Genomic DNA, 113178 nt, shown 5'->3' with positions numbered 1-113178 from the left:
ACCCGGTTGGTGAAGAGCGAACAGCGCACCAGTTCGATGAAGTCGCGATAGCTCAGATACGTCACCAGCATGCGCGGATTCTTCGGTTGCTCGAACGACGAGCCGATCCGCAGGCACACGGTCTCCAGGCCGAAGCGGTCGAAGTAGTAGCGCGACAGCGATTCGCCGAAGCACTTGGTCACGCCGTACAGGCTATCGGGACGCAAGGGCGCGTCGATATCGACCACCGAGGTCACCGGATGAAACCCCACCGCGTGATTCGAGCTCGCGTAGACGATGCGCTTCACGCCCTGCTTTTGCGCCGCCGAATACAGGTTGTAGAGACCACGAATATTCGCTTCGAGGAGATCCTCGAACGGCGCTTCGACCGAGATGCCGCCCAGGTGGATCACCGCGTCGACGCCTTCCAGCAATGCATGCACGGCCTGCGCATCGGCGAGGTCCACCACCGACGCCTCTTCATGCGCCGCCACTTCGCCAAGCGGTGCGATATCGCTGACACGCACGACATCGGCCCAGGCGGCAAGCGCGCCGCGCAACTGCCGGCCGAGGTTGCCAGCGGCGCCGGTCAACAGCAGGCGCCGGAAGGGTTTGGCGGTCGAGGCGTACTCCGGCGTGGTGGCGATGTTGTGCGAGTCGGGCGTGGTGGGGGTCATAAAGTGTCCGTGGATCAGGCCTGACGCAGCGAGGTATCGAGGGCTCGCGCGGCGACGCGATCTCCCTCGCTCACGAGCGCGGCGCGAAATACCGTCTGATGGTTGTGTCCCGCAGCCGCGGGCGAGTCCCACAGCAACTCGACCTTGGGTCGCCGGTGCGGCCAACCGGCGTGTGCCGCGGCCCGCGGCGCTACTGAAGCAGAGACAGAGGCAGACGCAGAAGCCGCAGACGAACCCGCACTCGCTGCAGCCGCGGCGTCCTCCGTGCCAGGCACCGCGACCGGTGCCGCGACCGGCGCCACACCCGCATCGCCCTGCCCATCCGGCCAGCGCACCGACAGCTCACGGGCATCGTACTGACCGAGCTTGCGGCTTTCCACCCAGACGATCACCGTGCGCGTCGCCGTATCGACGGAGATCGCATAGCGGCCTATCGCGAAGCGGCGCGCCGCCACGTTGGTGCGCCACAGCGCGCGCGGACGGCAGATCCACAGCACCGCTGCATACAGCGCGGGCGCCGCCACCAGCCAGCCGTTGGTGGCGGCCACCGCATGAATCGCACGCCGGCCGCCGGCGCTCCAGACGAAGGCGCCCACCGAAAACACCGCGAACAGGAATCCGAGGAAAGCGAACAGCCGCAGCGCCTGGCGCAGCCATTGCGGCAGCGGATGAAACGGGCGCTCGGCCTGGGCGCGCGCGCCCGGCAGGAAAATCAGCAGGAACAGAAAGACGAGGTTGATGCAGGCCCACGGCGACGAGGCCATCGCGGCCAACGACGCGACGAGGTCCATCTGCGACATCGAAAACAGCCATCGAGCCAGAATCACGAGACCGATGGCGCGCAACGCGAAGATCGTTCCGGCGCCAGGCGCCGCGTTCGCACGCGTCTCTTTCGTTCTCGCCAAGGCATCCTCCTGTCGTCGACGACGCCGCAGCCAAATTTGCGGCAGGGCCATTATAGGGATATTACCGAGGCCGCTCACGGTTCCTACCCCCAAAACGCCACTTTCAGACGAATCCGCGACAAATGCGCGGCGCCCATGCAACAACGCCCCGCGTGTTTGACACACGCGGGGCGTTGCTGGCGCCGGACGGCGCCGCCCGGCGGCGGCGCCGCGACAGGCTGGCGAATGCTGACGGACTTAGCTTGCGTTGACTTCGCGCAGGACCGTGCGGCGCTTCTGGCGCAGCAGCTCTTCGTACGACGCGACGTAGTTCTGGGCCATGACCTTCGACGAGAAACGCGATTCAAACGCTTTGCGCACGGTTTCGCGCGGCAGCGTATTGAGACGCTTGACGGCAGCGACCGCGCTGATTTCGTCTTCGACGACGAAGCCCGACACGCCGTTCTCGATCACTTCCGGCACCGAACCGCGCTTGAACGCGATCACCGGCGTGCCGCACGCCATGGCTTCGATCATCACCAGACCGAAGGGCTCCGGCCAGTCGATCGGGAACAGCAGCGCGTGAGCGTTGCCGAGGAATTCGGTCTTCTCTGCTTCGCTGATTTCGCCGATGTATTCGACGTGCGGCAGCGACATCAGCGGCTTGATGACTTCTTCGTAATACGCGCGGTCAGCCTTGTCGAGTTTGGCGGCAACCTTGATCTTCATGCCGGCCTGCTCGGCGATGCGGATAGCCGTGTCGAGGCGCTTTTCCGGAGAAATACGGCCGAGGAAGGCGAGATAGCCCGGCTTGACGTTGGGGATCGGCTTGAGCAGGTTTTCCGGCAGGCCGTGATACACGGTCGACAGCCAGTTAGCCTGCTGCAGCGGCATGCGCTGATTGTCCGAGATGGACACCACGGGCACGTCGCTGAACGTGTTGAAGATCGGTTGCAGTTCGGGCAGGTCGAGACGGCCGTGCAGCGTGGTCAGGAACGGCACCGGCTGGCGCGCGAACAGCGAGAACGGGTAGTAGTCGATGTGGAAATGCAGCACATCGAATTCATCCGCGCGACGGCGCACTTCTTCCAGCAGCAGCATGTGCGGGGCCATCACGTCGCGGATGGTCGGGTCGAGGCGCAGCGCCTGCGGCCAGAATGCTTCGAGTTTCGCCGAGGTCTGCGAATCGCCGCTCGCGAAGAGCGTCACATCGTGTCCCTGTTCGACCAGTGCCTCGGTCAGGTAGGACACTACCCGTTCCGTTCCGCCATACAGCTTGGGAGGAACCGCCTCGTGCAACGGAGCGATTTGTGCGATTCGCATAGAGAGAACTCCTCGTAAAAAATCAGGCAAAAGTACTGCGGTTTGTTAAAAGCGACTCGCTTTGCTCGCCTGGCCAGTCGCGCCGGAGGGACCGGCACGGGCCTGTTTCTTCGAGAAATCCTGCGATGGATCGCTTGGTAAGGATGCCCAGACTGATCATCGTCACCAGGCTGTACATGTGCCATAAACGCGCATGCGTCAGACTCGTTGACAAACTGTCAGATATTTTCGTGGGACTACCGAGCACGCATTATGGGTGCCGGAAGCCCCTCCCGGGACGAAACATTTCAAACACTTTACGTTGTTACAAAGCGGAAACACTTTGCAAACCCTTGTTTTATAAGACAGTTCTACAGTAAGGGCTGGCTGTGGCGCGCGGCCGGCAAAGCGCTTTTTTGCAAATTCTTCCGCCCATGTTTCCATGCGTGCCGCTCTTCAACGCGTAGCTTCAGGTCCCCACGCGTTGAATGGCTTTTGTAATTATATCCCGAAATTATTCCGCAATCTGCATGAACGACTGCCGCCTGGCGGGGTCGAGCAAACAAGGTGTTGCGGATGCCCATCGCGAAATCAGTCGCGTCCCGTTGCCGTTCGAACACGGCGGAATGCCTTTTGCGTGTTTACAATGCGAAGCATCTGCCTTTTGTGGCGATGCGTCCCGTGGCCCATGCCGTTGCATGACATAACCTGAAACACACCGACCACACGATCAATTGGAACATCTCACCATCGCCCAGCGTAACGCCCACAACGCAAAGCTTGCGAGCTATGCGCACAGGCCGCTTGCGTTTCTTTTTCGCTATATCCGCCGCCACCCGCTCGCCCATGCGATCGTCCTGTGCAGCGTGTTCGCGGCTGTGGGTTGTGCGCTCGCCTCGCAATATGCCATCAAGCATCTGATCGACGTGCTCGGCGGAGGCCGGCATCATCCCGGCCCGCTGTGGGGCGCGTTCGCCATCCTTGTCGGCCTGATTGCCGCGGACAACCTGCTGTGGCGGGTCGGCGGCTGGGTCGCGGCGCACACCTTCGTGGCTGTCACCGGCGACCTGCGCCGCGATCTGTTCCAGTACCTGAGCGGCCACTCGCCCACGTACTACTCGGAAAAGCAGCCCGGCATGCTCGCGAGCCGCATCACGGCCACCTCGAACGCGGTCTACACGGCGGAGAACACCACCGCCTGGAACGTGTTGCCGCCGTGCATTGCCGTGCTCGGCGCCATCATCATGATCATCGCCGTCAATCCGTTGATGGCGGCGGGCCTGATGTTCTGTTCGGCGATCCTCTCCGTCGTGCTCTACAAGCTGGCCGGGCGCGGTTCGGCGCGTCATCATCACTTCGCCACCAAGGCGGCTTCGGTGGACGGCGAACTCGTCGACGTCATCAGCAACATGGGTCTGGTGCGCGCGTTCGGCATGACGATTCGCGAGCAGGCGCGCTTCGGCGCCACCGTCAAGGCCGAGATGGACGCGCGCCAGCAAAGCCTGCTCTATCTGGAGAAGCTGCGCCTGCTGCACGCGGTCATCACGGCGATGCTGTCGGCGGGTCTGCTCGGCTGGGCGCTGTGGCTCTGGGATAACGGCCGGGCCACCTCGGGCGACATCGTGCTGGTCAGCTCGCTCGGCTTCACGATCCTGCACGGCACGCGCGACCTCGCCGTCGCGCTCGTCGACGTCACGCAGCACGTCGCGCGACTCGCGGAAGCGGTGCGCACGCTGCTCGAGCCGCACGGCATGCCGGACCGCTCGGACGCCGTCGAACTGGTGCCGCAAGGCGGACGCATCGACTTCGAGAGCGTGACGTTTGCGTATCCGCGCCGCCGGCCGATTCTCGATCACTTCGAACTGCATATCGAACCGGGCCAGCGGGTCGGCCTGATCGGCAAGTCGGGCGCCGGCAAGTCGACCGTGCTGTCGCTGCTACAGCGTTTCTACGAGACGCAAGGCGGTCAGATCAAGATCGACGGCCAGGACATCGCGTCGATCGCACAGGACAGCTTGCGTCACGCTATTGCGGTCGTGCCGCAGGATATCGCCCTGTTCCACCGCACCGTCTACGAGAACATCGCCTACGGCCGCCCCGAGGCGAGCCGCGAAGAAGTGCTCGCGGCGGCGCGCGAAGCGCGCTGTTCGGACTTCATCGAAGCGATGCCGGAAGGTTACGACACGATCGTCGGCGACCGCGGCGTCAAGCTCTCGGGCGGCCAGAGGCAGCGCATCGCGATTGCGCGCGCCATCCTGAAGAACGCGCCGATCCTGCTGCTCGACGAAGCCACCTCCGCCCTCGACAGCGCCTCCGAAGAGGCCATCCAGAAAGCGCTCGACCGGCTGATGGTGGGCCGCACGGTGGTTGCCATCGCGCACCGGCTGTCGACGCTGAACAGTTTCGACCGGATCATCGTGATGAGCACGGGCAAGGTGGTCGACGACGGCACGCCCGAAGAGCTGCGCAACCGGCCCGGGCTGTATCGCGACCTGCTCTCGAAGCAGTACGGCAAAGGCGCGACGCTGCATGCCGGCGGCAAGAAGGTCGACGAGCAACACGTCGTGTGACGGTTGGTGGCGGCCACGCCTCTGCGTAAGGCTCGGCCCGAAAGTAAAAAGCCGCTTCGATTGGATTCGAAGCGGCTTTTTTTGTGCTCACCCTGCTCTCATCCAGCCAGCGGCTCGCGTACCACCGGTGCGCCTTCGCCGTCATCCTTCGCGGCCCCTGCCGCCTGCAGATCGCGCATGAAATTATCGCGCCACACCGACACGTTGTTCTCACGCAGTCGCACCATCATGTCTCGATAGCGGGCCTGGCGTTCGGCAAGCGGCATCGACAAGGCCGTCGCCAGCGCCTCGGCCATCCCGTCGATATCCACCGGATTGACGATCAACGCGCCGTCCAGTTCCTGCGCCGCGCCCGCGAAGCGCGACAGCACCAGCACGCCCGGATCTTCCGGGTCCTGCGCCGAGACATATTCCTTGGCCACGAGGTTCATGCCGTCGCGCAACGGCGTCACATACCCCACGTGGGCAGTCCGGAACAGCGCAGCCAGCACCGGCCGTTCGTACTGGCGATGAATGTAGAGAATCGGCGCCCAGTCCAGTTCGGCGAACCGGCCATTGATCCGGCCCGACTCGCCTTCCAGTTGCAAACGGATGTCCTGGTAGGCATGCAGATCGGCTCGCGTCGGCGGCGCGATCTGCAGGAACGACACCTTGTTGCGCTGCGCGGGCGAATGTTCGAGCAGCCGCTCGAAGGCGCGGAAACGCTCCACCAGCCCTTTCGAATAGTCGAGCCGGTCGACGCTCATGATCAGCTTGCGCGAATGCAGCGTGGCCTTCATCGTACGCACCGGCTTACCGCGCTCGCCCGCTTTCGCGAGTTCCGCGATCTCGTCCGGATAGACGCCGATCGGATACGCCGACGCCTTCAAGGTCCGGCCGAAGGCCTGCACGACAGTCGGCCCGTCAGCCGGAATCTCGACGCTGCCGTTGGCCTCATTGACGATGTAGTCGCAGAACGCCCGCAGGTCGGGGCCGGTCTGGAAACCGAGCAGATCGAACGAGCAAAGCGCTTCGACCAGTTCGCGATGCGGCGGCACCGCCAGCAAAACCTGCGAGGCCGGAAACGGGATATGCAGAAAGAAGCCAATGCGGTTCTTGACGCCCGCCGCCCGCAAGGCCTGCGCAAACGGAATCAGGTGATAGTCGTGCACCCAGATCACGTCGTCCGGGCGCAGGAGCGGCACGAGTTGCTGGGCGAGCCATGTGTTGACGCGGCAATAGCCGCCGAAGTCATGCCGGTCGTACTGCAGCAAATCCGCGCGGTAATGGAACGCCGGCCACAAGGTGGCGTTCGAAAAACCGCGATAGTACTGGTCGTAGTCGCGCCGCATCAGCGCGATGGTGGCGAACGTCACCGGGCCGCGTTCTTCGACCTTGATCTGCGGCTGCCCCGAGGCGAGCACCTCTCCGCTCCAGCCGAACCACATGCCGCCCGTTTCCTTCAGCGCATCGTAGACGCCCACCGCCAGGCCGCCCGCCGCCGGGCCTCCTTCCGAGATCGGCGCGACCCGGTTCGATACGATAATCAGTCGACTCATGAAGCGCGATTTCCGTGCAGAAGGACGTTCGGAACGATGCGAGCGCGCGCGGACATCATGCGCCGCGCGCCGTGGTGACGACAGCCTCGAGCCAGTCGAGCAACGCGCCCACCGACTCGAGCCGCGAACGCGCAATCGTGTCGCCGGGGCCAACCTTGATCGATACACCGCCGCGCTCGTTGACGACCGCAAAGCCCTTCTCGTCGGTCAGGTCGTCGCCTGCGAAGACCGGCCGGCGGCCGGTGAACGGCGGCTCGTCCAGAAAGGCCCGCACCGCGCGCCCCTTGTCGACGTCTTTCGGCTTGATCTCGTAGACCATCTTGCCGGGCTGCAGCACATAGGCGCCCGGATAGTCGGCCACCAGCCGCTCGGTGACCTTGCGCGCCACCGGCTCGCGGTCCGGCGCGTTGCGATAATGCAGTGCCAATGCCGCGCCCTTGATCTCCAGCAGCATGCCGGGATGCTGATTGACGACCTCGGCCAGCACCTGCTCCATGCGCAGGAGCCGTTCATCATGAAAGCCGATACGCTGGGTGTCGCCGTTCGAGTCGCGCCGCTCGGCGCCATGCAGGCCGGCGATGGGCAGGTCGGGCATGCCGAGAAAGGCGTCGATACTGTCGATGCCGCGGCCCGAGACCACCGCGACGGCGCCGTTCGTCAGCCGGCGCAGCTCGGTGAGCAGGGTGATGACCTGGGGTTGCACCAGCACGCCGTCGGGCGTGGGGGCCAGTTCGACCAGCGTGCCGTCGAAATCGAAGAAAAATGCCGTCTCGCTGGGAGACAGAACAGCCGGAAGTGCTTGCATCGGTTTATCTTGCCTTTCAGCCGCTCGCAGCCGCAAAAGTGTGCGCATCTTACCGCGCATCCCGCTATTTTTCGGGAAAGTCAGGCTTAGTGCAACGACGGCATGGGAATCCGGCCGCCCGCTGCGGAAATCCTGTTCCAGATCCGCACGTTTCCGTTCCAGGCGGCCTCAGATCAGGATGCGTCAAATTGCCCCGCGATGCCGGTCCTGCGGGGCGGCGTATGACGCGCCCCAATGATTTACGATACAGTCCCAGCCACGCTGACAGGTCCGCGCGACAGCCACAGCGCCGGATTGCGCGGTGCGCAAGGCCATCTGCCAGCCGCTTTCGCCGGGCGACGCGCTGCTGCGATGCGCCCTCGCGGGGTTCCCTTTAATCGAGTCACGGATGCCTGCTTTGTTCCCCAGAATTTCGCGTCACCGGGTGCAACTGGATGGACCTGAACCGCTGCGGCAAGCGCCTCGCAAGGCACGCGCCATGCGACGCCTGCAACGCACCGCGTTGCCGGGGATGTTGGCGCTCTCCATGACGCTCGGCCTGCTCGCCGGTTGCTCGCACAAGGAAGAACCCTGGCATCTGACGAACGTGACCGGCCATCTGCCCGATCTCGACTTCTCGCTCGTCAGCGACAACGGCAAGCCCATCACCGGCGAGGCCTTCAAGGGCGACACCGCGCTCGTCTACTTCGGCTACACGCACTGTCCCGACGTTTGCCCTGAAACCATGGCGCGCCTGATGCAGGTACTCGCCAAGCTCGGCCCGGACGCGCACAACGTGCGCATCCTGTTCATCACCGTCGACCCGGCGCGCGACACGCCCGCGGCGCTGCATGACTACGTCGGTGCATTCGATGCCGAGCATGCCGTGGGGTTGACCGGCAGCGACCGGCAGATCGAAACGCTGGCGCGCAAGTATCGCGTCGCCTACCAGATGGAAAAGCGCGACCCGAACGGCAACTACGAAGTCACGCACAGCTCCGCGGTCTACGTCTTCGATGCGCAAGGCCACGCGCGTCTGCTCGGCACCGACCGCGATTCGCCCGAGGTGTTCGCCGCCGATCTGCGACGTATCATTGACGACCATTCCTAACGATGGGCGGCAAGCTGCCGCCCTACCTGCTCTTCCTTTCCGAGTCTGCGCCTATGAACCTGAAGACCCCCTCTCTCGCAGCGCTGGGCTGCGCCCTCGCCCTCTCGTTCGGTTTCGCCGGCACCGCCGAAGCGGCCGGCCCGCAGTCCATCACCGCCCAGCACGCATGGGTGCGCTGGTTGCCGAACAACCTGCCCGCAGCCGGCTACGTGACGCTCGTCAACGCGAGCGACAAGCCGATCGATCTCACCGACATTTCGAGTGACGACTACCAGGGCGCGATGTTGCATCAGACGGTCTCGAACGGCTCGACGCAGCAGATGGTGATGGTCGACAAGCTGACCGTGCCCGCGCATGGCCAGGTGGCGATCGCACCGGGTGGTTATCACATCATGCTGGAACACGCGCAGCACAAGGTGGCGCCGGGCGACACCGTGCACCTGAAGCTGCAGTTCTCGGATGGCGAGACGCTCGACACGGCGTTCGCGGTCAAGTCGCCGGCCCAGGCGAACTGACGGACTTGTCGCAGGTCGCTCACCGCAAGGCGGCGGTCAGGCAAGCGCGGCGAATCGCTTCGCCGCGCGACGGCTCTCAGGCCGCGCGCATCCAGACGTGCGGGATGCCATCCTCATCGTGGATGTCCGAAATCGGCACGAAACCGAAGGCGCCATAGAAGCCCTGCAGATGCGCCTGGGCATGCAGACGCACCGGCACGTTGGGCCATTGCTCGGCAATGTGTCCCACGGCGCGTTCGAGCATCTTGTTGCCCAGGCCGATGCCGCGAAAATCCGCGGTAGTCAGCACGCGGCCAATGCGGATGTCCGTCTCGTTCTCATCCGGCAGCAACACGCGCAGGTAACCCGCCAGTTTCGGCCGGGGCTCGCCCGGGCCGAACGCGAACAGATGCCACGCCCCGGTATCGAGACCGTCGATATCTCCGTACACGCAGTTCTGCTCGATCACGAACACCTCGCTGCGTGCGGCCAGCATGGCGTAGACCTCGGCGGTCGTCAGGTCGTCGAAGAATTTCCAGCGCCATTCGATAGGCGGATGCGGCGTGGCTGTGGAATGCTGCGGCTCGTTCATGGGGAACACGTCAAAAGGAATGCGCCCGAACGGGCGGCGATGGCCGAATTATGCCGCGAATCGCGCGGGAGCATGGCAAGCCGCCCCTGCACCGCACGCGCGGCGCAGCGAGACATCAGACGCGCTGTCCCGCCTGCGCCTTCGACGCCCGCTTGTTGACGTACATCGCGGCATCGGCCGCGGCGAGCAGTTCGGCAATCGACGCATGGTCCTGCGGATCGTATTCGATCTGCCCGACGCTAAAGCGGATCTCGTAGCCGCGTTGCGCAGCCGAGTTATGTGCCGCGAGTTGCTCGTGCAGACGCCGGGTGACCGCGGCCGTCTCCGAGATGTTGGAATCGGTCAGCAGCGCCACGAATTCGTCGCCGCCCAGGCGGCCGATCACGTCGCTCTCGCGCAACGCGTCGCGCAGCACTTCGGCGAAACCCACCAGGGCACGGTCGCCCTCGGCATGACCGTAGGTATCGTTGATCGCCTTGAAATCGTTCAGGTCGAAAAACAGCAACGACGCGGGCCGGCTCATGCGCTTGCAGACATTGAGCGCATGCTGCGAAAGCGCTTCGAAACCGCGCCGGTTCGACAACTGCGTCAGCGGATCGAGCGTCGCCAGTTGAACCGCCGCCAGTTCTTCGCCCGCCATGCGGCCGAGATCGTGCAAGAGCGCGCGGTCTTCCTCGTCGAGTCCGCGCGGCTTGACGTCGATCAGGCACAGCGTGCCCAGCTTGCTGCCGTTCGGCACGGTCAGCGGGCACCCCGCGTAGAAGCGAATGCCGGGCTCCCCCGTCACCAGCGGATTGTCCTGGAAGCGCTCGTCCATCAACGTATCGGGCACCATCAGGATGTCGTCGTGGAGGATTGCGTGCGCGCAGAACGAGACGTCGCGCGACGTTTCACTGGCATCCAGACCCACACATGATTTGAACCACTGGCGGTTTTCGTCGACGAGGCTGACAAGCGCAATCGGCACGCCGAAGATGCGCCTCGCCAGCCGGGTCAGGCGGTCGAAACGCTCTTCAGCAGGAGTATCGAGGATGCTCAGCGTCCGCAAGGTGTTCAGGCGGGTGCTCTCGTTCGCGGGAATAGGAGGGACGAGCATGTCGGATTCCGTTGAGGGTTGGCCGTGGTCATAGTGTATAGCGGCAAATCGCGCCTGAGATTGAGTGCGGTTCGGATAACGCTCTCTTGCGAACGCGCAATCTTGACCGCGCAGGACGCGTATGGTGCGACGCGGGCGCCGAACAGAAACGACAAAGCCCCGACGAATCGGGGCTTTGCGTGATCTGAAGCAATCTTTACCGGAGGCTTGGCTCCCACATTCCGAGTGCCGGACGGCATTGGCGCCAAATAAATATAGAGACCATGCCGGTTAAAAGCGATTAAAAATTGAGTGCCGACTTGACGGATTGAAGCGCGGCGCTGTTCAGGAAAATATAGAAATTCGTCGGCGTTCCGCCTCCGGACGGTGCGACCTGAAGCGGTGTGCCGTCCTTGATCAAGGCGCCGGTATAAATGCCGCCATTGCTCTGATAGAAAACGCGGTACTCCGGGGTCGCCGTCGACAGCGCCGTGTTGGCGACCCACGCACGCACGCCGGCCACCGTTGTGATCTGGCCGGCGGCAAGCTGGTAGGTGGTGCCGTCCGTCGTGCTCGTGTAGGGGAAGAAATTCTCGAGCGTCGACACCGTGGTCGAACAGGGCGTGATGTTGGTGCCCGTCGTTGCCGGCGCGACGCAATCGCCGACGCCCAGCGTATTGCCGACCACCTGCCTGACCACCTTCACGTACGCCGACCCCGCCTGCCAGCTCGCCTGCAGGTTATAAAGCGATTGACCGTTGATGGAATCGGTCAGAAGGCCGAAGTCGCTGTCCGACACGAGTTCGCTCGGTGCGCCCGAGAGCAGCCCCGACAACGACACGGTCGTATAGCTGGTGCCCAGCAGGGTCTCGACAACGGTCTGGCCGTCCGTGGCGAGATAGTTCTCCTGCACGTTCGATCCCGAGTAGCTGACCTTCGCCTGATCGGGGACGGGCCTGACGAAGACCGAACCATTGACCAGATAGCGAACCGGGGTCAAAGAGGGAACCGAGAGCGTCGAAGCCACCGAGGTCTGCGTAAGCGTGACGGTTTGCGCGCCGTTCGCCGGACTGGCGGGAATGCTGGAATTGTCGCTATAAAAATAGCTGCTGGGACTGAGCGAAAGTACGCCGGTCGATGAAGTCGAAAAGCTCAGCTGTCCTGACAGATAGTGCAATCCGCCATTGCTCGCTAGCGCGATGCTTTCATAAGCCTGCTGCACGGCACTGATATTGGAGCCGCCCGAACCGTTGAACAACGGGTTCGGCGACGAACTCGAACCGCCGCCGCCACACCCGGCTGCCAGCACGGCCGACAAAGCAATGACGATTGCATGCCGCTTCCCCGAAAATCCGCCTTTATATTTCATTTGTCTTTGCTTTGTCTTTCGATTTGAATTGTTCGACTGGTTACCCCGTGATGGTCCGCCAGTCGACCCCGATTTATATTCGATGATGTGTTATGCCCCGCGCCGGCGCGGCGGCCGCGCCAGCCGTGTCGCCTGAACCTGAACCTGAACCTGAACCTGAACCTGAACCTGAACCTGAACCTGAACCTGATCAGGAACATACCCGACTATGGCAGAACTGGAAATATGCCAGTTTCCGGCCATCGTCCGATAGTGGTGAAAATATCGACGCGTGGAAAACTGGCTGATTGACGAGGGTGTGTGATATTCGAGCCGGGGCAATGGATCTTCGTGTGGGTGCGCAAACGTTAATCAATCAGTCAAAGGAACAGGCTCTACCGGATGCTGCAGACGCTCGATCAGATTGTCGGGCCCACATAAATGCAACGCGCCCACCACCACGAGCGTGCGCGCCGGACTATCCAACGCTTCCCGCACGCGCGGCGCCCAGGCAAGATTGCGTGCGTCGAGGATCGCGCTGCGAATGCCGGGCAGTGTGAACATCGGCGATTCGGCCGCCACGTCATAGACGCCCTGAAGATCGCGCTGCAGCCAGGCGGCCTGCATGCGCTCCAGCGTACGCTGAGGCTCGGTCAGATCGGCGAGCAGCAATTCGAGTCCGGTGCAGATGGCCGACAATGGGATCGACTCGAGCGATGCCACCACTTCATCGGCCGTCTCCAGAAAGCGGTACGGTTTCGCTTGCGCCGCGGCCTCTCTCAGCATCCTCGGTTCGACGCCTTCGACCACGCGCTGGCAAAGCGTCGGCGCGACCATCATCGCAGCCCACGGGCGCAGTTCGCCGAGCGGCGCCAATACGCCTGCGGAAGGCCATGTTGCGTCAAGGCGGCGCCACACTTCAGGCGGCAGCAGATGCTCGAGAGATTGACCGCCTTGCCGCTTCAGAAACGGCAAGATGGACTGCGCATCGGATTCGAAGACGAGCGTTTCCGCCCAGTCGAACGCTTGCGAGACCCACGCGGGTGTGCGCGGACTGGCGGCGGAAAACAGATGCATCGAGCCAAGCAGCCGGACCTGGGTGCCGGTGAGCTGTAAGTACATGGATGGGGGTCTGCGGGTTCGGGAGATGACTGACAGTATTTCATACGCGGTGGGCGAGGCGTTGGTTGATGCATGCTCGCTGCGTTGCTGTTTCGCTGACAGACTGTGTGTCCTGCTGCCGGAGATTCGCAGCCGTGCATGTGCTTGCTTTGCTGCGCGCCCTTGCATGCCGCTCACAAGGTGCAAGCGTTGCACTTCGAAGAAACCCCGCGCCGAAAAAAGAAAAGCCCCGACAAGTCGGGGCTTTTCTTTAACTGCTGGAGGCGCGAGCCGGAGTCGAACCGGCCTAAACGGCTTTGCAGGCCGCTGCATAACCGATTTGCTATCGCGCCATAAGCGGACTGCTGAACCGTCGCAACAAGTTGCGTGTACAACGGGTTCGCAGATTTGTTCGATGGCCGGTTAGTCCACCAAACAAAAAGGGAAGCGTTGCTTCCCCGAATGTCTGGAGCGGGAGACGAGTCTCGAACTCGCGACCTCAACCTTGGCAAGGTTGCGCTCTACCAACTGAGCTACTCCCGCATGGTCCTGCTATACAACGTTTTGCTACTGTCACACTTGCCACACAAAACGCTGCTTCAAAAATTTGGAGCGGGAGACGAGTCTCGAACTCGCGACCTCAACCTTGGCAAGGTTGCGCTCTACCAACTGAGCTACTCCCGCGTTTTGCTGCTACTTTTCACTGCTTGACTACCGTACTGCGGCCCCGGTGTTCAGAACTGCGTGCATCGGAGAAACGAGATTATGTATAAAGCGCTGAAACGTGTCAACCCCTTTCACACGGGTCTTTAACGGAACAGTTTTCGCTCACACGATCCCGCCCCGTTCACGAATCTGCGGCCACGCGAGCTTCATGTAGTAGAGCATCGACCAGATCGTCAGGAACGCGGCCAGCAAGATGAGCCACATGCCCCACACGCGCGTATCGATCGTCACACCCGGCGCGATCGGCACCGGACCATAGAGCAGCAGCATCGGAATCGCGATCATCTGGCAGGTGGTCTTGAACTTGCCCAACGAATTCACCGCCACACTCTTCGAGGCGCCGATCTGCGCCATCCATTCGCGCAACGCCGAAATCGCGATCTCGCGGCCTACGATCACCAGCGCAATCGCCGAATCGAGCCGCGTCAGTTGCACCAGCACCAGCAGCGCCGCCGTCACCATCAGCTTGTCGGCCACCGGATCGAGGAACGCGCCGAACGCTGAGGTCTGGTTCCATTTGCGGGCCAGGTAGCCGTCGAACCAGTCGGTCAGCGCCGCGAGGATGAATACCGTCGCGGCCGCGAGATTGCGGTGCGCGGGGCTCATCATCATGTCGGGCAAATAAAACACGCCGACGACGAGCGGAATCAGAACAATCCGCAGCCACGTCAGGAAAATCGGGAAATTAAACGGCATGGGCAGGCGCAGCGTCTGACAAGGGAGTTGCAATTGTGCCGTGTCATAAGGCCTGCCACAAGCAAACAGGCCGCAAACCGGGGCGAACAGGACGCAAACTGACGGCAAGGTGGCGCGCGGGCGGCATTTCACTGTCAAGGCGCGGCCAACGTGGGCCACGCCGGCCTCAAACGCAGTCAGTGCAACTGCCGATAGATCTGCTCGGCCAGCGAACGGGAAATCCCTTCGACACTGGCAAGATCGTCGACGCTCGCCGCCACCACGCCGCGCAGTCCGCCAAAGCGCGCAAGCAGGCGCTGACGGCGCTTTGCGCCCACGCCTTCGAGTTCTTCGAGGCGCGAGGTTTGCCGCGTCTTGCCGCGCTTCGCACGCATGCCGGTGATGGCGAAACGGTGCGCCTCGTCGCGAATCTGCGCGACCAGCATCAAGGCCGCGCTCTCCTTGCCGAGTTCGAGCGGCGCGCGGCCGTCCGCGAAGATCAGCGTTTCGAGACCAACCTTGCGCCCCTCTCCCTTCGCCACGCCGACCAGCATCCCGCAATCGAGACCCACTTCAGTGAACACCTGGCGCGCGATCTCCACCTGGCCTTTGCCGCCGTCGATCAGCACGATATTCGGCAATAGACCGCCCGCGGCCGGCTCGGGCGCATCGACCGCGAGCGCGGGGTCGAGCGCCAGCGACGGATCGGACGCGGGTTGCTCGATCGCCTGCTCGGCGGCGTTCGCCGCGGCCTGTGCGACCATCTTTTCATAGCGGCGCGTGAGCACCTGGCGCATGGCGGCGTAATCGTCGCCCGGCGTGATGCCCGTGATGTTGTAGCGCCGGTACTCCGACGACTGCATCTTGTGATGGTGATAGACCACGCACGACGCCTGGGTCGCCTCGCCCATCGTATGGCTGATGTCGAAGCATTCGATGCGCAGATGCGCGAGGTCGTCGCACTCGAGACCGAGCGTGTCGGCGAGCGAACGCGTGCGAGACTGCTGCGAGCCCTGTTCCGAGAGCAGGCGCGCGAGTGCGAGCCGCGCGTTCTGCTCGGCCATCGCCAGCCACGCGCGCTTTTGCCCCTGGGGCTGGCGCAACACGGTGACCTTGTGACCCGCCTGCTCGATCAGCAGGTCGACCAGTTCCCGATTGGACGGCGCGTGACTCACGACCAGCACCGGCGGCACACGATTGCCGAGGTAGTGTTGTGCGATGAAGGCTTCGAGGACTTCCGATTCGATACCGGTTACGCGGCGGCGCGCAGGTTTGCGGGAGCTTGTCGACGCGGCTTCGTCTGTTTCATCGGCTTCCCCGGAAGCGGATTCATCAATGGCATCGTCAGCGGACGCATCCACTTCGTCCAATGCTTCGTCATCTACGCCATCCACGTCATCCGTCTCAGGCGGCAACTCCTGCGCAATCGCCAGCGCATCCGCCGTGTGATCGGCATCCGTTGCGGCAGCCCTGCGCTTCGCCGCCACACTCGCCAACGACGCCTCCTCTGCCACCCTCAGCCCTTGCGCGACCACCGCCTTCAGCACGCCTTGCGCATCGGCATCGCCGTCGTCCAGACCGCCCTCGTCCGCAGTCAACGCGCTTTCCACGTGCGACGGGAAATAAGCCTTGTCGCCCAGATGTCGGCCGCCGCGCACCATCGCCAGGTTCACGCACACGCGTCCGCCGAGCGCGACCACCGCGAGAATGTCGACGTCGCTGTCGCTGCCCACTTCGATGGCCTGCTGATGCAGCACCGTCGACAGCGAGCTCATCTGGTTGCGCACCGCCGCCGCCTGCTCGAACTTCAGCTCGGCGGCGAACGCGTGCATCTTCTCCTCGAGCTCGCTCATCACTTCGCTTTGCCGGCCAAGCAGAAAACGCGAGGCATTGGCGACGTCGCGCGCGTAATCCTCCTCGTTGATCGCGCCGACGCACGGCGCCGTGCAGCGTCCAATCTGATGCAGCAGACAAGGCCGCGTACGGTTGTTGAACACCGAGTCTTCGCAGGTACGCAACTGGAACACGCGCTGCAGGATCTGGATGCTCTCGCGCACGGCCCACGCGCTCGGGAACGGTCCGAAGTACTGGTTCTTGCGATCCACCGAACCGCGGTAGTAAGCCATGCGCGGAAATGTGTGGCCGGTCAGCTTCAGGTACGGGTACGACTTGTCGTCGCGAAACAGGATGTTGTAGCGCGGCGCGAGCGCCTTGATCAGATTGTTTTCGAGCAGGAGCGCCTCGGCCTCGGAACGCGTGACCGTGGTCTCGATGCGGACAATCCGCGTCACCATCATCGCAATACGCGGCGACAGCAGCGTCTTCGTGAAGTAGCTCGAGACGCGCTTTTTCAGATCGCGCGCCTTGCCCACGTACAGCACGGCCCCCTGCGCGTCGTAATAACGATAGACGCCGGGCAGATGCGGCAACTGGGCGAGCACCTTCTTTGGCTCGAATGCTTCGGAAGCTTCAGAATCGGTCATGCAGAATCGGGCTGAGCCCCGCGTCTGGATTCACGCGGAGAGTGGGGTGAGTGCTTTAGAATCGCCAGTTTAGAACATTCCGCACGCGTCCGAGACCCGGATGCCGGCCACCATGTCCTCCGCGCGCCCTTCCGCTCCGCCGCCGCATCCCGTTTCGCCCGCCACGCCGTCCCCGACGGCACCTTCGGAGACGAGCGGCGCCATTGCCTGCGACCTGTTTTGCGCCGTCATCGACAACTTCGGCGATATCGGCGTCTGCTGGCGTCTCGCGCGTCAACTGACGAGCGAGCACGGCTGGCAGGTGCGCATCTTCGTCGACGATCTGCACGCGTTCCAGAAGCTCTGCCCCGCGCTCGCCGTCGACCGCAGCCGCCAGGCGGTGAGCGGCATCGTCATCGAATACTGGCGCGAACCGGCACACGCGGGCGACACGCTCGAAGTGGCGGACGTCGTGATCGAAGCGTTCGGCTGCGAACTGCCGCACGTCTACGTCGCGGCGATGGCGCGCCGCGAGCGCGCCCCGGTATGGCTGAACCTGGAATACCTGAGCGCCGAAGACTGGGTCGCGGACTTTCATCTGCGCCAGTCGCCGCACCCGCGCTATCCGCTGACGAAGACATTCTTCTTCCCGGGCCTCGGTGCAGGGACCGGCGGCGTGCTGAAGGAACACCATCTGGACGCCGCACGCGCCGCCTTCGAAGCGTCGCCGCAAGCACGCGACGCCTGGTGGCGTCACACGACCGGCCAGCCGGCGCCCACTCCGGACGCCACCGTCATTTCGCTGTTCGCCTATGAAAACCCCGCGGTCGACAGCCTGCTCGAACAATGGCGCGACGGCCCGGACCCTGTGGTGCTGCTGGTGCCGGAAGGGCGGATTTCGGGTGCGCTTGCGCGCTTTTTCGGCCTGCCGTCGTTCGCGGCGAGTTCGCATGCCGAACGCGGCAAGCTGCGCGCTCACGCGCTGGCCTTCACCGACCAGCCCGGCTACGACGCGCTGCTATGGGCCAGCCACCTCAACTTCGTGCGGGGCGAAGACTCTTTTGTGCGGGCCCAATGGGCGGCCCGCCCATTCGTCTGGCATATCTATCCGCAGGCCGACGACGCCCACCTGCCGAAGCTCGACGCCGCCCTCGCCCACTACGCCGATTCCCTGCCCGCCGAGTCCCGCGCAGCGCTGGCGCGCTTCTGGCACGCCTGGAACGGCGTCGGCCAGCCGGACTGGGCCGATTTTCAGCGCCATCGCGCGGTTTTCGAGCGGCGCGCGGTGCAATGGGCGCAGGAGCTGGCGGCCCTTGGCGACCTCGCCGGAAATCTGGCCGTATTCGCAAAAAGTCAGTTAAAATAAGCGGTTATCCAACGGCCGACGACGCAAGCGCGGCACGATGGCGGCGGCGAACCCCGGCACCGGAAGGTGCTTCTTCACGGAAACCGGGTCGTCCTCGCGCATCGGCGCCACTCGTGTACGCGCCCGCTCCGGGTAAAACAGGTTATCGGAAGGTGACGAGCCGCGGGCAAACAGCAGCAACAGGTGCCTTACCCGCTTGCGCCGTATGCCGTTGAGCACAGTTGAAGCTACTTATTTCGTACAGGACAGTTTTATGAAGACCGCACAGGAACTCCGCACCGGCAACGTCGTGATGATCGGCGCAGACGCGATGGTCGTGCAAAAGGCCGAATACAACAAATCGGGCCGCAACTCCGCCGTCGTCAAGATGAAGTTCAAGAACCTGCTGACCGGCGCAGGCATGGAAACGGTGTACAAGGCCGACGACAAGTTCGACGTCGTTCTGCTGGATCGCAAGGAAGTGACCTACTCGTACTTCGCTGACCCGATGTACGTATTCATGGACGCCGACTACAACCAGTTCGAAGTCGAAGCCGAAATGATGGGCGACGCGCTGAACTACCTCGAAGACGGCATGGCTTGCGAAGTCGTGTTCTACAACGAGAAGGCTATTTCGGTCGAACTGCCGACCACCCTGGTCCGCGAAATCATCTACACGGAACCGGCTGTCAAGGGCGACACGTCGTCGGGCAAGGTGCTGAAGACCGCCAAGCTGCAAACCGGCTACGAACTGCAAGTGCCGCTCTTCTGCAACATCGGCGACAAGATCGAAATCGACACGCGTACCCACGAGTACCGCAGCCGCGCTTAAAAGCAACCAAGCGCCGCCCTGCAAGGCCGTCCCCGCGACTCGCGGGAAGCGCGGCCGAATTAAAAAGCGCCCCTTTGGGCGCTTTTTCTTTTTTCCGCGACCGTGTATGGTTGAGGAAAACTTTACCGGTACTGTTTTCGATTTTTCCAATCCCAATGCATTCCGGGCGCCTCCACGGGCGACAAACCATTGATAAGCTTAAGTAATTGCTAATGGCACGCTCCCTGCTAATAGAAGAATATCGGCCTCCCAAGGCCTTTCTTCTTTCTCACTACGGAGATGCGCTATGAATAACGACATCGCTGAAGGCAAGTGGAAGCAGATTATCGGCAAAGCGAAAACCGCGTGGGGCGAACTGACGGACGACGAGTTGACGAAGGCCGAAGGCCGCGCCGACAAGCTCGCCGGGCTGATTCAGGAGCGCTACGGCAAGACTCGCGAAGAAGCCGTGCGTGAAGTGAACCGCTTTTTCGATATGTACCGGGACTAACACCGCGCGTGGCGCCGTATTCCGCAAGGAACAGCGCCGGCCAACGCACCCCGCACGGCGTCAGATTCATGGCGCCAGGACGGGGTCTCCATCCACCTAAAATTGCGCTCGCCATGCCACACGCCCTGATTGTCGAAGACGATCCCAATAGCCTGTCAGGCCTGTCCGCGATCCTCGCAGCCGACGGCTTTTCGGTCGACACCGCGACGACGCTCGCCGAAGCGCGCGCGGCGCTGACGCGCTTCATCCCCGACGTCGTGCTGGTCGACCTGAACCTGCCTGACGGCAGCGGCCTCGACCTGCTCCAGCATCTGCCTGCGCAACCGCCCGGCGGCGCCCTGCCCGTCATCGTGATGACCGGCAATGCCACCGTCGAAAGCGCCATTGAAGGTCTGCGGCACGGCATCTGGGATTACCTGCTCAAGCCCGTCAACATTCCGCGTCTGCGCAGCCTGCTCGCACGCATTCCGCGTCCGTACGAGCTGACCGAAGAAGTTCAGACCCTGCGTGCGACCTTGCGCCAGTTGGGCCGCTTCGGGCCCATGCTCGGCAGAAGCGGCGCGATCCAGCACGTGTACGACCTGATCGAACACAACGCGCCCACCGAGGCCGCCGTGCTGATCTCCGGCGAAGCCGGCACCGGCAAGGAAGTCACCGCGCGCACGCTGCACGAGATGAGCCGGCGCCGCAAAGGGCCGTTCGTGACGTTCGATTGCCGTTCGGCGGCCCAGCTCGCCGCGAACCGCTCGCTCGACAGCGTCCTGTTCGGCCACGAACGCGGCGCGTTCAACGGCGCCGAGCAACGCGAACAGGGCCTGTTCGAACAGGCGAGCGGCGGCACGCTCTTTATCGACGAGATCGCCGAATTGCCGCGCCCGCAACAGGAAGCGCTCTTGCGGGCCCTCGATTCGCAGACCTTCATGCGGGTCGGCGGCACGCATCAGGTAGTCACGGATTTCCGGCTGATCGCGTCGACCCGCAAGTCGCCGCGCGCGGCGGTGGCCGATGGCAGCCTTCACGAAGATCTCGCGCTGCGCCTCGACGCAGCGGCCGTGGCGCTGCCGCCGCTGCGCGAACGCGGCGACGATGCCGCGCTGTTTGCGCAGGCGCTGGTCGACGAGCTGAATCGCGAGGCGAGCGCTCGCGGCATCACCGATGCGACCAAGCAGGTCGGGCCGAATTTCCTGCGCGAGTGCCTCTCGTATGAATGGCCGGGCAATGTGCGCGAATTGCAGGAACGCGTGCGGCGCGCCTATCAGGCCTCGGGCGACGTGCTCGAAACATTGCGCGCCGACGAGGCCGGCTCGGCCGGCGGCCGCGACCTGAACGGCAGCCGCGTGCAGGTGACGGTCGGTACGCCGCTCGCGGATGTGGAGGAGATGCTGATCCGCGCGACGCTCGATGCTGTCGGCGGTACGCGGCACCGCGCCGCGTCGCTGCTGGGGATCAGTCCCAAGACGCTCTACAACAAGCTGCAGCGGATGCGTCTGAACTGAGCGGGCGAAGCCTAAAAAAAACGGCCGAAGGCGGTGCGATAGCGCCGCCTTCGGCCGTTTTACTTCGCGCTGCGTGTTGAGTACTCAGGCGAGTACTCAGGCAAACGCGCTGCGCAACAGCGCCTGAGCCTGCAGATACTCGGGCTCGGCCACCAGCTTGCTCCACTTGAGCGCCTTGCCGCGCGGGCGCATCCGCTTGAGGCGCGCCTGCGATTCCTTCGACGGCGCGAAGCGCAACGCGTCGAGCACCTTCTCCGCTTCCTCAGGCTGATTGCAGATCAGCACCATGTCGCATCCCGCGTGCAGGGCCGCGCTCGCCGCTTCGGTCAGCGTGCCGCCCTGGCGCGCGGCCTCCATCGACAGGTCGTCGCTGAAGATGGCGCCCGGGAAACGCAGCTTGCCGCGCAACACGTCTTCCAGCCAGACCTTCGAGAAACCGGCCGGCCTGGAATCGACCTGCGAATAGATCACATGCGCAGGGATCACCGATGCCAGCGCGAGGCCAAGCCAGTCGTACGGGGCAACGTCGTCGCGCAGAATCGCCTCGAGCGGACGATCGTCCACCGGCATCGCAACATGCGAGTCCGCAGTGGCGAAACCGTGTCCGGGAAAATGCTTGCCGCAATTGGCCATGCCCGCCAGCGCGAGACCGTGATTCAGACTCTTCGCGAGCATCGCAACCACGCGCGGATCGCGATGGAATGCGCGGTCGCCGATCACCTGCGACTGGCCGTAGTTCAGATCGAGCACCGGCGTAAAGCTCATGTCGATCCCGCAGGCACGCAATTCGGCGGCGAGGATGTAGCCCACCGCCGTGGTGACCTTGGTGGCGTGCAGCACATCCGAGTCCCACAGCGCGCCGAGCTTGCCCATGGCCGGCAGCACCGTGAAACCGTCGGTACGGAAGCGCTGCACGCGGCCGCCTTCGTGATCGACAGCGATCAGCAGGTCTTCGCGTACCGCGCGGATCGCATCGGTCAGCGCAATCAGTTGCGCACGGTTCTCGTAGTGGCGCGCGAACAGGATCACGCCGCCGGTCATCGGATGCGCGAGACGGCGCTTGTCGTCGTCGCTCAGCGTTTTGCCGACCACGTCGAGCATCACCGGTCCGGGATTGGTTTTCATCGAATTCCGCAAGAAAAAGAAGAAGGCGCGGGTTGCCGACCCCGCGCCGGGATAAGTCAGGGGGCAGCAGGGTCCGCCGTCTCGGCGATCACGAACGACACGGCATAGTCGTGCTCGTCGCTGATCGTGACCCGGGCGGTGATGCCGCGAGCGGTCAGCCATTCGGCCAGTTCGCCCGAGGCGACCACCATCGGCTTGCCGCTCGCTTCATTGAGCGTCTGCAGCGCACGCCAGGTCATCGGCCAGCGCATGCCGAGTCCGATCGCTTTAGAGAACGCTTCCTTCGCCGAAAAACGGGTGGCGAGAAACGCGAGTCCACGCACGGCCGAGCGGGCCTGGCGCGCGTGATAGATCTTCAGCTCGTCCGGGCCAAGCACCTTCTCGGCGAAGCGCCCGTTGGTGCGGGTCATCACCGCCGCCACGCGGCTCACCTGGACGATATCGGTGCCGATGCCGTAGATTGCCATGCTTAACGACGCGGCGGCGTTAAGCGCGCGCCGCGAGACGCGCGGCAACCATGATCGCCTTCATCTCGCGCACGGCGTTATCCCAGCCGGCGAAAATCGCATGCGCGACGATCGCGTGGCCGATATTCAGCTCGACAATGCCGTCGATCGCCGCGATCTGCTGGACGTTCGTGTAGTGCAGGCCATGGCCCGCGTTCACCTTGATGCCGAGCGACAGGCCGAATTCGACGCTGCGCACCACGCGCTCGTACTCGCGCTGTTGTTCGGCCGGATCGTGCGCTTCGGCATAGCGGCCGGTGTGCAGCTCGATCACCGGCGCGCCGGCTTCGTGCGCGGCGCGGATCTGCGTTTCGTCCGGATCGATGAAGAGCGACACGCGCGAGCCCACCTCAGCGAGTTGCTTGCAGGCGGCGCGTACGGCTTCGAACTGGCCGGCGACATCGAGTCCGCCTTCTGTCGTCAGTTCTTCGCGCTTTTCCGGCACGAGGCAGACATCATGCGGTTTCACTTCACAAGCGATGTCGAGCATCTCCTGCGTGACCGCGCATTCGAGGTTCATGCGCGTCTTAAGCAACGGACGCAGCGTGCGCACGTCGGCGTCGACGATATGCCGGCGGTCCTCGCGCAGATGTAGCGTGATCGCATCGGCGCCGGCCGCTTCGGCGTCGAGCGCCGCGCGGATCGGGTCCGGATAGGACGTGCCGCGCGCATTGCGCAGCGTAGCGACGTGATCGATATTCACGCCCAGGTCGATCACATTAGGCGACGTAAGAAAGAAGCTCATAAGTTCTGCAAGTCGATCAGGATCTGGCGCGTCGCGAGCGGCGTGCCGCCAAGGTAAGTGTTGAGCAGAAAGCGCATCAGCGTCTTGCTTTGCGCCACGGTCTGAGGACGATGGTAATCGTCCGCTTCCATATCGAGCAAGGTCTGGCCGGCAATCACCGGCCATTGCGCGGGCAGATCGTCGGAGGCGTCACGCACGCCGCGCTCGGGATCGAACACGTAGCGGCCTTCCGCCACGACCGCCTTGCGCGCCACCGTCCGGTTCAGCGCCATGGCGTAGCCGGTCTCGCGCAGCAGCACGCGCTCGAACGAACGCAGCACCTGCACGGCCGGCTCATCATGCGCGAGACGTGCGAGTGTGACCACGTAGTGTTGAAAGAGTTGCGGATGGGGATCTTCGCGGCCGCAGAACTTGACCAGCAGTTCGTTGACGTAGAACCCGCACAGGAGCGCGTCGCCGGCGAGCGGCAGCATGCCGCCTACCCACTCGGCGCCGGTCAGCGTGCGCAATTCGGATTTGCCGGACCACGAAAGCGCGAGCGGCTGGAAGGTTTGCAGCACGCCGCGCAAGGCGGAGTGCGGGCGCTTGGCGCCTTTCGCCACCAGGGCGAGGCGGCCATGATCGCGCGTCAGGACGTCGATGATCAGACTGGTCTCGCGATGCGGATAGCTATGCAGCACGAAAGCCGGCTGTTCGGTGATCTTGTACTCGGAGCCGGAACTGCGCGACGGCCGGCGCGCGGGCGCCTTGCGCGCTTCGCCAGACTTCGCTGCGCGAGCCTTCGATGGCTCGCGCGCCGGCGCGTCCGGCTCGGCGTCGTCCGGTTCAGCGTCGGGTTGCAGCGTCATCCATGCGTCATTCGTACCCATACGCACGGAGTCCGGCTTCGTTGTCCGCCCAGCCACTCTTCACCTTGATGAAGGTTTCCAGATACACCGGACCGTCGAACAGCTTTTCCATGTCGAGGCGCGCTTCGGTGCTGATCTGCTTCAGCTTGGCGCCCTTCTGGCCGATGATCATCGCCTTGTGCATGTCGCGCTCCACCATGATGGTGGCGAAAATGCGGCGCAGACGCCCTTCCGTTTCGAACTTGTCGATCAGCACCGTGCTGGTATACGGCAGTTCGTCGCCGGTCCAGCGGAAGACTTTTTCGCGCAGGATTTCGGCGGCGAGAAAGCGCTCGCTGCGGTCGGTCAGATCGTCTTCGCCGTAGATCGGCGCACCTTCCGGCAGGAACGGCTTGACGGTCGCCATCAGGCGCTTGATGTCGTCCAGATTCTTGGCGGACAGCGGCACGATCTCCTTGAACTGGCGCAGCGCGCTCACCTGCTGCATGAACGGAAACAGCGAATCCTTATCCGAGACGCGATCGAGCTTGTTGGCGATCAGCAGCGTCGGTACCGACGGCGGGATCAGGTCGAGCACTTTCTGATCGTCCGGACCGAAACGGCCTGCTTCAATCACGAACAGGATCGCGTCGACCGAGGTCAGCGTGGAGGTGACCGCGCGATTGAGCGAGCGGTTCAGCGCGCCACTGTGCTTGGTCTGAAAACCCGGTGTGTCGACGAAGATGTACTGCGCGTCTTCGAGTGTATGAATGCCGGTGATGCGATGACGCGTGGTCTGCGCCTTGCGCGACGTGATGCTGACTTTCTGGCCGACCAGCGCGTTCATCAGCGTGGACTTGCCGACGTTGGGGCGGCCGACGATCGCGACCATGCCGCAGCGAAAACCAGTGGGGGTGGAAGCGTTCATATTAGGCTACGGCAAGTTCGTGAGGACGCGCGACGATGCGCGCGTCCCATGACATCAGTGGCCCGCATCGGCGACGCGCGTTTGCACCGCGTCGGCAATGCCGGGTTCGAGTTCGGCAGGCTCCGCCACGCCAGGCGCGGGTTCGCGGCTACGGGATGCGGCGGGTTTGTCGGTGCTGCGTGAATGGGCGTCGGCTTTATCGGTCTTGTCGGCTTTGTCGGTCTTATCCGACTTGTCCTTCTCCGGCCCTGCCTGGTTGCTGTATTCGACGTGGGCGGCGCGGATCACGGCGAGCGGCGCGACAACCGGCGCCGCGGTGGCCGCCGGACGCTCGGCCAAAGCCTCGGCGACGGTGGCTTTCGGCTCGCCGCGCGCGTGGCGCTCGGTCTTGCGATCGGGCGCGCGCAGGTCGAGCGCGGTCTGCACACCGGTCACGCCGGGGACGATCTCCGGTTCGGCGTGCTTCGCCGCCCGGGCGCCCTTCGAGCGCTTCGGCTTGGCGACCACGGCGGGCGCGGCCGCCATTACCTCGTCGAGCGCCTTCTTGGCAGCCGCCTGCTCGGCCGCGCGACGACTGGCGCCGGAACCGGACACCTTTACTTCGAGCTTCGGAACCGTGCACTCGACTTCAAACTGCTGATTGTGCGCCGCACCATGCGTGGCGACGACGGTATAGGTGGGCAAGGCGATCTTGTGGCCCTGCAGGTATTCCTGCAGCAGCGTCTTGGAGTCCTTGCCGAGCGTGCGCGGGTCGATATGGTCGAGAATCGGCACATAGAGCCGCTTGATGACCGTCTGCGCGGCGTCGAAGCCACCGTCCAGGAAGATGGCGCCCAGAATGGCTTCGAGCGTGTCAGCGAGGATGGACGGGCGGCGGAAGCCGCCGCTGCGCAGTTCGCCCTCGCCCAGCCGCAGGCCGTCCGAAATATTCAGGGCCTGAGCAATTTCGTAAAGCGACTGCTGTTTGACCAGATTCGCGCGGACGCGCGACAGGTCGCCTTCGTCCAGTTTGCCGAAACGTTGGAACAATAGCGCAGCCACCGCGCAGTTCAGAACGGAGTCGCCGAGAAACTCGAGCCGTTCGTTATGCGTGGCGCTGTGACTGCGGTGAGTTAAAGCCTGGCGCAACAATTCCGCATTGCGAAATTCGTAGCGCAAACGGCTTTCCAACGGAGATAGGGGCATGTGCAGAGTATAACGCGGGCGCCAGCCCCGGCGAAAACGCGGGACGGCCAACGGAAAAAGCGTAGTGAAGCGACCTTACCGCACGTTCTTAAAGTAGCGTGATAACACGCCGCACGCGATGAACGACATGCGCGCGGCGTGTTGTGCGGTCAGTGAGCGGTCAAATGCGATGACGCTCAGTGGAACGTCCCGATGCGTTTCAGATTGCTGAAATTCATCCAGATAAAGAACGCACGGCCGACGATATTCTTGTCCGGCGCGAAACCCCAGTAACGGCTGTCCGCACTGTTATCGCGGTTGTCGCCCATCATGAAATAGTTGCCGGGCGGCACCTTGCAGATCACGCCACGCGCGTTATACGTGCAGTTATCGCGATACGGATAATCTTCCGCGCCGACGATGAACGGCGGCACCGCGGGATTATTCAGAATGGCGTTCTTGCGGCCGTCGATGTCCTCTTCGAACTGCTTGGCGTAACCGACACGCTCTTCGTCGAAGTAGTCAGGCAACGCCGTCTCCGGCACAGGCTTGCCGTTGATGGTCAGCTGCTTGTCCTGATAGGCCACCACGTCGCCCGGCAGACCGATCACGCGCTTGATGTAGTCGACCGACTCGTCTTTCGGATAGCGGAACACCACCACGTCGCCGCGCTGAAGCGGGCTACCTTCGGTGATCTTCGTATTGGTGATCGGCAGACGGATGCCGTATTCGTACTTGTTGACGAGGATGAAGTCACCCACCAGCAGCGTCGGCACCATCGAACCCGAGGGAATCTTGAACGGCTCGACCACGAACGAGCGAACCACGAACACCACCAGAATCACCGGGAAAAAGCTCGCCGAGTACTCGAGCCACCACGGTTGACGCAGCTTTTCGTCACGCAGACGTGCCCGCGTTTGAGGGGCGTTTTCGTCGGCGAAGCGCTCGCCTACCCGCGCTTGCTGGCGGTCGAACTCGGCCACTGCCTCGTCCGCCGCGCGCCGCCGTTGCGGGATGAAAACCAGCTTGTCTGCGACCCATGCGATACCCGTCAGGATGACGAGCACAAAAAGAATCAGCGCAAAATTCATAGAGTTCCGTTCTTCGTCTTATTTGTCTTCGACACGCAGGATCGCGAGGAAAGCCTCTTGCGGAATCTCGACGGATCCGACCTGCTTCATTCGCTTCTTGCCTGCCTTCTGCTTTTCCAACAGCTTCTTCTTACGCGAGATGTCGCCGCCGTAGCATTTTGCCAGCACATTCTTACGCAAAGCCTTGATGTTTTCGCGGGCGATAATATTCGAGCCGATCGTCGCCTGAATCGCCACGTCGTACATCTGACGCGGGATCAGTTCGCGCATCTTCGCCGCCACTTCACGGCCACGGTACTGGCTCTGCGAGCGGTGCACGATCACCGACAGCGCATCGACCTTGTCGCCGTTGATCAGCATGTCGACCTTCACGACGTCCGCTGCGCGGTATTCCTTGAACTCGTAGTCCATGGACGCATAGCCGCGCGACATGGACTTCAGGCGATCGAAGAAGTCGAGCACGACTTCACCCATGGGGATTTCATAGGTGAGCTGAACCTGGCGGCCGTGGTACTGCATGTTGATCTGGTTGCCGCGCTTTTGCGTACAGAGCGTGATCACTGCACCCACATAGTCTTGCGGCATGTACAGGTTCACGGTGACGATCGGCTCGCGCACTTCCTCGATCTTCGACGGATCCGGCATCTTGGCCGGATTTTCGACCATGATGGTCGTGCCGTCGCGTTGCAGGACTTCATACACCACGGTCGGCGCCGTGGTGATCAGGTCCATGTCGAACTCGCGCTCCAGACGCTCCTGCACGATCTCCATGTGCAGGAGACCGAGGAAGCCGCAACGGAAGCCGAAGCCGAGCGCCTGTGAGACTTCCGGCTCGTACTGCAACGAAGCGTCGTTGAGCTTGAGCTTTTCCAGCGAGTCGCGCAGTGCGTCGTACTGGTTCGCTTCGACCGGATAGAGACCGGCGAACACCTGCGGCTTCACTTCCTTGAAACCCGGCAGCGGCGCGGCGGCCGGACGGTTCACCAGCGTGACGGTGTCGCCCACCTTCGCCGCGGCCAGTTCCTTGATGCCGGCGATGATAAAGCCCACCTGCCCCGCGGACAGCGACTCGAGGTTCTTCGACTTCGGCGTGAACACGCCGATGTGCTCGACCGGATACTGGGCCTCGGTCGCCATCATGCGGATCTTGTCTTTCGGACGCAGCGTGCCGTTGACGATACGCACCAGCATCACGACGCCGACGTAGTTGTCGAACCACGAATCGATGATCAGCGCCTGCAGCGGCGCTTCCGGATCGCCCTTGGGCGCCGGCACTTTCGCGACCAGGGCTTCCAGCACGTCCTCGACACCGAGGCCGGTTTTCGCGCTGCAACGCGTTGCGTCGGTTGCGTCGATGCCGATCACGTCTTCGATTTCGGTGATCGCGTTTTCCGGGTTGGCGGCCGGCAGGTCGATCTTGTTGAGCACCGGAATCACGTCGACGCCGAGTTCGATAGCCGTATAGCAGTTCGCCACCGTCTGGGCTTCGACGCCCTGACTCGCGTCGACGACCAGCAGCGCGCCTTCGCACGCCGACAGCGAGCGGCTGACTTCGTACGAGAAGTCGACGTGCCCCGGCGTGTCGATCATGTTGAGGTTGTAGATCTGCCCGTCGCGGGCCTTGTACGTCAGTGCGGCCGTCTGTGCCTTGATGGTGATGCCGCGCTCGCGCTCGAGATCCATCGAGTCGAGCACTTGCGATTCCATTTCGCGGTCGGACAGGCCGCCGCAAATCTGGATGATGCGATCGGCGAGCGTCGACTTGCCATGGTCGATGTGCGCAATGATCGAGAAATTACGAATATGATCCATTCAGTACCGATCAAGCGAAAAAGGCGCGCCCGGACGATTGCGGAGCACGCCTTGGAAGTAGGTGAAAAACCTGTCTATTTTAGCCGAAAAAGGCTTCCGCCCGGCATATCTTGCAGGAGAGCACGGAAAGTGGGCCCAGACATGGTGTCGGGCCCGGCGACTTTCGATGCGCTAGCGGGTCTGTTCGGCACGTGCGCTCAGCGCTGCGCGGACCCGCCCTTCGTCGAGATGATAGTGGCACAGCTCGACACCATCGCACACCAAAACCGGCACTAACTCGTTGTAACGTGCTTCGAGTGCAGGATCGGCGTCAATGTCGACGACTTCCACTTGCGCGCCGAACTCAGCCAGTAACGGCTCGAGTCCGGCCCGCATGTCGTCGCACAGATGGCACCACGCGCGCCCAAAGAGCGTGAGCGGTGCCGCCGGCGTCATTTCTGCGCGGAACCGCTACGCGGGCGCAGCGGCACAAACTGCGTGTTGTCGCCACGACGCACGAGCAGCGCAACCATCTTCTGCGGGTCGAGATGCGCGGTGACATCGTCGAACTGCTTGGCGTTCGCGATATCCGTGTCGCCGACGCGCAGGATCAGATCGCCCTTCTGCAAGCCGACACGCGCAGCCGGTCCGTCCACCTGGTCGACCTGCACGCCGCCGTGCACCTTCAGCGTCTTTTGCTGGTCGGCCGGGATGTCGCTCACCGCAATGCCGAGCGCGTTGGTGGCGCGCTGCTTAGGCGGCGGCGCCTGCTTCTCGTCGAGCTTCGCCGTCTTGTCCGGCTGCATCTCGGCAATCGTCACCGGCAAGTCGCGCGTTTGACCCTTGCGCCATACGGTGATGGTGGACTTGGTGCCCGGCTTCGTATCGCCGACCATGCGCGGCAGATCGGTGGCCGTGTCGACAGAATGGCCGTTGAACTTCAGGATGATGTCGCCCGGCTGCACGCCGGCCTTGTCGGCCGGACCGCCCGGTTCGACGCTGCTGACGAGCGCGCCTTGCGCCGTCGGCAGGCCCAGCGAATCGGCCACGTCCTTGGTCACTTCGCCGATCGCCACCGCGATGCGGCCGCGCGTGACCTTGCCCGTGGTCTTGAGCTGGTCGGCTACGCGCATCGCTTCGTCGATCGGGATCGCGAACGAAATGCCCATGAACCCGCCCGTACGGCTATAGATCTGCGAGTTGATGCCGATCACCTCGCCCTGCATGTTGATCAGCGGACCGCCGGAGTTGCCCGGATTGACCGGCACATCGGTCTGGATGAACGGCAGGTAGTCGCCCGTGTCGCGGCCCTTGGCGCTGACGATACCGGCGGTCACCGTGTTCTCCAACCCGAACGGCGAGCCGATGGCCACAACCCATTCGCCCACGCGCACCTTGGTCGAATCGCCAATGGTGACGGCCGGCAGATTCGATGCGTTGATCTTCACGACCGCGACGTCAGTACGATCGTCGACGCCGATCAGTTTGGCCTTGAATTCGCGCTTGTCGGTGAGCGTGACGTAGATGTTGTCGGCGTCGTCCACCACGTGGGCGTTGGTCATGACATAGCCATCCTGCGACAGGATGAAACCGGACCCTACACCGCTGCTTTGCTCGGAATCGGAATTGTCGGGCGCATCCTGACTGCCGCCGTTGCCGCCACTCCCGCCGCTACCCCCGTTGCTGCTGCCGTTATCGCCGTTGTCGCCGCCACCGCCGCCATGCGGCGAGCCGCCCGGTTGCTGCGGCATCGGAATGCCGAAGAAGCGCCGGAAGAACTCCGACATGTCGCCATCGTCTAGCCCCGGTGCCGAGCCATGGGCACTTCCGCCGCTCGACACACGGGTGGTGGTGCGGATGTTGACGACCGCCGGGCCGACTTTGTCGACGAGATCGGTGAAGTCGGGAAGATTGGCTGCGGGGGCCGCCGACGCCGCATGCGGCACCAGCGGCAGACAAACTGCCACCACCGCGGCTGCGAGAAATTTGCGCACCGTGAAAATCGTCATATCTTAGCCAGCCGAGGGATTCGAGGGATTACTTGGGAGCCTTATATTCTATGGCAGACGCAAATTGCTGCAATGTGGCCTGGGGCACTTCCCCTAGCAGAGTAATCCAGAAGTCACCGCGACGCTTCACCAGGACGTGCGTCGCCCCGCTACTGCCCGCGCCTTCCTTGCGCGTGTTGTTTTCAACCGGTTCGACAAACACCGAAATCGCCGCGAGACCGTCCGAGAACACGGCCTGATCGACCGGGATGGCCGGCTCGCCCGGGTCGCGCGCCGCCATTGGGCGGCGCAACTCGCGAATCTTGTGGAAACCGGGCACGGTGGGCTCGATGTCCCAGCCTTGCGCCTCCATGTCCACCGGCTCGACCGGCGGACGCACCATCGTCCAGCCTGCGGTGTTATGAATGCCGTTGACTATCGCGGTCTTGTCGACCGGGACGCCAATGCTGATCTGCGAGAACGACAACTGCTCGAGCACCTGGCCGCTCGGGTCGAGCGTTTGCGCGCGCAGCAGCAGGCCGGTCTTCTTGTCGGCCCACAGCTTGTACGCGAACCGGTAGGCGTCTTTCGGATCGAGTTCGACGACGTCGCTGTCGATTCCCGCCACACGGTCGTCGCCAAGCAGCTTGGGCTCGTAGACCGACAGCACCTGGTCGCTGCTGGCGGCTAGCAGTGCGGGGAACGAATCCTTGTTTTGGCGCTTTTCGACGACACACAGATGCCGTTCGGGGATGAACGTGTACATGTCGTCGTTATGGCGCAACATCTTGCGCGGCTTGCCGTCGAGGCTTTCGAGCTGCTCGAACTCGCCGTCGTTGCGGGTGGCGTAATGGGCGATCCGCGAGGTCTGGACGAAATTGCCCCGCTGATAGACGAACGCACCCTCGTAATTCTGCTGCTGGGCAGCCTGGTGGATCCGGTTGAGCAAGTCCGCCGCAGTGCGGCGGACGACGAGCGGATCGTCTGATTGCGCAAAGACACGCGGCGTGGCGGACAACAATACGGCTGCGCAGAACAGAAATGCTGGCAGCCGCCCCCAGATAGTCGTTTTATTCAACCGCAGTGTCTGCATCAGACTATTGGCCTTGCGTGGTCATGGCGGAGGTACGAATCAGCGGCATCGAACCGGGCATGACCGGCTGCTGCGCAAACTGCTGATGGGCTTCCAGATACTGGTCGAGACTGGCGTCACGGATGATATTGCCGTCCTGGACCGGCTGCGTGGCGGTTACAGCCGGCACGGAGGCCATCGCCACACGCTGCATCGCATCCCCATGGGACTGGATCGACGCGACCTGGCTCACGCCGGCGCCGCCCGGCACACCCTGCAGTTGCGGCACGACAATCCACGTCAGCGTGGCGGCGGCCGCGGCGACCGCAAAGGCCGGCACGACACGGCGGCGCAGCGCCAGCAGACGGCGTGCAACCGGCAGCGCGGCAGGCGCGAACACGTGCGGCTCCTGCTCGAGGCGCGCCGCAAAGCCGGCGAGGAACGCACTGCTGGCCGCGGGACTCACCGCCAGATCGTCGGAGCGCATGGCGTCGCCGATCAGGTGGTATTGCGACCAGGATGCACGATCTTCGTGATCCAGCTCCGAAATAAACTTGTTCAGATGCTCTTCGCCGAACAACTCACCGTCGACAAAAGCGGACAGACGCTCGCCTCGCGAGCTTGCTTGCGATTGCATCGAGACCGACCCCATGATGCTCCCCATCTTACAGACACCCCTAGTGACACCACCTAACCCAGATATTGCCCCATTGCCCCGCAGGGCGAGCTGGCCGACTACCAGCGTTTGCCTTCGGGTGTGTCAAGCAATGGACGCAATTTTGCCGCAATGGCTTCGCGAGCGCGAAAAATTCGTGATCTGACCGTGCCGATTGGGCACCCCATCATCTCAGCGATTTCCTCATAGCTCAAACCTTCAATTTCACGAAGAGTAATGGCGGTACGCAACTCTTCCGGTAAAACCGCCATCGCAGCATTGACCGTCTCAGCGATCTGCTTGCTCATCAACATCGACTCAGGCGTGTTGATATCCCTTAGTTGGTCGGCGTCCGAGAAAGTTTCAGCTTCTTCAGCATCCGCTTCGGTCGAGGTAGGTGCGCGCCGCCCCTGGGTCGCAAGGTAGTTCTTTGCCGTATTGACCGCAATCCGGTACAACCACGTGTAAAAGGCCGATTCGCCGCGAAATTGGGGCAACGCCCGGTATGCCTTGATGAAGGCATCCTGAGCCACGTCCTCAACTTCAGCGGGGTCGCGCACAAGGCGCGAGATCAGCCGGAGGATCTTACGGTGGTATTTGGAGACCAGAAGCTCGAACGCGGCCTTGTCGCCCTTCTGGACGCGTTCGACCAGCACCTGATCAATTTCTTTTTCGCTCACCTGATAAATCCGTTAACTATAGGGCGCATCGCGGGGCACCATTGTAGCGTCCCCATCATCGCGTCACGATACTAAGGTAACAGCGGTTACAGTCGTTACAGTCAAACGTGCGCGGCGCGCCGGCCCAGCACGGCCAGCTCGCGAAAAGCGTCGGCGCAAAGCGCGTCCGCCGCGATCAGTAGTGTCCGGGAACGGCCGCCCGCGTCCGCGAGCGCCAGAATGAGAAGCCGGCCGCTCCACTGCGAACAGCCGGCAATGCGGCCCTGCACAAGCATCTGCCCCGCGTGGTTCCAGACGGCTAGGCCATCCGGCCCGATTTTGATGGCGCCGGGCTCGGCGCGTTCATGCCGCCACGCGCCTAGCATCAGCGAGGCTAGCACAGCCAGCGTGGCGGGTGCGGCCGGCAAGACACCGAGACGCGCTGCCAGACACATTTGCACCGCCGCGACGGCGATCAGGATAAACGCTGCCGTTGCGCAGCGCATCGTGGCGGAGCGCCGCAGCGTGATCAACGACGCCCCATGGGACGAGGCCGGTCCGGGCATCAGCACCGGACCGGCCTGCGTGGGGTGTTGCGTGAGCGCGGGTGTCGACGTTGGGGTCAAGCGGCCAAGCCTGCTCAGGCGCGCTTGAAGACCAGCGTGCCGTTGGTGCCGCCGAACCCGAACGAGTTCTTCAGCGCGACGTCGATCTTCATCTCCCGCGCGGTGTTGGCGCAGTAGTCAAGATCACACGCGGGATCCTGGTTGAAGATGTTGATCGTCGGCGGCGACACCTGATGATGCACGGCGAGCACCGTGAACACCGACTCGAGACCGCCGGCGCCGCCCAACAGGTGGCCCGTCATCGATTTGGTTGAATTCACCACGATGTTCTTCGCGTGATCGCCGAAAGCGCGCTTGATGCCGGTGGTTTCCGCCAGGTCGCCCAACTGCGTGGAGGTGCCGTGTGCGTTCAGGTAGTTCACCTGATCCACGCTCACGCCCGCGTTCTTCAGGGCCGCCAGCATGCAGCGGCGCGCGCCGTCGCCGTCTTCCAGCGGCGCAGTCATGTGATACGCGTCGCCGCTCATCCCATAGCCGCTGACCTCGGCGTAAATCTTCGCGCCACGGGCCTTCGCGTGCTCATACTCTTCGAGCACCATCACGCCTGCGCCCTCGCCCAGCACGAAGCCGTCGCGATCCTTGTCCCACGGGCGGCTCGCCGTTGCCGGGTCGTCATTGCGTTGCGACAGCGCACGCGCGGCCGCAAACCCGCCAATGCCGAGCGGCGACACGGTGGATTCCGCACCGCCCGCAATCATGACGTCGGCGTCGCCGTATTCGATCAGGCGCGATGCTTCACCGATGCAATGCAGGCCAGTGGTACACGCAGTGACGATGGCGAGATTCGGGCCCTTGATGCCGAATTTGATCGACAGGTGGCCGGAGATCATGTTGATGATCGAAGCCGGCACGAAGAACGGCGAAATCCGCCGCGGGCCGCGGTTGAGCAGTTCGGTTTGCGTGACTTCGATCATCGGCAGACCGCCGATGCCCGAGCCGACCACCACACCGATGCGCTCCGAATTTTCATCGGTGACTTCGAGTCCGCTGTCCTGCATCGCCTGGATGCCGGCAGCCACGCCGTAATGGATGAACGTATCCATGTGGCGCGCTTCCTTACCGGGGATGTAGTCCTCGATATTGAAGCCCTTCACCTCGCCGGCAAAGCGGGTCGTGAAGTTCGACGCATCGAACTTCGTGATATTGGCAATACCCGACTTGCCTGCGACCAGATTGGCCCAGCCGTCGGCAACATTATTGCCAACAGGCGAAATCAGCCCCAGGCCTGTAACGACAACACGACGACGGCTCACGGTAACCTCTTTTTCATAGGTGACAAAAGCAAAAGCCACAGCGGCTACAGGAATCAGACCTGTGAGCCCTGTGGCTGTTAACCTGGAAACTGCGCTGAAAACTGCGCTCGAGACCGCGCCGGCAACTTCATCGCCAGCCTGGTCGGCAATAGCGCCAACCCTGCGCTTGCCGGAAACCGGCACGACAGGGCGTCACACGCAGCCAACCCAGCAACGCGGGCGCGAATGACCTTAGGCCTTGACGTTTGCGCGAGCGTAGTCGATGGCTTGCTGAACGGTCGTGATCTTCTCAGCTTCTTCATCCGGAATTTCCATGCCGAATTCGTCTTCGAGGGCCATCACGAGTTCGACGGTGTCGAGCGAGTCAGCGCCGAGGTCGTTCACGAACGATGCTTCGTTCTTGATCTCCGCTTCCGCAACGCCCAGTTGTTCTGCGACGATCTTCTTGACGCGCTGTTCGATATTGTCCATTAACCCCTCCAAGGGAAAAGAAGTTCAAAAATACAGGTGCGCGCATTTTATCAGGTTTGCCCCTGCAAAAAAGCGGCGCGCACGGTTCCTGTCAAGGCATCCGCCCCACCGCGTCGAGAAACGCGTCACGGCGCGGATGGTAACCGAATTCCGTTACGACATGTACATGCCGCCGTTTACATGGATCGTCGTGCCGGTGATGTAGCCGGCCTGCGGCGAAGCAAGAAACGCGACGGCGTGAGCAATGTCTTCCGGGCTGCCCAGACGGCCAAGCGGAATCTGCGCCTTCAGCGCGGTTTGCTGCTCTTCCGGCAGGGTCTTCGTCATGTCGGTGTCGATAAAACCCGGCGCAACGCAATTCACGGTGATGCCGCGGCTGCCGATTTCACGCGCCAGCGCCCGCGTCATGCCTGCCACGCCGGCTTTCGCCGCTGCGTAGTTGGCCTGCCCCGGGTTGCCGGCCGAGCCGACCACCGAAGTGATGTTGATGATCCGGCCGCCACGCGCCTTCATCATCGGACGCAAGACGGCGCGCGACAAGCGGAATACGGACTTGAGATTGGTGTCGATCACCGCGTCCCAGTCGTCGTCCTTCATGCGCATGGCCAGTTGATCCTGGGTGATGCCCGCGTTGTTCACGAGGACGTGCAATGTTCCGAATTCTTTCACGGTGCCGTCGATCAGCGCTTCGGCAGCCGCGGCGTCGTTCACGTTCAGCACGGCACCGCGGCCGTTCACGCCGGCGGCCTTGAAGGCTTCGCTAATCGCGCTGGCGCCGCTTTCGCTGGTTGCCGTGCCGATCACCGTTGCGCCCTGGCGCGCCAGTTCGAGCGCAATGGCGCGGCCAATGCCGCGCGAGGCGCCCGTCACGATCGCGATCTGCTTATCGAGAGTCTTTTCCATCTGTAGTCCAGATTGCCCGTGAGGGCTGATTGCACGTTAGGCGGGTTGGGTCTTGCGATGCCGGCGCGGCGTTCAGGCCGTCACGAGCTTGAGCGTTTCTTCGAGCGAGGCCGGATCGAACACCGACGCGCCGACCAGATTGCCGTCGATGCGCCTGGTCAGACCCGCCAACACCTTGCCGGGACCGCATTCGATCACATGCGTCACACCTTGGCTCGCGATTGCCTGCACGCATTCCACCCAGCGCACCGCACCGGCTGCCTGACGCACAAGCGCATCCTTGATGGCGGCCGGCTCGCTAACCACGGCCACGTCGACGTTGTTGACGACCGGAATCGCCGGCACCAGCACTTCGACGCTCGCCAGATACTCGCGCAACTGGTCCGATGCCGGCTTGAGCAGCGACGAGTGGAACGGCGCCGAGACCGGCAACGGCAAAGCGCGCTTCGCACCCTTGGCCTTGGCAAGTTCGCAGGCCTTCTCGACCGCGGCCTTGTGGCCTGCGATCACGACCTGCGCAGGCGCGTTGAAATTCACCGCTTCCACAACGCCCGCGGACGCCGCTTCCGCACAGACCGCGCGCACTGCGTCATCGTCGAGACCGAGGATGGCTGCCATGCCGCCCACGCCAACCGGCACCGCCGTCTGCATGGCCTGGGCGCGGAAACGCACGAGCGGCACCGCGTCGCGGAACGCCAATGCGCCCGCCGCGACCAGCGCCGTGTATTCGCCGAGACTGTGGCCGGCGACGATGGCCGGCGCCGGACCGCCCGCAGCCGTCCATGCGCGGTAAATCGCGTACGCCGCCGTCAGCATGACCGGCTGGGTATTGGTGGTGAGATTCAGGTCGTCCGCCGGACCTTCGGCAATCAGCTTGCCCAGATCCTGGCCGAGCGCGTCGGACGCTTCCTGAACCGTCTCGCGCACGATGGCGTGATCGGCAAATGCATTAAGCATACCGACCGATTGCGAGCCCTGACCAGGAAAAACAAACGCAAATTTCATAGGATCCTCAACATTCGATATTTCAGAGTCGCGCGGCACACGGTCCGATCGACGCAATCAACCGCTGCAGACGGCGCGCATGCGCCGCCTCACTCAGCAGATCAATAGCGGATAACCGATGCGCCCCACGTGAAGCCGCCGCCGACGCCTTCGATCAGGATGTTCTGGCCGCGCTTGATGCGGCCGTCGCGCACGGCGACGTCGAACGCGAGCGGAATGGACGCAGCCGACGTATTGCCGTGCTCGCCCACTGTGACGACCATGCGCTCCTGCGGCAGGCCGAGCTTGCGGCACGTGCTTTGCATGATACGGATATTGGCCTGGTGCGGAATCAGCCAATCGACCTCTTGCGGTGCGAGGCCAGCTTTGCTAAGCGCTTCGACCGCGACCTTCTCGAGCACGTTGACGGCAAGCTTGAATACCGCCTGGCCGTCCATATGCAGGAACGCGCTGCCGGCGATCACACCGCCGTTCACGTTGCCCGGGGTGCAAAGAATGTTTGAGTGGCTGCCGTCGGCATGCAGGGCGCTCGCGAGCACACCCGGCTGGTCGGAGGCCGAAAGAATTACCGCGCCGGCGCCGTCGCCGAACAGCACGCAGGTCGTGCGGTCGTTGAAATCGAGCAGGCGCGAGAAGGTCTCAGCGCCGATCACCAGCGCAGTGCGATGCTGGCCGCTGCGGATGAAACTGTCGGCCGTCGCCACGGCGTAAGCGAAACCGGAACAGACCGCCTGCACGTCGAACGCAGCGCCGTTGTTCTTGATGCCGAGCTTGTTCTGCAGCAGGCACGCCGTGCTGGGAAATACATAGTCCGGCGTGGAAGTGGCGACAATGATCAGATCGATCGATTGCGGGTCGATGTCGGCCGCTTCGATCGCACGCTGGGCGGCGATGAGGGCGAGGTCGCTGGTGGTGACATCGGGTTCTGCGAAATGGCGCGCATGGATGCCCGTGCGGGCTACGATCCACTCGTCGCTCGTCTCGACGCCCTGCCTGGCGAGACGTTCTGCCAGATCCTGATTGGTGACGCGCCCGGGCGGCAGATAGCTGCCGGTGCCCAGCACGCGGGAATAAATTGTCGATTGAGCCATTATGCCTTCGAGGATAGCGCAGCGTAGGGCTCGGCTGGCTGGCCTGCGGCCGGGCTTGCGTAACCCGCGCCGCTTGCGTCGCGCGTGGCCTGTTCCAGAGAACTCGCATTCTCTTCCATCGCCCGCGCAAGGCGCTCCAGCACGCCGTTTTTGACGGCATCATACCCGCGTTTGATCGCCCACTCAAACGCGTAGGCGTCCGCCGAGCCGTGGCTCTTGATGACGAGACTGCGCAGGCCGAGCAGTGCAGCACCATTGTATTGCCGAGGATCGACCCGCTTCTTGAAGCGCAACAGCACCGGCAACGCGAGCACCCCCATCACCTTGGTCAGCCACGAACGGCCGAACTCTTCCTTGATGATGTTGTTGAGCATCTGCGCGAGCCCTTCCGACGTCTTCAGCGCGACATTGCCGACAAAGCCGTCGCAGACGATCACGTCGGTCGTGCCCTTATAGATGTCATCGCCTTCGACGTTACCGCGAAAATTCAGTGTACTCGCCCGCAGCAGTTCACCGGCACGCTTGATGGTCTCGTTGCCCTTGATGACCTCTTCGCCGATGTTGAGCAGGCCGATTGTCGGACGCTCCTTGCCTTCGAGCGCCGACACGAGCGCATGCCCCATCTCCGCAAACTGCAGCAGATGCTGCGGCTCGCAATCGACGTTGGCGCCCAGGTCGAGCATCATCGTATAGCCGGTGGGATTGGGCAGCGCGAACGCGATCGCCGGGCGTTCGATGCCCGGGAGCGTTTTCAGGACATAGCGGGAGACGGCCATCAACGCGCCGGTGTTGCCGGCGGAGATGCAGGCCTGGGCCTCGCCTTCCTTGACGCGGTTCAGCGCCACGCGCATCGACGAGTCTTTTTTCTTGCGCAATGCGACTTCAACCGGATCGTCCATGGCGACGATCTCGGAAGCAGGCACGACGATCAGGGAAGGCTCGCTCTCAGCCTTTAACTTCTTGAGCTGGGCGCGAATGGCACTTTCGATGCCGACGAGCATCAACTGCGCGTCGGGATGCGAACGAACGAAACTGACAGCCGCGGGAACGGTCACGGACGGGCCGTGGTCGCCTCCCATGCAATCTATTGTGAGCTTTACTGTCATGGAGTGCGACGAATTTCAGGCGCTCTGCATGGGATCGCAATAGGCGTTAAAGCGCCAACTGCGATGGACACAAAAAAGCGGCAGTAGAATGCCGCCTTTTTGCCGAGCCGGGAAAGTGTCAAGCGAGCCGATCGCGACGCGAAACGCCAAGGGGCGCAACGCAGTGCAACGATTAGTCGTTCTTCGTCTTGACGACTTTCTTGCCGCGATAGTAGCCGTTCGGGCTAACGTGGTGACGCAGATGCACTTCACCCGTGCTCGGTTCCACAGCCAGCGGCGCTGCGCTGAGGAAATCGTGCGAGCGGTGCATACCGCGCTTCGACGGCGACTTCTTGTTTTGTTGGACTGCCATGATAACTCCTAAAAATTTTCCGAATTCTAACACAGCCCGATACTGCAATCGCCAATGGCCGGATGGCCAACGCGCCGCATCGCGCTCCTATGCAACTGTTCAGTGCTTCTCGCCGCCGGAACCGCCCTTCTTGAGCGCTTCGAGCGCCGCGAACGGATTGGGCCGAGCGGGCTCGCCACCCGTTTCAGCTTCGTCCTGCGCGGCTTCGTCGCCCTCGCCCTCGTCACCCGCTGCCCCCGACACGAGAGACTCGTGCACTTCAGGGCAAACCTCGTGCTTGGGCACCAACGGCAAATTCAGCAGCAACTCTTCTTCGATCAAGTCGATAAGATCGAAATGGGCTGAGCCCACGATCACATCGACTTCATCCTCGTCGAGCGGAAACTCTTCGGCTTCCGCCTCAGTGTTGACGATCCGGTAAGTCGCATCGACGTTGAACGCCTGCAAATACGGCGTGAGACACCGCTGGCATTCGAGCCATGCCGACCCGTGAATCGCAAGCCTCAGATAAGGCTGCGGACCCTCGGTGCCGTCGTCCTGCAATTCCGGCTGCGTCGCCCCTTCGGCCTGCCAGGTGAACGCGCTTTCGCGCTCTGGCGCTTCCGCCGGGACTTCGTTTAACATGCGCGGCAGTTGCGAGACGCGCACGAGACCCGCGGCCTGGCGCCCACTACGCGCGAATTCGAACAGATCGAGATCATGCGGGTCGGCGAGACCTACAGGTTTGCCAGGATGTTGAGTCATGTGCGCTCCTGTGTCGGCACGGATTTAGCCGGGGTAATCGGTATGGTGAGTATGCTGCCTGTTACGGCATTGCTACTACGAGACAAACCCTGATTGCAGCGACGCCGCGCGAGGTTTGCGACGTGGCGGCAACGGGCTTGAAACTGCGTTGCAACACACGCATACCGATGAAAAGCCCAAAATCATATCCGTTTTATCTTTTCGAGTCAAACACTTAAGCCCGCACGCGCCAAGGCCCGTGCGGCCTGCCCTCTCTAGCCGTTGGTTCACCATGCCGGATACCCTTTCCCGCCCGCCGCGCCTGATTCTGGCGTCGAGTTCGCGCTATCGCCGCGAGCTTCTGGAACGCCTGCGCGTACCGTTCGACGTCGTCGTCCCCGCCGTCGACGAGACGCCCCAACCGGGCGAAACGCCCGAAGCGACCGCGCTGCGGCTCTCCGAGGCCAAAGCACGCGCCGTCGCCGCCAAACTGCCCGCCGGCGAGCACGCGCTCGTGATCGGTTCGGACCAGGTCGCCACCTACGACGGTCTGCAAATCGGCAAACCCGGCTCGCACGACAGGGCCCTCGCCCAGTTGCAGGCGATGCGCGACCGCGAAGTGCTGTTTCATAGCGCACTGTGCCTGTTCGATAGCCGTGACGGCAGTGCCCAGACGCTCGACGTGATTACGACGGTGCGCTTCAGGAATCTGTCCGACGCCGCGCTGGACGCTTATCTGCGCGCCGAAACACCCTACGACGTGGCGGGCAGCGCCAAATCCGAAGGACTCGGCATTGCGCTGCTGGACGCGATCGAATCGGACGACCCGACGGCCCTCGTCGGACTGCCGCTGATTGCTTTGTCGCGGATGCTGCTGGCAGCCGGCTTTCCTCTGTTGGGGGCGCAATGAGCGGCACACTGTATTTGATCCCGAACACCCTCGGCGAAGGCGACGCCGAGGCGCTCGACGCCGTCCTGCCCGCGCCGGTGCGGGCTCGCGCCGCGGCGCTGCACTACTACATCGGCGAAAACGCGAAAACGACGCGGGCGTTCCTGAAGAAGGTCGGCACCGAACGCCCGATCCAGGAAATCGAAATTCGCGAGCTGAATGTGAATACGCCGGCGGGCGAGATCGACAAGCTGCTCGCGCCGATTCTGGCCGGCACCGACGCCGGGCTGGTCTCCGAAGCCGGCTGCCCGGCCGTGGCCGATCCGGGCGCGTTGCTGGTCCGGCGGGCGCACGAGCGCGGCGTCAAGGTCGTGCCGTTCGTCGGACCCAGTTCGATTCTGCTGGCGTTGATGGCATCCGGCCTGAACGGCCAGAGCTTTGCGTTTCACGGTTATTTGCCGGTGGACGCCACGGAGCGGGCCAAGCGGCTGCGCGATCTGGAGCAGCAATCCCGCAAGGGGAAGCAGACCCAGATCTTTATCGAGACGCCTTATCGCAATAAGGCGCTGCTCGATACGCTGCTGGCGACCTGCGCGCCGTCGACACTGGTGTGCGTCGCGGTCGATCTGACGCTGGAAACGGAGACGATCGTCAGCCGCACGGTGACGGACTGGAAAAAAACGCCGGCGCCCGATCTGCACAAGCGCCCGGCGATTTTCCTGCTGCTGGCCGTCTGAAAGAGGCGCCCGCCGCCCAGCGGCGGCGGCCCGCCCTCACCGCAAGCTCATCTTCCCACCCAGCACCATCGCATGCACGGCGGCGCTGCCCACGGCGGCGCCGAACTTGCGCGCCACGCGGTCGGTGATGCTTTCCTTCACCGTGTAATCGACGATATCCGGCGCCTTGATGATGTCGCGCGCCACGTAATCGGTATCGCCAAAGCCATCCGCCAGCCCCAGATCGACACTCTGCTGACCGGTCCAGAAGAGGCCCGAGAAGATATCCGGCGTCTCATGCAGCCGCTTGCCGCGACCCTCACGCACCGCGTCGATGAACTGCTGGTGGATCTGGTCGAGCATTTCCTGCGCATGCGCGTCCATCTTCGGTGTTTCCGGCGAGAACGGGTCGAAGAAGCCCTTGTTTTCGCCCGACGTATGCAGACGCCGCTCGACCCCGAGCTTGTCCATCAGCCCCGTGAAGCCAAAGCCGTCCATCAGCACGCCGATCGAGCCGACGATGCTCGCCTTGTCCACGTAGATCTTGTCTGCCGCCGCTGCCGCGTAGTAGCCGCCGGACGCGCACATATCCCCCACCACCACATACAGCGGAATGGACGGATACTTGGCCCGCAAGCGGCGAATATCGCGGTTGATGATGCCCGCCTGCACCGGACTGCCGCCCGGACTGTTGCAGCTCAGGATCACGCCAGCCGTGCCGGCATCGTCGAAGGCGCTTTCCAGCGCGGAGTCGACGTCGTCGGCATTCGCGTTGGTATCCGCGGCGATCTCGCCGTCCAGCGACACGAGCGCCGTGTGGCGCCCGGTGGTCGCCACCTTCTCGCCGGAAAAGTCGAACACGCCCCAGACGACCAGCAGCACGATGACGATGAACACGAAGCGGAAAAAGATTTTCCAGCGCCGCGCCGCGCGCTGCTCGCTGATGGCCGCGAGCGCAATGCGTTCGAGGGCGGCGCGTTCCCAGCCCGGTTCATCAGTTGGCGTCGGCTTGCGGCCCGCTGAGGACGGTTGGTTTGGATCGGGAGTGAGATTGTCGGCCATGCGTCGCAGATCGAAGAGTCAGGGGGTGACCGGACACAGGTCGTCGTCCGGCAGCCAGAATACCGCGCGGCCATCCGGCGTATCCCGTTCGTCGACCTGAACGGGACGCAGCCTGCCGCCACGGCACGGACCGCCGACACACTTACCCGTGTCCGGCGCGTAAATTGCGCCGTGCGTGGCGCACATCAAGTATAAGCCCGAAGATTCGAAGAACTGGCCTTCGACCCAGTCAAGCTCCATCGGCACGTGCGCACAGCGGTTCAGATAACCGTAAGCCTCGCCACCATAGCGGACAAAAAAGACCACCGCATCGCCGCCGGCATATTTAGCCGGGCGGCGCAGCCCGGCGCCGCCTTCGAGCAGTTCATCGGAGGCGCAGATCCGCACCGGTTCCATGGCGGCCGCGCTCATGCGTTCTCGAGCAGCCAGGCGGACAGCGCGGCGACGTTCGGCGCGACGAACTTCGGCTCGAGCGCGGCAAGCGCGGCGGCCGGATGGGCGCCGTAAGTGACGGCGATGCCCGCCACGCCGGCGTTGATCGCCATCTGCAGGTCATGGGTGGTATCGCCGACCATCACGGTGCGCGTCACGTCCTGACCCAGCTCGCGGGTCAGTTCGTGCAGCATCGCCGGATGCGGCTTCGAGAAGGTTTCGTCGGCGCAGCGGGTGCCGTCGAAGAGGCTCGTGAGGCGCGACTGGTCGAGCGCCCGGTTCAGGCCCACACGGCTCTTGCCGGTGGCGACGCCCAGCAGATAGCCCTGGTCGCGCAAGGCCTGCAGCATCTCGCGCACGCCGGTGAACAGCTCGGTGGTCTGGTCCTTGACCAGATAGTGGAAGCGATAACGCTCCGCCAGCCGCGGATAGTCCGACGGATCGAGCGTCGGCGCGGCGATCTGCAGGGCGTCGCGCAAGCCGAGGCCGATCACGTAGCTGGCCGCTTCGTCCGCCGGCACCGGCAAACCGAGATCGCGGCAAGCCGACTGGATACTCCGTGTGATGTGCACGGTCGAATCCATCAAGGTACCGTCCCAGTCGAAGACGATCAGATCAAATTGCTCTCTAGCCATGCAGTTCCGTCTCCGGGTTGGACCCTTGGTTCAGTTCATTGAGCTGGTCGATGAAGCGCCGGCATTCCGCCGGCAGCGGCGCCTCGAACTGCAGCACCGCGCCCGTGACCGGGTGCGCCAGCTTGAGCCGGTACGCATGCAGAAACATCCGCTTCAGCCCCGGGCGCGCATTGCTGCGCGCCAGATCTTTGTTCAGCGCGAAATCGCCGTATTTGGCGTCGCCGACAATCGGCAAGTCCAGATGCGCGAGGTGAACCCGGATCTGATGCGTACGCCCCGTCTTCAGTTCCGCTTCGAGCAGCGCGTACTCCGGCCAGCGGTTGACCAGATTGAAAACCGTATGCGACGCGAGGCCGTCCGCCTGAACCCGCACGCGGCGCTCGCCGTCCGCCGTCAGATATTTATGCAACGGCTCCTTGACCGCCCGGCGGCGGCCCCAGTCGCTCGCCCACTCGCCATGGACGCACGCATAGTAGCGCTTGTCCATGCGGTTCTCGCGGATCTGCTCGTGCAGGCCGACCAGCGCCGCACGTTTCTTCGCCAGCATCAGGACGCCGGAGGTCTCGCGGTCCAGCCGGTGCACCAGTTCGAGGAATTTCGCCTGCGGACGCGCCTCGCGCATCTGCTCGATCACCCCGAAGGCGACGCCGCTGCCGCCGTGCACGGCGACGCCGGCCGGTTTGTCGATGACCAGCATGTGGTCATCTTCAAAAAGAATATTGAAATTAGCGGCCGGGACTGGCGTGTGAGCACTCGCTTCGGTTCCCTGGGCAATGCGGATGGGCGGCACGCGCACCAGATCGCCATGCTCGAGGCGGTACTGGGCGTCGACCCGACCCTTATTCACACGCACTTCCCCGCTACGCAGGATGCGGTAAATATGGCTTTTCGGCACGCCTTTGCAGACGCGTAGGAGGAAGTTGTCGATGCGCTGTCCGGCCGCGCCGTCGTCGATCTCGATCATCGAGACCTGGTCGCTTGCGACCGATTTCTGGGATATTTTGCCTAACTCTTTCATTCTGAATATAATTTGCCCAGCAGTCTGCGGCGGCCGGCGCATTGTCCGGTATTCCGGCGGTCTGCGCAGGTGCAAGCGATAAACAGTCATTTTACTTGCGCCCGGGTCTGGTTGCTCACCCGCATAACGAGATGCAACAAGTTGTACGCACGGAGTCAGCACCCGGCAGGGACGGCGCCCACAGGCGCGTTCGGTCATGGTCGGCTCCGCGGAAACGGAATTTTGGTAAAAAAGAATTTAACTGCGAGCCTTGGTATCGGGCGGTTTGACGCCCTGCAGGACGAGGCTTCCAGTTGCGAAAATACGGCGTGCGCCCGAGGCGTCTTGTAGAAAGTACAAGACATGGCGACGTCAAAATGAGGCGAGACACCCCCGGCGAGAAAAGACGCGCCTTTTGCGCGAACTTCCCGCTGCGGCATGACCCCATCCTTCGACCCTCCGGTCACGCGCCCAGTTGGCGCACCGGCGCGAGTGGACGAAGGCAGATGCAAGGTCAGCCGGCAGAACCCGCGGCGTGTCGGGTCGTTATTTGAAGCCGTGTTCGCATGTGCCCTGCGGCACCGCGCCCTTTTTGTGTGGGCCGGGCCCTCTCAGGCAATTCTCCCCGCCATTTTTCCCGCTCCAGCGTGCTTGTGAAAACACAATAAGGCGCGGCATGCCGCTGCCCTGATCGTCCTTTGCGTCCGACAAACGTGAGGCGTGGGCAGGCTAAGCCGCTCTGGAGCCGTTCAATGAAACGAATGTTGTTCAACGCAACGCAGCAGGAAGAACTGCGCGTAGCCATCGTCGATGGGCAAAAACTCATCGATATCGACATCGAAACCGCCGGTCGCGAACAGCGCAAAGGCAATATTTACAAGGGCATCATCACCCGCATCGAGCCGTCGCTCGAAGCCTGTTTCGTCAACTACGGCGAAGACCGCCACGGTTTTCTGCCGTTCAAGGAAGTCGCCCGCCAGTATTTCCGTGACGGCGTCGACATGCGCTCCGCGCGTATCCAGGACGCCCTGAAAGAAGGTCAGGAACTGATCGTTCAGGTCGAAAAGGAAGAGCGCGGCAACAAGGGCGCCGCCCTCACTACCTTCATTTCGCTGGCAGGCCGGTATCTGGTCCTGATGCCGAACAATCCGCGCGGCGGCGGCGTGTCGCGCCGGATCGAAGGCGACGACCGTCAGGAACTGCGCGAAACCATGGCGCAACTGCAACTGCCGGAAGGCATGAGCATCATCGCGCGCACGGCCGGCATTGGCCGTTCCGCCGAAGAGCTGCAGTGGGACCTGAACTACCTGATGCAACTGTGGCGCGCCATCGAAGCCGCGTCGCAAAGCGGTTCGGCCGGTCAGCCGATGCTGATTTATCTCGAATCGAGCCTGGTGATCCGCGCGATTCGCGACTATTTCCAGCCGGACATTGGCGAAATCCTCATCGACACCACTGAAATCCATGACCAGGCGCGCGCCTTTATGGATATCGTGATGCCGGACAATGTCAGCAAGGTGAAGCGGTATCACGACGACGTGCCGCTCTTCTCGCGCTTCCAGATCGAACACCAGATCGAAACGGCGTACTCGCGCACGGTGCCACTGCCTTCCGGCGGCGCCATCGTGATCGACCACACCGAAGCGCTGGTGGCGATCGACGTGAACTCGGCCCGCGCCACCAAGGGCGCCGACATCGAGGAAACCGCAGCCCGCACCAACCTCGAAGCCGCCGACGAAGTGGCCCGCCAGTTGCGCCTGCGCGACCTGGGCGGCCTGATTGTGATCGACTTCATCGACATGGAATCGGCCAAGAGCCAGCGCGAAGTCGAACAGCGCCTGAAAGATGCGCTCAAGCACGACCGTGCGCGCGTCCAGATGGGCAAGATTTCGCGCTTCGGCCTGATGGAACTGTCGCGTCAGCGTCTGCGTCCGGCCCTGTCGGAAGGCAGCCACGTGACCTGCCCGCGCTGTAACGGCACGGGCCACATCCGCGATACCGAATCGTCCGCGCTGCAAGTGCTGCGGATCATTCAGGAAGAAGCGATGAAGGAAAACACCGCGGCAATTCATTGCCAGGTGCCGGTCGAAGTGACCGCCTTCCTGCTGAACGAGAAGCGCGCCGAAATCAACAAGATCGAGTCGCGTTTCAAGGTCAATGTCGTCCTGATCCCGAACAAGCATCTTGACACGCCGCATTACAAGCTCGAACGCCTGCGTCACGACGATGCGCGCCTCGACGAGCCGCGTGCTTCGTGGAAGATGGCCGAAGAAGCGGCCCGCGAACTGGAATCGGAAACCGGTTACAGCAAGCGCGCCGAAGAAGTGAAGCCGAAGCAGGAAGCGGCGGTCAAGGGCATCACGCCCGAGAAGCCGGCGCCGAGCGCACCGGTTCGCCCGGCTGCCCCGGCTACGCCTGCGCCTGTCGCAGTCACGCCGGCTGGCGGCGGTTTCATCGGCTGGCTGAAGAACCTGTTTGGCGTGGCACCGGCCGCGCCCGCTCCGGCAGCTCCGGCACCCGCCGAGAAGACGGCGCGTCCGGCCCGTGGCGATCGTCCGGAACGTGGTGAGCGTACCGGCGAGCGCGGCGGCGACCGCAACCGCAATCGCCGTGGCGGCGCAACCGGCCGTGACGGCGCCGCTCGCGGCGAAGCTGCTGCCGTCGGCGGCCGTCCGGGCCAGCCGTCGCAACGTCGCGACGAGCGGGAAGGACGCGAAGGCCGTGAAGCGCGCGAAGGTCGTGAGCCGCGTGAAGCACGCGAGCCCCGCGAACCGCGTGAGAGCCGCGAAGCCCGTGATGTCCGCGAGCCGCGTGGCAACCGTGAACCGCGTGAAGGCCGCGAACCCCGTGGCGAGCGCGAAGGCCGTGACAACCGTGCCGAGCGTGGCCAGGACCGTGCTGACCGCGGTGAAACCGTGGACAGCGCACCGCGTGCCGAACGTGGCGAGCGCCCGGAACGCGGCGAACGTCGTGAGCGTGGCGAGCGTCCGGAACGCGGCGAGCGTCGCAAGCAACAGCCGGAATCCGCCGAAGCGCTGGGCCAGGACGAAAATCAGGAACTGCTGACTCAGAACCAGGCAGGCAACCTCGAAGCTGGCGCGCCGGTCGATCAGGAAGCCGTGGCACGCGAAGGCGAAGAGCGTCGCCGCCGCCGTCGCGGTCGCCGTGGCGGTCGTCGCGAGCGTGAAGAAGAAGGTGTGAACGGCAACGTTGGCGTGGAAGGTGCCGAAGGTGCTGAAGCAGTCGAAAGCGCCGAAGCGGACAATGAAACGGCCAGCGCCGCGAGCGAAGCGCCGGCTCAACAGCCGCGTCACGAAGCGCCGGCAGTCGCGCCGGTCGAAGTGGTCGTCGCAGCGGTCGCAACGGAAACCGCCGTCGTCGCCGAACTGCACGCCGCAACCGAAACGCCTGTTCTGGCCGCCGAACAGGCTGCCAAAGCGGAAGCCTTCGTGCCGGCTCCGGCCGCTGAAACCGTCGTTGCCGAAGCCCCGGCGGTTGCACAGCCTGAGCCGACGCCGGTTCCGGCCGCAGCGGTTGCCCCTGCAGTGTCTGCAGCTCCGGTCGTGACCGAAGCCGCAGCCGCCGCCGTCGAAACGACGCACGCAGCGGTTGAAGCACCGGTGTTTGAAGCGCCCGTGCAGGCGCCGGCCGCGGTTGAGCCGGTTGCTGCAGAGCCGGTGGTCGCTCAGGCGCCCGTCAGCGATGCCGCATCGGTAGCGCCGGCCGTTCAGGTTGCCGCACCGGTAGAAGCCCAGCCCGTGGCCGAAGCAGCGCCGCAGGTCCACGCCGAAGCCGCCGCTCCGGCAGCCCCGGTCGCAGCGCAACCGGCGTTGGTCGCCGAACAGGCACCGGTGCAGGCAGCCGCCCCGGCTCCGGTCGCCGCCGCGCAACCAGCTGCACGCAACGGTCTGTCGCCGGAAGCCCTGCAGCCGGTGCTGGAAAACGCCGGACTGGTGTGGGTCAACACCGACACGTCCAAGCTGCGCGCCGCGCAGGAAGCCGCTGCGCAGGCCGTCAAGCCGGCCCGCGTGCCGCGCGAGCGCAAGCCGCTGCCGCCGGTCGACAGCGCGCCGATGCAACAGGTCGAGACGGCGAAGCACCAGCAGTAAGCCGTCGCTCCGGGGGCGGTGAGTTAGCCCCTGGTTCAGAAAGCCCGCCGTCACTGGCGGGCTTTTTTTGTTATGTTCGTGCACACGTTCGCCCCACTATGACCGCGCCCCCCTTCCGCTAGAATGGAAGTCTGCCTCCTTTAAAAGCACCATCCTGCCTTCCATGTCCCGACGCATCATCCCTGTTGCCGATGTCAGCGCAGTGCCGGTCGTCTCCGGCCCCGTGCAGACGCCAAGCGGCGTGCTGCGCGACACCCTGTCGCGTCCGCTGCGGGATCTGCGCATCTCGGTGACGGATCGCTGCAACTTCCGCTGCGTCTACTGCATGCCGCGCGCGGTGTTCGACAAGGATTACGGGTTCCTGCCGCATAGCGCGCTGCTGAGCTTCGAGGAGATCGAACGGCTGGCCCGCCTGTTCGTCGCCCACGGCGTGGAAAAAATCCGCCTAACCGGTGGCGAGCCGCTGTTGCGCAAAAACCTGGAATTCCTTATCGAGCGGCTCGCGCGGCTCACCACGCCGGATGGCCGGCCGCTCGATCTCACGCTCACCACCAATGGCTCGCTGCTCGCCCGCAAGGCGCGCAGCCTCAAGGACGCCGGTCTCACCCGTGTGACGGTGAGCCTCGACGCGATCGACGACGCCCTGTTTCGCCGCATGAACGACGCCGACTTCGCGGTGGACGACGTGCTCGAAGGCATCGCCGGGGCCCAGGCGGCCGGGCTCGCGCCGCTCAAGGTCAACATGGTGGTCAAGCGCGGCACCAACGACACGGAAGTCGTGCCGATGGCGCGCCACTTCAAAGGCTCGGGCACCATCCTGCGCTTCATCGAATACATGGATGTCGGCACCTCGAACGGCTGGAACATGGCCGAAGTGCTGCCGTCCGCCGAAGTCGTGGCGCGGATTGCCGAGTACTTTCCGCTGGTGCCGCTCGAAGCCCACAGCGCCGCCGAAACCGCGCAACGCTGGGGCTACGCGGACGGCAGCGGCGAAATCGGCGTGATCTCGAGCGTCACGCGCGCGTTCTGCGGAAGCTGCACGCGCGCCCGGCTTTCGACGGAAGGCAAACTCTATCTGTGCCTGTTCGCGTCGGCGGGACACGATCTGCGCGCACTGATGCGCAACGGCTCAAGCGATGCCGAGATCGCCTCGGCGCTCGCCCACATCTGGCAGGCCCGCGGCGATCGTTACTCGGAATTGCGCGGCAGCAACGCCATCGCGCCTCATTCCCCGGAAGAGCGCCGGGTCGAAATGTCGTACATCGGCGGCTGAGGCTGCCTTGTCCATGAACCTCACCCCAGCGAACCTCACGGGCCTCGTCCTTGCCGGCGGCCGCGGCACGCGCATGGGCGGCGTCGACAAAGGGCTGCAACTGCTGCACGGCGAGCCGCTCGCGGCGCACGTCCTGAAGCGGCTCGCTCCGCAAACCGGGCCGCTCCTGCTCAGCGCCAACCGCCACGCCGAGGTCTATGCCGGGCTCGGCGCGCCGTTCGGCGCGGCCGTCGTGGCCGACACCCTGGCGGGCTTTCCCGGACCGCTGGCGGGTCTGCTGGCCGGTCTGCGCGCCGCCGGCACGGACTTCGTGCTGAGCGCGCCGTGCGATTCGCCCGGGCTGCCGGCCGATCTTGCCGCGCGGCTCGGCGAGGCGCTCGACGCGCACGGCGCGGATATCGCCACCGTCACCACCACCGACGCGCACGGACAGACGTCGATTCATCCCGTCTTCGCGTTGTTGCGCACGAGCCTCGCCGACGACCTGGCCGCCTTTCTGGACGCGGGTGAACGTAAGGTGCGCGCGTGGTACGCGCGCCACAAGACGGTGGAAGTCGCCTTTGCCGATGAGCGCGCGTTTTACAATATCAATTCTTTGCAGGAGCTCGCCGACCTCGAGCGTCACTGAGACGCCGCGGAGGTTGTAGCCGATGCCCTGCTCCAGCCGCACGGCGGCCGCCGGATCCGGCCGACCGTTTCCGGTCGCGACGCTCCTCCATTCATGACCACGCTTAACGAATTTTCCAACTGCGTCGCCCAGTACGATCCTCATGCGCTGCCGGTCACGGCCGCGCAGGCGATCGTGCGGCAGTGGGCCACGCCGGTCGCCGCCGTTGAACGCGTGCCGCTGCACGACGCGCTCAACCGCGTGCTGGCCGAAGACATCGTCTCGCCAAGCGACGTGCCTGCCCACGACAACTCGGCCATGGACGGCTACGCATTCCAGAGCGCCGCGCTCGCGGATGCATCCGCCACCGTCGAACTCACGGTCGCTGGCAAGGCGCTGGCCGGTCACCCGTTCGGCGGCGCCGTGGCGCTCACGCAATGCGTCCGGGTCATGACGGGCGCCTGCATGCCGGCCGGTTGCGATACGGTCGTGCCGCAGGAACGGGTCACGCGCAGTGGCGAGACCGTTCAGTTCGCTGCCTCTGCCGTGCGCGGGGGCGCCAACCGGCGTCTCGCCGGCGAAGACCTCGCCCGCGGCAGCGCAGCCTTGCGCGCCGGTCGCATCCTGCGCGCATCGGACCTCGGTCTGATCGCGTCGCTCGGCATCGGCGAAGTGCCGGTGCGGCGGCGTCTGCGCGTGGCGTTCTTTTCGACCGGCGACGAACTGCGTTCGCTCGGCGAGCCGCTCGAACCGGGCTGCGTGTACGACAGCAACCGCCACACGCTGTTTGCGATGCTACGCCGAATGAATATCGACACGCTCGACCTGGGCGTCGTGCGCGATCAGCCTGCCGCGCTCGAAGCCGCGCTGCGCAGCGCCGCAGCCAGCGCCGACGTGGTCCTGACCTCGGGCGGCGTCTCGGTCGGCGAAGCGGATTTCACCAAGCAGTTGGTGCAGACTTTCGGCGACGTCGCGTTCTGGACGCTCGCCATGCGCCCCGGCCGCCCGCTCGCGTTTGGCCGCGTCTGGTCGGGCGACCGGCCGGGCCTTGGCCTGCCCGCCCTGTTCTTCGGTCTGCCGGGCAATCCGGTCGCCGTAATGGTCACGTTTTATCAGATCGTGCGCGAGGCGCTGCTGGTCATGTCCGGCGCCACGTCGCAACCGGTGCCGCTCCTGCAGGCCGCCAGCCGCGAGGTGATCCGCAAGCGCGCCGGCCGCACCGAGTATCAACGCGGCGTCGCCGAACGCGACGCCCGCGGCCAGTGGCATGTCACGCCAACCGGCTCGCAAAGCTCCGGCGTGCTCAGTTCGATGAGCGAAGCGAATTGCTTTATCGTGCTCGAACACGAGCGCGCTGACGTCGCCCCCGGCGAGAACGTCGACATCATGCTGTTCGACGGCCTGATCTGACGCCCCCGCCGGTTGCCCGCTCCGAACTCCTTACCCCTTACTCTTTACCTACGACCAACGGGTTTGACCTACATGAAAAAACAGATCTCTTTCATCGCGCCGGGACAGACCGCCAAGGCGCTGATCCTGGTGTATCTGACCTTCAGCGTGCCTATCGTGCTGCTCGGCGTGCTGGTTGCCTTTATCCGCTATGGTTCGGTCGAACTGAGCACCGTGTTCAGCGCACTGCTGCTCAATGCGATCCTCGGCTTCGTGCTGCTGTGGATTGCCTGCCATGCCTATAACTGGGTGGCCTCGCGTTTCGGCGGCATCGAGATCCAGTTGAGCGACGTACCCGAGGAAGCGTAATGAGTGCAACGATCCGTGCCGCCACACCCGCCGACGTCGGCGCTATCTTTTCGCTGATGCTCGAGCTGGCCGAGTTCGAAAAGCTGACCCATCTGTTTGTCGCCACCGAAGCCGGTGTGCACGATGCACTATTCGGCGCGCGGCCGTCGTCGGAAGCCATGGTCGCGCAGGAAGAAGACGGCCGCATTGTCGGCTACGCGCTGTTCTTCCATAACTTCTCGACCTTTCTGGGCCGGCGCGGACTGTATCTCGAAGACCTGTACGTGCAACCGACGCAGCGCGGCAGCGGTCTCGGCACCCGCATGCTCAAGGAACTGGCCGCGCTGGCCGTGGAGCGGCAATGCGGCCGCTTCGAATGGACGGTGCTCGACTGGAACCAGCCGGCCATTAGCTTCTACGAGAAGATGGGCGCGACCGTGTTGTCCGACTGGCGCGTCGTGCGCATCACGGGCGAAGCGCTGGAAAAGCTGGCGGGAACGGCGGCAGTGAACGCCGGGTGAAGGTCCGCTGAGAGCGTACGTCTCTCGCTATTCGTCCCCATCCGCGCCGAGCAGCGCGTCCCCTAGCAGACCGCTCGCCTCATCCCCCGGCAGCGCTTCGACATCGCGCAGCTTGCGGTTCATCATGCGGGTGCGCGTCTCGGCGGCTTCGATCGAACGGGTCACCGTTTCGAGCTGCGACTTCGTCTTCGCCAGCACGTCGCCGAACTTGCCGAACTCGGTCTTCACCGCGCCCAGCACCTGCCAGACTTCGCTCGAACGCTTCTCGATGGCGAGCGTGCGGAAACCCATCTGCAAACTATTCAACAAAGCGGTGAGCGTAGTCGGGCCGGCAATCGTCACGCGGTAGTCCCGCTGCAGCATATCCGTGAGCCCGGGCCGGCGCAGGATTTCTGCGTAGAGTCCTTCGGTGGGCAAGAACAGCAGTGCGAAGTCCGTGGTGTGCGGCGGCGAAACGTATTTTTCCGCAATCGCGCGGGCCTCGGCGCGAATCCGCGCCTCGAGCGCGCGCGACGCGTCTTCGACCGCCACCGGGTCGGCCCGCTCCTGGGCATCGATCAGGCGTTCGTAGTCCTCGCGCGGGAATTTCGCATCGATCGGCAACCACACCGGCACGGCGGGACCATCCGGGTCCTGGCGGCCCGGCAGCTTGATGGCGAATTCGACCCGGTCGGCGCTCTTCGGTATGGTCGCGACATTCTTCGCATACTGGTCCGGCGTCAGCAACTGTTCGAGCAAGGCCTCGAGCTGCACCTCGCCCCACGTGCCGCGCGTCTTGACGTTGGTCAGCACCTTCTTCAGATCGCCCACGCCCGCAGCCAACGTCTGCATTTCGCCCAGTCCGCGATGCACCTGCTCGAGGCGATCCGACACCTGCTTGAACGATTCGCCGAGGCGCTGTTCGAGCGTGGCATGCAGCTTCTCGTCCACCGTGCGGCGCATCTCTTCGAGTTTGGCCGAGTTGTTCGCTTCGATGTCCTTCAGACGCTGTTCGATCGTCGCGCGCACTTCGGCAAAGCGGCGGTCGTTCGCCTCGGTCAGCCGCCCCAATTGCAAGGTCAGCGTCTCGCCAAAATGCCGCAGCGCCACGCCCTGCTCGTCGCGCGCCTGCTGGGCCTGCTGTTGCAAGCTCTGGCGCGTCGTCTCGAGTTGCAGCGCGTTCGTTTCGGTCAGCTTGACAAGCTGTTGCGCGAAGCCGTCGATCTTGCCGCTCTGCAGCGTCGTCATGCTGGTGAACTGCGCGGCTAGCGTCTGCTGAAACTGCGCGAAGCCGCCGTTCAGTTCGGTACGCGAGACGCGGGCGGTTTGCTCGATCTCGCTGCGCAACTCGCGCTCTAGCCGCTCGAACGCACGCGTCTGCGCTTGCCCCGTCGAGCCGATGTGGTCGCCCAGGCCGTCGAGTTGCGCTTCCAGATCGCCGTGGCGGCCGCCGCGCATCAGGATCAGCAAGGCAATCGCCAACGCGACAGCCAGCACCACCACCGCCGCCGCAAGCAAAATCATCGTCATGCGCGGGCCTTGCCGATCACGTCAGGATTGATCGGGTTCGCCGGACGTCCCGCATTCGGCCCCTCGCCGAGCGCCGCAATCAGATTGTCCGCGGCGAGATTGGCCATGGCGCGCCGGGTCGATTCGGTGGCGCTCGCGATATGCGGCGTCAGCACGACAGTCGGCACCGTGAGCAAGGCCGGATTCAGGTTCGGCTCGCCTTCGTAGACATCGAGCCCCGCCGCCGCGATACGTTTGGCACGCAAGGCCTCAGCGAGCGCCGCATCGTCGACGATGCCGCCGCGCGCGATGTTGGTGAGCGTCGCGGTCGGCTTCATCTGCGCGAGTTCCGCGGCGCCGATGGTGTGATGGTTGTCCTTGGTATAAGGCAACACGAGCACGACGTGATCGGCCCGCTTCAACAACTCCGCTTTCGACACATACTGCGCGTTCAGCTCGGCTTCGATCTCAGGCGCGACCCGCGAGCGGTTGTGATAAATCACCTGCATGTTGAAACCGCGGGCGCGGCGCGCCAGCGCCTGGCCGATGCGCCCCATGCCGATCACACCGAGCGTCGAGCCATATACGTCAGTGCCGAGAAAACCGTCGTAGGCCCACTTCTGCCATTTGCCGGCGCGCAGCCAATGTTCGGACTCCGTCACGCGGCGCGCCGCGGCCATCATCAGCGCCCAGCCGAAGTCGGCGGTGGATTCGTTCAGCACGTCCGGCGTATTGGTGCCGAGGACGTTCGAGGCATTGAACGCCGCCATGTCGAAGTTGTTGTAGCCGACGGCCATGTTCGACACCACCCGCAACCGCGGCGCCGCGGCCAGCACCGCCGCGCCGACCGGGTCGCCGGCGGTCAGCGCGCCGTCCTTGTCGGCGAGGCGGCGCGTCAGTTCTTCGGCGGAGAGGACTTCGCCGTTGTTCCAGTCAACCTCGAAATGCTGTTTGAGGCGTTCGATTACATCCGGAAAAATCGGACGGGCAACCAGGATCTTTTGCATTGCAATTCTCCGAATAGCGCGACGGAACCGTCAGCGGTCCCGTCGTCATCAACCGCTAAAAGAACAACCAGGTGGTCACGAGAAACACCGGCACCAGGATCGCGACCGACCACATCAGATAGGCGAAAAAGCCCGGCATGCGCACGCCGCGCGATTCCGCGATCGCCTTCACCATGAAGTTCGGCGCGTTGCCGATATAGCTGTTCGCGCCCATGAATACCGCGCCGGCCGAAATCGCGGCCAGCGTGGTTGCACCCTGGGTCATCAAGGTCTGCGCGTCGCCGCCGGCCAGATTAAAGAACACCAGATAGGTCGGCGCGTTGTCGAGGAACGACGAGAGCAAACCGGTCGCCCAGAAATACATCGCATCGTGCGGCTGGCCGGACGCATCGTTGACCAGATGCACGATGCCCGCGAACGCGCCCGCGTCGCCGGCGCGCAGGATCGTGATGACCGGCGCAATCGTCACGAAGATGCCGGCGAACAGCTTGGCCACCTCTTCGATCGGCGCCCAGTTGAAGGCATTGCCCTCGCGCGCCGCACGCGGCGTCACAGCCAGCGACAGCAGCGTGACGCCGATCAGCGCCACATCGCGCACCGCGTTCTGCAAGGCGACGTGCGTGCCGAATACGTCGAATTCGATGCCCGGTTTCCACAGGCCGCTCATCAGCACGAGAGCGATCACCGCGCCGAGCAGCACGAAGTTGATCTTGCCGTCGATGCCGAGGAGCGGCGTATCGGGCGTCGGATCGAGAAACCGCGAGCGCTCCTCTTCACGACGATGGTAATAGTACGAATCGAGCGCGTAAAACGTCACTAGCAGCACGGCACAGACAAACAGCATCGGCAACGCCAGATGCGTGGTAGTCCAGAAGAAACTCACGCCGTTGAGGAAGCCGAGAAACAGCGGCGGGTCGCCGAGCGGCGACAGCGAACCGCCGGCATTGGCGACCAGAAAGATAAAGAACACGACGACGTGCACGACATGCTTGCGATTGTCGTTGGCGCGCAGCAGCGGCCGGATCAGCAGCATGGCGGCGCCGGTCGTGCCCATGATGCTTGCGAGCACGGTGCCCAGCGCGATGATCGCCGTATTCATGCGCGGCGTGCCGTGCAGGTTGCCACGCACGCAGATGCCGCCGGCCACGGTGTAGAGCGCGGTCAGCAGCACGATAAACGGCACATACTCTTCGAGCATCGCGTGAACGAACGTGCCCCATGCGACGCCCGCGCCGAACGCGACGGCGAACGGCACGAGGAACAGGACCGCCCATGCCGCTGCGATCTTGCCGAAATGGTGATGCCAGAACGTCGGCGCGATGAGCGGAAACACCGCGATCGACAACAGCACGCCGGCGAACGGCAAGCTCCACCACGCCGACAGCGCCGCGCCGTCGAGCGTCGCCGCCGATGCCAGTTGCGGCCACCACAGTGCGAGTGCGGCGACGAGCCCCATGCTCGTCCATCCGGCATGTCGCGTCATATTCGAATCCTTTGGTTTTCCAGGCTAAGCGAGGCGCTTATGAAAAGCGTACGGGGCACGCGGGGTGCGGACAAAACGGCCATGCATGGCGCTCACGCGCCGCGCACGACGATCGCATGGACCCGATACGGCCCGTGTGCACCGAGCACGATGGTTTGCTCGATATCGCCGGTGCGCGACGGACCCGATACGAAGTTAACCGCGCGCGGCAGTTCGCCACGCTCACTGCGGATCAGATCGAATGCCTCTTCATGACCGGCGACGATACGCGAGGCCGGCACGATAGCAATGTGCGTCTCAGGCAGCAACCCCGCGGATGCATAGGTTTCAGGCCCGGACAACAGCACCAGGGTGCCAGTCTCCGCAGTCGCACAGAAACAGCCTGTGATGCCGACCACGTCGCTGTCTTGCGGTTTGCGGAATTCGACGGTGAGACCCGCGGCGGCCCAGCCGAGATCCTGCAGCGTTTGCCAGGCAATTGCCTGCACCGGCAAGCCTTGCTGCGTGAGATAGCGATGCGCAGCGGCCGGCACTTCGCTCAAGGCCTCGACGGTCTCGACGCTGGTGGCCAGCTTCTGCGCCTCCTCGATAAAGCGTGCGGTGAGATCGTCCGGCATGGGCGGCCGCGGGCCTTGCGGATGACGTGCGAGATAGTCGGCGACGGCCTCGCGCTCGGAGACCGCCGGTTCGGCGTCGCGCCCCTGCGCCGCGCGGATGCGCGCGAGAATGTTGCGGCGGGCGATCGATGTATCCATGGGCGAAGTCCTCGCGAGGTTGCCGTTGCGATAGCCGTGCGGCATCGCGAGGATTATACCGGCCACCCCGCGCGCAAACACTCGTCCGGATGGCCAGGGTGGGCACACGAAGCGCGTTCGCCGCGAACCTTAGTTCGACACTTCCTCGTCCGGCTGTTTGATGCCGAACACCTGGCGCAGATAGGCGAGATAGGCCTTGTCGTCGCACATGTTCTTGCCCGGCGAATCCGACAGCTTGGCTACCGGCTGGCCGTTGCAGCGAACCATCTTGATCACGATCTGCAGCGGGTTATAGCCCAGGTCGTTGGTGAGGTTGGTGCCGACGCCGAACGCCAATTTGCAGCGGCCGCGGAAGCGTTCGTACAGTTGCAGGACCTTCGGGATATCCAGCGCGTCCGAGAACACCAGGATCTTGGTACGCGGGTCGCAGCGGTTCGCTTCGTAGTGCCTGAGCAGGCGCTCGCCCCACTCGAACGGATCGCCGGAGTCGTGGCGCGCGCCGTCGAACAGCTTGCAGAAGTACATGTCGAAATCGCGCAGGAACGCTTCCATGCCGTACACGTCCGAGAGCGCAATGCCGAGGTCGCCGCGATATTCCTTCGCCCACATCTCGAAGCCGTAGATCTGCGAATCGCGCAGCCGCGGTCCGAGCGCCTGGCAGGCCTGCAGATACTCGTGCGCCATCGTGCCGAGCGGCGTCAGGCCGTGCTTCATGGCGTAAAAGACATTGCTCGTGCCGGTGAACTGTTCGCCGAGATCGTCTTTCAGCGTGAGGATGACCTCTTCGTGCCAGCGCTTCGAGAAGCGGCGCCGCGTGCCGTAATCGGCGATCTTGCAGTCCGCGAATTCGGGGCGTGCGCCGAGCAGCTTGATCTTTTCGGAGAGACGCTCGCGGCCTTCGCCGTAGGCCGGCTCCCGCTGCGTATTGCGGAAGTAGACCTCGTTGACGATCGCCAGCACCGGAATCTCGAACAGGATCGTGTGCAGCCACGGACCTTTGATCTCGATGTCGATTTCGCCGTTGCCCTTCGGCGAAGGCGTGATCGAAATGTACTTGTCGTTCAGATGGAAGAGCGCGAGGAACTCGATGAAGTCGCCCTTGATGAAGCGCATGCGCCGCAGGTAGTCGAGTTCGTCGTCGGTAAAGCGCAACTCGCACAGCTTGCGCACTTCCTCGCGGATCTCCTCGATATACGGCACGAGGTCGACGTTCTGGGTCCGGCAGCGGAAGCGGTATTCCACGCTCGCGGCAGGGAAATGATGCAGAACCACCTGCATCATCGTGAACTTGTACAGATCAGTATCGAGCAGTGAAGTAATAATCATGATGGTACGAACCGACTGCAGGAGAAACGGAAGGCCTCAGCGGGCCCATGCGCCTGCGGCACGCCCCGGCGCGCCGACCTGACGCATGTTACCCGAATGCGCACGGCCATATCGCGCCGGCGGCCCGGCTGCCTGAGGCGCCATAAACTAATCACGAAAACGTATAAACCGGTTGGGCCACCGCTGCATACGCCACTTGACGTTACGTTACAATAGCGCTTTTGGCGTTTCGCCTCCCCAGATACCGCATGCAGGAGCTGCCTGAATGACTCACGTTGTGACCGAAAGCTGCATCAAGTGCCGCTATACCGACTGCGTTGATGTGTGCCCGGTGGACTGCTTTCGCGAAGGTCCCAACTTCCTCGCGATCGACCCCGATGAGTGCATCGACTGTGCTGTGTGCGTCGCCGAATGTCCGGTGAACGCCATCTACGCGGAAGAAGACGTGCCGGGCGACCAGCAGGACTTCATCGCGCTGAACGCCGATCTCGCCAAAGGCTGGCCCAGCATCACGAAAACCAAAGCTCCGCTGCCCGAGGCAGACGAGTTCAAGGACGTGAAGGAAAAGCTGACCCTGCTCGCCCGCTGAGCGGCCATGGGCGGTGCGCCCGCCTGGCCAGGGCTTCAGCGCGGCGCGCCTGTCGACCAGCGTTCGCGCTTTAGCTGTCGACGAGAGTTCGCGCTTCAGCTGTCGACCAGAGTTCGCGCTTCAGCGCGTTACTCTGGTCCCATGCAAAGCTCGTTACTCCGGTCCCATGCAAAGCTCGTTACTCTGGTCCCATGCAAGATGCTCGCGGTTCGAATGAAATAGAGATGGGCTCAGGGTATTGACAGGTCCTGGAGCACCCCCTACAATTTCGTTCTCTGCTTTTGCTGTTCCCCGATAGCTCAGTTGGTAGAGCGCCGGACTGTTAATCCGTAGGTCCCTGGTTCGAGCCCAGGTCGGGGAGCCAAGAATTGCAAAAGGCCCGTTAACCAAAACGGGCTTTTTTATGTAAAGGTTGTACTGCTGTTCCTCGATAGCTCAGTCGGTAGAGCGCCGGACTGTTAATCCGTAGGTCCCTGGTTCGAGCCCAGGTCGAGGAGCCAAAAAATTCGAAGGCCCGCATCCGTGCGGGCCTTTTTGTTTTGGCGCTACGCAACATATCAATGTGCGCAACGGATGCGAGCCGCTTCGGCCGTCCTATATTCCGCGCTCCCCTTCGGCGGTCCCCACACACTCACACACCCACCTGCGTCAGGCTTGCCGTTATACGATGGTACTTTCCCTGCGCGATCATTCCGGTCTCCCGATGAAATCCACCTTGTTGTGCGTCACCCTCGCCGCTGCTGCGCTCTTCGCTCCGCTCGCCCACAGCGAGGAAGTGGCCAGCGTCAACACCAACTTCCATCTCACCGGCTCCGACCGCGTGGTGGTCGAGGCCTACGACGATCCGCTCGTCAACGGCGTCACCTGCTATGTCTCGCGAGCCCGCACGGGCGGCATCAAAGGTACGCTGGGTATCGCGGAAGATCCCACGGAGGCGTCGATTGCCTGCCGGCAAGTCGGTGCGATCAAATTCACCGGACCGCTCAAACAGCAAGCCGATGTGTTTTCCATGAGCATGTCGCTGATCTTCAAGACCCTGCACGTCGTGCGCGTGGTCGACGCGAAGCGCAACACGCTGGTGTATCTGACCTATAGCGACCGGGTCGCGAGCGGCAGCGCAAAAAACAGCGTGACAGCCGTGCCGATGCCCGCCGGCACGACCATTCCGCTTAAGTGAAAGCGGCCAGGCCGGTATCGGTCCGCCCGCGCTAAACTGGCAGACCGAGCTGGACTTTCATCATGACCGTCACCCGTTTCCGCGATTCCGCCCGCTACTGGCGCACGCCGCTTTTGCCCGGCGCGGATCTGCTCACAGCCGAATATCACGATCACGAGTTTTCGCCGCATTGGCATGACGCGTACACCATCCCGGTGATCGTGGCCGGCGCGGAGGGCTACCGGTATCTGGGCACGGACTACGTCGCCGAAGCGGGTAGCGTGCCCATCATCAATCCGGGTGAACTGCATACGGGCGCGCGGGCGATCGAGGCAGGCTGGCGCTATCGCGTGCTGTATGCGCCGGTGGACTTCCTCCAGCAACTCGCCTCAGACGTCGCCGGCCAGCAGCAGGATTTGCCATGGTTCGAACCCGGCGTGATCCGCGATCCGGGGCTCGCCCAGCGCCTCGCCCGCGCTCACCGTCTGCTCGAAGCGCAAGCCGATCCGCTCGTGGCTGAAGCCGCGATGCTCGACGCCCTGTCGACACTGCTCGTCCGCTATTCGGGCAGCCAGAGCAGGCCGGCGCGGCTCGCCTCGGACGACGCGCGCGTGGCCACCATGAAAGAGCGTCTGACCGGCGACCTCACCACCCCGCTGCAGCTAGCCGAGCTCGCGGGCGCCGTGGGCCTGTCGCCGTTCCACGCCGCGCGCCTCTTTGCCGAGAGCACCGGTCTGCCGCCGCATGCGTGGCGCAACCAGGTCCGGCTGCAACGGGCGCTGGCGCCATTGCGTGCGGGCGTGTCGGTCACCGAGGTGGCTGCGGCCAGCGGTTTCACAGACCAAAGCCACTTCACGCGGCATTTCCGGCGCATGTTCGGGGTACCGCCGGGGCGCTGGCAGGCCGCCTGAGCGCAGGCGCGCCGACACAGCCCCCCCACCGCAAGAACGTACAAGCGCTCCCACCCCGCCGCAGCTATGCTCGGCGGACCAAGGAGACAAGATTGACCCACCCCAACCACTCGACCCGACTCGCCGAACTCACCGCCGGCGCCCGCGACATCATCCCCATGATGGTCGGCGCGGCGCCGTTCGGCGTGATCTTCGGCACGCTCGTCACGTCCGGCCCGCTGCACCTGTGGCACGGCCAATTGATGTCGCTCGTCGTCTTCGCCGGCTCGGCCCAGTTCATTGCGCTGGGCCTGATAGCCGGCCACGCGAGTTTCGCCGTGGTGCTGGCCACCACCCTCGTCGTCAACCTGCGCCACGTGCTGTACAGCGCCACGCTCGCCCCCTACGTCTCGCATCTGCCGCTGCGCTGGCGGCTCGCGCTCGGCGGCGTGCTCACCGACGAAGTCTTCGCCGTCGCCTGGTCGCACTACCGGCACCATCCGCCCGGCTCGGTGAGTCCGTACTACTTCCTCGGCGCGGGCCTCGCCATGTATCTCAACTGGCAGATCTGGACGCTCGCCGGCCTGCTGTTCGGCGCGGCGTTCCCCGGTCTGCAGTCGCTCGGGCTCGATTTCGCCATGGTCGCCACCTTTATCGCGATCGTCGTGCCGCAACTGGTCGCGCTGCGGTACCTCGCCGCCGCGGCCACCTCGGGCGCGCTGGCTTTCTTCTGGCAGGCCTGGCCGTACAAGCTGGGCCTGCTTGGTGCGGTGTTCGCGGGGGTCGTGGTCGGCGTCCTGCTGTCGCGCCCCGGCAGCCAACGGCGCACGGCGGAGGTGGCGCAATGAACTACGTCGTTCTGATTCTCGGCATGGCGCTGATCACCTGGACGATCCGCGCGGCCGTGTTCGTGCTCGGCGACCGGCTGGTATTCCCGCCGCTGGTGCGCACCGCCCTCGGCTTCGTGCCGGTGACGGTGCTGACCGCCATCATCGTGCCGATGGCCGTCTCGCCGCACGGCGGCGGCGCCGAGCTGACCTGGCGCAATCCGCAGTTGATTGGGGCGCTTGCCGCCGTGGCGGTCAGTGCGCTGACCCGCCGGCCGCTGCTGACGATTGCCGTCGGACTCGCCGTATTTTTCGTCTGGCAGGGCGTCGTGCTCAAATAGAGTTGGCCATCTGATTGCGCCGCGCGCCTTGTGCAGCGCCGCAATCGACGCGACTCCCGGTTCCGGAAGCGCATCGTACCCTCAAGTTTTACCCTGGTCCGCCGTTATGCAGTCGAGGTCCGCTCGTCGGGAAGGTATCCCCGCTGGTTACGCGGCAACAAAGCAGGATCAACCGCGTCGAGCATCGACGTCGCCCTCTCACGGGGGCAGTTCGCAGATGGCGGCACTTTTGCGATGCCACGCGGGAGGACCAAACGGGATAAGACATGGGTCAGATCACCCTTTCACTCAAAGACGAAACCCTCGCCACCTTGCGCAAGGACTTCGACGCTTTTTTGCGCGTCTCGCTGAAGCTCGACCCGCAGTTCGCGACGCCGTCGTTTGAGGACTTTCTGCGCGCCAAGCTGCTCGACAACATGGTGCCGCTCACCGAACACGCGGTGAAGCGGATGTTGCAGGGCGGCCAGTACGCGTGGGCCAAACGCACGCTGGACAAGGAATTTCCGGACGTCGTGGCGATTTTGATGCAGCAGGCCTCCGAGTTCGGCTTCGGCTTTGCGTCGCGCTCGGAATGGACCCCTGAGGAACTGGCCAAGCAGTGCCACGACTGGGCCGCGGCGATCGTCAAGGAGTCGGAAGGCGATGCCTCGCTGGTCGATCCGCTCGCCGCGCAGATCAAGGGCGCCGCGCAGGACATCCAGGCGCTGGAAGAAGCCATGCAGACGCCCGCCTGGCGGCTCGTCGAGTCGCTGCGGCAGCGGGTGTACGAAGCCAAGGTGGCCTGCGAGACGAGCATCGGCAGCACCGCGCGCGAAAAGCTCGGCGAACTGCGCGGCCTGTTGCGCCTCGGCATCTCGCACGGCTCGTTCCAGAAACAGGAAGCGCAGCAGATCATGGAATACCTGCGTCTGCTGAAGCCGGAAATCTTCGTCGAAGAACCCTACGATGTGTTCTCGCGGCTCGCGGCGTGGCTACGCGCTTTCTTTACGCCGCCTCCGCGGCCGGCGCAGCCACGGCAGCAGCAACAGCCGCGGCAGACACGTTAAACGCGTTGCGGGCTAGCCGCGGTCCTACGAGGTGCGTGGTGCTGCACGGCCGCCGCACCGCGCTCAGTCCCACATGCTCTTGAGCTTCGCCGCAATGTCGAGCTTCGCCTGCGCCGCCGCGGCAAGTCCCGCTGCGCTCGGCGCGGCGGGCTCGACCACGCGCGGCCAGGCGTAGGCGTCGAACAACGGCATCAGATGCGCCGGGATAAAGCGCGTGCGCGACGCCCAAACGTGGCGGTCGCCCAGATGCGTCTGGTTATGCACATAGAAGCGCTGCGGCACGACGATATGGAGATCCTCCTTGGCGCGCGTCATCGCCACATATAGCAGGCGACGCTCCTCGTCGATTTCCGCATCGCTGCCGGTGCCGAGATCCGACGGAATGCAACCGTCGACGCCGTTCAGCACAAACACATTGCGCCATTCCTGCCCTTTCGCCGAGTGAATCGTCGAGAGGATCAGGTAGTCCTCGTCGAGCAGGGGCACGCCGGATTCGCCGCTGGTAGCATCGGGCGGATCGAGCGTCAGCTCCGTGAGGAAGCGCTCGCGCGATGCGTAGGTGGCGGCGATGCTCTCCATTTGCAGCAGGTCCGCGTGACGCATGGCAGCGTCTTCGTGATTGCGTTCGAGGTGCGGCTCGTACCAGCGGCGGATCAACTCGAACTCGGCCGGCCACGACGAGCTTCGACTGCACACGCTCGACATCAGCGCGACAAAGGGCGGCCAGTCTTCGAGCGCGCGCGGCGGCGGGACGAAGGCGGCGAGCGCGTTGGCGGTATCGCCGCCCGCCACGCCACGCGCCGCCACGGCATCGAGCAGCCGTGCGGCCGTGGCCGGCCCGACGCCAGGCAGAAGCTGCATGACCCGAAACCCGGCGACGCGATCACGCGGATTCTCCGCCCAGCGCAGCACTGCCAGCACATCTTTCACGTGCACGGAATCGAGAAACTTGAGGCCGCCGAACTTCACGAACGGGATGTTGCGCCGGGTCAGTTCGACCTCCAGCGCGGCGCTATGATGCGCGGCGCGAAACAGCACCGCCTGCGCTTTCAGCTTCATGCCGGCTTCGCGCGCTTCAAGTATCTGCTCGACCACGTAGCGCGCCTGATCGGCTTCATCCGCCACGCTCACAAGACGCGGGCGTTGAGCAGACGCCTTGTCGGTCCAGAGGTTTTTTGTGAAGCGTTCGGTAGCGAGCCCGATTACCGCGTTCGACGCGGCCAGAATGGGCTGCGTGGAGCGATAGTTACGCTCGAGCGTGACCTGTTTCGCGGGCGGATTGAAGTGGCCCGGGAAATCGAGGATGTTGCGCACCGTCGCACCGCGAAACGAGTAAATCGACTGGGCGTCGTCGCCCACCACGGTCAGACCGCGCCCGTCCGGCTTCAAGGCAAGCAGGATGGACGCCTGCAGGCGGTTGGTGTCCTGATACTCGTCGACCAGCACGTGATCGAAGCGGCCCGTCAGATCCGCGGCAATCGTGGGCTGCCCGGCCATCAGGGACCAGTAAAGCAGCAGGTCGTCGTAGTCGAGCACGCTCTGTTTCTGCTTGGCCTCGACGTAGGCGGCAAACAGCATCCGCAGATCCGCCTCCCATTCGCGACACCACGGAAACGCGCTCGCCAGCACGTCCGCGAGCGCCGCACCGGTATTGACGACGCGCGAGTAGATCGCAAAGCAGGTGCCCTTCGCCGGAAAGCGCCGCTCCTTGGCCGACAGCCCGAGTTCGTGCCGCACCAGGTTCATCAGGTCGGCGGAGTCCTCACGGTCGTTGATCGTGAAGGTGGGGGCGAGGCCGATCAGATCGGCATATTCGCGCAACAAGCGCGCGCCGATGCCGTGAAACGTGCCCGACCACGTCAGGCCCTGCGCCACCGCCGCCCGCGCGCCCAGCGCCTCGCCGGCGATGCGCGTGACCCGCCGGGTCATTTCGAGCGCGGCCCGGCGCGAGAACGTCAGCAGCAGAATGCGCCGCGGATCGACACCCTTGACCACCAGATGCGCCACGCGATGCGCCAACGTATTGGTCTTGCCCGAACCCGCACCGGCGATCACGAGCAAGGCGCCCGACGGCTGCGTGGGATTTTCGGCGCCGTATTCGACGGCTTCGCGCTGCGCGTCGTTGAGCTTCGCCAGCCAGGCGGCGGTATCGGACGGCGCGGAGTCGGCAACGGAGAGCACGGTGGTCGGGATCGGGAGGTAAGGGTCGCAGGAGAAGGTCGGCGCCGCATACTGTATATCCATACAACCGGCGCCGACAAGCGCCCTTTTTTCGATGAAGCCTCGTCAAAAGCAAACGGCCCGGGCGCTGATGCGCACCGGGCCGCTGTTGGGCACTCACGAAAGGAAACCTATTCCTTCTTCGCGTCCTTTTCCTTGGCGTCGGCGGCAGCCTTATCGGCGTCAGTCTGCGCTTCCGTCTTGGACTTGTCGGCCTTCGCCTGGGCGACGTCAGACTTCTTGTTCGCCTTGGCCTGTGCCTTGGCGGCCTTCTTGTCCGCGTGCGTGGGCGCCGCCGACGGGTCCGTCGTCTGCGCCAGGGCGACCGAGGACAGGCAACCGGCGATCAGCGCCGCGTAAATCCGGTTCATGCTGGGCTTGTTCATGCGTGACCTCCCTGATGGCCTGAAGTGAACGAAACTGAGGTGAAGCGGCTGGCCGCGAACCAGACCGGCCGGGACGGCCAGACGAACTCGCCGCCCCATGCGTCATGCTTAGTGCTTGATGTCCGAAGCATCGTCCTGGCCCGGCGTCTGGCCTTGCATGTTCATCTTCATCTCGTTGTTGGCGGTCTGCTTGTCGGCCTTCTTGTTGAGCTTGGCGTCCTTGACCTGTTCCTTGTACTTCGCCTTGGCGGCCGCTTGCTGCTCCTTCAACTGGCTCTTCGACGCCTTCTTCGAAGCGCTGTACTCAGCGTTGGCCTGCGCGTCGGCATCGCGCTTTTGCACCAGCGGATCGGTCGAACCCGATGCCGTAAGGCGCTGCGGCGCCGGCGTCACCGGCTGGACGCCTTGCGCGGCCGGAGCGGCGGTATCGGCGCCCGGCGCCATCATTTGCTGGCCCGCCGTGCCGGCGTCCGGCTGCGCGTTGGTCTGCGCAAACGCGCCGGTAGCGGCAAAAGCGGTCAGGGCGGTACCGATCAGGAGCGAATGAATCTGGGTCATAGCAATCCTCTCTAAAATTGTTGTCAGGACTCGGGCGCCGACGCATCCATCCCCAGTCGAATGAAGACTGGACGTCGACAGCGAGGCTGGCACTGCAGCTCGCCCGGTCTGCTGTCGCCCGTCGCCGAACATGACCATACGTCACGTAGGCAGCAGGCTTTTCTACAGACCCGCCCTTTGCGAGTGAAGTTCGTGAGAAATGTACACTGTTACGCAACGTTTCATTTTCTAACAATCACCCAACGCGGGCTTTCATTCCCCCCGGACGCCGCATCGGCCAGGCCACTGCACCGGCTTCTGGCTTATGATGCGAACCCCGTTACCCAAGCCGCAATCGCCATGCCCAACCTCGATTTCACCCTGACCGGCGACTATGTCGAACTGCACAATCTCCTGAAGATAACGGGGCTGGCCGACAGTGGCGGCTCCGCGAAATTGATGGTTGCGTCGGGTGCCGTGACGGTCGACGGCCAGGTCGAACTGCGTAAAACCTGCAAAATCCGCGCAGGACAGGTCGTTTTGCTGGGCGATACCCGCATCGCCGTGCATGAGGCATAGCGGCGCGGCAAGCGCTAGCACGGCCGCGCTCCCGCACCGCCAAAAATCCGCACCAAAAATGTGCTTACAGATCGACAACAGCCCGCCCACACAATAAGCTGTCTGTTTTGACAGAAAACGGCGCGGGCATCGCCCCGCAACCCTGCACTTTTGATGACCCAATCCGGCCTCTCCCGGGTGGCCGCCCCGCCGCCGACCTTATCTCGTCACGCCGCCGACACCGCCCGCCTCGCCGCCCCGCTCGCCATCGCCCAACTGTCGCAGATGGCCATGGGCGTCACCGACACCATCCTGCTCGGCTCGCTCGGCGCTGACGCGCTCGCCGCCGGCGGTCTCGGCGCGAACCTGTTCTTCGTGGTCGTGACGCTGCTGCAGGGCGTGCTGACCTCGGTGAGCGTGAGCGTGTCGCATGCCCGCGGGGCCCGGGCCGAAGAACGCGTGCCGCATATCTACTGGACCGGCCTCGTGATGTCGGTGCTGCTGTCGATCCCCGCCTTCATGCTGCTGTCGTTCGCCACGCCGGTCCTGCTGGCGTTCGGCGAGCCGGCCCTGCTCGCGCACAACGTCGGCGAATATACGGCCGTGCTGCGCTGGGGCGCGCTCGGCAGCCTGATCGGTATCGGCCTGATGCGCTCGTTCCTGCCCGCCATCGGCGCGGCGAAGCGCCTGCTGTGGGTCTCGCTGGCCGGCGTCTTCGTGAACGGTTTTCTGAACTACGGCCTGATCCACGGGGCTTACGGTCTGCCACGCCTCGGTTTTCTCGGTTCGGCGTGCGCCACCACCATCACCGTCTGGGTGACGGCGCTCGTCCTGATGGCATGGCTGCATCTGCGGCCGCGCTATCGTCATTTCGTCACGGCGACGCGGCCCAGATTGCCCCTGATGGGCGAGCTGTTCGGCATCGGCTGGCCGGTCGCGATCACCTATGGCGTGGAATCCACCTTGTTCCTGGCCACCGGCCTGATGGTCGGCTTGCTCGGCGAATCGCAGCTCGCCGCCCACCAGATCGCGCTGAACGTTGCGTCGGTGGCCTTTATGGTGCCGCTCGCAATCGGCCAGGCGGCCAATGTGCGAGTAGGCTACTGGTCGGGCGCGGGACAACCGCTCGCCGCGCGGCATGCCGGCTTCGTGGCGATCGCGCTCGGCGTCGCCTTCATGTCCTTGTCGGGGCTCGTGCTGATTCTCGCGCCGCACTGGATCGTCGGCCTGTACCTGCATCTGGACGACCCCGCCAACGCGGCCACGGTCAAGCTCGCCAGTTCGCTGCTCGGCGTCGCTGCCATCTTCCAGATCGTCGACGGCATGCAGACGGTCGGCTCGGGTTGCCTGCGCGGCCTGAAGGACACGCGCGTGCCGATGCTGGCCGCCGCGTTCGGTTACTGGGGCATCGGCTTTCCGACCGGCTACACGCTGGCGTTTCACTTTGGACTCGGCGCACGCGGCCTGTGGTGGGGTCTCGCCGCCGGCCTCGCGAGCGTCGCGCTGCTGATGACGCTGCGTTTTCACCGCCTCAGCCTGCGCCGCGTACCGGCGGCGCCGAAACCAGCGGCATGAAGAAAGGCCCGCGCGTCCCACAAGGCCGCGCATGCGCCGCCATCGCATTGAAACCAATTATTCGTTGAAACAGAATCAAGGACCTCCTGACATGCTTGCCCGGGTAACCCGTCTCTTTCCGCTGTGGGCCGTGCTGATTTCGCTGGCCGCCTATTTTTCGCCGGCATCCTTCAGCCCCATCGCGCCGCACGTCACCACCCTGCTGACCCTCATCATGCTGGCGATGGGCGTGACCCTCTCCCTCGCCGATTTCAAGCGTGTCTTCACACGACCGGCGCCGGTCGTCGCCGGCATCGTGCTGCACTATCTGGTGATGCCGCTCGCCGCCTGGGCCATCGCCAAGGCGTTGCACATGCCGCCGGACCTGACCGCCGGGATGGTGCTGGTGGGCAGCGTCGCGAGCGGCACCGCCTCGAACGTGATGATCTATCTGGCGCGCGGCGACGTCGCGCTGTCGGTGACCATCAGCGCGCTGTCGACGCTGGTCGGCGTGTTCGCCACGCCGCTGCTCACGCGCCTTTATGTCGACGCCTCGATCGTGGTCGACGTGCACGGCATGCTGATTAGCATCCTGGAGATCGTCGGCCTGCCGATCGTCGTGGGCCTCGTCATCAATCATCTGTTCGGCAAGCTGGTGCGCAAAGTGGAGCCGGTTCTGCCGCTCGTGTCGATGATTGCGATCCTGCTGATCATCTCGGCGGTCGTCGGCGGCACGCAGAAGAGCATTGCCTCGGTTGGGCTGGTGGTGATGCTCGGCGTGGTGCTGCATAACGGCATCGGCCTGCTCGGCGGCTATTGGGGCGGCCGGCTGCTCGGCTTCGACGAAGCCGTATGCCGCACGCTCGCCATCGAAGTCGGCATGCAGAATTCCGGTCTCGCAGCTACGCTCGGCAAGCTGTATTTCTCGCCGCTCGCCGCGCTGCCGGGTGCGCTGTTCTCGGTGTGGCACAACCTGTCGGGTTCGCTGCTGGCGGGCTATTGGGCCGGCCGTCCCGCCAAAGGGTCCACGCATCCGGACGGCGCCTCGGCCTTCGAGGTCGAACGCGGATAAAAGCCGTTCACGGGCGGCGGCTCGCAAAGCTCGCGAGGCTCCCGCTGCCGCCCTTCCATGACAAGCCGCACCGGGAGCGCGCAGGCTCTCTTATGCGAAAGCAACCCATGCTTTGTCATTCGTTGGCATAACGAACAGATTCACTCACACATGATGGCTTGAACGGCACGCAAGCCACCAAGCCGAGACAGGATGCGCACCGTCTGCATCCACGTCAACTGCGCGATCGGGCCACTCGTCCGGTCAATTCCCCTTAGAATGCTTTCCTCAACAGCGCCCAGAAGCATCGGGTGCGCGCCGGCTTCGAAGCCGTGTGCGCGCACCGACTCAAGCGGAGGAATAGCGTGCCGGCGTACGACAGCAACAACAACATCGCGTCGCAATCTCGTCAGGGTCCTGCAGGCATAACGCCGTCGATGCGCACGGCAGCGCAAACCGCGACGCGCATCGGCAAGCGTTGCCTGTTGCTGTGCACCGTCGCGGCACTTTTGACCGCCTGCGCGAGCCGGCCACCCGCCGCCGCCTTCGACCGTCCGGTCACTCACGCGCTGCCTGTGACCACCACCACGGCACTGAGCACCGCCCTCGCCCCCGTCGAACTGGCCCATCCCGGCGAATCGGGTTTTCGCGTCCTCTCGAACGGCACCGAGGCGCTGCAGATGCGTATCGCACTGGCCCGCGCCGCGACGAAGACGCTCGACATGCAGTACTACATCGCCAACGAGGACACCACCGGCAAACTGCTGCTCGGCGCCGCGCTGTATGCGGCCGATCACGGCGTGCGGGTGCGCATGCTGGTCGACGACCTGAACTTCAAGGACATCGACGACGTGATGGCGGGCTTGAACTCGCATCCCAACATCGAGATCCGCGTCTTCAATCCGTACGGCAGCACGCATCGCAGCGTGTTCGAGCGCACCACGAACCTGCTGACGAAGATCGACCAGTTCACGCGCCGCATGCACAACAAGGCGATGATCGCGGACAACCAGTTGGCGATCGTCGGCGGCCGCAATCTCGGCGACGAGTACTTCAGCGCAAGCCCGACGCTGCAGTTCCGCGATCTCGACGTGCTGGCCGCCGGCCCGATCACCGCCGACGTCTCAGCCAGCTTCGACGAGTACTGGAACAGTTCGGGCGCCTATCCGCTGAAGGCGCTGAACCATCAGACCTTCTCGCCGCAGGAGCTGGACGCCACGCGCGATAGCCTGCGCCAGCACTGGCGCACCAACGCCGACCCGTATAACGCGAAACCGCTGAACGCAACGCCGCTCGCTGCGCAGATCGCGAACGACGAACTCGGCCTGACCTGGGCGCCGGCGGAATTCAAGGCCGATACGCCCGGCAAGATCGATCAGCCGTCGCCCGATTACGTCAGTCCGCCGATGCAACGCCTCGTCGAACTGATGAAGGACGCGCAGACGGAGTTTCTGGTGGTGTCGCCGTACTTCGTGCCGCACGATGCCGGCGTGAAAGCGCTCGCGCAACTCACGCAGCGCGGCGTGCGGGTGGCGGTGCTGACCAACTCGCTCGCCGCCACCGACGCCGTCGCCGTGCAGGCCGGCTACAGCCCGTACCGCGTGCCGCTGTTGCAAAACGGTGTCGAGCTCTACGAGTTCAAGCCGGAGCAGAGCAGTTCGCGTACATCGGTCGAAGGCTCGCGTTCGCGCGCGAGCCTGCATGCGAAAACCTATGTGATCGACCGCAAGATCCTCGTCGTCGGCTCGATGAATCTCGATCCACGCTCGGCCAATCTGAACACCGAACTGGCGCTCGTGATCCACAGCCCGGCGCTGGCCGGACAAGTGGCGACGATGTTCGACCACGCCACGGCACCCGAGGTCAGCTACCACGTCACGCTGGCGACGCCGGCACAACTCGCCGGACTCCGCTACATTGGAGCGCCGCAGTCGCAACTCGAATGGACCGATGTCGAGAACGGCGAGCAGCGCACCTATAACTTCGACCCGCAGGCAGGTTTGTACCGGAATCTGCTGACGGGTCTATTCTTGCTATTGCCAGTCCAGGGACAGCTTTGATGTGTGCCATGCGGCAGCGGCGCGCAGGCTACCCAAACCATGCATTATTCAGCGCAGTTATTCAGCAAAAGCGGAGTTGAACCATGACCGAAGACGTACGATTGGAGCGCGACACGTTCGGCGAGATTGCCGTGCCGAACGCTCGCCTGTGGGGCGCACAAACCCAGCGCTCGCTGCAGAATTTCAAAATCTCGACGGAGAAGCAGTCGCCCGAACTGATCACGGCGCTGGCCGTGATCAAGCGCGCGGCGGCCGAAGTCAATCAGGGTCTCGGCGTACTCGAGGAGAGCAAGGCCCGCGCGATCATGCAGGCCGCCGACGAGATCATCGAAGGCAAGCATGCCGGCGAATTTCCGCTGGCGGTATGGCAAACCGGCTCCGGCACGCAGACCAACATGAACCTCAACGAGGTGATTGCCAACCGTGCGAGCGAGCTGCTGGGCGGCGAGCGCGGCGAAGCGCGCAAGGTGCATCCGAATGACGACGTGAACCGCGGCCAGTCGTCCAACGACGTGTTTCCGACCGCCATGCACGTGGCGGCGGCAGTGGGCATCGTCAAGCATCTGGTGCCGGCGCTGAAGACGCTGCGCGCGACGCTAGACAGCAAGGCGAAGGCGTTTGCCGGGATCGTCAAGATCGGCCGCACGCACTTGCAGGATGCGACGCCGCTCACGCTCGGCCAGGAATTCTCCGGCTATGTCGCGCAACTCGACCACGGCATTCGCCACGTCGAAGCGGCGCTGCCGCATCTGTACGAACTGGCGCAGGGCGGCACCGCGGTCGGCACCGGTCTGAACGCGCATCCGCAGTTCGCCGACAAGGTCGCGGCGGCGATCGGCAAGCTCACCGGCGTGCCGTTCGTGTCGGCGCCCAACAAGTTCGAAGTGATGGCCGCCGCCGACGCGCTGGTGTTCGCGCACGGCGCGCTCAAGACCGTGGCCGCCAGCCTGATGAAGATCGCCAACGACGTGCGCTGGCTCGCGAGCGGTCCGCGTTGCGGTCTCGGCGAGCTGTCGATTCCGGAGAACGAGCCGGGCAGCTCGATCATGCCGGGCAAGGTCAATCCGACCCAGTCCGAAGCGATGACCATGCTGTGCTGCCAGGTGTTCGGCAACGACGTCGCAGTGAATATGGGCGGCGCGAGCGGCAACTTCGAGTTGAACGTATTCCGTCCGATGATTGCGCACAACGTGCTGCAATCGATCCGCCTGATCGCGGACGGCGCGCACAGCTTTAACGACAACTGCGCGGTGGGCATCGAGCCGAATCGCGAGCGCATCGACACCTTGCTCAACGAGTCGCTGATGCTGGTCACCGCGCTCAATCCGCACATCGGCTACGACAAGGCCGCCAAGATCGCCAAGCAGGCCCATAAGGAAGGCACCACGCTGAAGGCAGCGGCGCTCGCGCTCGGTTATGTCACCGAGCAGCAGTTCGACGAGTGGGTGCGGCCGCACGACATGGTCGGCCATACGCCGGGGTGATGGCGCGTTAGGGCGCGACGCCGGTCCGCAGGATCGGCGCAGCTCACCGCCCGCTTAGATCTTGCCCTTGGCCACTTCTTCCGGCTTGAGTTCGACGATGGCGTCGAGCGCCTCTTTCACGTCCAGCGCGTATTTGGCGAGGCGCTTCTGTTCATCGGTCTCGGGCACGTACGCGGGCACCGGCACCGGATGCCCATTCTCGTTGACCGCCACCATCACGACGAGGCAGTCGGTGGTCTGCATCAGTTCGCCGCCCTTTGGATCTCCCGCCTGCACCGACACGTGAATGTGCATGCTGGTGCGGCCCGTGTTGACGACGCGCGCACGCAGTTCGACGAGGTTGCCCACGAGGATGGGCCGGCGAAAGCGGATATTGCCGACGCTGACCGTCACGCAGTAGCGCCCGGACCAGACGGCGGCGCACGCATAAGCGGTCTCGTCGATCCACTTCATCAGCGCGCCCCCGTGCACCTTGCCGCCGAAGTTGACCGAGGTCGGCTCGGCGAGAAAGCGGAACGTGGTTTCAGAACGGTCCAGCGGCGCAGCGGCAGGGGTGCTCATCTTGACTCCGGTCAAACGAATGTCGAAAGGAGCCGATTATACGAGTGCAATTTTGACTGCGGCGCGTAATGAAGGGCGGTAACGCTGTTTTGCCTCCCGCGAAAGGGTCGCAACGAGCGCTGCGGCGTGCGCCTCAGGACAGCGGCTCCGCCGCGGCAAAGCGCTCGCGGTAATCGAGCGGCAACACGCCGAAGCGGCGCACGAACGCCCGCCGCAGGTTCTGTTCGCTGCCGAAACCGCATTCGAGCGCAATCCGCTTGAGCGGCCGGCGCGATTCGGCAAGCCAGCGCGAGGCGGCCTCCAGACGCAGCGCCGCGACGGTCGTGGCGGGCGTGCGGCCCACTTCGTCGACATAGCGCCGCGCAAAGGTGCGCGGGCTCATGCGGGTGCGCTCGGCGAGCCGCTCGACCGACAGGTCGTCGCGCAGATTCGCCGCCATCCAGCTATGCAGGGCCTCGAACGGGCCGCCGGCCGACGCTTGCGCCGCGAGCGCCGCGCTGAATTGCGACTGGCCGCCCGGCCGCTTCATGAACACCACCAGCCGCCGGGCGGCCTGCATGGCGACCGCGTGGCCGAGATCCTCTTCGATCAACGCCAGCGCCAGATCGATGCCGGCCGTCACGCCCGCCGAGGTCCACACCGCCCGGCCATCGCGCACGTCGCGGATGAAGATCGGATCGGCGTCGACCTCGACCTTCGGAAAGCGCCGCGCGAGCAGCGCCGCGTCGCGCCAGTGGGTCGTCGCGCGGCGGCCGTCGAGCAGGCCCGCGGCGGCCAGGTAAAACGCGCCGGTGCATACCGAGCACACGCGCCGCACCTGGGGTGCACGGCGCGCGAGCCACGCGACGAGTTCCGGTTGCAACGGCGCGTCGTCGTCGACCGGCACGCCGGGGACGATCAGCGTGTCGATCGGCTCGTCGTCGAGCGCATCCAGCCGCGAGGTCACCACGGGCAGGCCCGGAAACGTCTGCAGGACCCCGCCGTCGATCGACGCCACCGTCGTCCGATAGGCCGCCGCCGCGCCGCCATGCGCCGCCGGCTGCGCGCCCGCCGGAGTGGCCCGGCGCGCTGCGATCGTCAGTTCGGCGCGCCAGAACGCCTCGAGCGGACCGCACGCGTCGAGCAGCACCAACTCAGGCGCCACGGCGAACACCACATGGCGCACCTCGGGCGCCACTTCTGCACCAGGCAAGTCACCCGCACCTGAAACCACAGCGTCAAACGAAGAGACCATCAGCGTGTTTCCCCAATCGAAGCAAATCGAACCACCGGACGACCGACCGCCCTCACGACACCCATGCCGGTTGCCGGGCGCGCGACCAGGCATAGCCGAGCGTCGCCACCGCGGCGAGCGCGAGCGGCGGGAAGATCGCCGCGTTGATCGCCGCCCAGCCGAAACGCGCGAGCAACTGCCCCGCGAACAGCGAACCGAGCGCCGAAAACGCGAAGGTGGTGAATTCGCTCGTCGCCTGTGTCTTGGCGCGCTCGGTCGGCCGGTACGATTGTGCGAGCAGCGTCGTGCCGCCCACGAACATGAAATTCCAGCCCACCCCGAGACAGGCGAGCGCGGCGTAGAAATGCGGCAGATCCGTCGAGCGCAGCGCGAACACACCGCACAGCGCCGACAGCACGATCCCGCAGCCGATCACGCGCAGCACGCCGAAGCGCTGGATTAGCCGTGCCGAGAACAGCGACGGCGCGTACATGCCGACCAGATGCCACTGGATGATCTGCGCGCCGTCGCCGATCGTGTGCCCGCAGGCGACCGCCGCAATCGGCGTCGCGGTCATCACGAACATCATCACCGCGTAGCCGAGGGCATTGTTCGCCAGCGCGGCGACGAAGATCGGCTGCCGGACGATCTGGCCGAGCGGGCGCGGCCCTTCGACGGCCTTAAAGGCGGCGGCGGAACCGGCGTGAGTGGATGGCGCGACGTCGCGATACGCCAGCGCCAGCAACGCCACCGAGGCCAGCCCCAGCGCCGTCACCAGCGCATACGAACCGGCGAATGCGACCGGGGCGAGCCAGTCCTTGCTCCATGCCGCGAGCAACGGCCCGAGCACGGCGGCGACCACGCCGCCGGTCAGCACCGTCGAGATGGCGCGGCTCTTCGCGTCCACGGCCACCGCATCGGCGGCGGCGAGGCGGTAGTACTGCGCGAAGGCCTGAAACACGCCCACCGTCGCCGTGCCCGCACAGAAGGCCCAGAAACTGTGATGAAAAATCGCCCACACGGAAATCGAACCGCCCAGCGCGCCGACGCCGGCGCCAATCAGGAAGCCCGCACGCCGGCCGATGCGCGCCATCAGGAAGGAGGCGAGGACCGTCGTCAGCGCGGCGGCGACGGTGATCAGCGAAAACGGTAGCGTGGCGAAGGCTTTGTCGTCGGCGAGGTTGTAGCCGACGAGGCCGGTGAGCGTCAGATCAATCGAGACCGAGGACGTGTAAAGCGCCTGACAGACCGCCAGCACGCGGGTGCCGCGCCGGTGATCCGGTTGCGGCGCGGGGCGGCCGGAATCGACGGCAGCGGTGGAACCTGCGCCGGAGCGGGCGTCGGCGCAGGCGGTGGGAACATCGGACGATGACGACATCGGCAAGCCTCGTATGGCAGGAAGAACGAAGCCTGATCGTCACATGGCTGACGTTGGCAGAGATGCCAATGATGCATCAATTCCTGCCAAACGTCGTCGCCGCATTCACCATTGCCGCGCTCGTGCGTTGTCGCGAGCGCCGGCGCGCAGCGGCACTACGTTTCATTTGCTGTGGTAGGAAATGCCTTCGTCGACCGTGCCGTACATCGTGATGCCGCTCGAATCCGCGCTCGGCGGCGCCGAGCCGCCCTGCGCACAGGCGGCGCACAACAGCACGGTAGCGGCAATGGCTAGCAGGAGTTTCATGAGCGCGTGTTTCTCTGAAGACAGGTTTTGATTCTAGCCTGGTGCCCCGCAGCCGCGCGAAAGCGCGCCGCGCTGTCCTGCCCGCCCCGCCTGCATTTCCCAACGCTGCCCGCGCGCTCGCATTCATAGTTCACGCCAGACTGAAACGTCGAATGCCGCACTCCGATATAGTGAAGACGTCGGCGAGCGCTCATGCGCGCCAAGCCTCAGGAGGCTCCTATGCCTGCTTCACTGTCCGATGAACAGAATCACTTCCCCGGCTTGAGCCGGATCGGCGCGCTGCTCGCCGACCCCGGCCGTGCCGCCATGTTATGGGCGCTGATGGACGGCAGCGCGCGCCCGGCCGGCGAACTGACGATGGTGGCCGGCCTGTCGCCGTCCGCCGCCAGCGCCCACCTGGCGCGTCTCACCGAAGGTGGACTGCTCGCCGTCGAGGAGCGCGGCCGGCACCGCTACTTCCGGATTGCCTCGCCGGATATCGCGGCTTCCATCGAAGCGCTCGCCAACGTGGCGCAAGTCAGCGCGCCGCAACGCATGACGCCGCGCCCGGCGCGCACCGTGCCGGTCGACATGCGCTACGCGCGCACCTGCTACGACCACATGGCCGGCGAACTGTCGGTGCAGCTCTTCGAGCGGATGCTGAGCCACAAGCTGCTGAACCTGCACGGCAACACGCTCGAAGCCACCGAGGACGGCGCGGCCCAGCTCGCCCGCTGGGGCATCGACGTGGCCGGCCAGCACAGCCGGCGGCGCCGCTTCGCCTGCACTTGCCCCGACTGGAGCGAGCGGCGGCCCCACCTGGGCGGCGCGCTCGGCGCGGCCCTGCTCGACGCCTGGTCGACCCACGGCTGGGTTGAGCGCACCGAACGGCCGCGCATCCTGCGGGTCACGCCGGCCGGTCACCAGCAGTTCAACGATTTTCTGAAGGACTGAGCGCAAACCGGCGACATCGAAGCGTCCGTTTCATTGCGAATTTGAACCGCCACATTTTTTGTTACACGGCAGGTAAGGAGGCTTACAAATGTCGACGCCTTGAAACAGGCCGCGACGGTAGAGTGCTTTCACGGATGCAAAAACGAAGCGTCCGTTTGAGAGACACAACATGAAAAAGCTCACCGCCCCCCGCCTCGCACTGCGCCGCGTCACCGGTTACACCCTGATTGCTGCGGCAGTGTTCACGCTCGCAGCCCAGACCACCTTCGCTCAGGAAGCGCCGCCGGACAATGCGCCGGCCGTCGCGCAGAACACTGGAAATACCGATCCGCCGGGACGTGTGGCGCGCCTGAACTACACCTCGGGCGCGGTGACCACCGAGCCCGCCGGCGCGACCGACTGGTCCTACGCACAGATCAACCGTCCGCTTACCACCGGCGACCAGCTCTGGGACGACCAGAACGCGCGCGCCGAACTGCATATCGGTTCGACCGCGGTGCGGCTCGGCGATACGACCAGTCTCGACATCCTCAATCTCGACGACACCAGCGCGCAGCTCAAGGTTGCGCAAGGCACGCTGTCGACCCGCGTGCGCGAACTCGCGCCGGGTTCGACCTACGAGATCGACACGCCGAATCTCGCGCTCGGCGTGAACGGCCCGGGCGATTACCGCGTGGACGTGGCGCCGGACGGCAGCAGCACGACCGTCACGGTGCGCAGCGGCAGCGCGACCGTGTATGGCGACAACGGCCAGGTGCCGGTCGCCGCCGGCCAGCAGATCCGCTTTGCCGGCACGGCCCTGCAGCAGGTGGCCGATAACGGCGCGCCGGGGCTCGACGGCTTCGATCAATGGGCCGCGAGTCGCGATGCGGCCGAAGACCGCTCGGTGTCGGCGCGCTACGTGTCGCGCGACGTGCCGGGTTACGAAGACCTCGATGCGAACGGCAGCTGGCGCAGCAGTCCTCAGTATGGCGAAGTGTGGGTGCCGAGCGTGGTGCCGACAGGCTGGGCGCCTTATCACGACGGTCACTGGGTGTGGCAGGCGCCGTGGGGCTGGACGTGGGTCGACGACGCGCCGTGGGGCTTCGCGCCGTACCACTACGGCCGCTGGGCCTATGTCGACGATTCCTGGGCGTGGGTGCCGGGCCCGGTCGTCGTCAGCGAGCCGCCCGTCTATGCGCCGGCGCTGGTCGCGTTTGTCGGCGGCGGAGGCGGCTCGTTCAACTGGGGCGTGAGTCTGGCGATCGGCGGCGTGGCCGCGGCCGGCGTGGCCTGGTTCCCGCTCGGGCCGGGCGAACCGTGGCATCCGCGCTGGGGCGGCTGGAGTCCCGGTTACTACAACCGTGTCAACAACACGGTGGTGGTCAACAACTACAACCGCAACGTGAATGTCACGAACATCACCAACATTCACAACACCTACATCAACTACCGCGCACCGGGCGGCGTCACCGCCGTGCCGGCGACAGCCTTCGTGCATGGCCAGCCGGTCGGCCGCTTCGCGCAGAAGGTCGACCCGCAACAATGGCGCAATGCGCAGATCAACCCGGGCGGCCCGGGCATCGCGCCGGTGCGTCAGAGCTTCGATTCCGGCTTGCGCAACGCGAACTATCGGCCGCCCGCAGCGGTGATGTCCCGCTCGGTGGTGGCAACGCGCAGTCCGGCCGTCCCGCCGGCGTACCACGACACGCTTGCGCAACGTTTTGCGCAAAGCGGCGGGCGGGTGCCGGGCGCCGGCGAACCGATCGTGCGCACCTCGGTGCCGGCGCATTTCGCCGCTGCCCAAACGCAAGGCGCGCATGGCGGACCCGCGACGGGGGCGCAGAACGTGCGCGTAGTCCAGGCGAACTCGCCGCGCATGGCACCCGGCGCCGAGCCGCGTGTCGCGCAGGGTGCGCCGCGGCCCGGCGAGCCTGCTGCGAATGGCGGCCGGCCGGCGCCATTTGGCGGCGGTGCGCAGAATGCGGCGCAAGCGCCTCATGGCGTGCCTGAGCAGGCAGCACGGCCGGGGACGCCCGGCGCGCCGGCCCAGGTAGCCAATGAGCGGCCGCAGCCGAACAACGGCGTGCCGCGTCCGCCGCAAGCGGCCGGCGGCAATCCGGGCACGTTCGCACAGCATGGCGCTGCAGCGCTTACGGCCGGTCAGCAGACCGCTGCACAGGCTCACCATGAGCCGGCGTGGACGCAGCCGCATACGCCGATGGCCGTGCAGGCGCAGCAGGGTCAGCAAGGGCAGGCTCACGGTGTAACCCAGCAGGCCGCCGGACGCGAGCCGGTTGCGCAGCAACCAGGCGAGCCGCAGAATCGTCAGCAGCCAGGTGCGTTCGCCGCGCCGCAGGCGCAGGAGCATGGTGGTGTGCCGCATCCGGGGGAGAATCCGTCGCCGGCGGCGCGTGCGCCTCAACAGGCTGAGCGGGAAGTCAATGCCCAGCCGCACGCACCGGCGCCCGAGGCGCAGCAGCAACAGCAGGCACGTGCAGCGGAGTCTCGTCAGCAAGAGGCACAGCAGGCCCCGCGTGAAGAAGCACGGCCCCAGCCCCAGCCGCAGCCGCGTCAGGAATATCACCCGCAACAGGCTCAGCAGGCCCCGCGCGAGGAACTCCGGCCGCAGCCGCAAGCCCAGCCGCGGCAGGAATACCATCCGCAGCAGGCTCAGCAGGCCCCGCGCCAGGAACCCCGGCCGCAGCCGCAGGCCCAGCCGCGTCAGGAATATCATCCGCAGCAGGCCCAGCAGCCGCGCCCTGAACCGCGTCCCGCGCAACAGGCTCAGCAACCGCGTCCTCAGCCGCATCCGGAGCAACATTCGAATAACGGCGGCCACGAGGAGCACCGCAAGGGCTAAGGGTACTCACCGGCGAAAGCGGCGCTTGCGAGGTAGCAGCGCCGCTTTCGTACTCACAGATGGCTTCAAATGCCGCCGCTTGCCGACGCCCATAATGAGCGTTTTGACGAGCATGAAGGTCACTCAAGCTTCCAGCCTCCCGCCGTCACTGCTCGAACAGAGCAAGCGCTTACCGTGAGAGGCCCCAGGCCGGCCTCAAACCGCCATCGGCGCGGTCAGCGGCTCGTGATGCCGATAACCGACCAGCGAGAAATCCGCCGGCTCGATCTTCTCCAGCCACTCCGGCTCGTACACGCCCGTTTTCGCGTAATCCGGCACGCGTTCGTCGATCGCGAACTGCGGGCTCTCATACGGCTCGCGCGTCAGTTGCCGTTGCAGCATGTCGAGCTGATTTTCGTAGATATGAGCGTCGCCGATGAAGTACGTAAACCAGCGCGGCGTATAGCCCGTCAGCCGCCCGACCAGATGCAGCAGGGCCGCGCCCTCGGTCAGATTGAACGGCGTGCCGAGGCCCACATCGTTGCTGCGGATATACAGGCACAACGAGATTTCATGCCGCGCCGCATTCGGTAAAAACTGATAAAGCAGGTGGCAAGCCGGCAAGGCGATCTCTTCGAGCACCGCAGGGTTCCATGCATGAAACAGAATGCGCCGGTCGCCGGGGTTCTGCATGATCGTGTCGAGACACTGCCGCAACTGATCGATGGCCTTGTACAGCAGCACCTTGCGGCTGCCGTCTTCGTCGAACTCGGTGATAACCCGGTAGCCGCGACCGGTCGCATCCGCGAGCTGCGCGCTCGCCGACGCATCCAGCACCTTGTAGGCCGGCCACTTGCGCCATTGCACGCCGTACACGTCGCCGAGGTCGTCAGGACCTTCGCGATACGGATTGGCAAGCCATTGCGGATTCTGATTGGCGTTCGCGTCCCACACCTTGCAGCCCAGATCGCGAAAGTCCGCCGCGCTGCGCGACGCGCGCAGGAATCCCACCAGCTCGCCAATGGCCGACTTGAACGCGAGCTTCTTGGTCGTGACGGCGGGGAAACCCTGCTGGAGATCGAAGCGTAGCATCGCGCCGGGCATGCTGATGGTGCGGATGCCAGTGCGATTTTCCTGCCACGTGCCGGTGTCGAGAATCGAGCGGACGAGGTCGAGGTATTGTTTCATTCGGGTTCCTTCGGCCCGGCGCCGAACGCCTGGGACTTTTTGCGACAAAACCCGATTCTAACAAGCGCGGGCGACGGGCGTCCGACGCGTCTCAGATGTGAGGCACCGAGGCCGGCTCGGCATGCGGCACGATGGGCTCGCCTTCCATATGGCGCATTCCATGCGCGCACAGCAGACGGTACAGCGTGACCCGCGAAATGCCCAGTTCCTGCGCCGCGTCGCCGAGGCGGCCGCGATGGCGCAACAGCGCCAGTTCGATAGCCTGCCGCTCCGCCGCTTCGCGTGCCTGGGCAAGCGAAACCGGCACGATCTCCACGTACTCCGCCAGCTCGAGATCGCGGGCCGTAATCGCGCGCCCTTCCGACATCACGATGGCGCGCCGCACCCGGTTGATCAGTTCGCGCACGTTGCCCGGCCAGCTGTAGTTGTGCAGCGCGGCGATCGCATCGGGCGCAAAGCCGCGCAAGCGGCGGCTTGCATCCTTTTTGAAACGTTCCAGCATGTGCCGCGCCAATAGTTCGATATCCTTACCACGTGCCCGCAACGGCGGTTCGTCGATCTGCAGCACGCACAGGCGGTGATACAGGTCCGAACGGAAACGCCCCTCGATCATCGCGGCATTCATATCGACGTGAGTGGCCGAGATGATGCGCACGTCGACGTCGATCGCGCCGTGGCCACCCAGCCGTTCGACCTTGCGCTCCTGCAGGAAGCGCAGCAGGCTCGCCTGGCTTTCGAGCGGCAGATCGCCGATTTCGTCGAGAAACAGGGTGCCACCGTTGGCGGCTTCAACCCGGCCGATCTTGCGCTGGTTGGCGCCCGTGAAAGCACCGCGCTCATAGCCGAACAGTTCGGATTGCAACAGATGCGGCGGAATCGCGCCGCAGTTGATCGGCACAAAAGGCGCGCTGCGGCGCGACGAACGCTCGTGGATCGCCACCGCCGTGAGTTCCTTGCCGGTACCCGATTCGCCCGAGATAAACACCGGCGCATCGGTCATCGCCACCTTGCGGATCGAGCGGAACAGAGCGAGCATCGCGTCGCACGAACCGACCATTTCGCCCTCGGTGCCGCTCGGCGAGGCGTCGTTCGAGGCAGACTCGCCGAGCGAGATCATGCCGTAGGCGTGTCCCACCGAGTCGACGATCCTGTCGCCCGAGTACGGCACCGTTACGTAATCGAAACAGTAGTCGCGCACGAGCCGGCGCAGCGCGGCGTCCTGCAGTTGGCCGGGCATGGTCGCGGCGACCCAGCCGACGTTCGGCATCGTCAGGCACGATTCGAACGCAGCGATCTCATGTTGCTGGAAATGGCTCGACAGATCGAGCAAACCGCCCGCGGCCATACCGGCGCGAACGGCACGACGGACATCGCGCGCCGAACCCACCACTTCGACGTGCCAGCCGCGCTGGTGAAACCGCGTATTCAATTCCGCGCTAGGGTCACGCGAAACGTAAATCAGTTGCCGCGTTGCGGGTTCCATTATTCAGATCCTCTCGTCAACGAACGTTAAGGATGACGGCACGCACCTGAACAAGTTTCAGACACGTTGACTCAGCTCGGGATTCGCGCATAGCAAAAACCGAACGGCCATTCCATTCCGTGCGGACAGCTGATCCCCGAAAAGCGGCGTGTGTGATTGAGACGGCCCAGCTTCAGGCTTTTTTTAAATGTGACTCTGTTTTCGAGAGCTTACTATACGCGCGCCGCTTCGAAAACAAATATGCGAATTTAATCGCCTCGGACGCCGCTCAGCAAGGCTGGGCGGGCGTTGCACAAGTCTACGTATTCTGAATAAAACGTTTCCAGGAAGGCCGGCTACGTATCTACCCTGGCCTTTCGCGTACCGACGCTAATTGCGATTTATCGGTATTTCCTGCCACCCGTTTCAGGGCTGAAACGTTTTTGCCGCATTTTTGCGGATTCCCTTCTCACTGCTTACCTCACACCCAGACGCATCAACGGATTGCGCCTCATGGCACATGTTTCGCTAAAAGTCCTGCACCAAGGAGACACACCATGCGACTCGCTTTCCGCATCGACTTGCGCCACTTCCGGCCTCACGCCGCAATCTGCGCCGCATTGCTGATTGGTGCACTGCCCCCTGCCGTCAATGCACAGGAACCCGTCACTGCCAGTTCCCCCGATACCGGGTCCGTCACCCTCGCGAGCGTGACGCCCGCAGCGGCGACGGCCCCGGATACCGCGGCGGCCGATCCAGCCAACACCGCGAATCCCGCTGCCCAGCCCAGCGATCTCGCCGGCGACGCGCTGAGCATCCCGGCCGACGCGGTCGCGGCGAACGATCTGGTGCTCGACGATCAGGCGTTGTCGCAACAGCGCGGCGGCTTCGGCGGCATGGTGATGGTCGCCGCCACGCCGCAACTGATGCGCAGCAGCAACAACGGCGGCAACGGCGTGACGCTGTGGGACGAAATCGCCCCGCCCTCGCCGCTGCCGATTCCCGTCGACGTGGCCCGCTCGGCACAGGGCAACGTGACCACCTATCAGCGCAATTAGCTGAACGACGCCCGCCGGCTGCCCGCTAAAAAAACGGCACCGAACGATCGTCTGCCAGCAAGGAACCGACATGAACGCCTCAACCCAGATGCCACGCCTGCGCAGCGACCACACCGCGCTGCTCTGCGTACTGTGCAGCGTGCTCGCCGCCGGCGCCGCGATGCCCGCCGCCGCGCAGCAGGCGACGCAGCCCGGCAACCTGATTATCGAGCGCGACGTCACTCCGCGTGATGCGTTCGTGCCGGTGCCGAAGAACGACGATCCGATCGGCGTGCAGGTCCAGACGTTCCCGACGGCCGCTTTCGACGCCGCGATCGGCTCGATGGCGAGCGATCTCGACCTGAACGGCGCGCACGGCACCGCGGGCATCGCGGGCAATGGCTTCATGCCGGCGCTGGTCGGCAGCAACGGGCTCGAACACCTGCTCGCGGGCAACGGCAACGGCAGCGGCCTGCCGGTCGGTGCGGCAGCCGGCCTCAGCGGCGGTGCGGGCGGGCTCGGCAGCACGATTACGCAGACCGTCACCGGCGCCCTCGCCCCGCTCGGCGCAGCAATGGGAGCGATCAAATGACAACGTCCCGCGCTCCGGCCATGCACACCTTGCCGTCACGCCAGCCCGTACGGACGCTGATCGCCCTCGCGCTGCTCGGTTGGGCCAGCTTCGCGGCCCACGCCCAGACGCTGCCCGCCCTGGTGGACGCGCAGTCGCTGATCGGCAGCGGCGTCGCGAACGGCGCCATGGGAGTCGTGGCCGTCAACGAGGCATCCGGGCTCGACAACGTGCAGGCCAATCAGGGCGTCCTCATGAATGGGCCCGCGCCCATCAACCTGACTGGCAGCGTGCAAGCCGCGTCGACCAACGCGAAGACGACGGCTGCAAAAAGCGACATCGGTAATAACGCATTCTCAAACACCTCTGGCCTTATCGAAGTGAATCAGTCGGCGGGTGTAGCGAATCTTCAGCGGAACAGTGCCGTGATCGGTTCTGCGCCGGTTGAAGGGGAGATCGTAGGGGATGGGGTCCTATCCGCTACGACCGCCAAAAACGGCGGTACAGGTAGATCTGGCGAAAACCACGACGCACGCGAGGTGTCCATCGGCACGGACGCGCTCAAGAACGTCAGTGGGATTGTCCAGATCAACCAGGCTGCCGGTACAGGCAATGTCAGTTCAAACAGTTTTGTGCTCCGTCCCCCGGCGGGCACCTTTTTCTAACGAGCCACACTCTTTATCGGAGCGTCATCATGAAGCGCACTCTCATTGCAGCAGCGGTTCTTTCGACGATGGCAGCAAGTTCGGCTTACGCCGAATGCACAGCGGGCTGCGACCCGGCTGAGCTCTTTACGGCCACCAACGTCTACACCGACATCGGCGAATTCGGCTTCATCACCCTGCACGGCAGGGTCAATGTGTCGAGCAGCAACGGCGCCACGGTCAACAACACGCAGAACGTCGACCTCGGCGGAGTCGACATGAAGACGCCGCCGCAGACCTACACGTCCGGCAATGTGACGACCAAGATCAATACGAAGGACAGCTGGAACAACGCGAGCGGCAGCAGCAGCGGCGGCGGCTACAGCCAGTCGTACAGCACCAGCGGCTATGCGTACAAAAACACCAACACGCATACGACGACCAGCTCGTCCAGCGGCGGCTTTATCGCCGGTGGCGGCTTCGCAACGGGCCTGTCGACGGCTTATCAGGGCTACAACTATGTGAACACGCACGCCTCCGCCAACGGCGCGCTGGCTGCGGGCTTCATTGCCGGTCTCGGCTTCGGCCCGGGCGTGATCCTCGGCGGCGTGGCAGCAGGCTTCGCGGCAGAGCTGAACACCCATGCGTCGGATAGCTTCGGCGGCGGACTCGCGGTTGCAGCAGCAGGCTATGGCGTCGCCTACGGCGGCTACGCAGCCGGCAGCACGAGCACATCAACGAAGTCCGACTCGGGTTCCGGCAGCAAGACGAACTACAGCTTCTCGGAAGGCAGCCACGCCTATGCATGGACGCATGACTACTCCGACAACTCCGGTTCGGTGACGGTAACGGGCAGCGTCACGCAGCACATCAACACCGAAACGGCCACGGATATGTCGGCAGGCATCGGCAACGGCGCCCTGAGCGGCACGAGCGGCAACATCGGCGTCAACATCGCCACCGGTGTCGACAACGCGCAGTCCAACGACGCGGCTCTGTCGAACATGGATGTGGGCCCGGTCTTCGGCAGCTCGCAGATCTACTCGACCCAGGCATCGAGCGGCAAGGCCACGATTGGTGACTTCAACTTCATCGCTGCGGTCGGCACAGGCGCACTGGCAGGTGCGACCGGTAACGTCGGCGTGAACGTGGCGTCGGGTGCAGGCAACGTGCAGAACAACAGCCTCTCTGCATCGGCCACGACTGACAGCACCCCGAGCGGCAAGGGCTGGTCGCATGGCAGCTCCGGCGACGGCGGCGAAGTGATCGCCAGCGATCAGAACTGCCAGACCGCCAGTGCTAGCGTGAACGGGGAGTTCACCGGCTCGTCGCTGCTCGGTAACGGTGCGCTCGTCGGCGCAACCGGCAACATCGGGGTGAACATCGCGTCGGGGGTAGGCAACCTGCAACACAACGGCCTCGCAGTCGCCAGCGTGTCGCACTAAGCAACTAAAGCATCAACGCAGGAAGACTCCGGTCAGCCTTCGGGCTGGCCGGCCGTCTCCGCAGGGGGAAGTACCATGTTCGGGGTGAGCAGGGTAGCGCGTTGTCTGATGGTCGCGCTCGGTGCCGGCCTTTTGCTGTCGCAGCCGGGTCATGCGCAGAGTGCGCTCAACATGTATGCCTCGGCGGGCGTGCCGTTCGACCTGAACGTGCATTCGATCCGCGAGCTGCGCTACAACCACATCGTTTCCCAGCGTTACGACTATAGCTGCGGGTCCGCAGCCCTCGCCACGTTGCTGAAGTACGGCTACGGCATCGACATTCCCGAAACCGAAATGATCCGCCGCATGATGGTGTTCTCGACACCGGAAGTGGTGGTGAAAAACGGCTTCTCGATGCTCGACATGAAGAAGTTCGTCGAAACGCTCGGCCTGCGCGGCCGCGGCTTCCGGGTCGCATCCGAAGCGCTCTACCACCTGCAGATTCCCGTGATCGTGCTGATGAACAGCGACGGTTACGAACACTTCGTCATCGTCAAGCACGCGGAAAACGGGCTCATCTTCGTTGCCGACCCCGCGTTGGGCAACCGCATTATTTCCGAAGACGATTTCGTCAAGAAGTGGAACGGCCTCGTATTCGCGGTCGTGGGCAAGCCATTTATGGAGGATTCTCCGCTCTTGCAAGGCAACGAGTCGCTCGCGCTCAAACTGCGTGAACGTGCGCTGGAAAACGGTACGGCAGCGACTCCCTTTGTTGAATACGGTTTGATCAAGGCAGAGCTGTTCTGACTCATCATGGATCGAAACCTAATCACTGTCGGCTGCGCGTTATGCTTCACCACCTGCAGCCTTGCCTCCGTCGCGCACGCTGCCGAGCCGACGACAGCCCCTATTTTTGAAGACGTCGCCGCCGTCAAACTGCAACCGGTCGACGACACTATCCTCGCTGCGCAAAGCGGCAAAGGCATCGCAGGCGACATCATTTCCGGCGTCGTGGTGAACCTGCTGTCGCAATGGAACCTGCCCAACGGCACCACCGCCGTGGCGCAGAGCGCGCTCGCCATCGTCACCAACACGCTCAACCAGGTGTCCGTTCAGGTCGGCTCGTCCGCCGCCGTGATCGGCTCGAACAACACCTCGGGCAACGGCGCCAATCCGAACGCCAGCGCCACCGGCGGCCAGAACGCGAACGTCAACGGCGTCTCGCAGATCACCCAGGTAGCCGGTAATGGCAACTCCGGCAACAACCAGACGGTGATCGACTTCAACACCCCGTTGAACAGCCTCTCCGGCGGCACCTATAACAACGAGACATCATCCTTCGCCAGCAACACCAGCGGCTCCGTCAAGGCCAGCGTCGCGTTCGGCAACGGCGGCATTTCGATCGCACTGCAGACACCGGCGGGCCTCGCCAGCCAAACGATCAACCCGGGTACTTCACAACAAGCCGGCCAGATCGCCCAGCTACTCCAGATTGCAGGTAATAACCAGCAAGTCGTCAACGCTTTGCAACTGCATTTGCAGACGCAACAGATGTCGGCCTCGATGCTTCGCCAACTCGGCGTATTACAAGCCCTGCAAAACACGGCGAGGAGGTAACACACGGGCTGCAACCCGATGAAAAAGAGGAATACGAAGTATTGAAGCATCAAGGCGACCGCGCAATGCACAAGGAGACATGTGACGCGCTGTCAGAATACCGGGGGAACAAAAAATGACCAGACTTTCCACGACCGGGGCACCGCGCATGATGTTAGCGGCCATCCCTGCTGCAGTCTTGCTGTTCGCACTTTCACAAGGAGCCAGCGCGCAGGCGCTCGCGGATCAATCCGTAGAAGAACGGCTGAACACGCTGATGCGTGTGGTCAGCCAGCAGCAGAAGCAGATCAATTCGCTCGAACAACAGGTCACCAACCTCGAAATGTCGCAGCGCGGCCGGGGCGTACCGGGCGTCGGCGCACCGACCGACAGCGCCGCGGTCGCCGAGCAGCCCGGCGCCGACGGGCTGCCGGTGCCGCTCCCGCCGCTCGCCCAGGTCAACCCCGGGACGCCCGCGCCCGCCGGCGGCGGCACGGGCACCGCGACCGGCGTGCCGGTCAATCCGCCCACGCCGGATAACAGTAGCGGCGGCGGCCTGCCTGCTGCCACCGACGGCACCGGCGCCGTCGGCCAGACCCAGAAAGAAGCCCAGCCGGTGCGTACGCAATCGGAAGACGCCGTGGTGCAGAGCCAGCAGCACACGCCGCTGTTCGACCACAAGCTGACCTTCGACTGGGGTATCAGCGATACCTACTACGACCGCCGCCAGCTCCAGCTGTCCGGCTTCCTCGCGCTCGATGCGATTTTCCTCGGCAACATCAATCTGGGCGAGACCAAGTCGCACCAGGTGATGGCGGACCTCGACACGCGCTACGGCATCACCGACCGGATCAGCGTCGACCTCGACGTGCCTTACATCTACCGGCACAGCAACTTCATCGTCGGCGGCGCGGGTGGCGCGGCGAGCACGCTGTCGGACGCGTCGGCGAATTCGAGCGACATCGGCGACGTCAACTTCGGGGTGTATTACGAGTTCCTGAAGGAGACTAACAATCTGCCGGACCTGGTCGGCAGCCTGCGCATCAAGACCCCGAGCGGTTCGTCGCCGTTCGGCATCAAGCTGCAGCAGGTCGACGCCGACAACACCAACCTCGTCGCGCCCAGCAAGCTGCCTACCGGCACAGGCTTCTGGAACATCACGGCGGGCTTGTCGGCCTTGAAGACCTACGATCCGGTCGTGCTGTTCGGCAGCATTTCGTACACCTACAATATCGCGCGCTCGTTCTCGGACATCTCTTCGGTCATCGGCCAGACCGAACCGGCGACCGTCAAGATCGGCGACGTCATCCAGTTCGGCGGCGGCGCGGCGCTGGCCTTCTCCGACAAGGACTCGGCGAGCGTGTCGTACACCATGGCACTGGAGCCGGAGTCGCAGACCAAGGCGCCTGGCGGCACTTACTCAAAGGTACCCGGCAGCGAGACCGCGGCGGCTGCCCTGACCTTTGGGTTGAATCACGTAGTGAACAAGCACCTGACGATCAACGGTTCGGTGTCGGTCGGGCTCACGCCCGATACGCCGAACTTCGTGGTCGGCGTGCGCTTTCCCTACACCTTCTGACGTGCCAACGATACGAGGTTGATCGTGCGCGAATCATCCCATCTGACCAGTGTTGCACCGCCCTCAGGCACGCATCTCTCTTTGGCACGGCCGCAGGAAGTCCTCGCCGGGGTGCCCCGGGAGCTGCCCGTGGGGCGCGCCCTGGACGCTTCGATACGACGCGCGCAGGACACCGCCGCAGGGTCGCAAGAGGCGCCGAAGCCCCCGCATGCGCAGAGCGAGCGGGCGCTGCTGTACGTCGCACGCACGCCGGACGAAACGCTCACCGCGCATTTGAAGAGCCGCGGCTGGAACGTCATGGTCGCGCGCTCGGCGCACGAAGCGGGTCGCCTCATCAAGCCCGACGTGGTCTGCGCGGGGATCGTCGATCTGGCGAGCTTTGCCGCGCGCGACCTGGGCGGCCTCGAAGCGGGGCTGCGTCAGCAGCAGATCGGCTGGATTGCGCTGTCCACTTCCGAGCGTCTTACCGATCCGGAAGTGCGCCGCCTGATCCGCCACTACTGTTTCGACTACGTCAAGATACCGGTTGCCAACGCCACGATCGATTACCTCGTCAGTCACGCGTTCGGCATGGTGACGTTGTGCGATCCCGACGACATCGGCAGCGCGCCGGCCTCCGACGAAGACGAAATGGTCGGCACCTGCGAGGCGATGCAGCAACTGTTTCGCACCATCCGCAAGGTCGCCAACACGGACGCCAGCGTGTTCATCTCGGGCGAATCGGGCACCGGCAAGGAACTCACCGCGCTGGCGATCCACGAACGCTCGCGGCGACGCAAGGCGCCCTTCATCGCCATCAACTGCGGGGCGATTCCGCATCATCTGCTGCAGTCCGAACTATTCGGCTACGAACGCGGCGCGTTCACCGGCGCCAACCAGCGCAAGATCGGCCGGGTCGAAGAGGCGGACGGCGGGACGCTGCTGCTCGACGAGATCGGCGACCTGCCGCTGGAAAGCCAGGCGAGCCTGCTGCGCTTCCTGCAGGAGGGCAAGATCGAACGGCTGGGCGGCCGCGAATCGATTCCCATCGACGTGCGCATCATCTCGGCCACTCACCTGGACCTCGAAACCGCGATGCGCGACGGACGGTTCCGCGCCGACCTGTTCCATCGCCTGTGCGTGCTGCGCGTCGACGAACCGCCGCTGCGCGCTCGCGGCAAGGACATCGAGATCCTCGCTCATCACATCATGCACAAGTTCAAGACCGACAGCGCGCGCAAGATCCGCGGCTTCACGCCGTCGGCGATCGAGGCCATGTACAACTACAACTGGCCGGGCAACGTGCGCGAGATGATCAACCGCGTGCGCCGCGCCATCGTGATGGCGGAAAACAAGCTGATTTCCGCCGAGGACCTCGATCTGGCCCATTTCACCGCGCAGCAGACCATGAGCCTGGCGCAAGCCCGCGAAGCCGCCGAAAAGCGCGCGATCGAAGCCGCGCTGCTGCGCCACCGGCATCGCCTGTGCGAGGCGGCGCTGGATCTGGGCGTCTCGCGCGTGACGCTGTCGCGCCTGATGGGCGCGTACGGTCTGCGCGAGATGAGCGCGCCGGACGAGGAAGGGTTGCCCAATGAGCGTGCCGAGGCAAGCGAGTGACGGCGCGGGCCCGCATGCCCCACTCCGCCCGCACACACCGATGTAGCCGACCCGGGGTGGGCGTCAGGTAGAATCGGAGCGATTACGTTCCCGTGTTCACTCGATGACGACGCTCACCCTGATCGTCGCTCGCGCCCGCAACGGCGTGATCGGCCGCGACAACCAGCTACCCTGGCGCCTGCCCGAGGATCTTGCGTTCTTCAAGCGCACGACCATGGGCGCCCCCATCATCATGGGCCGCAAGACCCATGAGTCGATCGGCCGGCCGTTGCCGGGACGGCGCAATATCGTCGTCACCCGCGATGCGGCGCGCCGCTTTACCGGCTGCGACACCGCCACCAACCTCGAGGACGCGCTCAGGCTGGCGGCTCAGGACCAGGCGCCGGAAGCCTTCCTGATCGGCGGCGCCGAGCTGTATGCCGAAGGGCTGCGCCACGCCGACAAGCTCGTCATCACGGAAATCTCGATCGACTTCGAAGGCGACGCTCACTTCGCCGCGCTCGATCCGCAGGAATGGGAAGAAGTGGCCCACGAGACGCACCGCGCCCACGCGCCCAACGAGTTCGACTACGCGTTTGTGACGTACCGGCGCAAGGGCGCCGTGGCGGGGGCGCGCGAGGCGTCGGCTTAAGCGGGTACGCGGCGCTGGGGGTAGATAGCGTCGTCAGGCGCCCGCCGGCGCACGCAAACAAAAACGCCACGGAAAGTACTTTCCGTGGCGTTTTGCTTTATGCAGCGGACCAGGCCGGCGCGTTGCCGCGCCGCTGGCTGCGCGGGCCTTACTGCCCAGCGATCGTCATCCGTTCGATCAGCACCGAGCCGGTCTGCTTGGTGCCGCGCACGAGCGTGTCCGCGCCGATCGCGACGATGTGGTGGAACATCTCCTGCAAGGTGCTCGCCACCGTGATCTCTTCCACCGGGTACTGGATCTTGCCGTTCTCGACCCAGAAACCCGACGCGCCGCGCGAATAGTCGCCCGTCACGTAGTTGACGCCCTGCCCCATCAGTTCGGTCAGCAGAAGGCCCGTGCCGAGTTTCTTCAGCATCGCCTCGAAATCGTCCTCCGGACGCGTCTTCGAGCTCAGCAGCTTCAGGTTGTGCGAGCCGCCGGCGTTGCCGGTGGTCTGCATGCCGAGCTTGCGCGCCGAGTAGGTGGACAGGAAGTAGCCTTCCACCACGCCGTCCTTCACCACCGAGCGCTGCTTCGTGCGCACGCCTTCTTCGTCGAACGGGGCGCTGCCCATGGCGCGGGCTACGTGCGGGTCTTCGACGATCTGCACGTGCGGCGCGAACACCGGCTTGCCGAGACTGTCGACGAGGAACGAGGTCTTGCGGTACAGCGCACCGCCGCTCACCGCCTGCACGAACGCGCCGAGGATGCCCGCCGCCAGCGGCGCCTCGAACAGCACCGGCACCTTGCGCGTGTCGAGACCGCGGGCGCCGATGCGCGCCAGCGCGCGTTGCGCGGCATAGCGGCCGACGGCTTCGGGATCGGCCAGTTCTGCCGCGCTGCGCTGCGAGGTGTACCAGTCGTCGCGCTGCATGTTGCGGCCGCTGCCGGCGATCGGCGCGCACGCCACATAGTGGCGCGAATACGGGTAGCCGGAGAGGAAACCGCGCGACGTCGCCAGCACGAACTGCGAGTGCTGGGCGGAGACGCTGGCGCCTTCCGAATTGCGGATCTGCGGATCGGTGGCGAAGGCCGCGTCTTCGGCGCGGCGGGCGATCTCCACCGCTTCGTCGGCGGTGAGGTTCCACGGATGATACAGATCGAGGTCACGCGGCGCGGTTTCGAGCAGCTCGGCCTCGGCGAGGCCTGCGCAGTCGTCTTCCGCCGTGAAGCGCGCGATGTTGTAGGCGGCCGCGACCGTATCCTTCAGCGCCTGCGGCGAAAAGTCCGAGGTGCTCGCATTGCCGCGCTTGTTGCCGATGAAGACCGTGACGCCGACCATCTTGTCGCGGTTATGTTCGATTGTCTCGACCTCGCCACGCCGCACGGAGACGGACAGGCCGTCGCCCTCGGAGATTTCAGTCGCCGCGTCGGTGCCGCCGAGCGACTTTGCGTGACGCAGGATGTCCGAGGCGATTTCCTTCAGTTCATCCTGGGTATGCGGGAAAAAGCGCTGTCTGACGTCCATGTCTGCTGCCATATTCGTTGCCGTCCTTCGTTGCGTCCTGGGCGGGGCCGCGAGCGGCCCTCCGATGTGTTCTCAAGTACGTCGCTACGTATCCCGCGATCATAGCAAGGTCCGCGCGGACGCACCTGGCATTTGCTGCGCCGAAAAGGCGCAACGGCTGGAGGCGCGGGCACGGCACGCTACAATATCGGTATGACACGCAAAACCCGCATTCAACCGATGGAACCCGCCGCCGACAACGTCGTCGACGAAAACGGGTATGACCGTCCCAGTAAATCCCAGCTCAAGCGCGAAATGCACGCGCTGCAGGAGTTGGGCGAGGCGCTGATCGCGCTGCCGAAAGATGCTTTGAAACGCATGCCGATGCCCGAAAAGCTCGACGACGCCGTGCGCGAAGCGCGCCGCATCACCGATCACGAGGGCAAGCGCCGCCAGGTCCAGTACGTGGGCCGCGTGATGCGCTCGCTGCACGAAGACGAAACGGCCGCGCTGCGTACCGCGCTGGACTCGTACAACGGCGTCAACAAGGCCGAAACGGCGCGCATGCACTGGATCGAGCGCACCCGCGAGAAGCTGCTCGCCGACGACGCCGCGCTCACCGAATTCATCCGCCAGCACCCGGCCGCCGATCCGCAGGAAGGCCGCACGCTGATCCGCAACGCCCGCAAGGAGGCGCAGCAGAGCAAGCCGCCGCGCTATTTCCGCGAGTTGTTCCAGTGGATCAAGCATGCGGACGGCCCGGCAGCGGCCGACGATGATGCAGACGACGCCCCGGAAGACAACGATGACGAAGATCGCGCGTAGCCATCCCGACGAGATCGTGATCGGCCTGGTGTCGGTCAGCGACCGCGCCAGCACGGGCGTCTACGAGGACAAGGGGATTCCGGCGCTGCAGGAATGGCTCGGCACGGCGTTGAGCTCGCCCTGGCAGGCCGTCACCCGGCTGATTCAGGACGACGCGCCGACGATCTCCGCCACGCTCGTCGAACTGGTGGACCAGCTCGGCTGCGATCTGGTGCTGACCACCGGCGGCACCGGGCCGTCGCGGCGCGATGTCACGCCGGAGGCGACGCTGGCCGTCGGGACCAGGGAAATGCCGGGGTTCGGCGAGCAGATGCGGCAAATCAGCCTGAATTTCGTGCCGACCGCGATTCTGTCGCGCCAGGTGGCGGTGATCCGCGAGACGGCGGAGCATGCCGCGCTGATCGTGAATCTGCCGGGGCAGCCCAAGTCGATCCGGGAAACGCTGGAAGGCCTGCGCGATGAGGCGGGCACGGTGAAGGTGCCGGGCATTTTCGCCGCGGTGCCCTACTGCGTGGACCTGATCGGCGGTCCGTACGTGGAAACGAACGCCTCGGTCGTGAAGGCGTTCCGGCCGAAAACCGCCATTCGCGCGCCGCGGCCGGACTGAGCCGCGGAGCTTGCCCGCCCGGCTTGGCTGGCCTCGCCGGGTGGTGTCTAACGATAGATTCGGGCGCGCCCGGGCAGGTTCAGGCCTCGGCAACCGGCGCGCTGGCCGCCGGGATCAGAAAATGCTCACGGTAGTACTTGAGCTCGTCGATCGACTCGTGGATGTCGGCCAGCGCCGTATGCATGGCGCGCTTCTGGAAGCCCTTGTAGATGGCCGGCTGCCAGCGGCGGCACAGTTCCTTCAGCGTGCTGACGTCGAGATTGCGGTAATGGAAGAAGCGCTCCAGATCCGGCATCCAGCGCGCCATGAAGCGGCGGTCCTGGCAGATCGAATTGCCGCACATCGGCGATTTGCCTGGCGGGACGAACTGGCCGAGAAATTCGCGGATCTGCTCGGTGGCGTCCGCTTCGCTGACCGTCGAGGCGCGCACCCGGTCAATCAATCCCGAACGGCCGTGGGTGTTCTGGTTCCACTGATCCATTTTGGCGAGCGTTTCGTCGCTCTGATGGATAGCGAGCACCGGCCCTTCGACCAGCCTGTCGAGCGTCGAATTCGTCACGACGACGGCGATCTCGATGATGCGGTCGGTATCGGGCTCGAGCCCGGTCATTTCCATGTCCAGCCAGATCAGATTCATGTCGCTGCGCACGAGCGACGGCTGGTCAGCGGATTCGAGAATGTCAGTCATGAAGGGCAACCTTGGTGGAGAGCGCCACGCGCCCTGAGCGACGCGCGTTTTTGGCTGTTGAAACAGTTCGTTTTAGCGTGGCCCCGCCAGCCGGCGGGAACAAACATATAATTCTCGCATAGATACCACGGATTCCCCGGATGCCTACCCTGTACTTCACCGTTCTGTTCGCCATCGCCGTCGTGGCGATGGTCGGCACCAAGCTCTGGCTCGCGTCGCGGCAAATCCGCTTCGTCGCGGCGCATCGCGAGAAGGTGCCGGGCCAGTTCGCAGCCACGATCGCGCTCACGGCGCACCAGCGCGCCGCCGACTACACGGTCGAACGCACGCGGCTGACGATGATCGAGATTGTCGTGAGCGCGGCCGTGCTGATCGGACTCACGCTGCTGGGCGGCGTGCAGGCGCTCGATCTCGCCATCTCCGACTGGCTTGGGCGCGGTTACGTCGGCCAGATTGCACTGATCGCGGCGGTCATCGCCATCACCAGCGTGATCGATCTGCCGTTCGACTACTACCGCCAGTTCGGCATCGAAGAGCGCTTCGGCTTTAACCGCATGGGCAAGGGCATCTTCTTCGCCGACCGCATCAAGGGCGTGCTGCTCGGCGCGGCTTTCGGGCTGCCGCTGCTGTTCGTCGTGCTGTGGCTGATGAACCAGGCCGGCAGCCTGTGGTGGCTGTGGACATGGGTGGTCTGGGTAGTGTTCCAGTTGCTGGTGCTGGTGCTGTATCCGTCGTTTATCGCCCCGCTCTTCAACAAGTTCGAACCGCTCAAGGACGAGGCGCTGAAAAGCCGCATCGAAGAGCTGATGAAACGCTGCGGCTTCGCAGCCAAGGGTCTGTTCGTGATGGACGGCAGCCGCCGCTCCGCCCATGGCAATGCCTACTTCACGGGCTTCGGCGCGGCCAAGCGCATCGTGTTCTTCGACACGCTGCTCGCGCGCCTGTCCGGCAGCGAAATCGAAGCGGTGCTCGCGCATGAGCTCGGTCACTTCAAGCGCCGTCATGTGATCAAGCGGATGATCGTGATTTTCGCCGTCAGCCTCGTGATGCTCGCGCTGCTCGGCTGGCTCATGCAGTGCGTGTGGTTCTACGAGGGGCTCGGCGTGCGGCCCTCGCTGCTGGGTGGCAACAGCGGACTCGCGCTGGTGCTGTTCTTCCTCGCACTGCCGGTGTTCCTGTTCTTCGTGACGCCGCTTAGCAGCCTCAGTTCGCGCAAGCACGAATTCGAAGCCGACGCGTTCGCCGCCACTCAAACCGATGCGCAGGATCTCGTCAACGCGCTCGTGAAGCTGTACGAGGACAACGCGTCCACCCTCACGCCTGACCCGCTCTATACCGCGTTCTATTATTCGCATCCGCCGGCGTCGCAGCGGATCGACCGCCTGCTGCGGCACGCATGAGCGCCCGCTCCCCGAAGGCGCCGCGCGCACCGTCCACGACGCGCGTGGGCGGCCTGGTGATCGCGGCCCATGGCCGGCACTACCTGGTCGCACCGGAAGACGGCGGCGCGATGCTGCAGTGTTTTCCGCGCGGCAAGCGCAGCGAAGTGGCGGTCGGCGATCGCGTGATTTACGAGCCCACTTCGGCCGATCAGGGCGTGATCGTCGAGATCGGCGAGCGGCGCAATCTGCTCTACCGCTCCGACCAGTACAAATCGAAGCTCTTCGCGGCGAACCTCGATCAGTTGCTGATCGTGCTCGCCACCGAGCCGCATTTCAGCGAGGACCTGCTCGGCCGCGCGCTGGTCGCCGCCGAAGCGAACGGGCTGAAGCCGCTGATCGTATTGAACAAGACCGACGTCACCGCCGAGTTACCCGGCGCACGGACGCGACTCGCGCGCTATCAGGCGCTCGGCTATACGGTGGTGGAACTGTCGATCAAGACCCAGCCGGAGGCGGCGCGCGCAGCTCTCGACGAGCATCTGCGCGGTCATGCCACGCTGCTGCTCGGGCAGTCGGGGATGGGCAAGTCGACGCTGGTCAACCTGGTGGTGCCCAATGCCGAGGTGGCGACCCGCGAGATTTCCACCGCATTGAACAGCGGCCGCCATACGACCACCTTTACGCGGCTTTACCCGCTGCCGGATGGCGGTGCGCTGATCGACTCGCCGGGGTTCCAGGAGTTTGGGCTTCATCACCTGACCGAGGGCAAGCTCGAGCGCGCGTTTCCTGAATTCAGGCCGCTGTTGCCGAATTGCCGCTTCTACAACTGTCATCATCTGCAGGAGCCGGGCTGTGCGATTCTCGAGGCGGTCGCCGACGGACGGATCGCACCGGCACGGCACGCGCTGTATGCGCAGCTCGTGCATGAGGCGAGTCAGATCGTACGTTGAGGGCGGCGCGGCGCCTGAGCGGCCTGCCGGCCTGGGCACCTTGATCGGCACACTGGCACATCAGATTGGCAACCCCTAACCCGCCTCACTCACCCGCCACGGATCTCCCCTCATGATGAAACTGATGCGCGCGCCGAATCTGCTGATCGGACAGCATTGGATCAATGTGCTGGCGACAGCGGGGATTGCCTGTGAGTTGCACAACCGCTACCTGAACGGCGCGTTGGGGGAAATTCCAGCAGATCAGTGCGCGCCGGAATTGTGGCTCGTCGACGAACGCGACGAGGTCATCGCGCGCAAGCTCATCGACGTGGCGGCACATGGGCCGAGCGCGGGTTCGCCGTCATGGCGCTGCGCTCAATGCGGCGAAACGCTGGAGGCGCAGTTCACGGTCTGCTGGCAATGCGGGACGGCGCGTAATCCGCTCGACGGCTGAGGCACCTGAGGCACCTGAAGCACCGCGCTTATTTGCGCTTAGGCGAGCCACACGGCGATCGTCAGCATCAGCAGCAAAATCATCCACAGGATCACCGCGCGCCAGACCAGGCCCACCGCCGATTGCAACGTGCGCGGCGTGCAGTCGTCGCCGACCTGCATCGGGCCGCCATCGCCCGTCGCCAGCGCGTCGAGACTCGACGGCTCCGCGAGCGGCCCGCTCAGGCGGGCGCCCAGGGCGCCGCTACCCGCTGCCAGCAGCACGCCGTCATTGGTATCGGGCCATTGGCGCGCATGATTGCGCCATGCATAAATCGCGTCCTCGAAATTGCCGACAATCGCAAAACCCAACGACGTCAACCGCGCCGGCAACCAGTCGATCACGAAGAAGGCCCGTTGCGCGAAGCTGGAAAAGGCCACGGTGCGGTCATCCGCCGGGCGCGACCAGGTGCGCGCCAGATACTCGGCGATCCGGTACAGCACCGCGCCCGCCGGACCCACCGGCACGAGGAACCAGAAGAACACGCCGAACACATGGCGATGCGACGCGACGACCGCGTGAATCAGCGTATGACGCACGATCTCGCTGACCGGCATGTCGACCGTATCGAGGCCCGTCCATTCATTGAGGATTTCCCGCGCGCGCGGCACGTCGTCGTTGTTGAGCGCGAGGTGAATGTCCGTGAAGTAGTGGCTGAACTGGCGGAAGCCGAGCGTGAAATAGACGATCACGACGTTCCACAGGAACGCCAGCACGAAGTTGATGTGATACAGCACGTAGTAGACGAGCGCGACGGCCAGCGTCCATGGCACCACCACCACGAGCCACGCGAGCAGGCCGTGCTTGGGCTTGCCGGCGTCGAATCCGTGCGCCGCCGACTCCGCATGATATTGAAGCAGCGCGGACACCGGATTGTTCGGCGACAGCGCGCGCACCTGTTCAATGATCAGAGCCAGCAATACGGAGAAAAAAGTCATGCGGTGCGCCGTGCCATTCGGGTTTTTACGATTGTTTTATAACGATAGCACAGGGTCGGATACGACTGAGCGCAGCGATGGTTGCAAAGCCGCGACACTCGCACCGGTTCCGGCCGCCCGGCGCCCGTCATGCGGCGAGGAAGCGATAGAAGTTGCGTAACATACCCGCCGTTGCCCCCCAGATGAAGTAGTGACCGGCCGCGTCGCCGCGCGGGTAAGGCATCGAAAAAAAGCGCCGCTCGCCGCCTTCCCAGCGGAACACCCGGACCTCGTGATGGGCCGGGTCCATCAGAAAGCGCAACGGCACTTCGAAGACCTCGGCGACTTCGAGCGAATCGGCCTCGACGGTAAACGGCGGATGCACGAGCCCCACCACCGGCGTGACGCGAAAACCGGTGCCCGTCAGATAGTCAGGCAAGGAACCGAGAATCTCGACGCGCTGAGGATCCAGCCCGACCTCTTCCTGCGCCTCGCGCAGCGCGGTAGCCGTTGCGTCCGCATCGAACGGTTCGTGGCGTCCACCCGGAAAGCTGACCTGGCCCGCATGATCGTTCAGGTGATCGGCACGTTGGGTGAGCAGCACCGTGAGCCCCTCGTCGCGCACCACCAGCGGTACGAGTACGGCCGCGACCCGTGGATCGCCGAACTCTTTCCAACGTGCATCGCCCGGCTCCGCCGTCCATGACAGGCGCTGCTCGAAGCGCGCACGCAGTCCGTCTGGCGTCAGACGCGCGGGAGCAACCAGTGGCAGATCGTCGCCCGTCGATTCGACAGGCAGGGTTTCGGGTTCGAAGACAGGGCGGGTCAACGGGATCTCAAAGCGAGCGGGTATAGGGCATGTTGCTATTCTGACCCAACAAAGAAAAAAGCACCCGCAAAGGGTGCTTTTTCTTACAGCTCTTACAGCTTTTATGCCTGCGAAGCAGCACGGTCTTTCGAGACCAGCTTTTCCTTGATCCGGGCCGACTTGCCCGAACGGTCGCGCAGGTAGTACAGCTTCGCACGACGCACATCGCCACGACGCTTCACGACGATGCTTGCCAGCAGCGGCGAGTACGTCTGGAACGTACGCTCGACGCCTTCGCCCGACGAAATCTTGCGGACGATGAACGACGAATTCAGACCACGGTTACGCTTGGCGATCACGACGCCTTCGTAAGCCTGAACACGCTTACGCGTACCTTCAACTACGTTCACGCTGACGATCACCGTATCGCCAGGGGCGAATTCGGGGATGGTCTTCTCGCCGAGGGCGCGCGCGATTTCTTCCTGCTCGAGTTTTGCAATCAGATTCATCACTGACTCCTAATGCCATCTTGTCGGCGTTCGTACCTGCCTCACAGAATACTGCTTGGCTACGGCCCCGATAGAGGATGGGTTCACATCAGGCACCGTACACGCATGTGCGGTGCCGCCAATTCGCAAGTGACACCGGGGCTTTACGCCTTCGATGCTTCCTTTGCGAGACTTGCGAGCCATGCCTCGTCGGCACGGCTCAACATCTTGTTCTTTCTGGCCTTCTCGATCAGATCGGGCCGCTTGTTGACGGTGTTGCGCAGCGCTTCGCGCCGGCGCCACAACTCGATCTCCGCATGATGGCCGCCGAGCAGCACATCGGGCACACGCACACCCTCGTATTCCTCGGGACGCGTGTAATGCGGACAATCCAGCAGCACGTCAACAAAACTATCCTGCACCGCCGACTGCGAGTCGTTCAGCACGCCGGGCAACTGACGCACCACGGCGTCCATCAGGGCCATGGCCGGCAATTCGCCGCCCGACAGCACGAAGTCGCCAAGGCTCACTTCTTCGTCGACGCAGCGGTCGAGCAGACGCTGGTCGATCGCTTCATAGCGGCCGCACAGCATGATCAAGCCAGGTTCCGCGGCAAATCCCATCACCCGTTCGTGATTGAGCGTCGCACCTTGCGGGGACATCATCACGACGCGCGAACCGGTAATGCCCTGCTCCGCCTGCGCGGCTTTCGCCGCACCGATCGCGTCTTCCAGCGGCCTGCCCAGCATCACCATGCCTGGGCCGCCGCCATAGGGGCGATCGTCGATCGTGCGGTAGTTGTCTGTCGTGAAATCGCGCGGATTCCACGTACGCAAACCGTAGCGCTCCTGCTTCGCCGCGCGACTGGTGATACCCCAGTCGGTCAGCGCACGAAACATCTCAGGAAAGAGCGTGACGACATCGAACTGCATCGCTCCCTCCAGTCACCGAGCTCGTTTAATAGTCGGCTTCCCAATCGACGACAATCTGCTTCGCCTTCTGGTCCACCGTTTTGACATAGACACCGACGAACGGGATCAAACGCTCGCCAGTTGCCGGCTTACCGTCTTTGCCGGTAGTCGGATACTCGATGCGCAACACCGAATGCGCACCATTGTCGATCATGTCGGCCACCTTGCCGAGGGCGACCCCGGTCAGGTTCACGACATCCAGGCCGAGCAGGTCGACCCAGTAAAATTCGTCAGCGTCCAGTGCCGGGAAATCGCTGCGGCAGATGTACACACGCGTGCCACGCAGCGCGAGCGCCGCATCGCGGTCAGCCGTGCCGCCCAGATGAGCCACAATGCTGTCGCTGTGAATCTTTGCCTGCAACGCCGGCGCTGAAGTGCGCTCGTGGCCTTTCATCAGCCACCAGCGCTTTGCGCTCAGCAACGCGTCGCCACCTCGCCCGGCATCCGCATGCGCGGCTACCTTGACCCAGCCCTTGAGGCCGTAGGCGTCGACGACTGCGCCCACTTCGACAGCGTCGTCCGGCCAGCTTTCGGCCGTTTCGGCGCGCAGAGCTGCAGCGCTCGAATCGACCACGGCATCTGACTTGGCCTTGCCCTGGGCGCGCTCGACCGGCTTGCGGGCGAATGCGCCGAATGGGGCTTGCTTCGGTGCCTGAGCCGATGCTTGCGTTGATGCCTGAGCACGCGGACCTGCCTTGGCGCGACCTGAACTTCCCGAATCACGCTCAGACATGAGAACACCTCAAGGCGACGCTCGCTGCTACCTTCGACGTCTGCTGTTTCAGTAAAACACGCAGCAAAACTCGCGCATCGGACACCTCGCGCAAGCTGCGCGAGCCGCCGGCGATGCACACGCTAGCGACCATTAAGCAGCCGGCTGCGCCTTTTGCGCTTCCTTCACGAGACGCTCGACCGTCGGCGACAGTTGTGCGCCAACGCCTTGCCAATACGTCAGGCGGTCTTGAGCGATACGCAGCGACTCACCCTTCGTAGCGACCGGGTTGTAGAAGCCAACGCGTTCGATGAAGCGGCCGTCACGACGGTTACGCGAATCGGTTGCGACGATGTTGTAGAACGGGCGCTTCTTGGAGCCGCCACGAGCCAAGCGGATGATGACCATACTAGAATCCTTGAAAACCGGGGTTCGGAACCACTGAAACACGCGATTATAGCGGGAAACTGAAGCCATAACAAACACTTACCGGGATAAACTGAGATTCGCGGTTGCGCTGGCCATACAGTCCAGCCGGCCGGGGGCCGTCAAATCGCCTGAATAACCGGATGGAAAGCCCGTGAAACCTGCCCTCACTGCCGCGCTAACCGTGACGCGCGTCGCCTCGCTCCGGTTTGTCGCGCTCGCCCGTGCGGCGCGCGTCGGGCGTTGCGCTCGCCTCGGTGCTGGCTACCTGGCGGCCACGCTGCTGCTGATCCTGAGCGCCCGCTCGGCGCTGGCCGCCCTGCCGGTCGAGCGGCTCAGGCTGCCGCCGGGTTTCTACATCCAGGTGCTCTCCGACGACGTACCCAGTGCGCGCGAGATGGCGCTTTCGCCGAATGGCGTACTCTACGCCGGCAGCCTCGACGGTCATGTGTATGCGCTGGAATTGCGCGACTCGCATGTCGTGGCGCGTCACGTGATCGCGTCGGGATTGGAGCTGCCGGCCGGCGTGGCATGGCGCGACGGCGCGCTCTACGTCTCGGCCGTCTCGAAGATCCTGCGTTTCGACGCGATCGACACCCATTTAAATGACCCGCCCACACCGGCTGTCATCACCGACAAGCTCCCCACCGACCGCCATCACGGCTGGAAATTCATCGCTTTCGGCCCAGACGGCAAGCTCTACGTCCCGCAAGGCGCGCCGTGCAATATCTGCCTGCCCGACCGCGACCGCTACGCGATGATCGGGCGGATGGCTCCGGACGGCAGTCATGAAGAAACCGTGGAGCGCGGCATACGCAATACGGTCGGCTTCGCCTGGCACCCGGTCACTCACGAACTCTGGTTCACCGACAACGGCCGCGACATGATGGGCGACGACGTCCCCGACGACAAGCTGAACCGCGCCCCGCGCGCCGGCATGGACTTCGGTTATCCGTACTGTCACGGCGGCGACACGTCCGACCCCGAGTACGGCAAGGATCACCCCTGCAGCGCCTTCACGCCGCCGGTGCTGAAGCTCGGCGCCCACGTCGCTTCGCTGGGCATGCGTTTCTATACCGGCTCGATGTTCCCCGCCGCGTATCGCAACAACATCTTTATCGCCGAGCACGGCTCCTGGAACCGCAGCAAGAAAGTCGGCTACCGGGTCATGCGCGTCGTCACGAACCCGGACGGCAGCGGTATCCATCAGGAGGTGTTCGTCGAAGGGTGGCTGATGCCCGATGAAAGCGTCTGGGGCCGCCCGAACGACGTTCTGCCGATGCCCGACGGCTCCTTGCTGATCAGCGACGACTACGCAGGCGCGATCTATCGCGTGACGTACACGGCGCCCTGACGCGACGAATGCTCTCCATCAGGGTCGACATGACCGCCGCCATGCCGCCGGGCGTAGAATGCGCGTCGGTCCGCGCACCGTTGCGCGCCGGTCCTTGCGACTGCCTGTCACTGAACTCTTGCCCACATGTCCACGCGCGTTTCGAATTCCTCACGCTTCAGGTCCAAGACGCTGACCGCGGCGCTCGCCTTCTTTTTCGGCAGCCTCGGCGCGCACCGCTTCTATCTATATGGAAAGCGCGACGTGTATGGCTGGCTCCACCTGATCTGCACGCTCGCCGGCATTCCAGGCGTTCTGCTGCTGATCGCCAGTGAACGGACCTCGACGCCTGGTTGGGTGCTGGCGGTTCCGGGCGCCATCTCCCTGTTTGCCGCCTTCCTCGCGGCGATCGTCTACGGCCTGCGCCCCGACGAAAAATGGGACGCGCAATTCAATCCGCAGTCCCAGCAACATAGCCGCTCCGGCTGGGCTGTGATTTTCGTGGTGATCTTTTCGCTGTTCATTGGCGCAATGCTGCTCATGACGGCCCTCGCGGTAACTTTCCAGACTTACTTCGAATCGCAAGTCCAGCCGGACAAGACGCTGTCCCAATAGCAGAGACGGCGCCCAGGTGTTGCGCGCCCCGCCTAGAACAGATTCATCTGCGGATCGTCGCGCACCGGGCCAGCCGTCGGCGCCGTGCGCATGAACTGCGACATATCGAGAATGCCGCGCCGGCGCTCGTTCAAACCGAGCCGGCGGACAGCCTGATGAAACCGCTGCTTCAGCAGGTCGGCCCACAAACCCTCGCCTTTCATACGCGTCGCAAAGTTGGCGTCGTAGTCCTTGCCACCCCGCATGTCGCGCACACGGCTCATCACCCGCTCCGCGCGATCCGGAAAATGCGCCGCGAGCCAATCTTTGAAGAGCGGCGCCACTTCCCACGGCAGACGCAGCACGATATAGCTGGCATTGCTCGCGCCGGCTTCGGCACACGCCTCCAAAACCCGCTCCATGTCCGGCTCAGTGATGAACGGAATCACCGGCGCGATGCTCACGCCCACCGGGATGCCGGCTTCGCTCAACGTGCGGATCGTGCGCAGCCGGCGCGCCGGGGTTGCCGCGCGCGGTTCGAGCGTGCGGGCAATCTCGGCATCCAGTGTTGTAATGGTGATGGCCGCCATGAATTGCCCGCGCGCCGCCATAGGCGCCAGCAGATCCAGATCGCGCTCGATCAGCGACGATTTCGTAATCGCCGCGAACGGATGTCCCCGCGCGCTCAGCACTTCGATCACCCGCCGCGTCAGGCGCAACTCGCGCTCGACCGGCTGCCAGGCGTCGGTATTGACGCCTAACGCAATCGGCTCCGGTACGTAAGACTTCTTCGATAGCTCGCGCTCCAGCAATTCCGGCGCATTGACCTTGGCATAAATGCGGCTCTCGAAATCGAGCCCCGGCGACAAGCCCAAATAACTATGCGTAGGCCGGGCGAAGCAGTAGATGCAGCCATGCTCGCAGCCCCGATACGGGTTGAGCGACACGCCGAAGGGAATGTCCGGCGACGCGTTGCGGGTCAGAATGGTTTTCGCCCGCTCGTCGAAGACCTGCGTGCGCAGCGCGGGCGGCCCACCCTCTTCCTCCTCGTGCAGCACCCAGCCGTCGTCGACCGCTTCGCGCTGGTCGACTTCGTAGCGGCCCTGCAGGTTCGTGACGGCGCCGCGACCCTTGCGCGGCGCGGGCGGGGCGATCGGATATTCGGGGACGGAATCGGTCACGGTGAGGTCCAGCGCAAACGGACAGCGGATACGAAAAAGACTCAAACACTGTATAAATATACAGTGTTTGAGCCTTTTGTCGAGTCCTCTTTGAGCCCGTCTGACCTGGCCCGCAGCGGCCTACTCGCCAACCGCGATCGTCAAGGTTTCCTTGATTTCTTCCATCACCACATAGCTCTTCGACTGCACCGCGCCCGGCAGTTGCAGCAGGATGTCGCCGAGCAGTTTCCGGTAATCGGCCATCTCGCCGATACGCGCCTTGATCAGATAGTCGAAGTCGCCCGAGACCAGATGGCATTCCAGCACCTCGGGAATCTTCTGCACTTCGCGGCGAAACTGGTCGAACATATTGCCGCTCTTGTGGTCAAGCGTAATCTCGACGAACACCAGCAGCGCCGCACCCAGTTCGGCCGGATTGACGCGGGCGTGATAGCCGGTAATGACGCCGTCGCGCTCCATGCGCTTGACCCGCTCGATACAGGGCGTCACCGACAGCCCGACCTGCTCCGCGAGGTCTTTCATCGCCATCCGGCCGTCCTGTTGGAGGAGCCTGAGGATCTTGTGATCGAGCTTGTCGAGTGCACGAATCGGTTGACGCTGAGTTCGCATGGTCTTTCTACTGAAAATCTGAAAAATACAATAACAAAACCTAGTGGACACTCAATAGTATAGCGGTTAACACTGGGCTGAAAGCGTATCACCTCGTTAATCGAATGATTCACCAACGAGTTGAGCCATCTACGGACGCGCGAGCCCCAAAGAACCTTCTGGAGCAGCTATGCGAGTCGTCGTTTTGGGCAGTGGCGTCGTCGGGGTCACGAGCGCCTATTATCTTGCGCGCGCGGGTCATGAAGTGACCGTGATCGACCGCGAAGCCGGTCCCGCGCTCGAAACAAGCTTTGCCAACGCGGGCCAGATTTCGCCGGGCTATGCGTCGCCGTGGGCAGCGCCGGGCGTGCCGCTGAAGGCCGTCAAGTGGATGTTCCAGAAGCACGCGCCGCTCGCCATCCGGCTCGACGGCACGCAATTCCAGCTGCAGTGGATGTGGCAGATGCTGCAGAACTGCACGTCCGCGCGCTATGCGGTGAACAAAGGCCGCATGGTGCGCCTCGCCGAATACAGCCGCGACTGCCTGCAGGCGCTGCGCGCCGACACCGGCATCCAGTACGAGGGCCGTACGGGTGGCACGCTGCAGGTGTTCCGCACACAGCAGCAATTCGACGGCGCCGCGAAAGACATCGCCGTGCTGCAAGACGCCAATGTGCCTTATGAACTGCTGTCGTCGGCCGAACTGGCGCGCGCCGAGCCGGCGCTCGCCGCCACCGCGCACAAGCTGACCGGCGGCCTGCGCCTGCCGGGCGACGAAACCGGCGATTGCCAGCTCTTCACCACGCGCCTCGCGGCACTGGCCGAAGAACTGGGCGTGACGTTCCGCTACAACACGCCGATCGACGCGCTCGCCATGGCCGGCGGCCGGATCGCCGGCGTGCAGTGCGGCAACGAACTGGTCCGCGCCGACGCGTTCGTCGTGGCGCTCGGCTCGTATTCGACCAAGTTCCTCGCGGACATCGTCAAGATTCCGGTCTATCCGCTGAAGGGCTATTCGATCACGGCACCCATCGTCAACGCGGCGGCGGCTCCTGTGTCCACCGTGCTCGACGAAACCTACAAGATTGCGATCACGCGTTTCGACGACCGGATTCGCGTCGGCGGGATGGCGGAGATCGTCGGCTTCGACAAATCGCTGCGCCAGGCGCGCCGCGAAACGCTCGAAATGTGCGTGAACGACCTGTTCCCCGGCGGCGGCGACACAGCCAAGGCCAGCTTCTGGACCGGCCTGCGTCCGATGACACCGGACGGCACGCCGATCGTCGGTCGCACGCCCGTGTCGAACCTGTTCCTCAATACCGGCCACGGCACGCTCGGCTGGACGATGTCGTGCGGTTCGGGCCAACTGCTCGCCGACCTGATGTCGGGCAAGCAGCCCGCGATCCAGTCGGACGATCTGTCGGTGCATCGCTATCTGGGCGAGACCGGCGGTACGACGCGTCCGGCGTACGCCTGAGGGATTGCTTCAGGTAGCCTTGGCCGGAGCTCTGACGTCATCCGGTTAGACGAAAAAACGGCACCTTTGCAGGTGCCGTTTTATTTTGCGCGATCAAATTCGATCGACCACGCAGCGACTCACTGACGAATGCGCAAAATCAGAACTGATCTTCCGACAACGCCAGCACCCCTTCATCGCCCTTCGCGCTGACAATCGACGCTTCCAGCGCCGACGCTTGCGGCAGCACATGCTCGGCATAGAACTGCGCCGTGGCAATCTTCGCGCCGTAGAACGACGGATCTTCCGCGCGCGTCTCGTCGGCCACCAGCAACGCACGCGCCATCTGCCAGCCGCCGAGCACGATGCCCGCCAGCTTCAGATACGGCACGCTGCCGGCAAACACCGCATTCGGATCGCGCTTCGTATTCGCGATCACGAACTCCACCGCCGCGCCCAACGCACGCTGCCCCTGCGCGAGTTGCTGCTGCATTGACCTGAACGCCGCCCCTTGCCGCGAGCCGAGCGCCTCGACCGTCTGCGCGATACCGGCCAGCAGCGACTTCGCGACCGCGCCGCCGTCGCGCAAGGTCTTGCGTCCGATCAGGTCGTTCGCCTGGATCGCGGTGGTGCCTTCGTAGATGGGCAAAATGCGCGCGTCGCGGTAATACTGGGCCGCGCCCGTTTCTTCGATGAAGCCCATGCCGCCATGCACCTGCACGCCGAGACTCGTGACGTCGATCGACAGCTCCGTGCTCCAGCCCTTCACGATCGGCACGAGGAATTCGTAGATCGCCTGGTGTTCAGCGCGCTTCGTCTCATCAGGATGACGATGCGCGATATCGCAATGCGCCGCGGCCACATAGGCAAGCGAGCGCGAACCCTCGGTCAAGGCACGCATCGTCGCGAGCATGCGACGCACGTCCGGATGATGGATGATCGAGACCGATTGTTTGGCAGAACCATCCACCGGACGGCTTTGCACGCGGTCTTTCGCATACGCAACGGCCTTCTGATAAGCCCGGTCCGACACGCCGACACCCTGCATGCCCACCGCAAAACGCGCGGCGTTCATCATGATGAACATGTACTCGAGACCGCGGTTCTCGTCGCCGATCAGATGACCGATCGCACCGCCGTGATCGCCGAATTGCAGCACCGCCGTCGGGCTCGCCTTGATACCGAGTTTGTGTTCGATCGACACGCAATGCACGTCGTTACGCTCGCCGAGCGAACCGTCTTCGTTGACGAGGAACTTCGGCACGATAAAGAGCGAGATGCCCTTCACGCCTTCGGGCGCACCCGGCGTGCGTGCCAGCACGAGATGGGCGATGTTCTTCGCCATGTCGTGTTCGCCCCACGTGATGAAAATCTTGGTGCCGAACAGCTTGAACGAGCCGTCGCCCTGCGGCTCGGCGCGCGTGCGCACGAGCGCCAGATCCGAACCGGCCTGCGGCTCGGTCAGGTTCATCGTGCCGGTCCATTCACCCGAAATCAGCTTCGGCACGTAGCGTTGCTTCTGCTCGTCGCTGCCGGCCGTGAGCAACGCTTCGATGGCGCCGTCCGTCAGCAGCGGGCACAGTGCAAAGGAAAGATTCGACGCATTCAGCATCTCGATACAGGCTGTTGCGATCAGCTTCGGCAGCCCCTGGCCTTCGTAGTCCAAAGGATGCTGCACGCCTTGCCAGCCGCCCTCGGAGAATTGCCGGAACGCGTCGGCGAAGCCGGGCGTCGCCGTGACCTTGCCATCTTTCCAGCTGCTCGGATTGCGATCGCCTTCAACATTCAACGGCGCCAACACCTCGCCGCACAGCTTGGCCGACTCTTCGAGAACGGCCTGCGCGGTGTCGAGGTTGGCGTCCTCGAAACCCGGCAGCGTCGCGATGTCTTCGAGTGCTGCCAGTTCTTTCATCACGAACAACATGTCCTTGACGGGCGCCGTATAGCTCATTTCAGTTCTCCTCCTGCCTGCGATATAAAAAGGGACGCCGGACTATGGGTCCCTGCGTCCCTTTGTGTACTGCCAGACGCCTTTTTGCGGCGTGGCTGGCTTTAGCCCAGCTCGCTCACCAGTTCCGGCACCACCGTGAACAGATCGCCCACCAGACCATAATCGGCGACGCTGAAAATCGGCGCTTCCGGGTCCTTGTTGATCGCCACGATGACCTTCGAGTCCTTCATGCCGGCCAGATGCTGGATTGCACCCGAGATGCCCACCGCGACGTACAGTTGCGGCGCGACGATCTTGCCGGTCTGGCCCACCTGGTAGTCGTTCGGCACGAAGCCTGCGTCGACTGCGGCGCGTGAAGCACCGAGGGCCGCGCCGAGCTTGTCCGCCAGCGGCTCGAGCACCCTGGTGTAGTTCTCGCCGCTGCCCAGACCCCGACCACCGGAAACGATGATCGACGCCGAGGTCAGCTCCGGACGGTCCAGCTTCGTCACTTCACGGCTAACGAACTGCGACAGGCCGCTGTCGGCTGCGGCGGCGATCTTCTCGACCGCTGCGCTGCCGCCTTCTGCCGCCACCGGGTCGAAGCCGGTGGTACGCACCGTGATGACCTTGATCGGGTCGCCCGATTGCACCGTCGCGATCGCGTTGCCTGCGTAGATCGGGCGCTCGAACGTGTCGGCGCTATCCACGGCGGTGATATCGCTGATCTGCGCGACATCGAGCTTCGCGGCGATACGCGGCGCAATGTTCTTGCCGTAGGCGGTAGCCGGCGCCAGGATATGCGAGTAGTCCTTTGCAATGTTCAATACCGTGGCTTCGACGTTTTCCGCGAGGCCCGCTTCGAGTTGCGGCGCATCGGCCAGCAACACCTTGGCGACGCCTGCAACCTTCGCTGCCGCATCCGCCGCGCCTTGCGCGTTGTGACCCGCGATCAGCACGTGGACGTCGCCGCCAATCTTCGCGGCTGCCGCAACCGTATTGAGCGTCGCCGCTTTCAGCGACGCGTTGTCGTGTTCCGCAATTACCAGAATCGTCATTTCGTCCGTCTCCTGCGTTGTCCTTAGAGCACCTTGGCTTCGGTCTTCAGCTTCTCGACCAGCGT

General features: G+C 64.2%; 109 protein-coding genes and 5 tRNA genes (1 of these 114 only partly in view). 47 read left to right on the top strand and 67 right to left on the bottom strand.

Features of this window, described 5'->3' with window-relative positions:
- From P3T42_RS04670 to P3T42_RS04660, 3 genes are all read right to left on the bottom strand, one after another.
- Positions 1 to 656: the 5' portion of an NAD-dependent epimerase/dehydratase family protein gene (locus tag P3T42_RS04670; protein WP_429305297.1), read on the bottom strand. 214 nt of this gene lie to the left of the window's left edge; 656 of the gene's 870 nt are visible here — the first part of the coding sequence; its start codon is at positions 654 to 656; its stop codon lies beyond the left edge, outside the window.
- Between the two features lie 14 nt (positions 657 to 670).
- A complete protein-coding gene (locus P3T42_RS04665; RefSeq protein WP_429305296.1) occupies positions 671 to 1561 on the bottom strand; it encodes a hypothetical protein in 891 nt (296 codons plus the stop codon).
- A gap of 237 nt (positions 1562 to 1798) precedes the next feature.
- Positions 1799 to 2863 carry a glycosyltransferase family 4 protein gene (locus P3T42_RS04660; protein ID WP_074300298.1) on the bottom strand — a complete coding sequence of 355 codons (1065 nt, stop codon included), beginning with the start codon at positions 2861 to 2863 and terminating at the stop codon, positions 1799 to 1801.
- A gap of 713 nt (positions 2864 to 3576) precedes the next feature.
- Here P3T42_RS04660 and P3T42_RS04655 point away from each other — a divergent pair.
- Positions 3577 to 5412: an ABC transporter ATP-binding protein gene (locus P3T42_RS04655; protein WP_074300299.1), complete on the top strand. Its 1836-nt coding sequence runs from the start codon at positions 3577 to 3579 to the stop codon at positions 5410 to 5412.
- Between the two features lie 98 nt (positions 5413 to 5510).
- Here P3T42_RS04655 and otsA read toward each other — a convergent pair whose 3' ends face one another.
- A complete protein-coding gene (gene otsA / locus P3T42_RS04650) occupies positions 5511 to 6950 on the bottom strand; it encodes an alpha,alpha-trehalose-phosphate synthase (UDP-forming) (protein WP_429305295.1) in 1440 nt (479 codons plus the stop codon).
- Between the two features lie 55 nt (positions 6951 to 7005).
- Entirely contained in the window at positions 7006 to 7755 is a 750-nt protein-coding gene (gene otsB, locus P3T42_RS04645; protein ID WP_074300301.1) for a trehalose-phosphatase, read from the bottom strand.
- Between the two features lie 478 nt (positions 7756 to 8233).
- Between otsB and P3T42_RS04640 the strand changes: the two genes are divergently transcribed.
- Complete coding sequence (locus P3T42_RS04640; RefSeq protein WP_429305294.1) at positions 8234 to 8845, top strand: SCO family protein; 612 nt, start codon at positions 8234 to 8236, stop codon at positions 8843 to 8845.
- Between the two features lie 53 nt (positions 8846 to 8898).
- On the top strand, positions 8899 to 9360 hold the full coding sequence (locus P3T42_RS04635; protein WP_074301709.1) for a copper chaperone PCu(A)C: 462 nt from the start codon (positions 8899 to 8901) through the stop codon (positions 9358 to 9360).
- Between the two features lie 76 nt (positions 9361 to 9436).
- Here P3T42_RS04635 and P3T42_RS04630 read toward each other — a convergent pair whose 3' ends face one another.
- From P3T42_RS04630 to uvrC, 9 genes are all read right to left on the bottom strand, one after another.
- Entirely contained in the window at positions 9437 to 9931 is a 495-nt protein-coding gene (locus P3T42_RS04630; protein WP_074300302.1) for a GNAT family N-acetyltransferase, read from the bottom strand.
- A 115-nt stretch (positions 9932 to 10046) separates the two neighbouring features.
- Positions 10047 to 11027, bottom strand: coding sequence for a diguanylate cyclase domain-containing protein (locus tag P3T42_RS04625; RefSeq protein ID WP_429305293.1), 981 nt, complete (start codon positions 11025 to 11027; stop codon positions 10047 to 10049).
- A gap of 280 nt (positions 11028 to 11307) precedes the next feature.
- On the bottom strand, positions 11308 to 12375 hold the full coding sequence (locus P3T42_RS04620) for a hypothetical protein (protein ID WP_429305292.1): 1068 nt from the start codon (positions 12373 to 12375) through the stop codon (positions 11308 to 11310).
- Positions 12376 to 12726: 351 nt separating this feature from the next.
- Complete coding sequence (locus tag P3T42_RS04615; RefSeq protein ID WP_074300305.1) at positions 12727 to 13476, bottom strand: TraB/GumN family protein; 750 nt, start codon at positions 13474 to 13476, stop codon at positions 12727 to 12729.
- Between the two features lie 258 nt (positions 13477 to 13734).
- A tRNA-Cys gene (locus P3T42_RS04610) sits at positions 13735 to 13808 on the bottom strand.
- A gap of 114 nt (positions 13809 to 13922) precedes the next feature.
- Positions 13923 to 13998 (bottom strand) — tRNA-Gly (locus P3T42_RS04605).
- A gap of 65 nt (positions 13999 to 14063) precedes the next feature.
- Positions 14064 to 14139 (bottom strand) — tRNA-Gly (locus P3T42_RS04600).
- A 144-nt stretch (positions 14140 to 14283) separates the two neighbouring features.
- Positions 14284 to 14877 (bottom strand): CDP-diacylglycerol--glycerol-3-phosphate 3-phosphatidyltransferase, encoded by a 594-nt coding sequence (gene pgsA, locus P3T42_RS04595; RefSeq protein ID WP_074300306.1) that lies wholly within the window; start codon positions 14875 to 14877, stop codon positions 14284 to 14286.
- Positions 14878 to 15053: 176 nt separating this feature from the next.
- On the bottom strand, positions 15054 to 17339 hold the full coding sequence (gene uvrC, locus P3T42_RS04590) for an excinuclease ABC subunit UvrC (protein WP_429305291.1): 2286 nt from the start codon (positions 17337 to 17339) through the stop codon (positions 15054 to 15056).
- 112 nt (positions 17340 to 17451) lie between these two features.
- Between uvrC and earP the strand changes: the two genes are divergently transcribed.
- Positions 17452 to 18684 carry an elongation factor P maturation arginine rhamnosyltransferase EarP gene (gene earP / locus P3T42_RS04585; RefSeq protein WP_429305290.1) on the top strand — a complete coding sequence of 411 codons (1233 nt, stop codon included), beginning with the start codon at positions 17452 to 17454 and terminating at the stop codon, positions 18682 to 18684.
- Here earP and P3T42_RS04580 read toward each other — a convergent pair.
- Positions 18676 to 18903, bottom strand: a complete 228-nt coding sequence (locus tag P3T42_RS04580) for a hypothetical protein (protein WP_143788466.1) — start codon at positions 18901 to 18903, stop codon at positions 18676 to 18678. The two genes, earP and P3T42_RS04580, sit on opposite strands and share 9 nt — an antisense overlap.
- A gap of 34 nt (positions 18904 to 18937) precedes the next feature.
- Between P3T42_RS04580 and efp the strand changes: the two genes are divergently transcribed.
- The 3 genes from efp (at position 18938) to P3T42_RS04565 (ending at position 21481) form a co-directional block, all read left to right on the top strand.
- Positions 18938 to 19495 carry an elongation factor P gene (efp, locus tag P3T42_RS04575; protein WP_074300308.1) on the top strand — a complete coding sequence of 186 codons (558 nt, stop codon included), beginning with the start codon at positions 18938 to 18940 and terminating at the stop codon, positions 19493 to 19495.
- A gap of 286 nt (positions 19496 to 19781) precedes the next feature.
- The gene (locus tag P3T42_RS04570; RefSeq protein WP_074300309.1) at positions 19782 to 19985 is read left to right on the top strand and encodes a CsbD family protein; all 204 of its coding nucleotides are present in this window, start codon (positions 19782 to 19784) and stop codon (positions 19983 to 19985) included.
- Positions 19986 to 20098: 113 nt separating this feature from the next.
- Positions 20099 to 21481 carry a sigma-54-dependent transcriptional regulator gene (locus P3T42_RS04565; protein ID WP_074300310.1) on the top strand — a complete coding sequence of 461 codons (1383 nt, stop codon included), beginning with the start codon at positions 20099 to 20101 and terminating at the stop codon, positions 21479 to 21481.
- Between the two features lie 96 nt (positions 21482 to 21577).
- On the opposite strand, the gene nagZ is transcribed toward P3T42_RS04565, so the two are convergent.
- The 22 genes from nagZ to P3T42_RS04455 form a co-directional block, all read right to left on the bottom strand.
- On the bottom strand, positions 21578 to 22606 hold the full coding sequence (gene nagZ, locus P3T42_RS04560; RefSeq protein ID WP_074300311.1) for a beta-N-acetylhexosaminidase: 1029 nt from the start codon (positions 22604 to 22606) through the stop codon (positions 21578 to 21580).
- Between the two features lie 56 nt (positions 22607 to 22662).
- Positions 22663 to 23073 carry a holo-ACP synthase gene (gene acpS, locus P3T42_RS04555; protein WP_074301711.1) on the bottom strand — a complete coding sequence of 137 codons (411 nt, stop codon included), beginning with the start codon at positions 23071 to 23073 and terminating at the stop codon, positions 22663 to 22665.
- Between the two features lie 19 nt (positions 23074 to 23092).
- Entirely contained in the window at positions 23093 to 23857 is a 765-nt protein-coding gene (gene pdxJ / locus P3T42_RS04550; protein WP_074300312.1) for a pyridoxine 5'-phosphate synthase, read from the bottom strand.
- Complete coding sequence (gene recO / locus P3T42_RS04545) at positions 23854 to 24726, bottom strand: DNA repair protein RecO (RefSeq protein ID WP_074300313.1); 873 nt, start codon at positions 24724 to 24726, stop codon at positions 23854 to 23856. The genes pdxJ and recO overlap by 4 nt, the downstream gene beginning before the upstream one ends.
- Positions 24713 to 25612, bottom strand: a complete 900-nt coding sequence (gene era / locus P3T42_RS04540; protein WP_429305289.1) for a GTPase Era — start codon at positions 25610 to 25612, stop codon at positions 24713 to 24715. Before era ends, recO begins: the two co-directional genes overlap by 14 nt.
- A gap of 54 nt (positions 25613 to 25666) precedes the next feature.
- On the bottom strand, positions 25667 to 26797 hold the full coding sequence (gene rnc, locus P3T42_RS04535; RefSeq protein WP_429305288.1) for a ribonuclease III: 1131 nt from the start codon (positions 26795 to 26797) through the stop codon (positions 25667 to 25669).
- 176 nt (positions 26798 to 26973) lie between these two features.
- Positions 26974 to 27867 (bottom strand): signal peptidase I, encoded by an 894-nt coding sequence (gene lepB, locus P3T42_RS04530; protein ID WP_074300316.1) that lies wholly within the window; start codon positions 27865 to 27867, stop codon positions 26974 to 26976.
- Between the two features lie 18 nt (positions 27868 to 27885).
- On the bottom strand, positions 27886 to 29679 hold the full coding sequence (lepA, locus tag P3T42_RS04525; RefSeq protein WP_074300317.1) for a translation elongation factor 4: 1794 nt from the start codon (positions 29677 to 29679) through the stop codon (positions 27886 to 27888).
- Positions 29680 to 29850: 171 nt separating this feature from the next.
- Complete coding sequence (locus P3T42_RS04520) at positions 29851 to 30114, bottom strand: glutaredoxin family protein (protein WP_074300318.1); 264 nt, start codon at positions 30112 to 30114, stop codon at positions 29851 to 29853.
- A complete protein-coding gene (locus tag P3T42_RS04515; RefSeq protein WP_074300319.1) occupies positions 30111 to 31667 on the bottom strand; it encodes a DegQ family serine endoprotease in 1557 nt (518 codons plus the stop codon). The genes P3T42_RS04520 and P3T42_RS04515 overlap by 4 nt, the downstream gene beginning before the upstream one ends.
- Before the next feature lie 28 nt (positions 31668 to 31695).
- Positions 31696 to 32739, bottom strand: a complete 1044-nt coding sequence (locus tag P3T42_RS04510; RefSeq protein ID WP_429305287.1) for a MucB/RseB C-terminal domain-containing protein — start codon at positions 32737 to 32739, stop codon at positions 31696 to 31698.
- Positions 32740 to 32743: 4 nt separating this feature from the next.
- On the bottom strand, positions 32744 to 33370 hold the full coding sequence (locus tag P3T42_RS04505) for a sigma-E factor negative regulatory protein (RefSeq protein WP_429305286.1): 627 nt from the start codon (positions 33368 to 33370) through the stop codon (positions 32744 to 32746).
- Positions 33371 to 33453: 83 nt separating this feature from the next.
- The gene (gene rpoE, locus P3T42_RS04500) at positions 33454 to 34053 is read right to left on the bottom strand and encodes an RNA polymerase sigma factor RpoE (protein ID WP_006051939.1); all 600 of its coding nucleotides are present in this window, start codon (positions 34051 to 34053) and stop codon (positions 33454 to 33456) included.
- A 101-nt stretch (positions 34054 to 34154) separates the two neighbouring features.
- Entirely contained in the window at positions 34155 to 34658 is a 504-nt protein-coding gene (locus tag P3T42_RS04495; RefSeq protein WP_367117664.1) for a protein YgfX, read from the bottom strand.
- A gap of 14 nt (positions 34659 to 34672) precedes the next feature.
- Positions 34673 to 35911: a beta-ketoacyl-ACP synthase II gene (fabF, locus tag P3T42_RS04490; RefSeq protein ID WP_074301713.1), complete on the bottom strand. Its 1239-nt coding sequence runs from the start codon at positions 35909 to 35911 to the stop codon at positions 34673 to 34675.
- A gap of 231 nt (positions 35912 to 36142) precedes the next feature.
- Positions 36143 to 36382 (bottom strand): acyl carrier protein, encoded by a 240-nt coding sequence (acpP, locus tag P3T42_RS04485; protein ID WP_004197638.1) that lies wholly within the window; start codon positions 36380 to 36382, stop codon positions 36143 to 36145.
- 153 nt (positions 36383 to 36535) lie between these two features.
- Positions 36536 to 37285, bottom strand: a complete 750-nt coding sequence (gene fabG, locus P3T42_RS04480; RefSeq protein WP_074300322.1) for a 3-oxoacyl-ACP reductase FabG — start codon at positions 37283 to 37285, stop codon at positions 36536 to 36538.
- 72 nt (positions 37286 to 37357) lie between these two features.
- A complete protein-coding gene (gene fabD / locus P3T42_RS04475) occupies positions 37358 to 38290 on the bottom strand; it encodes an ACP S-malonyltransferase (protein ID WP_429305285.1) in 933 nt (310 codons plus the stop codon).
- A gap of 101 nt (positions 38291 to 38391) precedes the next feature.
- Positions 38392 to 39381 (bottom strand): beta-ketoacyl-ACP synthase III, encoded by a 990-nt coding sequence (locus P3T42_RS04470; RefSeq protein WP_074300324.1) that lies wholly within the window; start codon positions 39379 to 39381, stop codon positions 38392 to 38394.
- Complete coding sequence (gene plsX / locus P3T42_RS04465) at positions 39381 to 40487, bottom strand: phosphate acyltransferase PlsX (protein ID WP_074300325.1); 1107 nt, start codon at positions 40485 to 40487, stop codon at positions 39381 to 39383. The genes P3T42_RS04470 and plsX overlap by 1 nt, the downstream gene beginning before the upstream one ends.
- A gap of 172 nt (positions 40488 to 40659) precedes the next feature.
- Complete coding sequence (gene rpmF / locus P3T42_RS04460; RefSeq protein ID WP_074263835.1) at positions 40660 to 40839, bottom strand: 50S ribosomal protein L32; 180 nt, start codon at positions 40837 to 40839, stop codon at positions 40660 to 40662.
- A gap of 99 nt (positions 40840 to 40938) precedes the next feature.
- Positions 40939 to 41583, bottom strand: coding sequence for a DUF177 domain-containing protein (locus P3T42_RS04455; protein WP_074300326.1), 645 nt, complete (start codon positions 41581 to 41583; stop codon positions 40939 to 40941).
- A 271-nt stretch (positions 41584 to 41854) separates the two neighbouring features.
- Between P3T42_RS04455 and P3T42_RS04450 the strand changes: the two genes are divergently transcribed.
- Positions 41855 to 42472 carry a Maf-like protein gene (locus P3T42_RS04450; protein ID WP_074300327.1) on the top strand — a complete coding sequence of 206 codons (618 nt, stop codon included), beginning with the start codon at positions 41855 to 41857 and terminating at the stop codon, positions 42470 to 42472.
- The gene (locus tag P3T42_RS04445) at positions 42469 to 43188 is read left to right on the top strand and encodes an SAM-dependent methyltransferase (RefSeq protein WP_429305284.1); all 720 of its coding nucleotides are present in this window, start codon (positions 42469 to 42471) and stop codon (positions 43186 to 43188) included. Before P3T42_RS04450 ends, P3T42_RS04445 begins: the two co-directional genes overlap by 4 nt.
- Positions 43189 to 43224: 36 nt before the next feature.
- Here P3T42_RS04445 and P3T42_RS04440 read toward each other — a convergent pair whose 3' ends face one another.
- Genes P3T42_RS04440 through P3T42_RS04425 form a run of 4 tightly spaced genes read right to left on the bottom strand, consistent with a single transcriptional unit; the run spans position 43225 to position 46314 of the window.
- Positions 43225 to 44229, bottom strand: a complete 1005-nt coding sequence (locus P3T42_RS04440; RefSeq protein ID WP_074300329.1) for a S49 family peptidase — start codon at positions 44227 to 44229, stop codon at positions 43225 to 43227.
- Between the two features lie 18 nt (positions 44230 to 44247).
- Entirely contained in the window at positions 44248 to 44640 is a 393-nt protein-coding gene (locus tag P3T42_RS04435) for a Rieske (2Fe-2S) protein (protein ID WP_074300330.1), read from the bottom strand.
- A complete protein-coding gene (locus P3T42_RS04430) occupies positions 44637 to 45296 on the bottom strand; it encodes an HAD-IA family hydrolase (RefSeq protein ID WP_074300331.1) in 660 nt (219 codons plus the stop codon). Before P3T42_RS04430 ends, P3T42_RS04435 begins: the two co-directional genes overlap by 4 nt.
- Positions 45289 to 46314 carry an RluA family pseudouridine synthase gene (locus tag P3T42_RS04425; protein ID WP_429305613.1) on the bottom strand — a complete coding sequence of 342 codons (1026 nt, stop codon included), beginning with the start codon at positions 46312 to 46314 and terminating at the stop codon, positions 45289 to 45291. Before P3T42_RS04425 ends, P3T42_RS04430 begins: the two co-directional genes overlap by 8 nt.
- A gap of 731 nt (positions 46315 to 47045) precedes the next feature.
- Between P3T42_RS04425 and P3T42_RS04420 the strand changes: the two genes are divergently transcribed.
- The 6 genes from P3T42_RS04420 (at position 47046) to P3T42_RS04395 (ending at position 54540) form a co-directional block, all read left to right on the top strand.
- Positions 47046 to 50402, top strand: a complete 3357-nt coding sequence (locus P3T42_RS04420) for an Rne/Rng family ribonuclease (protein ID WP_429305283.1) — start codon at positions 47046 to 47048, stop codon at positions 50400 to 50402.
- A 163-nt stretch (positions 50403 to 50565) separates the two neighbouring features.
- Positions 50566 to 51675 (top strand): GTP 3',8-cyclase MoaA, encoded by a 1110-nt coding sequence (gene moaA, locus P3T42_RS04415; protein WP_429305282.1) that lies wholly within the window; start codon positions 50566 to 50568, stop codon positions 51673 to 51675.
- A 13-nt stretch (positions 51676 to 51688) separates the two neighbouring features.
- Complete coding sequence (gene mobA, locus P3T42_RS04410) at positions 51689 to 52303, top strand: molybdenum cofactor guanylyltransferase MobA (protein ID WP_429305612.1); 615 nt, start codon at positions 51689 to 51691, stop codon at positions 52301 to 52303.
- A 93-nt stretch (positions 52304 to 52396) separates the two neighbouring features.
- Entirely contained in the window at positions 52397 to 53692 is a 1296-nt protein-coding gene (gene moeA / locus P3T42_RS04405) for a molybdopterin molybdotransferase MoeA (protein ID WP_429305281.1), read from the top strand.
- 72 nt (positions 53693 to 53764) lie between these two features.
- The gene (locus P3T42_RS04400) at positions 53765 to 54040 is read left to right on the top strand and encodes a hypothetical protein (protein ID WP_074301714.1); all 276 of its coding nucleotides are present in this window, start codon (positions 53765 to 53767) and stop codon (positions 54038 to 54040) included.
- A complete protein-coding gene (locus tag P3T42_RS04395) occupies positions 54040 to 54540 on the top strand; it encodes a GNAT family N-acetyltransferase (RefSeq protein ID WP_074300337.1) in 501 nt (166 codons plus the stop codon). Before P3T42_RS04400 ends, P3T42_RS04395 begins: the two co-directional genes overlap by 1 nt.
- 27 nt (positions 54541 to 54567) lie before the next feature.
- Here P3T42_RS04395 and P3T42_RS04390 read toward each other — a convergent pair whose 3' ends face one another.
- The 5 genes from P3T42_RS04390 to pncB form a co-directional block, all read right to left on the bottom strand.
- Positions 54568 to 56049, bottom strand: a complete 1482-nt coding sequence (locus tag P3T42_RS04390) for a DNA recombination protein RmuC (protein ID WP_429305280.1) — start codon at positions 56047 to 56049, stop codon at positions 54568 to 54570.
- A complete protein-coding gene (locus P3T42_RS04385) occupies positions 56046 to 57035 on the bottom strand; it encodes a 2-hydroxyacid dehydrogenase (protein ID WP_429305279.1) in 990 nt (329 codons plus the stop codon). The genes P3T42_RS04390 and P3T42_RS04385 overlap by 4 nt, the downstream gene beginning before the upstream one ends.
- A gap of 55 nt (positions 57036 to 57090) precedes the next feature.
- Positions 57091 to 58518: a sodium:proton antiporter gene (locus P3T42_RS04380; RefSeq protein WP_074300340.1), complete on the bottom strand. Its 1428-nt coding sequence runs from the start codon at positions 58516 to 58518 to the stop codon at positions 57091 to 57093.
- A gap of 92 nt (positions 58519 to 58610) precedes the next feature.
- Complete coding sequence (locus tag P3T42_RS04375) at positions 58611 to 59273, bottom strand: LutC/YkgG family protein (protein ID WP_429305278.1); 663 nt, start codon at positions 59271 to 59273, stop codon at positions 58611 to 58613.
- 129 nt (positions 59274 to 59402) lie between these two features.
- Positions 59403 to 60599 (bottom strand): nicotinate phosphoribosyltransferase, encoded by a 1197-nt coding sequence (pncB, locus tag P3T42_RS04370; protein ID WP_429305277.1) that lies wholly within the window; start codon positions 60597 to 60599, stop codon positions 59403 to 59405.
- Between the two features lie 265 nt (positions 60600 to 60864).
- Here pncB and fdxA point away from each other — a divergent pair, with 265 nt between their 5' ends.
- The 8 genes from fdxA (at position 60865) to P3T42_RS04330 (ending at position 65448) form a co-directional block, all read left to right on the top strand.
- Entirely contained in the window at positions 60865 to 61188 is a 324-nt protein-coding gene (gene fdxA / locus P3T42_RS04365) for a ferredoxin FdxA (protein WP_074263818.1), read from the top strand.
- A gap of 288 nt (positions 61189 to 61476) precedes the next feature.
- Positions 61477 to 61552 (top strand) — tRNA-Asn (locus tag P3T42_RS04360).
- Between the two features lie 60 nt (positions 61553 to 61612).
- Positions 61613 to 61688 (top strand) — tRNA-Asn (locus P3T42_RS04355).
- Positions 61689 to 61891: 203 nt separating this feature from the next.
- The gene (locus P3T42_RS04350; protein WP_429305276.1) at positions 61892 to 62365 is read left to right on the top strand and encodes a CreA family protein; all 474 of its coding nucleotides are present in this window, start codon (positions 61892 to 61894) and stop codon (positions 62363 to 62365) included.
- A 62-nt stretch (positions 62366 to 62427) separates the two neighbouring features.
- Positions 62428 to 63255: an AraC family transcriptional regulator gene (locus tag P3T42_RS04345; protein ID WP_429305275.1), complete on the top strand. Its 828-nt coding sequence runs from the start codon at positions 62428 to 62430 to the stop codon at positions 63253 to 63255.
- Between the two features lie 158 nt (positions 63256 to 63413).
- Positions 63414 to 64082 (top strand): AzlC family ABC transporter permease, encoded by a 669-nt coding sequence (locus P3T42_RS04340; RefSeq protein ID WP_171991755.1) that lies wholly within the window; start codon positions 63414 to 63416, stop codon positions 64080 to 64082.
- Positions 64079 to 64402 carry an AzlD domain-containing protein gene (locus P3T42_RS04335; protein ID WP_074300345.1) on the top strand — a complete coding sequence of 108 codons (324 nt, stop codon included), beginning with the start codon at positions 64079 to 64081 and terminating at the stop codon, positions 64400 to 64402. Before P3T42_RS04340 ends, P3T42_RS04335 begins: the two co-directional genes overlap by 4 nt.
- Before the next feature lie 266 nt (positions 64403 to 64668).
- A complete protein-coding gene (locus P3T42_RS04330; protein ID WP_074300346.1) occupies positions 64669 to 65448 on the top strand; it encodes a DUF4088 family protein in 780 nt (259 codons plus the stop codon).
- Positions 65449 to 65511: 63 nt separating this feature from the next.
- Here the strand turns inward: P3T42_RS04330 and P3T42_RS04325 are convergent, their stop codons facing one another.
- The 3 genes from P3T42_RS04325 to P3T42_RS04315 all read right to left on the bottom strand — a co-directional run bounded on the left by P3T42_RS04325 (position 65512) and on the right by P3T42_RS04315 (position 68612).
- Positions 65512 to 67692, bottom strand: a complete 2181-nt coding sequence (locus P3T42_RS04325; RefSeq protein ID WP_429305274.1) for an ATP-dependent helicase — start codon at positions 67690 to 67692, stop codon at positions 65512 to 65514.
- 107 nt (positions 67693 to 67799) lie between these two features.
- Positions 67800 to 68054 carry a hypothetical protein gene (locus P3T42_RS04320; protein WP_429305273.1) on the bottom strand — a complete coding sequence of 85 codons (255 nt, stop codon included), beginning with the start codon at positions 68052 to 68054 and terminating at the stop codon, positions 67800 to 67802.
- Between the two features lie 108 nt (positions 68055 to 68162).
- Entirely contained in the window at positions 68163 to 68612 is a 450-nt protein-coding gene (locus tag P3T42_RS04315; RefSeq protein ID WP_429305272.1) for a hypothetical protein, read from the bottom strand.
- A gap of 339 nt (positions 68613 to 68951) precedes the next feature.
- Here P3T42_RS04315 and P3T42_RS04310 point away from each other — a divergent pair, with 339 nt between their 5' ends.
- From P3T42_RS04310 to fumC, 5 genes are all read left to right on the top strand, one after another.
- Positions 68952 to 69170 (top strand): RNA-binding S4 domain-containing protein, encoded by a 219-nt coding sequence (locus P3T42_RS04310; protein ID WP_074265967.1) that lies wholly within the window; start codon positions 68952 to 68954, stop codon positions 69168 to 69170.
- Between the two features lie 153 nt (positions 69171 to 69323).
- Complete coding sequence (locus P3T42_RS04305) at positions 69324 to 70724, top strand: MATE family efflux transporter (protein ID WP_074300350.1); 1401 nt, start codon at positions 69324 to 69326, stop codon at positions 70722 to 70724.
- A 91-nt stretch (positions 70725 to 70815) separates the two neighbouring features.
- On the top strand, positions 70816 to 71775 hold the full coding sequence (gene panS / locus P3T42_RS04300; protein WP_074301716.1) for a ketopantoate/pantoate/pantothenate transporter PanS: 960 nt from the start codon (positions 70816 to 70818) through the stop codon (positions 71773 to 71775).
- A 416-nt stretch (positions 71776 to 72191) separates the two neighbouring features.
- Positions 72192 to 73814, top strand: coding sequence for a phospholipase D family protein (locus P3T42_RS04295; RefSeq protein ID WP_429305611.1), 1623 nt, complete (start codon positions 72192 to 72194; stop codon positions 73812 to 73814).
- Positions 73815 to 73897: 83 nt separating this feature from the next.
- On the top strand, positions 73898 to 75298 hold the full coding sequence (gene fumC / locus P3T42_RS04290; RefSeq protein ID WP_074300351.1) for a class II fumarate hydratase: 1401 nt from the start codon (positions 73898 to 73900) through the stop codon (positions 75296 to 75298).
- Between the two features lie 54 nt (positions 75299 to 75352).
- Here fumC and P3T42_RS04285 read toward each other — a convergent pair whose 3' ends face one another.
- The 4 genes from P3T42_RS04285 to P3T42_RS04270 form a co-directional block, all read right to left on the bottom strand.
- The gene (locus P3T42_RS04285; RefSeq protein WP_074300352.1) at positions 75353 to 75859 is read right to left on the bottom strand and encodes an acyl-CoA thioesterase; all 507 of its coding nucleotides are present in this window, start codon (positions 75857 to 75859) and stop codon (positions 75353 to 75355) included.
- A gap of 133 nt (positions 75860 to 75992) precedes the next feature.
- Complete coding sequence (locus P3T42_RS04280) at positions 75993 to 77051, bottom strand: GlxA family transcriptional regulator (protein ID WP_429305271.1); 1059 nt, start codon at positions 77049 to 77051, stop codon at positions 75993 to 75995.
- A 94-nt stretch (positions 77052 to 77145) separates the two neighbouring features.
- Positions 77146 to 78450 carry an MFS transporter gene (locus tag P3T42_RS04275; protein ID WP_429305270.1) on the bottom strand — a complete coding sequence of 435 codons (1305 nt, stop codon included), beginning with the start codon at positions 78448 to 78450 and terminating at the stop codon, positions 77146 to 77148.
- A gap of 162 nt (positions 78451 to 78612) precedes the next feature.
- Positions 78613 to 78756, bottom strand: coding sequence for a hypothetical protein (locus P3T42_RS04270; RefSeq protein ID WP_429305269.1), 144 nt, complete (start codon positions 78754 to 78756; stop codon positions 78613 to 78615).
- Between the two features lie 219 nt (positions 78757 to 78975).
- Here P3T42_RS04270 and P3T42_RS04265 point away from each other — a divergent pair, with 219 nt between their 5' ends.
- Both P3T42_RS04265 and P3T42_RS04260 read left to right on the top strand, forming a co-directional pair.
- Entirely contained in the window at positions 78976 to 79689 is a 714-nt protein-coding gene (locus P3T42_RS04265) for an ArsR/SmtB family transcription factor (protein ID WP_074300355.1), read from the top strand.
- A gap of 169 nt (positions 79690 to 79858) precedes the next feature.
- Positions 79859 to 82531 (top strand): DUF6600 domain-containing protein, encoded by a 2673-nt coding sequence (locus P3T42_RS04260; protein WP_074300356.1) that lies wholly within the window; start codon positions 79859 to 79861, stop codon positions 82529 to 82531.
- Between the two features lie 195 nt (positions 82532 to 82726).
- Here the strand turns inward: P3T42_RS04260 and P3T42_RS04255 are convergent, their stop codons facing one another.
- Positions 82727 to 83698: a thymidylate synthase gene (locus P3T42_RS04255; RefSeq protein ID WP_074300357.1), complete on the bottom strand. Its 972-nt coding sequence runs from the start codon at positions 83696 to 83698 to the stop codon at positions 82727 to 82729.
- Between the two features lie 91 nt (positions 83699 to 83789).
- Entirely contained in the window at positions 83790 to 85181 is a 1392-nt protein-coding gene (locus P3T42_RS04250; RefSeq protein ID WP_074300358.1) for a sigma-54 dependent transcriptional regulator, read from the bottom strand.
- A 536-nt stretch (positions 85182 to 85717) separates the two neighbouring features.
- On the opposite strand from P3T42_RS04250, the gene P3T42_RS04245 reads away from it, so the two are divergent.
- The 9 genes from P3T42_RS04245 to P3T42_RS04205 all read left to right on the top strand — a co-directional run bounded on the left by P3T42_RS04245 (position 85718) and on the right by P3T42_RS04205 (position 94238).
- Complete coding sequence (locus tag P3T42_RS04245) at positions 85718 to 86218, top strand: hypothetical protein (protein WP_074300359.1); 501 nt, start codon at positions 85718 to 85720, stop codon at positions 86216 to 86218.
- Between the two features lie 70 nt (positions 86219 to 86288).
- Positions 86289 to 86789 carry a hypothetical protein gene (locus P3T42_RS04240; protein WP_429305268.1) on the top strand — a complete coding sequence of 167 codons (501 nt, stop codon included), beginning with the start codon at positions 86289 to 86291 and terminating at the stop codon, positions 86787 to 86789.
- On the top strand, positions 86786 to 87433 hold the full coding sequence (locus P3T42_RS04235) for a hypothetical protein (protein ID WP_253190219.1): 648 nt from the start codon (positions 86786 to 86788) through the stop codon (positions 87431 to 87433). The genes P3T42_RS04240 and P3T42_RS04235 overlap by 4 nt, the downstream gene beginning before the upstream one ends.
- 29 nt (positions 87434 to 87462) lie before the next feature.
- The gene (locus P3T42_RS04230; RefSeq protein WP_074300362.1) at positions 87463 to 88857 is read left to right on the top strand and encodes a hypothetical protein; all 1395 of its coding nucleotides are present in this window, start codon (positions 87463 to 87465) and stop codon (positions 88855 to 88857) included.
- Positions 88858 to 88932: 75 nt separating this feature from the next.
- Positions 88933 to 89643 (top strand): C39 family peptidase, encoded by a 711-nt coding sequence (locus tag P3T42_RS04225; RefSeq protein WP_074300363.1) that lies wholly within the window; start codon positions 88933 to 88935, stop codon positions 89641 to 89643.
- Positions 89644 to 89649: 6 nt separating this feature from the next.
- Positions 89650 to 90453, top strand: a complete 804-nt coding sequence (locus tag P3T42_RS04220; RefSeq protein WP_429305267.1) for a peptidase C39 — start codon at positions 89650 to 89652, stop codon at positions 90451 to 90453.
- A gap of 115 nt (positions 90454 to 90568) precedes the next feature.
- Positions 90569 to 92011 (top strand): hypothetical protein, encoded by a 1443-nt coding sequence (locus P3T42_RS04215; protein ID WP_074300365.1) that lies wholly within the window; start codon positions 90569 to 90571, stop codon positions 92009 to 92011.
- A gap of 228 nt (positions 92012 to 92239) precedes the next feature.
- The gene (locus P3T42_RS04210) at positions 92240 to 93607 is read left to right on the top strand and encodes a sigma 54-interacting transcriptional regulator (RefSeq protein ID WP_429305610.1); all 1368 of its coding nucleotides are present in this window, start codon (positions 92240 to 92242) and stop codon (positions 93605 to 93607) included.
- A gap of 103 nt (positions 93608 to 93710) precedes the next feature.
- Positions 93711 to 94238, top strand: coding sequence for a dihydrofolate reductase (locus P3T42_RS04205; protein WP_074300366.1), 528 nt, complete (start codon positions 93711 to 93713; stop codon positions 94236 to 94238).
- A gap of 148 nt (positions 94239 to 94386) precedes the next feature.
- On the opposite strand, the gene pmbA is transcribed toward P3T42_RS04205, so the two are convergent.
- Positions 94387 to 95757 carry a metalloprotease PmbA gene (gene pmbA, locus P3T42_RS04200; protein WP_074300367.1) on the bottom strand — a complete coding sequence of 457 codons (1371 nt, stop codon included), beginning with the start codon at positions 95755 to 95757 and terminating at the stop codon, positions 94387 to 94389.
- 180 nt (positions 95758 to 95937) lie between these two features.
- Between pmbA and yjgA the strand changes: the two genes are divergently transcribed.
- Together yjgA and mog are read left to right on the top strand one after the other, a co-directional pair.
- The gene (yjgA, locus tag P3T42_RS04195; protein ID WP_429305266.1) at positions 95938 to 96549 is read left to right on the top strand and encodes a ribosome biogenesis factor YjgA; all 612 of its coding nucleotides are present in this window, start codon (positions 95938 to 95940) and stop codon (positions 96547 to 96549) included.
- Entirely contained in the window at positions 96530 to 97156 is a 627-nt protein-coding gene (gene mog, locus P3T42_RS04190; RefSeq protein ID WP_074300369.1) for a molybdopterin adenylyltransferase, read from the top strand. Before yjgA ends, mog begins: the two co-directional genes overlap by 20 nt.
- Before the next feature lie 79 nt (positions 97157 to 97235).
- Here mog and orn read toward each other — a convergent pair whose 3' ends face one another.
- Complete coding sequence (gene orn / locus P3T42_RS04185) at positions 97236 to 97844, bottom strand: oligoribonuclease (protein ID WP_074300370.1); 609 nt, start codon at positions 97842 to 97844, stop codon at positions 97236 to 97238.
- A 140-nt stretch (positions 97845 to 97984) separates the two neighbouring features.
- Here orn and P3T42_RS04180 point away from each other — a divergent pair, with 140 nt between their 5' ends.
- The 3 genes from P3T42_RS04180 to P3T42_RS04170 all read left to right on the top strand — a co-directional run bounded on the left by P3T42_RS04180 (position 97985) and on the right by P3T42_RS04170 (position 100612).
- Positions 97985 to 99244 carry a M48 family metallopeptidase gene (locus P3T42_RS04180; RefSeq protein ID WP_429305265.1) on the top strand — a complete coding sequence of 420 codons (1260 nt, stop codon included), beginning with the start codon at positions 97985 to 97987 and terminating at the stop codon, positions 99242 to 99244.
- Positions 99241 to 100176 carry a ribosome small subunit-dependent GTPase A gene (rsgA, locus tag P3T42_RS04175; protein WP_074300372.1) on the top strand — a complete coding sequence of 312 codons (936 nt, stop codon included), beginning with the start codon at positions 99241 to 99243 and terminating at the stop codon, positions 100174 to 100176. Before P3T42_RS04180 ends, rsgA begins: the two co-directional genes overlap by 4 nt.
- Before the next feature lie 115 nt (positions 100177 to 100291).
- The gene (locus P3T42_RS04170; protein ID WP_074301719.1) at positions 100292 to 100612 is read left to right on the top strand and encodes a putative signal transducing protein; all 321 of its coding nucleotides are present in this window, start codon (positions 100292 to 100294) and stop codon (positions 100610 to 100612) included.
- 38 nt (positions 100613 to 100650) lie between these two features.
- On the opposite strand, the gene P3T42_RS04165 is transcribed toward P3T42_RS04170, so the two are convergent.
- The 6 genes from P3T42_RS04165 to rpsP form a co-directional block, all read right to left on the bottom strand.
- On the bottom strand, positions 100651 to 101589 hold the full coding sequence (locus tag P3T42_RS04165) for a CobD/CbiB family protein (protein WP_074300373.1): 939 nt from the start codon (positions 101587 to 101589) through the stop codon (positions 100651 to 100653).
- A 127-nt stretch (positions 101590 to 101716) separates the two neighbouring features.
- Complete coding sequence (locus tag P3T42_RS04160; protein WP_074300374.1) at positions 101717 to 102397, bottom strand: CoA pyrophosphatase; 681 nt, start codon at positions 102395 to 102397, stop codon at positions 101717 to 101719.
- Positions 102398 to 102498: 101 nt separating this feature from the next.
- The gene (gene rplS / locus P3T42_RS04155) at positions 102499 to 102885 is read right to left on the bottom strand and encodes a 50S ribosomal protein L19 (protein WP_020069334.1); all 387 of its coding nucleotides are present in this window, start codon (positions 102883 to 102885) and stop codon (positions 102499 to 102501) included.
- A gap of 143 nt (positions 102886 to 103028) precedes the next feature.
- Complete coding sequence (gene trmD / locus P3T42_RS04150) at positions 103029 to 103796, bottom strand: tRNA (guanosine(37)-N1)-methyltransferase TrmD (protein ID WP_074300375.1); 768 nt, start codon at positions 103794 to 103796, stop codon at positions 103029 to 103031.
- A gap of 25 nt (positions 103797 to 103821) precedes the next feature.
- Positions 103822 to 104568, bottom strand: coding sequence for a ribosome maturation factor RimM (gene rimM, locus P3T42_RS04145; protein ID WP_429305264.1), 747 nt, complete (start codon positions 104566 to 104568; stop codon positions 103822 to 103824).
- Positions 104569 to 104700: 132 nt separating this feature from the next.
- Positions 104701 to 104955, bottom strand: a complete 255-nt coding sequence (gene rpsP / locus P3T42_RS04140; RefSeq protein ID WP_006050280.1) for a 30S ribosomal protein S16 — start codon at positions 104953 to 104955, stop codon at positions 104701 to 104703.
- 172 nt (positions 104956 to 105127) lie between these two features.
- On the opposite strand from rpsP, the gene P3T42_RS04135 reads away from it, so the two are divergent.
- Positions 105128 to 106327, top strand: a complete 1200-nt coding sequence (locus P3T42_RS04135) for a PQQ-dependent sugar dehydrogenase (protein ID WP_429305263.1) — start codon at positions 105128 to 105130, stop codon at positions 106325 to 106327.
- A gap of 126 nt (positions 106328 to 106453) precedes the next feature.
- Entirely contained in the window at positions 106454 to 106921 is a 468-nt protein-coding gene (locus P3T42_RS04130) for a TM2 domain-containing protein (RefSeq protein ID WP_429305262.1), read from the top strand.
- 32 nt (positions 106922 to 106953) lie between these two features.
- Here P3T42_RS04130 and P3T42_RS04125 read toward each other — a convergent pair whose 3' ends face one another.
- Both P3T42_RS04125 and P3T42_RS04120 read right to left on the bottom strand, forming a co-directional pair.
- Positions 106954 to 108081 (bottom strand): PA0069 family radical SAM protein, encoded by a 1128-nt coding sequence (locus P3T42_RS04125; protein ID WP_429305261.1) that lies wholly within the window; start codon positions 108079 to 108081, stop codon positions 106954 to 106956.
- 120 nt (positions 108082 to 108201) lie between these two features.
- Positions 108202 to 108690 (bottom strand): Lrp/AsnC ligand binding domain-containing protein, encoded by a 489-nt coding sequence (locus tag P3T42_RS04120; RefSeq protein WP_074300378.1) that lies wholly within the window; start codon positions 108688 to 108690, stop codon positions 108202 to 108204.
- A 169-nt stretch (positions 108691 to 108859) separates the two neighbouring features.
- Here P3T42_RS04120 and P3T42_RS04115 point away from each other — a divergent pair, with 169 nt between their 5' ends.
- Entirely contained in the window at positions 108860 to 110146 is a 1287-nt protein-coding gene (locus P3T42_RS04115; RefSeq protein ID WP_429305260.1) for a D-amino acid dehydrogenase, read from the top strand.
- 139 nt (positions 110147 to 110285) lie between these two features.
- Here P3T42_RS04115 and P3T42_RS04110 read toward each other — a convergent pair whose 3' ends face one another.
- A complete protein-coding gene (locus P3T42_RS04110) occupies positions 110286 to 112076 on the bottom strand; it encodes an acyl-CoA dehydrogenase (RefSeq protein ID WP_429305259.1) in 1791 nt (596 codons plus the stop codon).
- A gap of 101 nt (positions 112077 to 112177) precedes the next feature.
- Positions 112178 to 113113 carry an electron transfer flavoprotein subunit alpha/FixB family protein gene (locus P3T42_RS04105; protein ID WP_429305258.1) on the bottom strand — a complete coding sequence of 312 codons (936 nt, stop codon included), beginning with the start codon at positions 113111 to 113113 and terminating at the stop codon, positions 112178 to 112180.
- Between the last annotated feature and the right edge of the window lie 65 nt (positions 113114 to 113178).

The organism is Paraburkholderia sp. GAS38, assembly GCF_050434965.1.
Classification (GTDB): domain Bacteria; phylum Pseudomonadota; class Gammaproteobacteria; order Burkholderiales; family Burkholderiaceae; genus Paraburkholderia; species Paraburkholderia phenazinium_A.
The sequence above is the reverse complement of the archived record's forward strand: the minus strand, read 5'-3'. Positions and strand labels throughout refer to the sequence as shown.

Bases quoted from the DNA above. Each gene is read 5' to 3' on its own strand.
- P3T42_RS04325 (WP_429305274.1), bottom strand. From the start codon at position 67,692: ATGGATATACAGTATGCGGCGCCGACCTTCTCCTGCGACCCTTACCTC.
- pdxJ (WP_074300312.1), bottom strand. From the start codon at position 23,857: ATGAGCTTCTTTCTTACGTCGCCTAATGTGATCGACCTGGGCGTGAAT.
- P3T42_RS04250 (WP_074300358.1), bottom strand. From the start codon at position 85,181: ATGGAACCCGCAACGCGGCAACTGATTTACGTTTCGCGTGACCCTAGC.
- P3T42_RS04310 (WP_074265967.1), top strand. From the start codon at position 68,952: ATGCCCAACCTCGATTTCACCCTGACCGGCGACTATGTCGAACTGCAC.
- fabG (WP_074300322.1), bottom strand. From the start codon at position 37,285: ATGGAAAAGACTCTCGATAAGCAGATCGCGATCGTGACGGGCGCCTCG.
- P3T42_RS04265 (WP_074300355.1), top strand. From the start codon at position 78,976: ATGCCTGCTTCACTGTCCGATGAACAGAATCACTTCCCCGGCTTGAGC.
- P3T42_RS04130 (WP_429305262.1), top strand. From the start codon at position 106,454: ATGTCCACGCGCGTTTCGAATTCCTCACGCTTCAGGTCCAAGACGCTG.
- P3T42_RS04510 (WP_429305287.1), bottom strand. From the start codon at position 32,739: ATGCAGACACTGCGGTTGAATAAAACGACTATCTGGGGGCGGCTGCCA.
- P3T42_RS04220 (WP_429305267.1), top strand. From the start codon at position 89,650: ATGGATCGAAACCTAATCACTGTCGGCTGCGCGTTATGCTTCACCACC.
- pncB (WP_429305277.1), bottom strand. From the start codon at position 60,599: ATGATTATTACTTCACTGCTCGATACTGATCTGTACAAGTTCACGATG.
- P3T42_RS04120 (WP_074300378.1), bottom strand. From the start codon at position 108,690: ATGCGAACTCAGCGTCAACCGATTCGTGCACTCGACAAGCTCGATCAC.
- rsgA (WP_074300372.1), top strand. From the start codon at position 99,241: ATGAGCGCCCGCTCCCCGAAGGCGCCGCGCGCACCGTCCACGACGCGC.
- P3T42_RS04395 (WP_074300337.1), top strand. From the start codon at position 54,040: ATGAGTGCAACGATCCGTGCCGCCACACCCGCCGACGTCGGCGCTATC.
- P3T42_RS04620 (WP_429305292.1), bottom strand. From the start codon at position 12,375: ATGAAATATAAAGGCGGATTTTCGGGGAAGCGGCATGCAATCGTCATT.
- P3T42_RS04570 (WP_074300309.1), top strand. From the start codon at position 19,782: ATGAATAACGACATCGCTGAAGGCAAGTGGAAGCAGATTATCGGCAAA.
- earP (WP_429305290.1), top strand. From the start codon at position 17,452: ATGTCCTCCGCGCGCCCTTCCGCTCCGCCGCCGCATCCCGTTTCGCCC.
- P3T42_RS04450 (WP_074300327.1), top strand. From the start codon at position 41,855: ATGCCGGATACCCTTTCCCGCCCGCCGCGCCTGATTCTGGCGTCGAGT.
- nagZ (WP_074300311.1), bottom strand. From the start codon at position 22,606: ATGAAAACCAATCCCGGACCGGTGATGCTCGACGTGGTCGGCAAAACG.
- P3T42_RS04635 (WP_074301709.1), top strand. From the start codon at position 8,899: ATGAACCTGAAGACCCCCTCTCTCGCAGCGCTGGGCTGCGCCCTCGCC.
- rimM (WP_429305264.1), bottom strand. From the start codon at position 104,568: ATGTCTGAGCGTGATTCGGGAAGTTCAGGTCGCGCCAAGGCAGGTCCG.
- P3T42_RS04440 (WP_074300329.1), bottom strand. From the start codon at position 44,229: ATGGCCGACAATCTCACTCCCGATCCAAACCAACCGTCCTCAGCGGGC.
- P3T42_RS04320 (WP_429305273.1), bottom strand. From the start codon at position 68,054: ATGAACAAGCCCAGCATGAACCGGATTTACGCGGCGCTGATCGCCGGT.
- P3T42_RS04105 (WP_429305258.1), bottom strand. From the start codon at position 113,113: ATGACGATTCTGGTAATTGCGGAACACGACAACGCGTCGCTGAAAGCG.
- P3T42_RS04615 (WP_074300305.1), bottom strand. From the start codon at position 13,476: ATGTACTTACAGCTCACCGGCACCCAGGTCCGGCTGCTTGGCTCGATG.
- P3T42_RS04215 (WP_074300365.1), top strand. From the start codon at position 90,569: ATGACCAGACTTTCCACGACCGGGGCACCGCGCATGATGTTAGCGGCC.
- P3T42_RS04255 (WP_074300357.1), bottom strand. From the start codon at position 83,698: ATGAAACAATACCTCGACCTCGTCCGCTCGATTCTCGACACCGGCACG.
- P3T42_RS04170 (WP_074301719.1), top strand. From the start codon at position 100,292: ATGAAACTGATGCGCGCGCCGAATCTGCTGATCGGACAGCATTGGATC.
- P3T42_RS04425 (WP_429305613.1), bottom strand. From the start codon at position 46,314: ATGAAAGAGTTAGGCAAAATATCCCAGAAATCGGTCGCAAGCGACCAG.
- P3T42_RS04380 (WP_074300340.1), bottom strand. From the start codon at position 58,518: ATGACGCGACATGCCGGATGGACGAGCATGGGGCTCGTCGCCGCACTC.
- P3T42_RS04330 (WP_074300346.1), top strand. From the start codon at position 64,669: ATGGGTCAGATCACCCTTTCACTCAAAGACGAAACCCTCGCCACCTTG.
- P3T42_RS04470 (WP_074300324.1), bottom strand. From the start codon at position 39,381: ATGGCTCAATCGACAATTTATTCCCGCGTGCTGGGCACCGGCAGCTAT.
- P3T42_RS04110 (WP_429305259.1), bottom strand. From the start codon at position 112,076: ATGAGCTATACGGCGCCCGTCAAGGACATGTTGTTCGTGATGAAAGAA.
- uvrC (WP_429305291.1), bottom strand. From the start codon at position 17,339: ATGACCGATTCTGAAGCTTCCGAAGCATTCGAGCCAAAGAAGGTGCTC.
- recO (WP_074300313.1), bottom strand. From the start codon at position 24,726: ATGGGTACGAATGACGCATGGATGACGCTGCAACCCGACGCTGAACCG.
- fumC (WP_074300351.1), top strand. From the start codon at position 73,898: ATGACCGAAGACGTACGATTGGAGCGCGACACGTTCGGCGAGATTGCC.
- acpS (WP_074301711.1), bottom strand. From the start codon at position 23,073: ATGGCAATCTACGGCATCGGCACCGATATCGTCCAGGTGAGCCGCGTG.
- era (WP_429305289.1), bottom strand. From the start codon at position 25,612: ATGAACGCTTCCACCCCCACTGGTTTTCGCTGCGGCATGGTCGCGATC.
- P3T42_RS04420 (WP_429305283.1), top strand. From the start codon at position 47,046: ATGAAACGAATGTTGTTCAACGCAACGCAGCAGGAAGAACTGCGCGTA.
- otsA (WP_429305295.1), bottom strand. From the start codon at position 6,950: ATGAGTCGACTGATTATCGTATCGAACCGGGTCGCGCCGATCTCGGAA.
- P3T42_RS04235 (WP_253190219.1), top strand. From the start codon at position 86,786: ATGACAACGTCCCGCGCTCCGGCCATGCACACCTTGCCGTCACGCCAG.
- efp (WP_074300308.1), top strand. From the start codon at position 18,938: ATGAAGACCGCACAGGAACTCCGCACCGGCAACGTCGTGATGATCGGC.
- plsX (WP_074300325.1), bottom strand. From the start codon at position 40,487: ATGACAGTAAAGCTCACAATAGATTGCATGGGAGGCGACCACGGCCCG.
- P3T42_RS04640 (WP_429305294.1), top strand. From the start codon at position 8,234: ATGCGACGCCTGCAACGCACCGCGTTGCCGGGGATGTTGGCGCTCTCC.
- P3T42_RS04385 (WP_429305279.1), bottom strand. From the start codon at position 57,035: ATGCAAAAGATCCTGGTTGCCCGTCCGATTTTTCCGGATGTAATCGAA.
- P3T42_RS04625 (WP_429305293.1), bottom strand. From the start codon at position 11,027: ATGCTCGTCCCTCCTATTCCCGCGAACGAGAGCACCCGCCTGAACACC.
- P3T42_RS04345 (WP_429305275.1), top strand. From the start codon at position 62,428: ATGACCGTCACCCGTTTCCGCGATTCCGCCCGCTACTGGCGCACGCCG.
- P3T42_RS04630 (WP_074300302.1), bottom strand. From the start codon at position 9,931: ATGAACGAGCCGCAGCATTCCACAGCCACGCCGCATCCGCCTATCGAA.
- P3T42_RS04240 (WP_429305268.1), top strand. From the start codon at position 86,289: ATGAACGCCTCAACCCAGATGCCACGCCTGCGCAGCGACCACACCGCG.
- P3T42_RS04230 (WP_074300362.1), top strand. From the start codon at position 87,463: ATGAAGCGCACTCTCATTGCAGCAGCGGTTCTTTCGACGATGGCAGCA.
- P3T42_RS04165 (WP_074300373.1), bottom strand. From the start codon at position 101,589: ATGACTTTTTTCTCCGTATTGCTGGCTCTGATCATTGAACAGGTGCGC.
- acpP (WP_004197638.1), bottom strand. From the start codon at position 36,382: ATGGACAATATCGAACAGCGCGTCAAGAAGATCGTCGCAGAACAACTG.
- lepB (WP_074300316.1), bottom strand. From the start codon at position 27,867: ATGAATTTTGCGCTGATTCTTTTTGTGCTCGTCATCCTGACGGGTATC.
- P3T42_RS04390 (WP_429305280.1), bottom strand. From the start codon at position 56,049: ATGACGATGATTTTGCTTGCGGCGGCGGTGGTGGTGCTGGCTGTCGCG.
- P3T42_RS04225 (WP_074300363.1), top strand. From the start codon at position 88,933: ATGTTCGGGGTGAGCAGGGTAGCGCGTTGTCTGATGGTCGCGCTCGGT.
- P3T42_RS04660 (WP_074300298.1), bottom strand. From the start codon at position 2,863: ATGCGAATCGCACAAATCGCTCCGTTGCACGAGGCGGTTCCTCCCAAG.
- rplS (WP_020069334.1), bottom strand. From the start codon at position 102,885: ATGAATCTGATTGCAAAACTCGAGCAGGAAGAAATCGCGCGCGCCCTC.
- P3T42_RS04315 (WP_429305272.1), bottom strand. From the start codon at position 68,612: ATGACCCAGATTCATTCGCTCCTGATCGGTACCGCCCTGACCGCTTTT.
- moeA (WP_429305281.1), top strand. From the start codon at position 52,397: ATGACCACGCTTAACGAATTTTCCAACTGCGTCGCCCAGTACGATCCT.
- trmD (WP_074300375.1), bottom strand. From the start codon at position 103,796: ATGCAGTTCGATGTCGTCACGCTCTTTCCTGAGATGTTTCGTGCGCTG.
- rpsP (WP_006050280.1), bottom strand. From the start codon at position 104,955: ATGGTCATCATCCGCTTGGCTCGTGGCGGCTCCAAGAAGCGCCCGTTC.
- P3T42_RS04260 (WP_074300356.1), top strand. From the start codon at position 79,859: ATGAAAAAGCTCACCGCCCCCCGCCTCGCACTGCGCCGCGTCACCGGT.
- P3T42_RS04430 (WP_074300331.1), bottom strand. From the start codon at position 45,296: ATGGCTAGAGAGCAATTTGATCTGATCGTCTTCGACTGGGACGGTACC.
- mog (WP_074300369.1), top strand. From the start codon at position 96,530: ATGACGAAGATCGCGCGTAGCCATCCCGACGAGATCGTGATCGGCCTG.
- P3T42_RS04505 (WP_429305286.1), bottom strand. From the start codon at position 33,370: ATGGGGTCGGTCTCGATGCAATCGCAAGCAAGCTCGCGAGGCGAGCGT.
- P3T42_RS04275 (WP_429305270.1), bottom strand. From the start codon at position 78,450: ATGTCGTCATCGTCCGATGTTCCCACCGCCTGCGCCGACGCCCGCTCC.
- P3T42_RS04445 (WP_429305284.1), top strand. From the start codon at position 42,469: ATGAGCGGCACACTGTATTTGATCCCGAACACCCTCGGCGAAGGCGAC.
- mobA (WP_429305612.1), top strand. From the start codon at position 51,689: ATGAACCTCACCCCAGCGAACCTCACGGGCCTCGTCCTTGCCGGCGGC.
- P3T42_RS04115 (WP_429305260.1), top strand. From the start codon at position 108,860: ATGCGAGTCGTCGTTTTGGGCAGTGGCGTCGTCGGGGTCACGAGCGCC.
- P3T42_RS04435 (WP_074300330.1), bottom strand. From the start codon at position 44,640: ATGAGCGCGGCCGCCATGGAACCGGTGCGGATCTGCGCCTCCGATGAA.
- P3T42_RS04285 (WP_074300352.1), bottom strand. From the start codon at position 75,859: ATGAGCACCCCTGCCGCTGCGCCGCTGGACCGTTCTGAAACCACGTTC.
- P3T42_RS04400 (WP_074301714.1), top strand. From the start codon at position 53,765: ATGAAAAAACAGATCTCTTTCATCGCGCCGGGACAGACCGCCAAGGCG.
- P3T42_RS04295 (WP_429305611.1), top strand. From the start codon at position 72,192: ATGCGCACGGCAGCGCAAACCGCGACGCGCATCGGCAAGCGTTGCCTG.
- P3T42_RS04305 (WP_074300350.1), top strand. From the start codon at position 69,324: ATGACCCAATCCGGCCTCTCCCGGGTGGCCGCCCCGCCGCCGACCTTA.
- P3T42_RS04515 (WP_074300319.1), bottom strand. From the start codon at position 31,667: ATGACGATTTTCACGGTGCGCAAATTTCTCGCAGCCGCGGTGGTGGCA.
- P3T42_RS04270 (WP_429305269.1), bottom strand. From the start codon at position 78,756: ATGAAACTCCTGCTAGCCATTGCCGCTACCGTGCTGTTGTGCGCCGCC.
- P3T42_RS04205 (WP_074300366.1), top strand. From the start codon at position 93,711: ATGACGACGCTCACCCTGATCGTCGCTCGCGCCCGCAACGGCGTGATC.
- yjgA (WP_429305266.1), top strand. From the start codon at position 95,938: ATGACACGCAAAACCCGCATTCAACCGATGGAACCCGCCGCCGACAAC.
- rpmF (WP_074263835.1), bottom strand. From the start codon at position 40,839: ATGGCAGTCCAACAAAACAAGAAGTCGCCGTCGAAGCGCGGTATGCAC.
- lepA (WP_074300317.1), bottom strand. From the start codon at position 29,679: ATGGATCATATTCGTAATTTCTCGATCATTGCGCACATCGACCATGGC.
- P3T42_RS04350 (WP_429305276.1), top strand. From the start codon at position 61,892: ATGAAATCCACCTTGTTGTGCGTCACCCTCGCCGCTGCTGCGCTCTTC.
- P3T42_RS04180 (WP_429305265.1), top strand. From the start codon at position 97,985: ATGCCTACCCTGTACTTCACCGTTCTGTTCGCCATCGCCGTCGTGGCG.
- P3T42_RS04375 (WP_429305278.1), bottom strand. From the start codon at position 59,273: ATGGATACATCGATCGCCCGCCGCAACATTCTCGCGCGCATCCGCGCG.
- fdxA (WP_074263818.1), top strand. From the start codon at position 60,865: ATGACTCACGTTGTGACCGAAAGCTGCATCAAGTGCCGCTATACCGAC.
- otsB (WP_074300301.1), bottom strand. From the start codon at position 7,755: ATGCAAGCACTTCCGGCTGTTCTGTCTCCCAGCGAGACGGCATTTTTC.
- fabD (WP_429305285.1), bottom strand. From the start codon at position 38,290: ATGAAATTTGCGTTTGTTTTTCCTGGTCAGGGCTCGCAATCGGTCGGT.
- P3T42_RS04520 (WP_074300318.1), bottom strand. From the start codon at position 30,114: ATGACGCCGGCGGCACCGCTCACGCTCTTTGGGCGCGCGTGGTGCCAT.
- moaA (WP_429305282.1), top strand. From the start codon at position 50,566: ATGTCCCGACGCATCATCCCTGTTGCCGATGTCAGCGCAGTGCCGGTC.
- pgsA (WP_074300306.1), bottom strand. From the start codon at position 14,877: ATGCCGTTTAATTTCCCGATTTTCCTGACGTGGCTGCGGATTGTTCTG.
- P3T42_RS04455 (WP_074300326.1), bottom strand. From the start codon at position 41,583: ATGACTCAACATCCTGGCAAACCTGTAGGTCTCGCCGACCCGCATGAT.
- rnc (WP_429305288.1), bottom strand. From the start codon at position 26,797: ATGCCCCTATCTCCGTTGGAAAGCCGTTTGCGCTACGAATTTCGCAAT.
- P3T42_RS04335 (WP_074300345.1), top strand. From the start codon at position 64,079: ATGAACTACGTCGTTCTGATTCTCGGCATGGCGCTGATCACCTGGACG.
- P3T42_RS04245 (WP_074300359.1), top strand. From the start codon at position 85,718: ATGCGACTCGCTTTCCGCATCGACTTGCGCCACTTCCGGCCTCACGCC.
- orn (WP_074300370.1), bottom strand. From the start codon at position 97,844: ATGACTGACATTCTCGAATCCGCTGACCAGCCGTCGCTCGTGCGCAGC.
- P3T42_RS04340 (WP_171991755.1), top strand. From the start codon at position 63,414: ATGATGGTCGGCGCGGCGCCGTTCGGCGTGATCTTCGGCACGCTCGTC.
- P3T42_RS04565 (WP_074300310.1), top strand. From the start codon at position 20,099: ATGCCACACGCCCTGATTGTCGAAGACGATCCCAATAGCCTGTCAGGC.
- panS (WP_074301716.1), top strand. From the start codon at position 70,816: ATGCTTGCCCGGGTAACCCGTCTCTTTCCGCTGTGGGCCGTGCTGATT.
- pmbA (WP_074300367.1), bottom strand. From the start codon at position 95,757: ATGGCAGCAGACATGGACGTCAGACAGCGCTTTTTCCCGCATACCCAG.